We start from the raw sequence: 115343 nt of genomic DNA, 5'->3' as shown, positions 1-115343 counted from the left end.
ACGCCAGTCGTGGGAGGATTCTAGAATGTTTTGGTAAAATGAGAAAACCTTTTACCTTTGCAGCTCGTTAAAACAAACAACCTATAGCTCTCACGAGCTGACAAAATTTTACTTAGGCGAGTTCATACCTCGCCTTTTTTTGTGCCCCATCTTCATGCCAAAATCCCTTACTCTGACAAATTGGCTGAAAACAAAACTCGTTATTACAAACGAAACTTGATTATTAATAGTTTCGATCTACCGTAAAATTAATTAATATTTTATTTATTATTGGGTATATTTATATATAAATAATCGAATTACCGTAAAATCATGCTAATAAAGTTTTCTGTTGAAAATTACAAATCGATATACAATCGTTTAGATCTATCGTTTATTGCTGAGTCGTTAAAACAGCACGAGAATTCAAATCTCATTGTAACTGAATACCCGAAAACAAACCTTTTGAAATCCCTTGCATTATACGGTGCAAATGCCAGCGGTAAAACAAACCTAATAAAGGCATTAGATTTTATGAGAGAATATGTTTTGAATTCAGCACTCCAATATCAGCCCAACAGAGTTATTGATGTTGAACCATATAAACTACTTCTTAAATCTCAAAAGGAACCTAGTCATTTTGAAATAGATTTTATCGTCTTTGAAAATCGTTATCGCTATGGTTTTACAGTAAGTAGAAAAAAAATACATAGTGAATACCTGTTTACTGTTCTAAAAACCACTGAAAAACTTTTGTTTAACAGAATTGATAATGAGATAGAATTCGGCCAATCATTTTCAGAAGGGTATGGTAAAGAGTCGTTTGTAAAACCTGCTTCATTATTTCTTTCAACGCTAGCTCAATTAAATGGGACATTCTCTTCTCAGATAATTGAGTGGTTTAACAACCTAACAATCATTACTGATTATAACTACCCTTCATATACGGGTTATACTGCCCAACTAATTAAAGAGCAGCAGCACAGCGAGTTTATTCTAAAGGTATTCAAAGCTGTAGGCCTTGACTTTGAGGAGGTTGATGTTAAAACTGTTAATATTGATGATAATCTGATGCAATTCCTAAGTTTAGATTTGCGTGATTTAGTCAAAAAGAATCTTCCTCAACAATTACAAGTATTCACAAGACATAAAGTCTTTGATCTTAATGGCCAGGAAGTTGGATTCGTAGACTTTGATCTCAAGCAGGAATCGGCAGGAACGCAAAAATTCTTTGCAATTGCAGGACCAATAATAAATAGTCTTTTGAATGGATATCCAATTGTCATTGACGAAATGGATGCAAGGCTTCATTTTAAACTTGTTTTCTTTCTCGTTCAATTATTCAATAGTAAAAGATATAATCCATTTGGTGGTCAACTGGTTTTTAGTAACCACATGCTTGATCTCATGGATAGAGAATTATTAAGAAGAGATCAGATACTTATGGTCTCAAAAACCAAAACGGGTACTGAAATTACATCCATCCAAAAAGAAGGAGCTAGAAGTGATACCTCATTTAAACGTGACTATTTAAGTGGAGAATTCGGAGCACTACCAGATATTGAGCTAAATCAATTAGACCTTTTTGATAGATATTTCTAGATATCCCCTACTTCATAAAAAGACACTTATATGGCCACTAAATTCAAATGTAAATTAGAACCTTACACTAACGCACCTGAAAAATATATTTGGGAAGTCCGATCAATGCAATTCAAGGATTCTCGGAAATGGACAGGAAGAACATATTATTATTGCTATCCACCATATTATAAAATGAAAGCAGTCACCAACGTGACTAAGCAAATAATTCATTTTAGCTTCAATGATTGCTTGGTTCCAGATCACTTAAGAAGCGGTGGAAAAGGATTTTGTCATCAAATGGCACAAACATTCATTAGAGACAGTCTTTCACTAAATCTTAGATATAAGAGGAAGAATTTTAAAGTGGTATTCATTACACTTGAAGAAGAAGTTGAAATTAAAAAAGAGGATGAAAGATTTTATGCAGATTTAAAAGGAAAAATTTGCTCACCGAAATGGTTTATTGAAGAAGTTGGGTCTGATGATTTAATAATTGAAATCAACTTTTCTAGTAAAGCAAAGATTGGGAAGCAGGCTGCATATCGAAATACAAATAATGCCGCTATAGAAATCAACCTCAAAGACTGCTACAGTTTCAGAAATGAGAAATATTACTCAAATTATTCAGATGAGCAATTAGAAAAAGCCCAGCTGACACTTCAAAAGTTTATCCGCAATTCTAACTTTAATTGTAAGGTTCTTCATTTTCCAAGTCAGAAAAAAAAACGCTTTCAAGAAAGTGTAACAACCCGAAGAGCCAAAGAAGTTTATCTAAATCAATCAAAAAATTTAACCCCCTTAGTAGCAAATAATCGGAAGCCAAATGAAGAAGTAATAATAGAAAGGCCAACATTTCCTCCGACTCAAGAGATTTCAATTGAAAAGGTTAAAGAGAAACCTGATTCGCCCTTCAGAGCAATCATAAATAGACTCATAGGATTAATAAAGAGTAAAGTATGAACAAGGAATCGGAGTTATTTAAACTTTTAGAAATTCAATCACTGAACTCCTTAAATGAGGATGAAAGTTTAGACACTCTTTTAAATCTAATTGAATACTCGTTCGATCTACAAACAGATGTCGGGACGAAAAAGGCCATAGAATTATCCATAGACATTGAACCAAACAGTAAGTTTCCTACTAAAAGAACTTTATATCACTACTTTCTAAGCATAGCTTGGGGTGATATAAGATCGAAAAAAAGGCATACCTCTGATTGGGAATGGGATCATAAAGAATATGAGCAGGAGATAATACACCTTAGAAATGCACTCAAATATTTTAGTTCAGAAGGCCTTGATCAACCATTAACACGATTGTGTCAAATACATACCAACTTAGCGAATAGCATGGATTTCTGTGGTCGATTTGTCACGGCTTTTGAGAATTGGAACGCTGCGCTTGAGCTTGATAATAATTTTGGAATGGCTTTAGGGGCTAAAGGAAATAGTATGATTTATCATGGACTAAATAGTCTCTATGATAATGGTCATCAATCGATATACTTTGGGTTAGGATATCAGTACCTAAATCGATCGATAACATATCCTCTTGAAGTATATGTACTTCAGGATTATACAAAAAAGATTAAACACCTAGAGGTCAATTACCCTTGGGTTGTTGACTACCAGCCTAATCTAAGTGAAACATCAGAATCTAAATTAACAGATGAAGTTGAATACAGAGCGTGGTGCCTGGAAAATACTTTATTCCTAAATCCGCTCAACGATCTTGGTAAATATGCTATAGCAAATCATGATCCATTTGCATTACCTTCTATGATTGTCAATCAGGAAAAAGCTGGATCGTACCATAGTTTTTTTAATCAGATAAAGCAAGAGTATGTAAGCGCTAGACTCTTCCTGTATAAAGGAATAAATGACCCAAATATTCATTATGCTGATAATGGAGTCATGAAATATGATTTATTAGATTTATCAATACAATCAATTAAGTTAGAACAGGTTAAAATAGCTTATAGAATTGCATATTCAATATTTGATAAAATAAGCTATTTTCTCAATTACTACCTTGATCTTGCAATTGCAGATCAGAAAGTTAACTTTCGTACTATTTGGTTCGACAAGAAGGGAGAGCTGAGAGACTTATTTAAAAGAAAACCTAACCCGATGTTTCGAGCACTTTACTGGATCAGTAAGGATCTCTTTCACAACAATTCAAATTACAAAACGGCATTAGAACCTGAAGCTACTGAATTCTCTAAAGTGAGAAATCACATTGAGCATAAAGGCTTCAGGGTATATGATCAAGATGTTTTTAATGACTTAACACCTTCTATTTTTGAAGATAAATTATCGTATTCGATATCTTTTGAAGAATTCCTAAAAAAAACACTCAAGGTAGTCAAGACTGCTAGGGAGGCCATTATTTATCTTTCTCTAGGAATAAGATGGGAAGAAAGAGAACGAGGGGGTAATGATGGCTCGAGTCCTTCCATAAATATGAGGATCAAATAATAATCCGTTACCAAAACCCAACGCGCAGGTAAAGCGGTGCATCTGCGGTACTCGTCCGGTTCTGCGTTCCGTAAAACTGCAAATCATCTCACCGTAAATCGTTCCACAAGTAAAATGATAAAGTGATAGTTGGATATCAATAATTGCACTCTTAAAAAAGAGAGCAAAAGCGGTATCACACTATCATTTTACTTGCTCCACTATTTAGCCACCCTCAAGTCTATTTGCATTTTACTACACTTGCCCGGCCTGTGCTCCTCGCTGCGGCTGTTCCTATTTTTGTTTTAGTTGATAGAGCCTCCGGCAGGTAGGTCAAAACAAAAATCCACAGCCCGTGTTTTTGCTCGCCTGCGGGCTCAGTCAGACTGGATCAGCCCCACAACCTAACACACAACCAAAGCTGATCCACACTCCCAGTCACCCTGACCGCAAGCGTCACGGGTTCTTTCTGGCAGGCTTCCTTCGCACTCGCGAACGGCTCGCTGCGCAGTGGCTCCATACATTCTCAATTTGAAGGGGGATACGCTGTTTTAAGTGAGGTAGTAGGGGGATGCCTCTGCTCACGATACCGCCACTCTCCCAACGCTAGCTCAAGGCTGTTTTACCATTTCCCCTTGACATAATATTGAATAATCTTATTATTACAGTATGGAATCATGTGTTGGAAATGAGCGTAAACTTAAAATATGCTCCAAGTACTTTATCAAGCCAGTAATTCACTCAATGATCTTAAATGGTCAATCTAAGAATGGATGTTGTGGTGTATTGACTGATGAGTATTATGCATTTGCTTTCAAAGCAAAAAATTCCAAGGATCCAGACTTTGAATACTTCTATGTTGGTAAAAGTTGTGCTGATAGTTTCTTGAAATTAATCAAACATCCAGGACTATCTCTATTTAATCCACTTAAGTCTACTCAAGCTAAAGGAACCAGTTATGGAAACTGGAAAAATCCAAGTGTAAAGAAAGATGCACCGATTAATTTAGAGTTGATTCAAGCAGTTAATCTACTCTGTATTAGCTGGGGGACTATCCCCAAATCAGCCCTAGCAGACGTACTTGATTTTACAAGAAGTAGGATTGACATTCCGAATTACAGGGGAATTGAAATATTAAATCGAGTCATTTCCAAGGATACCCAAGTGAGAACATTGAAAGAAATGATTATTGAACTTGCTCAGAATAATGAGTTAAGGGAGTTCAGTTTTCCTCTTATTAATGCTTACATGAGCAATGTTAATGAACAGAATAATTTCGAATAAAAAATCCACCAAAAGTAAGTGGCTCCCCACCACCCTACACACCAATTAAAAAGCAATGCCAGCACAGGCCTACCCTGTGCCAAAGCCTTGCTTTTTACCCCCGCCACTTCTGATTGAAGCTTTCTTTTTTTTCTTTTTTTCTTTTAAAAGCAATTATATGGAAGGCTTTTTCAATCACATGAATCCATCGGTTATCACGAGTGTTCTCAGTAGAATGAATCAACATGAATTTGAGGAATGCTTGGAGTTTATCAAGAGCAAAGCACTAGAGTTATCTGAGGGAAATAAAAGGAGGATGTATGTTCGGTTGTTCGTATGGTGTCTGGCCCATCATGCGAAGACCTTTACAAAAAAAGAGCCCTCATTATTTTGAGGGCTCCTAACTAATTGTAAATAAATTGACCTACTTCTTTCGTGTCACCTGATCCAGATTCAGTTCATCATCATCCACAGTTGCTTGACTGATTGCAGACATCACTCCTCCTGCCACAGTCAAGTATCCTGCTACTTTCACCACAACAGCCGGAATGGCAATAGGTGAAGCCAGCAGAGTTCCCCCAGCTGCTGCCAGGATCAATCCAATATTCCGGGCAATCCGGAAAAATTTGGGTGTAGGCGCTTTCGCTCGCTCAATAATATTAAGATTGTTTTTTCTCATAATAATTAAAGGTTTCGTGTTCTAATCGATCAACTCTCCTATCCAGAAAGTCAATCCTTTGATGTATGAGATCATTCATCCCCTTGAATTCAGTTTTGATGATCTGAGTTGTATTCTTCACCTCAGTAACATCCTCTTTCACTTTCTTGAAGTCACTGATTAATTGCTTAAGAAAATAAGCAACCACCCCAACCAAAACGGAGAGAATGCCACTGGCGATTAATTCAAACTTTATGGTTTGCATGCTCGATACTTTTAATGGTTAAATAGACCTCCTCTCCTTTCTCCATCGCTGTTTGAAGCACAAACTTGAAGTTCTCATTGGCCTTCCTTGACTGTAGCCCCTTACCAGGACCTGTCAGGCTGCTTACTGGCGCAATACACCCTTTGAGCTCTTTCAAAGCATTGTTAGCAGGATGAAACAAGATAAAGGATCTGTTAGGCACATGGGCTAGCATATAGTGCAATCCCCTTTCCTCTGTGTGCCTGGTTTGAACAAGGTATCTTCCTTCAGGAATACATGAGACGTTCCGCTCATTGTCTTTCCACGGCAACTCAATGGTATGACATACCAGGTGATCACCATTCCATAAATTCCCATTGGTTCCATCGGGAAAATACCTTCTCACTAAGCTCAATTCCATAGATTAACTTTCATCTAGGGTTGCAGGAACTTCTCATTAGCCACAATAGCCAATGGGTTGTATGAGCCATTTTTCAATGGATACATATTGCCGTTGACATCCTGATAAAACTCAATCCCCAATACAAGGAAAAGATCAAGCGCAGAGTCAGCAGTAAATGCTGCATCCAAACTCAAACCTTGAACCGGATCCTGACCGAGCACGATCATCCCTGATTCCGCTCTCTCAAAAAGAAACGCTTCATTGATGAAATCAACTTCAGCCAAACCAGCCACCAGTTTCATATGAGTAGCTCCACCTGGAAATGCAATGGTATTAGCAGGAATGAAGTCATCAAAGCTGATACTTGAAGTACCGGCCGCTCGATCAAGATCAACTTCATATTGAGCATACAAAGTAGCCGCAAGTTTACCAGTCACATTGAAATCAAACCCTTTCAGCAAGGCTTGTTCACCTCCGGAAACAGTTCGTTCTCCCCTGTTACTGGTTGCATCAGTTTTGAGTACCCGCATCATTTCCTTAGTCAGGCGGCTGGCCACCTTACTGTCAGACGCATTTTGAATGAGCAGCCTCAAAGCTGTCCTCAATGTCTTACCGGCTTTGCCAGCTCGACCAAACTCAGACCCATTCTCACGGGTTCGTTGAAACGCAGGATCATTCTTGATCCTCTCGGCATCCACCCCGCCCTTTTCACGGGCCAGGTAGCCGTCTTTGCTTTTGTAGAAGGACACATCCCCGATGGTTCCTTCCAATTTGATAATTCCCTTTTGTCTTGCCATATCGCAATAAGTTTTGTTTCATACCAATTTGTGATGATGGCCTGACCTACCTTCCCGAAACTCAACAGGTTGGTAACACAGTGGGTCAATAAGTAGCAATAAATAGCACTAAGATGAAATGGTCAGTGCCTCAGAAATCTGGCCTGTGTACCGAAGCTGCATAGCATAGGCTGGGATAAAGTATAGATAGAGTATTAATACCAACTACTCAACTACATTGAATACAACAACTACAACCTAACTACATCAGGATTTTTCTAATCCATTGAACACTAATACTTTATTCTATTGTAGTTATGTAGTTAGAAGAATAAATCAATAAAGTGATCTAATCGGGGAAGGAACTAATCCGTTGATTATCAGCAAAAACAAAAAAGCCTCCCTGAGGAGGCTCAATATTCAAATGTCATAAAATGTAGTTACTACAAGTGAATACTAGCTCATGTTGTCAATATCTATTCTCGTGATAGAAGATGCTGGGATATTTAAACCAAATTGAATTCTAAGTACCTCAGTTACTAAGTGAATTCTAGTAGAGATTATATTGCGCTTAATCTGGTCTTGACCTATAATTATTCCTACTAATTTGAATTCAGGAACTGATTCAGTACTAATAAATTTAGGAATAAACCATACTCCGCAACCACTAATTCCTTCTGGATTGACTCCTTTTTTGACAATGCCAGATCCAAATTCCTTTATTTGTCTCTGTTTGTATTCGAGAATTAAGTTTGAATGAAATTCATGCTTTATTTTTTTGTAAACATCAGGCTGCGATTGTTTTGTAAGGAAAACGAATGGTCTAACCTTAATCTTCCTTTTAATTGGGTTAGCTTTCGACTTTTTCCATGGATACCCAACAATCAAATACTGTGGTTTTATCAAAGGGCTGTGATGCAAATCAATTTGATTCAATGACAAAAAATTATAGGTAGGAGTCAATGATTGCGCAACGTTTTCATCTAATTCCCAAATAGCAATATCCGTCTTGAAGGAAACAGAATCAAAGTAGGGATTAACATATTTAATATTTCCATTTAAAATATTGAAGGTATTGCCAACTAAAATTCCTAAATCTTCGGGATCACGACCTTCAATAACATGTCCGGCAGTTAATAAGAAATATCTTCTGTCAGCTGTAATTAAAACACCGCTTGCAATTGCTTGAACATCTATATTTTCATCTTGCCCTTTCTTTTTGAGGTATAGTTGTGGAGTATAATTAAATACTTCCCTCGAAATATTATTAACTATTGATTGTAAGTAATCTGTTGTATTAATGATCTTACCCATTGTATTTAATATAGAAAATTGATCTATCAATTACAATGAATTTCGGATCTCATCTTGAAGCCTTTGTTCATCCATCTCGGTTCGCTTAAACAAAGGATAAACATTCCTGGGCTGCCCATTGATTCGCTTGGAGATCTTCTTTCCAAACCCCATCCGGTCCATGGCCATAGCCAGTTTTTTGATTGACAACTTCATGCCTGAGAAGGCATTCATCTGAGTGAGAATCTCAGAAGGCATCAGGTATGAAGCGCGCTGATCAGTTGGCTCACAAGGCTCAAACAATCGCACCAACCACTCCTCTTCTGGAGTCGTTTGACGATAAAGGTTATTTACTTTATTAAGAACATCCATCTCCTCTCTATTAAACCAGTAAGGATACTTTTGGTTGAGGAGGTGCAGCGCCTGACTCCACACCATATCAATATTCACTTTAGCATCAAGTACAATATCTTGCACTTGAAAGACTAGATAACGCCTATTTTCTGTGTCTGTGAGGAATTGCGTGTTGTTTACGCTTCCCATGAAGCTACAAATCCTCGGACGCTTACGGGTGAATCTGTGCCAGGTCTTACGATTTGTAACATCAGAGGCCGTTATGATTGCCTTCATCGCATTGAAGTCCTTACCAAATATTGTTTCCAGTTGATCATCAATATTCATGAACCACTTTTCTGCAAGGTAGTTGGCTGTGGTTGTGTCAGTAAGTGAGGGGTTAATATGAGAACAGACCAGGAACTCCCCCATTCCTTTAGGACAGAGTTTATTGAGCCAGGTGGTCTTTCCTATTCCCTGACCACCGGCAAGTATCAGGCAGAGATGATTCGTTCCTCGGTTAATGGCGGTGGCCACACTGCCCACCAACCACTTTTCCAGATACGGCTTCCAAAGATCACTTACCTTGATGTCCTCCACACCATCTTCACTCACCACCACAGAATCTGCAAGCTGCTGGATGTGATCTTTGCCATCATATTTTGGGAGTGTCTTAAAATATTGCTTCAATGGATGGTGAGATCCCACCAGCTTAGAGTTAAGTATCTTGATCAGAAGTGTATCTGAAATCTTAAACCCATCAATCTGCAGATCAATCCAAATCGAATTGATCATTGCCTCGTCCAACACCTTAAAAAGCTCCTCCTCAAGGGATCGGTATTCTAGTTCTAGAGTGAGCTCGTTCCTCCGGAACTCGTACTGAAGATCGAGATAATCCTTAACCTCCAGTATCGTATGCTTTTTTGAAGGCTTATCACCCTTTTGGATTTCCTCATGCTCTAGCATACACACTCTTTGATTTTAAGATTTCCTCAATTTTCATTTGCCATCGATCCTTAGTGTACTTTCTAATGATTCTCCAGAAAGCATCTCTATCCTGTTCAGACATTCTCCAGACCAGCTTCATAATTGAATAAGGCAATTGCACCTCCCCATTTCTATGATGCTCCACAGCTTCATCAATCAGGTAGCTTTTTCCACGAACCATCCAGCTTTGAAAGTCCATGATTCCATGAATAATACACAGCGCCTCAAACTTTTCTTTGGTTTCTATAAGTTCCTGGTATTCCTCTGCTCCCTTTAAGGAGACTTCAATACCTAATTCCTCCATCTTTTGAAGCGTATCATTGACCTCATGATGGTAGTCAATCAGTGCTCGAATGATTGTGTTTTGCATCTTCAAGAATCGATCACTGACCTTGTCATGATCAGCCAGATATTGAAGGTTTTGCTGCAGCTTTTTAACGGCTGTCTCAAATCTCTGATTGGCTCTTTCCAGACTATCCATTTTAGTCCATATTCGGTGGAGGTCCCAACACTTCGAAAATAGTCTCTACTTGCTTCGGTGTGTAGAGCCTACCAATTCGTTCACCCACCTGGGCTTCAAATGGTTTAATCCAATTACTCATAACCTTCTTACTCACATTGTAGGAGCCGGCCAGCTGGTGTAAGGTCATTGGCCATATCTTTTGATTGTATTCGTTCATTTTGTTTAGCTATTCTTTTGGTTTCGAATTGTGATCTTAAAGAGAAAAAAGAGGCTTTTCAACCCACTCAAGGCAGGTAATCACCAAACTCAACTAAAGTTGATTGATCACTATTAAATTAAGATGAATGGTAACATTACCTTAACATTGAACCGTCAAATGGTATCAATTGATCCTATACTAATATATTCACCATTAAAAGCAATCAAACTTCACCTGACTCAGAGATTGAAAAGAGGTAAATAGCATCAGAATTTACCTAGCACTCTCCTGGATTTCATCAACAGTTTTGTTCCGGCCTTTCTCTACCCAAGCCAATAGCTCGGCCTTTTTGAAATAGAGTTTCTTTCCACGCTTGTAAAATGGGATTTGGTTCCTGCAAGTACGGCCATAGAGAGTGGCCACAGATTCATCAAGGAAGGCCGCAGCTTCCTTTACATTCAAGAGTTTGTCTTGCTCATCCTCTGAAGGCTCTACTCTCATTTCATGCCGATCAGTCAGAAGGTTTTCAATTCTTTCCAATCGTTCGCTTAATTCATTAAAAGGGTTTTCCATTTGCTAACTCATTTTGATTTCGTTAGCAATATTCGATTTAAGAACGAGTCAGATTCCAACTAGGATATGGTATGTTTCAATGAGCTGCAATAAACCTTATTAAGGGGCAATAATTGGCAATAAGGATATTTAAATTGGAGGTCAAAAATTACATATTGTCCAACTTCAAATATTGTCCCGATTTTTGACCTAAAATTAGCTCAAATCAAGCAAAAACAAAGAAAAATAGTTAAAAACAAGAACAAAATTGTACCCCAATTGTGCACCTTTACAGCTAACTTATTGATTAGAAATAAATTGCCATTGCTGTATCGGAAAGTGAGCTAATCATCAAATTGAATCTTCTTCAGGATATCATTCTTCCTCTTAATCATGTCCTGGTCTACTTTGTCCGTATCTTTTTCTTTATCAGAAAAGATGTACTTGTATTTTGCCTTGGTGATCTTGTAATCGTACTCTTCCGCCTTACCAAAAATGTCTATACCTGTTTTGAAAGGCAATGGAGACTCAAGGACTGAGATATGATAATTATAGGTCAGATCCAGATTCTGGATACCCCCCACTGCTACCTTATAGCGATCCATTGTAACCAATGATGGAAAAATCTCTAAGGTTCCGTTTTCCATAGCCATTTCTACAGCAAGTGTGTCCAGAATATTTCTTTCTCTGTTTTTGAATTTTAGCGTCTTTGCTAAATATTGGAAAGTCTCACCGTCAAGTAGTACTAAGTTTTGACCTTCCAATCGCGCCACAGCCTGCAGACTCGATTCATCCACACTCATGTGTTCCCCTATTTTTGCAGAACCCACCATTCCAATATTCAGAATTCCTTCAAAGTCTTTGGCCATTGGCAGAAGTGTATCCATAAATGGCATTACTTCCATCAGATTGACCACATTGATATCTGTGAGTTTGATGTCGAAGTTTGCTCTGGCCTTCTTTTCACTTCTCGCCACATATTTCGCATTGGTCCATAAGTCTGCTGCTTTTGTTTTCATTCGCAGGTTTTTCAATCGAATCATCTGATTTCTGATAATGACATTACCCCTCATGCCCCTTAGCACAAGATCGCCATATCGCACTTTTTTAAGATTCAATTTCAACTTAAAATCCAAATTATCCGGCACCACAAAAGTCTTCATGATCAAGGTATCGGAGGCAATGTCTAAGGTGTCAGATGCGAGTAATTGACCATTCTCCTCGATTTCAGCAGCTTTGTCGAGAATCCTCGTCAGCTGATTGATATTCACAAAGTCAGATGAAACATTTAGCTCTGCTTTGAGGGATTCCTGGTTAAAAATGGTCTTCTGAAGTTGGAAAATTTTACCTGATAGGTTGATGGAGGATTTCCCTATTTTGACCCGTGCACTATCAAGTGTAAGCTGCTTTGGTATAACACCTATGCTTGTATTTTCTATTGATATTTTTTGAGGAAATGCTGTCGTAAAAAGGTTCAATTTTTCAAATTGTAATTGGCCATTGATGGGCCATCGATCTTCGCGTTTCACGAACTTGAATTCGTAATTGAAGTTTCTCAATGCAGCATAGTTTGGTCCACTATCTACCCGAATCTTACTTCCTGAAAAAGCTGACTTAAAAACAGGGATCGCGGGATCATTTTTTGTTGATTTTAAAAACACATATCCTTTGAGCTTATTTCCAGTGAAGGTTAGCGTGTCACCAAGAGTAGCTGTCCCCTTTGCCAAGAATAGGTTGGCTCGTACAGGAGATATGGCAGTAGAATCTTCTAAAGGGGTGGTCTTTACATTTATCCGTATTTTTTTTGTTTCTATATCTGCCACATTTTGGATTTTCATATTCAAATCGGAAAAAACCATTTTGCAGCTCAATAATCTGGCATTCTCTTGTCCTAATTTGGTTGCGTTCTGCTCCTGACCAAACGTAAGCTTGGAGTCTGTGGAAACAAAAGTTATGCTATCATTCTTATAATTGAGATCAATATTGGCTAATGCAAAGCTTCCATATACACCGATTTTGCCATAATCATAGTTGACAATGTCTTCAAGAAAGAGATCAGTACCCAAATCAAACTCAGCTTTCCCTTTCGCTTTCAAATCTTCAATTGGAATCGTCGCTAGTAGATCTTCAAAAGACAACTTGCCTTTGCCTTGCAAAACCACATGTGGATTGGTCAATATCTGTGTAAATCTTCCGCTTAAATCAATAGAAAATCCATCACTAACCACTTTTAACTTGTCAAGATCTATAGATGATGACGCCTTATTCAAATAGTCTATGCGCGATCCGATCTTGGTTTCAAAAAGCTCTATTTTCTTGGGGAAATCTTTGTAGGATGCCTCCCCCCCGGTAATGGCCAGATCAAGGACTACCAGCGGAAAGTTATTCTCATCATACTTCCCATCGATACTTGCTGTTAAATCCACTTCCCCTTTCCCTTCAAACCCTTCCAGGTTCATGTATCTCAGCGGAATCAAATCAAGCGCCTCGATAATGTTGGATGTAAATAGTCGGTTCCTCAAATTCACAACAACAGATCCAGCTGAATCCAATTCAACCACTCCTTTGGACTCTACCTGCAGCTCGTGATCACTTACCAGCAAGTGTACCGTATCAATCACGATTCTGTTTTGCTCAAGATTTATCCTGTTTCTCGATGTAAGCGTGAGGGAGACTGGATTTACGATTGGTTGATCTTCAAGGGTTAGAGAAAGATTTTTTAGTCTCACTTCCAAATCACAATCCAGCTGATTTGCCGAGTAAAGCACGTCCCCAATGATATCAAAATCTTCGATATCAGCTTTGAAATAGGTAGTTAAATCTTCAAACCTTGCAGCCGCATTCCTTATTTGAATATTCTCAATAATGATGTCTTCCATGCTTGCCGATTGATCTTGAGGGTCTTCGGATTCACTTGCAACAGAGTCAGCAAAAATGGACCAGTTGAGATCCCCATTCTCATTGATTCCTGCAAAGACCATGGGTTCAGAAATGGTTAATTCATTGATGTGAATTTCCTCACCAGATAAAATGGACATTGGATATAGCAGGGCACTTATCGATTTAAATGATAATAGTGAATCACCCTGATGCGAAACTAGAAGTCCTTCCCCTATCTCTAATTTCAACTCCGGAAAGCTGGAAAAAAATGTTAATTCTACACGGCTTAAGTCCAACCGTCCCTCGATATATTCATTGGCTATCGAGACAGCCCTGGGAGTAAGTTTCTCTGGTGTGAAAATGAAGTTGATCAGAATTCCAATGGCAAGTGCCAAAACCAGGACAATAGAAATTAAAACGAGAAGTACTCTTTTAATGATTTTCTTAAACCTAACAGCCATTATCAATCTGGATTAAACAGAAGCTAAAATCTTCTATGAAGTTAACAACATGATTCAATAACCATGCAGATACCTTAAATATTTAATATAGACATCTAAATACAAATAGATTACCCATAGACCAATGTCGCAAATTCCCCTTCGAATCGTCGTTTATATACCCTATCACTTCTGGTCTTATTCATCATTTTTGGAATCGTATTCTAATGGGGAATTATAATCCTTGCAATAGGGTTACCAATTTCAATCATATTTCATCGAGCGAATTACAATACTTCGATAAACACAAATACCTAACATATGAAAAACAAGATTCAGTTTGTTTTGAGGTTACTTATGGGACTAATGTTCCTAAACGGAGGCCTAAACAAGTTCTTTAATTACATCCCTATCCCGGAGGATCTACCTCCCAGAGTGATGGAGATGTTTGGTGCAATGATGACCATAACTTGGCTGATGCCTTTGATCGCTACATTCGAGATCATTGGCGCAGTACTTTTCGTCTTTCCGAGAACAAAAGCTTTAGGAGCTGTAGTACTCACACCCTTGATGACAGGAATTGTACTACACCACATCACATTGGGAGATCCAAATCCTCTCCCCTACATACTTGCGCTCATCCTTGTCTGGGTGATTTTTGATAACAAGGAAAAGTATATGCCTATGATTAAATAATTTAGGATAGGAATAAATCATAAGGAAGAAGGACAGGCCTGTAGGTTTGTCCTTTTTTTGATTTTAACAAAAGAGAAGTAATCCTTCGTCAAAGGTCAAATAAGAATAATTTTGTGGCGAACCTGATCAAAATCATGAGACTAGGACAATTCGCCAGAAAATACAATATACCGGTACAGGAAATCATTGACTACCTTCATGAAGAAGTTGGAGAAAATTTCCACCCAAATGTCAAGCTCTATGATGCCATTGAGTCAAAGGTGCTAAATCATTTCGAAATCCTCCCTTCTGATCCCATCAAGGAAGAAGCTGCCAACGAAGAAATCAAGGAAAAACCAGAGGAGCTCCCTACTCCTGAGTTGAGGGCAGAGACGCCCGAAGATGACATTGCCTCTGTGGAAGGTGAACTCTCATCGCCAAAAGACAATTTAGAAGCTGAGGATTTAGTAGTGCCCCAACAAGAAGCTCTCAATCCCAGGCATTCTGATGAGGAAATCATTGAAACGGATAAACTTCTGGAGATGCTTGAATCTGATGAGGGTTCTTCAGAGCTCGAGAAAATCAAGTTGATCCGGGCATCAAAAAGAGAACTCTCGGGCCTTAAAGTTTTGGGCAAAGTAGAACTCCCGGAACCAAAGAAAAAAACAGAACCAGAGGATAAGCAAAAGCTTCAATCTCATAAAAACCTGCGCTCCCAGCTAAGTGAAGAGGAGAAGGAAAGGCGAAGATTGAAAGCAAAAAGAAAGAAAGAAGCATTTGAGGCTCGTCGGGAAAAGCTCAGAAAGGAGCAGGAAGCACAACGACTGAAGGAGCTTAAAGCCCAACATTACAAACAAAAACTTCAAAATACGGAAACAATCAATAAGAAGCGAGAAATCCATAATGCACCTGAGGAGCAGAACCAGCAAACTTCAAATGGGCATACACCTGAACCTAAGACCTGGCTTGGCAAATGGTGGAGATGGATGAATACCTAAAGAAGAATTAATTATCATTCGCTTAAAAAACATCCTCCGCTTTGCACACTTTGGTGTTTTTGATTAATTTATTCTTCCATCATCGTTTCCAACTTGCCAGTAGTTAAGATTTTCATATCGTGCGCTACCCTATTATTGTCTCTTACTCTTTATCCCCAAAGAGAAACGGATAGCCTCATAAGCATTATTAAAAACCATAGGGATCCGATCGTTAAAGTAGACGCACTAAACGCTTTATCATTTTCACTTAGAGTCTCCAGCCCAGATAGCAGTCTCCTATATGGAAGGCAGGCTGAGGGACTGGCCATGCAGCATGACTATCCCCTGGGACTGGCAGATGCTAAGATGCGGCAGGCAATAGCTCATACGAATATGGGCAACTTCTACCCTTCCCTGCAGCTCTATCTAGAGGCAAAAACCATCTACGAATCCCTGAATGATCGGGGCAAGATTGCCTCATGCCTCAATAATATAGGCAGGTTGTATGGAGCAATTGATGATATTGAAAGATCGCTGGAGCATTATGAAGAATCTGCGATCATGTATGCTGAACTCAAAGACTATGACCGTGAGGGTACTTCCCTTAACAATATTGGATACATATATAAGATGCAAGGCAAGCATGAAGCTGCGCTCGATTATCTCCGTAGAGCACAGGATCGGGCTCAGGAGCTCTATGATTATGAGAAAGAAGTCTACCCCATTTACAATATTGGGAGTGTCTTTGTGCAGCTGGGGATTTTGGATTCCGCTTTTATCTATCTGAATGAATCGCTTGCCAGGGCCAGAAAATACCGAAACCAGTACATTACAGCCCTGAGCCTGATAGACCTGGGCAAAGCATATCTCCAACAGCAAAATTTTGATCGGGCAGAATCCAGCTTTGAAGAAGCTTTTAGAATTGCCAATGAAGCTGGTATGAGATCAGAAAGAAGAGATGCGGCAGAGCAGCTCTCCATTGCCTATGAAAGACAGAGTAAGCTTGAAGGAGCTTTACGATATTATAAGATGTTCAAAACCGAAAATGATTCACTTTTCAATCGGGATTTGGCGCAGCAAATGGCCTTTCAGGAGGCTGAATATGAATTTAACCAACGACGAATTAAGGATGAGGTGGAAAGGCGCAAAGCCGAGCTTGAAAACGAAAGAGTCTTGGCAAATGCCATTTGGATTCGGAATACATTGATCGTTGGCCTGATCGTCATGATCCTGATTACCTACCTCATCTACCTGAATTTTATTCGCAAGCGAAAGGCCAACGAGGCACTCCGAAAGCTCAACGAACAAATAGAATCCCAGGCAGAAGAATTGCGAAGGGCCAATCATGAGATAATCGTTATGAACAACAACCTGGAGACTGTGGTGAGTCGCCGGACGGAAGAGCTAAAACGTAGGAATCAGCAACTAAAAGAGTACCTCTCCTCAAACTCACACATCATACGTGCTCCTTTGGCCCGTATTCTTGGCTTGGTCGATTTGTATGAGCCTGGTGACACAAAGAATCTTGACTTTATCAACGAAAACATCCACAAATCTGCCACTGAGCTGGATCAGGCCCTTAGGGATATCAATGAAAAGCTAAGCGATGTGAATTAGCGAATAGCGTCTAATCCCTTATCCCAAATGGCTTGGGTTGAAAATCAGGTTCTTCCTGCTTATTCTCATTTTGCATTGGTCGACTTACCGGATCAAAAGCGATATCCCGGTAGAAAGGAATCTCGGTATACACGTAATTGTACTTTCCACCCGGACCGGTCAATTTGACCCAGTGCGTCCCCTCCCCCAGTTCACCAATGTTGAGATAAACAAGATATCCCCTTTGTCTGGTATGGGTATTATAGTGCATAAGCCAGGAGTCTGCATCTATTGGCTTATCGTCGAGCTGAATCTTGAAATACGATTGAGCGATCATTAATTTCAGGGCCGCTGCAGTGGTATCAGGATGCGCCTCTTTTAGAGAATCCAATGGCATAAATTCCTGCATCACGTCCTCACTTGTAATATTGGCAACAACAAACAATCGCAAAACATCCCCGGTAATAATGTCTGATGGAATCGACGCTCGCGTTGATGGACGTCCTTCATTTTGATCATTATAGTTTCCCGAATATGACATAAATCCCCGCCGATTTTCCCATAGTTCCAATTGACTAAAGGAGTCGCCCGAATAGGTAGAATCAGTAATGGACCCTGCACCAAAAATGCTCACGAGAGCAAAAAAAAGGAGGAAAGCGAAAAGGAACCATTTGTTGAAGTTGGTAACGATACCATAGTAAATGGGGCGATAAAAACGCGACAATGTAAGCACGCTCACAACCCTGTGCAGTGGCCAATAGATTTTAGCAAAGGCTTTGAACCTTCTGAAATAACCCAGGCTGATAAAATCAAGAAGGGCAATCAAACCAAGCCCAACCATGATTAGAACATAGACTTGAAAGATGTCAAAATAGACCCCCTGAAACCCCATATCAAAAACCAGGTAGGCAATAGTAAAAGGCAGTATCACAAGGATCAAAAAGAACAAGTACCCCCCTATCAGGCTCATGAACAGCATAAATGAAATACTAAACAATGAGCTGCTTATCTTCTCCAGCCGGATCACGATCTCTTCATACGAAGGTGTCCGGCCCACCTTCTCCTGAAACCTTCCGTGGTAATTCAACCTGTCATGCCGGATACCTTTTGGGAATGCATAGCTAAGGCCAACCATGCCAATCCAAATCCCTCTGCAGATTAAATGAAGAATCAGACCGGTAATAAGCCAGTAGATTCCCATCTTGAAGAGAGCTACCATGTTATCTATATCCTGTGAATTGCCGAAAATATTCAGCTTGAAATACGCAAGGAAGCCATCGAGCAGATCGGGTACTTTAAACATTCCATAAAGCACGATCCCTGAAAGAAGGATTTCCGGCTCCCAGCTCCGCTGCTGAAGCTCCTCTAGCCACTTAGGAATGATGCGATGATTAGGTTCTACTGACATAGTCTGATAAAACTAAGTAGATTCCTATTTATATCCATTTTGTGGCTAGAAGAAGATTCTAAAAACCAGATTCGGGGTGATTCCTAATGAATACACTCGGGTATCTATAAGCTCATTATCCAAGGAAGGTGTTGTTCTGAATTCGCGATTGAGCAGGTTTCGCCGATCGTACAGATTGATCACTGATAACCCTATTCGGTAGCGAATGTGATCGATTTTTCTGGCAGTGAATTCGTAAAGTGCAGAGCAGTCCAGCCGGTGATAAACAGGAAGGTTATTTCCGTTTAAAGCTCCATATACTATAGATACTGGCCCTTCTGCCCCCTCATCGCTTACATCCGTGTAGGATTTTCCAGTGTGCCACATCCAGCCAAGTGAAAAACTCCACTTACCCGCCGTATAGTTATTAGTCCAGCGCACCGTGTGCTCAATATTCCAGCTTCCAGGAAATGGTTCATTGTTGTTAAGGCCAGTAAAAGCATTTTCTGTACGGACATACGAATAGCTTATCCAGCTTTCATAGCTCGTCCATCGCTTCTTTATGAAAAGATCAGCTCCCCAAATCCTGCTGTCTCCCGATCTAAATTCATTGTCCTGAGGATTTAGGTAACCAAATATCAAAGTGGTCACATCTATTACCTTCTTGCGGTATCCCTCCAGATCTATTTGCCAGCCCTTCTTTTTGAATGCTGCACCGAGCGTCAGTTGGTGGCTCCTGATCACCGGGAATCGGTCACTGGAAGCAAGTGCCCACACTTTATTCTCAAGTGATAGATCACTTACAACCGACTCCTTTATCTGACTTGCTACCTGCGTTCGATACTCTCCTGACGTAGAAACTGAAATATGTCTGGTGAGTGATTTCTGCATATACAATCGAGGCTCTACATAAGTTTCTCCTAATTCTGCATAATGATTTAACCTGACGCCTGGCTGAATATGAAACTCATCGTCGGTGAATATATATTCTGTGAACATTGAGTGAGTTTGAATAGTGGTATTATCTGCGTCCAAAACAAGGTTATAGGAACTACCTGATGTCTCATAAGCGTATTGTGTTTGATTGTGTGAAAAATGATATCCCAGACTTATTCGATGCTTATCATTCCATATATATGATCCATTCAGGCGAGCACCGGATTCCCTCACTCTGTTTTTTTTGCTTGACCTGGTGACAGTATCGTCATCCGAAACAATGAAATCATATTGAAGAATGTATTTGGCATAATTAACGTCCATGTCAAAACTCCATGGGGCTGAAGCGTTTTTCCAGTTGACAGCCAATCCTTCATTAGCGTTTAGCAACATGTCATTATACGACTGATTTATGTCCATATTGATGGACTGAAAGTCCAGATCATTCTTATTGTATAAAGCATTGATTGACAGCTTATTATTTTTGTTTAACTGCCATATGATATTGGAGGTAAAATCATTGAAAAAGAATCGGTTGTTAGACTGTTGATTCACAGAAGAGCCTTCGCTGATTTTTGTATTTTGAAATACTCGATCCGCCATTTGATTGTAGGTGAAAGTTTCAAATACATCGGAAAAAGACCTACGAGCCGAAAGCTGAAGCGACAACTTAGATGATATTAGTGGCAAGTTCACAAAGCCATCCGCATAGATCATATTGGTTCCTGCTCCTCCGGAAATACGATCAGACGGCTCATCTCCGGTGGCGATATCTATTACTGACGAAACCCGATCCCCATATCTCGCACTTGTTCCGCTCTTAATGAAAGTAACCTTATCGGTAATGTATGGATTAAAGGCTGAGATCATCCCAAAGAAGTGACCCTGGTTGTACGTTTTGATTCCATTCCATAGTACCAAGTTTTGATCCGGTAGCCCTCCTCTTACGTGCAAGCCAGCGGCTGTTTCATACGGACTATTTACTCCAGGGGCTTGTTGAATACTTTGCAATAAATCCGGCTCCACTAATCCTGAGAGGGCTTTTAATTCATCCGGATCAATTTTTACTGCATTTAGATTTTTATGTATACCTGCTGCGAGGTAATTGCTCACTACCACTTCGTCCAGCACATTGACTGACTCGCCCAGTTTGAATTTGGGGCAGTTTGAAAAAGATAGTTCTTTTACATTTAGATGCTTAGTTTGATATCCCACTGACCTGATGGTAAGTCGAGCACCGTACGGTATGGAATCAAATTTGAAATAGCCACTCTGGTCAGTAAACACACCATCTTTTAAGGAATAGCTCACGGTAGCTGCTATCATTGGCTCACCTGAATAATCATTGACGTAACCACATAATGAAACAAGGTCTGAATCAACAAAGGATCGAACCACAACGTGATCATCCGTCAATCTCTCAAATCTTAAGCGGGTATGCTGCTCCAGCAAGGGAAGCACATCTGTCAAAGTAAGATTTGCCGTTGTATCAATTGAAATCAACTTTCCCTCTACTGTCCTATCCAGATAAGAAAACTGAACGTTGTGCCTTTCAGAGAGATACGACAAATAAGATTTCAAACTATCAGGCACTAGAGAACCTTCCTGAGCTAATACAGCACTGGATAGCAACCAAATAATGATTAGCAAGCGGTATTTCATAAAAACTATGGGCGAGCTATGATCACCACTTCGTCATTTTTAAGCTCATAGTCGAGCCCCAACGATGCAAAAACGATTTTCAAGGCAAGATCCAAATCATCATGAGGAAACGTCCCTGAGTAGAGCAGATTCTCATCAATGTTGTCTCCCGAAAAACGGACATTGTACTGATTTTTCAATGAGGCCAGCACTTGACTAACTGGCACACTTTCAAACGTAGTTTTTCCATCCAGCCACTCAGGTGATAAGCCAAGAATATCACGAGACACAAGCTGTAGTTTACCGATTCTTCTTACTGCCTTCTTAGGTTTTAATATTTCTACATCTCCATCACTTTCTACCCTTACACTCCCTTCAAAGCATTTTACTTCAAAAAAATCAGAGACATCCCTAACTGTAAACTGGGTTCCTAGCACCGAGACCGTTCCCGCATTTGTTTTCACAGAAAAAGTATTTCCCTTCTGAACTTTGAAATAGGCTTCTCCTTCCAGTTGCACACTCCTTATATCATCCTCCCATTCATCCTCAGAATAGGCTAGTGAGGAGTTGGCATTTAGTACCACTTCCGAGCCATCGGGTAGATTGAATGTATGCCGCTGACCTACTTCGCTGCTTATGGTTTTGATATCTGGGGTGAGCCTGGTAGTGTAGAAAATAAGACCAGCAGCAAATAGTACAATTGCAGCTGCTGCATAGCGCATATAATTGACCTTTCGTTTCGTTATTGTCAAGCGCCCTTTCTGCTGAGATTTTATCCGAGCCAAAAGAGCCTCTTCGTCAAATGAAGGGGCCTGTAGAGCTTCAGCACCAGTTATCAGTTTCTTGTAAGTAGCATAGTCTTCACTATTCTGAAATTCAGAAAGTTCTTCAGGAGTCAGCTCGTTGTTAAGCCACCTTGCCAGGAACCGATCATCATTAAACTTGCTACTCATATTTCTATTTCTTATTTCACAAACGCATGCGCTATTGTTTTACCCTACCCCCTAGACATCACCAATTTTAGCTCTTAGTTTCAATAGTGCTTTATGCATTGATTTTTCAATTGCCTTAACTGACACTCCCGATAGTTCTGCCATCTCCTTATAGGTCTTCTTCTCCACCCTGTTCATGAGGAATACTTCTCGTTGCTTGTCTGGAAGAGACGCAATTGCATCTGTGAGCCTGTCCATAAATTCCTTTTCCAGCATCACATACTCTGGGGACTCTTGATCAAGTTCGACCTTTACAGCTTGCCCTCTGTAATTGAGGTGAATTTTTTCTGATCGTTTAAGACTCGTGCTTAGATTGATTGCAATCTTGTAAAGAAAACCTTTGGCAGTATTCAAAGTGACTTTTGTGCAATTCTTCCACAAGCGTATAAATGACTCCTGAACTACATCGTCTGACTGCTCTGCATCCCCAAACTTGTAATAGATGAAATTTCGAAGTGATTTCGCATGATCACGATAGAAGGCATCAAATCTGGCCTCTTCACACAAAGGATCTTTTCTCTCAGACATTACAGATTTTAAAACTATCCGATTTTTCCATGATCTCAAACCAGTCGTTTTTTCTCCGGGAGGGGGTAGGGTATTCCTGATGCTGCTGCGTTTCATCACCAATCGAGGGAAACTCCCTCACACAAAAGTTGAAACTAAAAACGAACACCCATGAGATTATTGAAATCGTATGGCATTGCCACAGTAATTTTTACTGCTTTGCTAATTAGCGCCTGTGAAACCGAAGAAAATCCATGTCCCGGCGTGGATGTAAACGTTGAGATAGATAGTGCAAACATGAAAGCACACATCTCTGCCTCCGGACTGGAGAAAGTCGCATTTGACCTGTATGTAAATGATCAGTTGGTAAAGTCATTTGATGCGGGAGAACTTGATTCCACTGTCACAGCACTTACGGTGGAATTTGAACCCGGAGAATACAAAGTATGCGTGGTGGCAGAATTTGAGAACTGTGATCAACGTATTGAAGGGTGCAGCGAGTTTGTGATCAACGACCCAAGTGAAGAAACCTGTCTTGGTCTTGAGTTTGAGGTAGACAAACTTAGTGCTAACGAATTCAAGTTTATTCCCACAGTAGATGAAATTGAAGCTATCGAATATGGATGGTATGTTGATGGTGATCTTGTTTTGCTTGATACCATTATCGACAATGAAATAAGCTTCCTGATCTGGGATTTTTCTGCTGGAGAGCATACAGTCTGCTTAAAGGCTGAAAATGATGAATGTGGTGAAGTAGAGTATTGCAAAACTATTGTGGCAGAAATGGTGTGCCCGGAAGAAGTACACTTTGAGGCTGTTCAGGATAACCCAATGACATACTACTTCTATGCAGACTTTGAAGGGAAAGAGCATGTGGCTTACGATTGGTACGTAAATGATGATTTGGTAGAGCATGAAAATAAAGATGGAATGACCGATCAGAAATTGATCTGGCAATTCAATTCAGGAACTTACAATGTTTGCTTGGTTGTCAGTCAGGATGGATGCGATGATGTAGAGTATTGTGAAGAAATCGTCATAGAGGAAGTAGCGTGCGTAGACCTCTCCTATTCGGCAGAGTTAGTGGAAACTGATACCACTGATATTTACAAATTCATTGCAGATTTTGAAGAGCGAGATGATGTAACTTATATCTGGAAAATCTTTATCAATGACGATTTTCAGGGGTCAGAGGTGCGTGAAGCTGGAAGTGAAGATGACCACATCTTTTACTGGGAATTTGAGGAAGGAGTGGAATATGAAATATGCTTGAAGCAATACAGTGGCTGTGTAGAAAGCCAGGTATGCAATGTGTATTCAATCCCATAACTATTTAGGTTGGTCGATAGAAACCTGCCCGAATAATCGGGCGGTTTCTTTTTTTCCTTTTTAACCCCTTAATTTTAAAATTCTTCCAGTGGATAAACCCATGAATAAACATGTAGTAGTATGGATCTTCTTGAAGACCCTTTTTCAAATAGGGCTCCTTAGCCTTATGCTACTGCTCAGTGGGTGTATCAATGATGATGCAATTGACTTTCCAGAAGAACCTGATTTCACCTCATTCTCCCAGAGTACTGCCATTATCTCCCTATTACGATCTGTTAAAAACAATACACTCTCAGAGGATCAGGATTGCTTTACTTTATTCTATCCAATTGAGTTGGGATTCAATAATGACATTACTATAACTGTAGGTAGCTACCAGGCATTGCAAGAAATTACTGAGGATGTAAACACTAATATTCATATCAATAAAGTGGAGTTTCCAATACTGGTTTCAAAGGCAGGAACAGTGAAATCCATTAAAAGTGAGTCTCAGCTAACACAATTGCTTGATGAATGTGGTCTCCTCACTTTAAGAGATGAATTCGACAAATACTTTACTCAGTGTTTTGATTTTGCCTATCCCATAAAAATGATTGCAACTGATAGTAGTCAGGTTAAAATAGATTCACTTGGAGATTATTTTGATTTCGAATTTGAACAGGGGTTTGACAAACAGCCTGTCTTTGTCTATCCGTTGGAAATCAACAGTTTTTCAAAAGATCAAAAACTACTTATCAATAATGACTTTGAGCTATTTGAAGTCTTTGATATGTGTGATAGTTGTCCACAACTCTTCTTTAGTATTGATTGGGCTGAAGATACAAGGTATGTTTTTGAAGCAGACTTCCCGGGGATAGATGAACTCGAGTCATTTGACTGGTACATTGATAGAATCAAAGTAGAAACAGATGGTGCCGGTGTAGACGGAGATTTCAAATTGGAAGAAACATTTAATGAGGGTACCTATGAAATCTGCATCAAAACTCAAGCGCCTGAATTTGATTGCTTTGCCGGAACATCATATTGTACCACACTGGAAGTGGTAGATCCATGTCCTATATTATCCATCGAGGTAAATCCAATAGAAGCAGATTCAATTCAATTCATAGCAACTTTCGATAGAAAGGACGAGATAGATTACACTTGGGCCATTTACCAGGATCAGGATTTGATCTTCTTTGAGGAAGAACTCGAGGGAGGCGACAACAAGTTTGGATACCAGTTTGATCCTGGAACGTACAATGTATGTCTTGAAGCAGAGGTGCATGGATGCTCCACTGTCTCTAAAGTATGTGAGGAGATCATAGTGAACTAGAATTGATCATTCTGCCAGATAAAATTCTACAGATTCATTTCTTGAATTATACTTGCCAGAATGGGTAATAATCAGCTATGGATAAGATTTTTAAAAGAAACTCTTATCGTTTTCCTTTGCCTTTACTCCATCACTTCATCAGGCCAAACCAAAACTATTAGCCTCAAGAAGAATCAGATTCTGGTGGTATCTGACTCACTAGTGATAGCCAAAAATGATACAACGGTACTTCTCCCAAAGGAAACCGAGTATCAGGTCTACGACAACAAATACATCCTGTCTGATGGTTTTTATGATTCCGTCTACTCAGTAGCCCAGCGAAGCAGGATCACCAAAGAACTCTACCACCTTTTGATCACCAACCGGCCACCGGACAATTCCCTAAGCGAGGACCCTGTGAGAAGTGAGTCATTCTTCGAAGGGTTTGAGGGAAAGACCATTGCTTCTATCAATTATGTTCCGGTAGAGCTTTTCGGCGGCTCTGTCAATGACACAACACTTAAATCTCAATCCACCATTGGAAAATTGAGCAACAAACTGCATAACAATACAACCAAAGAGGTGATTTTTAAGCACCTTCTATTCAAGGTTGGCGATCAGGTGAATGCCTACAAAATGGCTGACACGGAACGTATCATCCGATCACTTACATACATTGAAGATGCGAAAATTATTTTGAGGATAAATCCTAAAGACCTAAGCACTGTAGAAGCCACTGTGGTAGTTAAAGATCGATTTCCATGGGCTGTGGATGCCTCCGTTAATAGCAATGACGCATTGAGACTGGGTTTTACCAATCAAAACATCCTTGGCACTGGAAATGAATTTGGGGTCGCGTATCTGAGAAATGATGAAGAGCTGCCAATAAATGGATTCGATGCACACTTCACAATGAGGAACATAGAAAATACATTTATAGACGGTACGGTGTTTGGTTCCAACAATTACCTGGGCAAAAGCAAGGGAATCACCTTCAAAAGGGATTTCATCTCTCCAGAGATCAAATATTATGGGGAAGCTACCATTGAGCATGTGCAGCCTATTGCCGACCTAGAATTTGCCGACTCTATTTATGAAACTGACTTCAAGATCGATCGGAAAAGCTATGACCTATGGGCCGCCAGATCCTTCTTTTTGGGTCAGCGAAAAAACATCAGCCCGGCTTTAAGGATTCAGCACGACAACTTCTCCGAACGACCCCCGGTTGCAGCAGACAGCAATGATATTTACCATGATCACCACTTCCTCATTGGGGCGCTTTCCTACAGCAAAATCAATTACCTCAAAACCAAAAATGTCCTATCATTCAACATCACGGAGGACGTCCCGGTTGGGTTCATCTATTCGGTGTTGTTTGGAAAAGACTGGACAGAGTTTGGTGAGAGAGACTATCGGGGCTTCCGTACCATCTATGCGACTTACAATAAAACAGCCGGCTACTTCCTTCTTAATCTGGAGTCAGGATATTATGAAATGGATGGCCGTAAAAACAATCGTGTGACCCAGCTGGATGGACGCCACTTCACTCCTCTCATTGATCTGGGAGCTGCCTATTCCAGGTTTTTTACCAGATTCCATTACTTCGACGGAGACGACCTCTCCATCCCACTCTCCCAATCGCTAGACGGGGAAAACAGAATCAGAAACATTGAAGGGAGGCAAATCAGCGGAAACAAGCTTTTTACCTTGACAACCGAATATGTAGTATTTCAGCCGTGGTACTTTTATGGATTCCGATTCGCTACCTACGCTCACCTTGGAGTGGGTCATGTGAGCGAATCACGTAACTTCAACCCATACAGCAACACTTACTATACCATGGGAGGCGGTGTGAGGATTCGAAATGAAAGTTTGGTTTTTAACACATTCGAATTTAGGGTTTCGCTGGTTCCAAATACTCCCACCGAGGGGCAGTTATTTTACTTCAAAGTGTCCCTTTCAACTCCTCAGTTTTTCAAAAGCCCCAATATTGCTAAACCTACGGTAGTAGGGTTTGATTAAACCCTGAGGAAATAGACTAGAAGCAAACGGACAATATTAACTTTGTTGCCTCAACAACTTTAGTATGTCAGAGCACCCCGCCACATTTCACTACGGAGAAGATCATTTGACTGCAGGCATTGCTTTATCCATCGCAAAAGGCATGACCAAAGGCATTCTTTCTGATACCGCAAGACAAGCTGTTCGAAGAAGTGCCGAAGATGTAAAAACCATCGCCAATGGGGATCGGGCTGTGTATGGAATAAACACCGGATTTGGCCCACTTTGTACTACCCAAATATCAAAACAGGAAACAGGCAAGCTCCAGAAAAACCTACTTATGAGCCACGCAGTGGGCTTGGGCGACCCCATAACAAATGAAATTGCCAAGCTGATGATGATCCTTAAAGTGCATGCACTGGCAAAAGGATACTCAGGCGTACAAGAATCTACCATTGATAGAATCATTTTCCACATAGACCGAGACATTATTCCGCTTGTGCCAGAGCAGGGCTCAGTGGGTGCCTCCGGCGATCTGGCACCTTTGGCTCACCTCTTTCTGCCATTGATTGGCCTGGGAAAAGTACACGTGGATGGAAACTACACAGATACAGCCTCCTTGCTTCAAAAGGAAGGATTGGAACCTATTGAACTGGGTGCAAAAGAAGGTTTGGGGTTAATCAACGGAACCCAGTTCATTGCCGCTCATGCAGTGAAGGTTGTAGAAAAATTACAAAATATTCTATCTCATGCGGACATCTCCGGCGCAATGATGATTGAGGGATTGCTTGCTTCCGTCAAGCCCTTTTCTCGAGAACTACACGAAATACGAGCTTACAAAGGAAGCAGGCATGTGGCTCAGCATATTAGTAAACTGCTTGCGGATTCTGAGGTGGTTCACTCCCATGCTAATTGTGCCCGAGTGCAGGATCCCTACTCACTGAGATGCATGCCCCAGGTTCACGGTGCTTCACGCAATGCCTGGCTTCATGTAAAAGAAATGCTGGAGATCGAGATCAACTCGGTCACAGATAATCCGATTGTGTTCAGTGCGGACCATACCATCAGCGGTGGGAATTTTCATGGCCAGCCTATGGCTCTTCCTTTGGACTATGCATGCCTTGCAGCTGCTGAATTGGGCAATATTTCAGATCGAAGGATTTACCTGTCGCTTGAGGGTGATACGCCGGGAGTGCCAAAACTTTTGCTGAAAGAGACCGGCACCAACTCCGGTTTTATGATTCCCCAGTATACCACCGCTGCACTTGTGAGCGAAAACAAAGGGCTTTGTTTCCCGGCTAGTGCAGACAGCATACCCACTTCACTCGGACAGGAAGATCATGTAAGCATGGGCTCCATTGGAGGTAGAAAAGCCCTTCGTGTAATTGAAAACGTAGAAAAGATTATCGGAGTGGAGATTTTCTGTGCTGCTCAGGCCCTGGACTTTCACCGACCATTGAAATCCAGTAAAATAATGACGGCCATTCATGATTACGTCCGATCCAAGATAGCGCATCTTGAAGCAGACACGGTAATGAATGAAATGATGCAAACCGCTGTGGAAATGGTGAAGAATAAAGAATTGGTAGCTGTGGCCAAAGAAGCAGCAAGCTACCATGGCATTGATTTACAAACCGAGTTCAGCGCTGAATTTGATCAGTATTAATCTCAAAAAATGACTTTTCAAGAACAAATACTTCAGGGAATACCTGTTAAACTCCCAGCTAGCAAACCACTCCAATCAGGAGTGAATAGAGCTCCTAAACGAAAAGACATTCTCTCACTGGATGAAAAGAAACTTGCAATTCGAAATGCGCTCCGCTACTTTCCTTCTGAATGGCATAGGGAATTAGCCAAAGAGTTTGCCGCTGAACTAAATGATTTCGGTCGCATCTACATGTATCGGTTTATGCCTGATTATGACATGTATGCAAGACCCATTGACGAATACCCGGCTATATCCAGGCAGGCTGCAGCTATCATGCTCATGATACAAAACAACCTGGATCCTGCGGTAGCGCAACACCCGGAGGAGCTGATCACTTATGGAGGCAATGGAGCAGTATTCCAAAACTGGGCCCAGTACCTGCTCACCATGCAGTACCTGGCCACAATGACCGATGAACAAACCTTGCACATGTATTCCGGTCATCCGATGGGGCTTTTTCCCTCCCACAAGGAAGCACCGAGGGTGGTGGTAACCAATGGCATGATGATCCCGAACTATTCACAGCCAGATGATTGGGAGAAGTTCAATGCCCTGGGTGTCACGCAGTACGGGCAAATGACGGCTGGCTCATACATGTACATAGGCCCACAGGGAATTGTGCATGGCACCACCATCACCGTGATGAATGCATTCCGAAAAAAGCTTGGACCAGGGGTCTCTCCTGCCGGCAAAATCTTCTTAACGGCCGGTCTTGGCGGCATGAGTGGTGCTCAGCCCAAAGCAGGGAATATTGCAGGATGCATCACTGTGTGTGCCGAGGTAAATCCGAATGCTGCCCATAAGCGATATGATCAGGGCTGGGTGGATGAGATCATTGAAGACATGGATGAGCTGGTATCCAGGGTAGTGAAAGCCAAGGAAGGCCATGAAGTGGTTTCCATCGCCTTTGTGGGCAATGTGGTGGATGTGTGGGAGCGGTTCTACGAAGAGAACATCCTGGTCGAACTTGGCTCAGATCAGACCTCACTCCACAATCCCTGGTCAGGTGGCTACTATCCTGTGGGGTTAAGTTTTGAAGAATCCAATGACATGATCCGAAACAATCCGCAGGGCTTCAAAGCCAAAGTTCAGGAATCGCTGAGACGCCACGCCGCTGCAGTAAATAAGCATGCCGATCGGGGAACCTACTTTTTTGACTATGGAAACGCCTTCCTTTTGGAATCATCCAGAGCTGGCGGGGATGTTATGGCTGAGAATGGCATTGACTTCAAATACCCTTCATACGTGCAGGACATCCTGGGCCCCATGTGCTTCGATTATGGATTTGGCCCCTTTCGGTGGGTGTGTACTTCTGGCAACCCGGAAGACCTTAGGAAGTCTGATCAGATTGCTTTGAAAGTCATGAAAGAGATCAAAGCGCAATCGCCCCCCGAAATCCAGCAGCAGATGCAGGACAACATTCGGTGGATTGAGGAAGCAGATAGCAACAAGCTGGTAGTAGGATCGCAGGCCAGAATCCTCTATGCCGATGCGGAAGGCCGATCAAAAATTGCAGAGGCCTTCAATCAGGCAATCAAATCCGGAGAGATTTCCGCTCCCATTGTGCTGGGTAGGGATCATCACGATGTAAGTGGCACAGATTCGCCTTACCGGGAGACAAGCAATATCTATGATGGAAGCCAATTCACGGCAGATATGGCCATTCAGAACGTGATCGGAGACAGCTTCAGAGGAGCTACCTGGGTTTCCATCCACAATGGTGGTGGTGTTGGCTGGGGTGAAGTGATCAATGGCGGGTTTGGGATGCTGCTGGACGGATCTGAAGAGGCCGACAGAAGGCTGAAAAGCATGCTTTTCTATGATGTAAATAATGGGATTGCCCGAAGAAGCTGGGCGAGAAACGATGAAGCCCTGTTTGCCATCAGGCGGGAGATGGAACGAACACCCGAGCTGAAAGTCACCCTTCCAAACCTGGTGGATGACAACATTCTAAATGATCTGGATTAGAGTTCTGCTACGTGCGGTTCTGATTCCCAGTTTCCAAAAATCCAGTTTCCACCAAGCGTGGTATCGCTCGAGGCAAAAAACTCCTCCACAGCTGTCATCAAATCATACCTGGAAAGCTTGTAGTTCTGTGTTTTGTCAAGCAGGCTAAACGCCTTGTCGCAATACGCCCTGTCAATACCGAAGATGTCGTAGAAATCCTCGTATTCCTTCTTGGAGATGAATCCATCCCGGTTTTGATCAAAGAAATCAAACATAAAGTTGAAGATCAGCTCTTTATAATCATCCAGCGTGTCTTCATCCCCTGAGAGAATCACCTTTTTCAGGAAGAAATCAACCCACTCATCTTCGGTTACCTGATTGAAACTAAAGGGCTTGATGTCCTTAACGAGCGAATTAAACAGCTTGACGGCCTTATCAGTGATGCGCTTATGTTCCTTGCTTCCAGGCTCATAATTAAGCCGTACGCGCACTTTTTCTACCATTTCAGAGAAGTCATCCATCTGGAGACATCCGTTGCTATTCAAATCAAGGATTCTGAAAAAGTATCCTAACTTCTTGCGTTGAAATTCTGCCGACATTTTTGACTGAGCTGTTTTCTGGCAAAAGTAGAAAGTTATTCCAATTTCTTAAACCACCCGCTTCTCAATGTAGTCCGAATTGAAGATGCTGAGCGCTCCCATGTATTTCAGCTTGAAGGATACCAGATCCCCCACTTTGTATTTGCTGCTGGATTCACCAAGATCCACAATCAGCATGTCTGAGCTTGCACCCGTAATCTCAATGGAATCATCATCCGGAATCAGAAAATCCGCCGAAACATCAAGCAAACCGATATCCAGAATGGCCCGGTGGGAAGTTTTTCCATAATCCTCCTCATTGATTTTGTAGACTTCTCCTGATGGATTGGCTTCCATGTATCCGATCGGAACCTTAGGCTTCTCAGTGATCTCAATGATCTCTGAATGTAATTTGAAAACGTCTCCTTCCATGCCGGGAACTACTTCCTGCGTAAAGAGATCGAGCCCAAAAAACAGTGTCTCACCAACCCGAAAATGATTGATGCCGTTTGGTATTTGCTTCTTGAAGATCAAAGGAATGACCACCGAGGTGCCACCGGTTACCCAGGGGATCTTTCGGTTGAACTTAGCTTCAATAAGTTGCTCATAAAGTGAGAGTTGTATCAGTTTATCTTCTGATGGCATTACCCCATACAGACAGTTCAGGTTGGCCCCAATTCCTGTCACTTCGATGTTTGGCAGGTTAAATACTGACTCATAAAAGTCCATTAGGTGCTCCCCCATCACTCCTTCCCGCAGATCACCTAACTCGATCATGATGATCACCTTGTGCTTCTTGTTTTGCTTCACTGCTTCATCTGATATCCATTTGATGGTTTTGTATTCTGTATTGAAGCTGGCATCTGCATATTTCACCAGCCGGGGGATGCTTCGTTTGGCTGGTGGCTTGATGTAAACGGTTTGAACCTCCGGGCTGAGTTTCTTGATAGCTTCCAGGTTACTAATGCGGGAATCGCATATTTCCTTCGCTCCAAGGTTAATCACCTCCTGAAGGTACTTTTCATTTCCGCAGAGGAGCTTGGATACCACTGCCCATTCAATCTCATTCTCCCTGAATAGCTTGTCCAGGAATTGATAATTCTTCTTCAGTTTATTCTTATATAGTTCGATGTAGGCCATTTGTTATCTGATTATTCGTGGTATTCTACTGGGCAGACGAGTCAATAGTTCATAATTCAGTTGATCACTGAGCTCACCAAAGGAAGCCACACTGATCTCGACATCTCCGTTTCTTCCTATTAAAGTTACTTCATCCCCTTTTTTTACGTTTTCAATGCCTGATACATCAATCGCCATGTTGTTCATATTTACCATCCCCACCACCGGTACGCGATATCCACCGATTAAAACCCTGCCAGTATTGCTGAGCGAGCGACTGAAACCGTGTGAATAGCCAATCGGGATGATTGCTATTTTCATATCCCTTTGAGCCAGGAATGTGGTTCCGTAACCAATAAATTCGCCCATTTCCACCTTTTTCACGCTCATCACAGAGCTTTTCCAGGCGATGAGCCGGCGCAGTGGTTCGGACTTATCTTTCCTGCCTTTCAGGTATTCAATGAAGATTTCCCTGCTTGGCCAAAAGCCATACTGCAGAATACCTATGCGAACCATGTCCCCATGCATATCGGGCAGCCGAATGGATGCGGCAGAGCAGCACGTATGTCTCATCTTTGCCTCGATACCATTATCAACCAGCATCCGGGTCAGTTGATTGAATTTCTTCTTTTGCTCTTCCACCCTCAGGTAGTTGGCAATACTCTCCGCACCAGCATAATGTGTGCAAAAGCCTTCAATCGTTAAGTGATCCTGGTATTCTTTGAGCAGAGGGATAAGACGTCCCACCTCTTCCATATCAAAGCCGGTCCGGTTCATGCCAGTCTCCAGTTCGATATGAATACGTGCTTTCTTGTTAGTGGATTTTGCGATTTCCGCAGCTGTTTTCACCCGGTCAAACTCGAATACGAAAAAGGAAATATCATTGGCAATAGCCCAAAGAATGTCATTATTGGCTACAAAACCCATGATCATGATCTCCGTATCAGGCTTATTTTTGGCATCCAAAACCTCCTTGGCTTCATCTGCACTGTGTACGGAAAAGTGATCAATCCCCAGCGATTCGGCCATAGGTACAAAATCCATGACACCATGACCATACGCATTGCCCTTCACCACCGAAGAGATGCGTGTCTCCGCACTGATAAATGACCGGAGAAAACGGAGGTTGCTTTCGTATGCCTCCCTGCTCAGTTCAATGTAGGACGTGCTATTCATTAAGGGCTTTTTCTACGATGGTGGTGAACATTTTTATGCCGGTCTCAATGATCGCATCGGGAAAATCATAATCCGGATTATGCAACGCCGGACAGTCTTCGCCTGAGCCAATGCCAAACATGGCACCAGGGAATTTTTGGGTAAACAGACCGAAATCCTCTCCCCACTTAAATGGCCACTCTCTTTGATGGGTATCGAAATCATTCGATTTAGCTGCATCTAAAATGTATTTAACTGCTCTTGGATCATTTTTATTGGACTCAAAAGCTTCGGCCCAATCAATTGTGTAGGTCAATTTGTGACTTCCGGTAATTACCTCAATCCCATTAAGGAGACGGTTAGCTAAATCGTCCATCACTTCACTGCTCCAGGTCCTGAGGGTGTAGTGTACTTCCCCATATCCGGCTGAAACGCCGTAAGAGCGCTCCCCCATGTGTAGGTAAATTGGAGCTGTAAGTGCAAAATCATCTCTTTTCAAATCAGGCTGAGCCTCCTGCTCAAACAAGCTGATCAACTCAGAAATGGCTTTGGCCGGATTAATACCCAACTCTGGCTCTGCAGCATGTGAGGTTTTACCATGTAGCTTGATGATAATGCTCTTCGCTGCAGCAGTAAAATTGTGCTCCTTGTATACAATCTGGTGGAGCGGATAGCCGGGCAGATTGTGTAAGGCAAACACATGATCAGGCTGGAAATTAAAGGCAGGATCTCCCAGAATTGCCTTGGCGCCCTCCCCATTCTCCTCCGCAGGTTGGAAGATCAATGCCAACTTTCCATGGCTGATCGGATTTTTATGAAAGTGTGAAGCCACTCCGCACATGATTGCTGTGTGCCCGTCATGTCCGCACTTATGAGAGATGCCTTCATTTTTTGACTTGTAATCAAAATCGTTGATCTCCTGTATTGGGAGTGCGTCATGATCCGACCGAAGCATGATCGTCTTGCCGGGCTTTCCGGAATCAAACACGACCATCACACCTGTGCCACCCGCTTGCTGTCCCTTTATCCCATTCCTTCTTAGGAAATCAAGGATTCGCTTTTGTGTCTCCTTTTCCTTCTGAGATACTTCCGGAAACTGATGCAGCTCCCTCCTGAAGGCTGTTAAGTCCGCTATTCTCCTCTTTTCCATCGCATTTCAAGGTATTTATTGGTGAAGCCGAGCTTCTCATATAGACGCTTAGCGGGGTTGTTTGGCTCCACGTGCAAGGCAATGTCCCCCTCGGTTTCTTTGAATGCCCGCTCCATAAGCTGCCCACCAATACCTTTACCTCTGTATTCATTGTGTGTGGCGATATAAACCAGAATGTTTTCAGGGATATATCCTTCCATGCCCGTCTTATTGATGATGGTGGCTCCAATGAGGGTGTTCCCATCCCAGGCCGTGAGGATCAGTCCTCCGGGGTGTTTGCCTGCATTTAGTGCATATTCGATGCATTTCCTGATATCTTCCTTAGAGTCACCAAATTCATCCAAATGGCGATGCAGGAAGCTCACCACTTCCTCTTTTTCATAGAGGCCTACCGTCTGGGCAGGGAAGTATTTCTTAAAGGTTATTTCCATTTTTTCTTTGATTTTTAATAAGTCCAATTCCAAAAAATAATAGCGCTGCAACTATGATTCCGTAGAGGTTGGGATCCAACCCAAGCCATTTAATCTTTAGTAAGGTAAGGCTTGTAGTGACCACACCCCCGGCAATCATGGCTACAAATGCTCCTGTTCTGGTTGATTTCTTCCAGTAGAATGCTCCAACAATAGGGATAAAAAGCCCCGACACCATAAAGGCATAGGAGAATAGCATGGCTTCCAGTACATTTTCCAGAGAAAGTGCAATGACCAGGGAAATCACACCAAGCACCAGTGTGGCCAACTGAGAGGCTCTAAGCGATTTCTTGTCCATCTCCTCATCTCCTCCATCCTTAAACCTTAGTATATCGGTCAAAAATGAACCAGAGGATGCCATCAGGCAGCTATCAGCGGTTGACATCACGGCAGAAAAATAGGCAGCTAAAACGAGCCCCATCAACCCATGAGGCAGGACGGTTCTCAATAGCACCGGCAATCCCAGTTCCGGATCCATCTCTGCTGAAGCTGCAAAACCAACAACCTCGAACAATCCTTGCTCATAAGCTACCCTGCCAAAAAGCCCAAGAATGACACCAAGAAACGCCATCATCGGCCATTCAAAAAGCCCAGCAATAAACCACGCTTTTTTCGCTTGCTTCTCGCCTCTACTCGCAAATATTCGCTGGTAAAGGGTCATTCCTACAAACCAGATCGGGATGATCGTGACCGACCAGTTGACCAAATCCCGCCATGTAAGGTTGGTGAGTGTGAGATAGTCTTTATCAAGAATGGCATTTATGGCCTCCCATCCTCCAATAGCCTCAAAGGCAAACGGTATCCCTGCGAATAAAAGACCAGCCATCAGAATGATCCATTGGAAAGTATCGGTGTAAATCACCGCTTTCAATCCACCCAGGATGGTATATCCCACCGCCACCACACCCATGACAAGCACAGCATGGGTAAATGAAAAGCCAACGAACGTGCCGGAAGCCAGCTTTGCACCCGCAATGATTTGAGAGCTGGTGAAGCCCAGATACCCAATAGTAGTGATGATACCCGCCAGGATAGCTACTCTTTTTCCGTAGAAATGCTCAAATATCTGAGGTAAAGTAGTCAGCTTCTTGATGCCAGGCAGTTGATAGACTTTGGGGATCAATACTACTGCGGCCAGCCATGCACCGATAAGACCGGTAAACAATAACCAGGAACCTGAAAGGCCCATTGTGAAGCCTAATCCGCCCAGGCCTATGGAAAAGCCACCTCCTACATCCGTAGCGACTACCGAAAGCCCGATATGCCAACTGGAAACGTTCCTTCCGGCTACATAATAATCATCACTGGTTTTATTCTTTCGGTAGAAATAGAGCCCTACGAGGAAAACCAAAACAACGTAAATAGCAAAAATTGCTATATCAAAGATCACAGACCACTCCTTTCTTTTAGGAGACGTGGCAGGTAATTATGAGAGGTCTTTTGGTTTTTGAAAAAGAAGATAACTTCTTGCTGCTTTGGTTAAAAGTGTTTTGCAAAGGTAAAACATCGGGAAGCATGATAAAAGTTTCATGGTGATTTCGTGTATTCCCACAAATACTTGTGAGATTTAAACCGATGAATGTGAAAACAAAATATAGCCTGCTACTTATCCTTTTCCTGGCCTCTTGTGCACCACTGAGTAAGAGTCAGCTCAAAATGTCTAATAATTATTACGAATCTATAGCTAACTATCCGAGATACTACCGGGAGCTGAATGTGGCAGTCGCAGACCTTGACCTTGAAGCCAAAAACCTTAAAAGTTCGCTCCAAACCACAGATACCGAGCGGATTGAAACGATTATAAACTCAATCAATGAATATGAAGATGCCATGAGACTTCCTGATAGCATTCAGGTTCATACAAGGTACATTGACCAATACGTCCAAGACTATTATTCCTTGATTCCAAATGGTTTTAGTATCTATCGTACACTGAAAGGCACAACTGAAACTATCGGGGGAATCTTTGGCCTGGGGGGTGTGGTCAGCGGAATCCTACCAAGCAACCCCAGCAGCATCAACCCAACCAAAAGAAGGAAGATTCAGGAACAGGTGCTGACGTCAGGGACTGAATTAAGAAAGTCTTTAACCATACTTAGGAATTATATTGACAAGTCTTTCATCCCCAGGCTTGAGTATATCGACCGCCAATCCATTGAAGATTTTGAGCGGCTTCTGGAAAGCATCAATAACTCCACTCCTCCGCTGGAATACTACACGAGACACAATCGGATGCTTACCGATTTCTATCAGCGGCTCTATCGCACAAAGAGCCTGGTAAAACAGCTATCGAAGGCGATCGATAGTTTTATGGTTGTGGAAAAGGAACTCACAGATCGCTTCGCTGAAAAAGCAAATATTGATATTGAAGAAACTCACCTAAACGAACTAATAAATGATATGCAGAGGATCAACTACCTCATGCATGATCTGGATGATTACAAACAAAAAAGTACTCTTTGAGCACAAAAAAGCCATCCTGTATCACAAGATGGCTCCTTTAGCGAAAGAAAATATTTCTTAAATCTCTGTAAAACGAAACACCGGCTCAAGCTGATTGATATTTGAGTATGCCACATCCAAATCAATGATTTTACCATCCTCAAGTGAATATACCCAGCCGTGAATTTCAAGTTCCCGATTTTTCCAGGCTTTCTGAACAATGGAGGTTTTAGCAAGATTGTGAACCTGCTCTATTACATTAAGCTCCACCATTTTCTTTTCCTTCTCCACCGGATCTGAGATAGCATCCAGGGTTTTAATGTTATTCTGATATATATCCTTGATATAAGCGAGCCATCGTCCTACGAGACCCACATAGGTAGTGTCCATCGCTGCTTTTACCCCACCACATCCATAATGTCCGCAAACGATGATATGCTTCACATGGAGATACTCAACGGCATATTGTAAAACACTAAGCATATTGGTGTCAGAATGTACCACCTGATTGGCTATATTTCTGTGCACAAATATCTCCCCAGACTCTGTACCGGTGATCTCATTAGCAGGAACCCGACTATCAGAACAGCCAATCCATAAGAACTCGGGAGCCTGACCTTTGGCCAGCCTTTTGAAAAAATCCGGGTCCAGATTAAGTTTTTCCTGTATCCACTTTTCGTTTCCTTTTATTAGTCGTTCGTAAGATGCTCTCATTCCTATTGTTTCATTTAGGTTGTTAAATATTCAATTATAAGTACAAAGATGTCCGATTCGGTCGTTTACAGGCTCGGAAGTTTAATTACCGTTAATGTAAAATAATATAACTATTTCAATAAAATTCGTTCTATTTGCATCTGGATTCATCACTAATTATTAATCTTCTCATAATAAAAACGTTGGATCCGAACCGCTTCGGCCCAACGGAGCGGTTATTTTTTTTATTTTAACCTCTGCTCCCATTCGTACGCTCTTCGCTCAGAATCAATGCGCTCCCGTACTTCCGGATCATTAAGAAGATGATGCTTACTTCCCTTCGAAGTAAAATGCCACTCGCCACAATCCTCACACAAATAGATATTTACAGGTCCCTGACCATCCCTATAGCTGTTTCTAATATGATTTTGAATCAGAGCTTCTATGGCCAAAGACTCAACCGCAAAAGAAAGCTTACCGGAAATGCACCTACTTTTCAATCTCCAATCCTTTTGCTTTCCAATCAGAGAACCCACCAGAGTAGTCATAAATCGTCTTAAACCCTACCTCTTCCATCATTTTGGAGGCTCTGCCACTCCTTCCCCCGCTAGCACAGTGTATTACGATAGGTTTGAAAACATCCTGCTTTTTGATCTCATCAATAAAGCCCTCTGCCAAAAAATCAACATGCAAAACCCCTGGGATATGACCTTCATCATATTCATTCCTAGTGCGAATATCAATAACCGTCACCCCTTCAGACTGTAACTGCTTCAACTTTTCAGCATTTACCAGTTCGGTTGGTTTCTGATCCGTGGCTGCTGAGCATCCAACTAAAACAAATAAAAAATATATCGCTCGTATCATCGTACTAATCTATGAGTTGTATTAAACTATAAGTCAAAAATCAGGTTTTTTACGTAGGTTAGGGATAGTTGCTATTACTTACCTTAGCCCGGTCACCCGTTTTGGATCGAAATTTGATAAATCCGGTAGTCAATTGCTTAAAGATATGAAAACCATTTTTTTCAGCACCTTAATTCTCTTGGCCAGTATAGCCTGGGCACAGGACGAAAGCGAACGTTTAGATGAGAAAATTGATCAGATCACATACGATTGGGACCTGGAAGCAGACAAGCTTTCTACCTATGCAGGGCTGCAGCAGTTGTGTACCGATGAAGGATATAGAACCAAAATATTAAAACTGCTAGATGATATCCATCACTATGATACGGTTCTTTATGGTGTGCTGGTAAAGCTTTCCAAGACAAGTGACGATAAGGAGGTTCATAAAACCCTGAAAGACATCAAGAAGTTTGAAGAAGAATACGACTCCAACAGTTTTATACACTTCATGAATGAAGAATGTAAAGCCATGCGAGATATAGAACGACACTCGGAGGATACCGCCAATGATGTTGGGATCAACTCCTATTCGGGACAGGTATATCTACTGGAAACAGAGCTATATAAATACGTAAAACATATCACCTCACGTGTTGATAAGATTCGGCTACATGTGCACCACCTAAGTAAGCACTACGGAGGCTAGCCTAATTTTTCAGCAAAAATTTTCTTGAATTTTTCAACCTTAGGTGCTACCACCATAGCACAGTACGGTTGGTTTCCATTTTGATTAAAGTAATCATCATGGTAGGCTTCTGCCTCATAAAAAACATCCAAGGGTGATATTTCTGTTACAATTGGATCCGCCCATATGTCTGACTCGCTCAATTTCTTCTTATAAGATTCTGCGAGGCTCTTTTGGTGATCATTGTGATAGAAAACGACAGATCGGTACTGAGTTCCGATATCATTTCCCTGCCTGTTAAGTGTGGTTGGGTCGTGAGTTTTCCAAAATACTTCCAGTAGCTCATCATATGAAATCATCTCAGGATCAAAATCAAATTGAATGACCTCTGCATGACCAGTTTCCCCGGTACACACCTCTTTATAGGTCGGGTTTTTTGTGTGCCCTCCGGCATATCCGGACTTCACATTGGAGACTCCCTTTAGGCGCTGAAACATCGCTTCAGAACACCAAAAACATCCTGATCCAAACGTTGCTTTTTCCATATAATAAATTATAAGTTGGCAAATCTAACTTCTTATGGAATGATTTAGTTCCTATTTCAATTCAGTAGATCTGAATTGTTAATTTAGAGCCCTAATCAATCGGTATGGAGTATTACATCATCATTGCGGCCTCACTTATTATCATCTTCTCCTATCTCTTTAATAGGATTTCGGAGAAGTCTAATATTCCATCCGTTTTGCTATTGATATTCCTGGGGGTCTTAGGCAGGGAATTCATCGGACTATTTGGAGTAGAGAAAGCCACCATCCTGGAAATATTCTCCAGAATCCGAATTTTGGAAGTGTTGGGGACATTGGGGTTGATCTTAATTGTTCTGGAAGCAGCATTGGAATTGAAAATTGCCAAGGATAAGTACCGGCTCATTTCAAAAAGTTTCTTTATTGCGCTGATCGGGCTATTGCTTTGCATGTTTGCTATAGCCGCAATACTGACTTTTTCATTTCCATCCATGGATTGGTCTACCGCACTAATCTATGCCACGCCGCTCTCCATTTTGAGTAGTGCGATTGTGATCCCCTCGGTGGCCAACCTGAATGAAGAGGATGAAGAGTTCCATATCTACGAAAGCACCTTTTCTGACATTCTGGGTATTATGATCTTTTATTTCCTCGTAGAGCTTGGTAAGCCCACCAGCAACATGATGGTGTTAGGGGATTTCACATTTGGCCTTGTGGTGACGATTGTCACTTCGGTTATCCTCTCCTACGTTCTCATATATGTCTTTCAAAATCTGGAGACCAAAGTCAAACTCTTTCTGATGATTGGCGTGCTATTCTTGCTGTTTAGTATTGGAAAACTCATGCACCTCTCATCTTTATTGATCATTCTGGTCTTTGGATTGATATTGAATAACTATAAAATCTTCTTCGTGGGCAGGTTGAAAAAATACCTCCGTCCCATGGCCATCGAAAACATACGGGAGACCTTTTTGATGATCACGATAGAATCTGCTTTCGTGGTACGAACCTTCTTTTTTGTAATCTTTGGATTTTCCATAGCCCTTTCCACTCTGCTGGACATTAAGGTGGCAATAGTGAGTGCGACGATTCTGGCGATCATCTACATCACACGGTTTGTCTCCTTTCTTCCGTACAAGCATGAGAACCTAAAAAGGGCAATAGCGATCGCCCCAAGAGGATTAATTACGCTTCTGCTTTTCTATTCCATTCCTGAAGAATTCCTTTTCGAGGACTTCAAATCAGGGATTCTCCTGTTCATCATCATTGTGACCAGCCTGGTGATGACATCAGGTTTGATGAAGAAGGACAAGAAAAAAGGGGAGGAAATTTCCGAAGTTGAATAACTTAGCTATCACAGCCTATCGAATTGACATGAAGAAAATCAATGCACTTGCCCAAAAGGGACAAATAAACGAAAACGCGAGTATTCGGGACTCCCACTCCACAGTCATCAATGCGGATATTGAAAAAGTGTGGAGTATTTTAATAGACATGGAAGCCTGGCCGACCTGGAACTCTGGCGTGAAAAAAGTGACCGTAGAAAGTGAAGTAGCCGAAGGAACGGTATTTCGATGGATACAAGGCAGGACCAAGGGCGTCTCGCAGATTCAATCCCTGAAAAAGCCCAATACACTAGCCTGGACAAGTAAAGCTAAAATGGTAAAGCGCATTTACGTGTGGTCTTTGGAGGCGGACGATAACCAAACCATCGCCACAATCAGTGCCTCATTTGAGGGTGCATTTGTTGTCTTGGCAGAGAATCACCAAAAAGTATATGACGAGCTTCTCACCTGGCTGGAGAGCCTAAAGGAAAAGGCCGAGGGGTAATTACTCCCCAGACTCTTTTGGTTTTGTGAGCTCTCTTAGCTGCTGCTGAACTATCTGAAAGCCCGGCTTCATTTCCAACACTTCTAAATACTTGGCTTTTGCTCCATCAATGTCTCCCTTTTTCTCAAGAATCATCGCCTTCACCCGATGGGCTGCAATCTTTAGTTTCACATCCTGCCCCGCACCGTCAGCGGTTGGGAACGTGATGGTTGCCTCATCTGATTGGGGGTCGCCAATGATAATATCCAACGAGGTATTTGCCTCGGCATATCTTGCTAATTCGAATTGAAGGAAGGAAATTTTATAGAGCGTGTTAATGTCACCATTGGCCAGGTATAGCTTCTCGTAGTTATCAAGGGCTCTCCCCTTCACGCCGGCATTGTCAAACGCTGCAGCCGCCACCTCCATGGCAAACTGATTTTGAGGATTGATTCTAAGGGATTGCTGGGCTACCAGGGCAGCCGAAATATTCTGATTGTACTCGTAATAAAGTATAGCCAACGAATCATAAAGGGCTGTATTCCCGGGGTTTTCCGCCAAAAGACTGTAAAGTGCAGTTCTGGCTACCACAGGATCGTTGAACATCTTGGCAGAGTTATAAATAAAGGACTGTTTCCTAAGCTCCCACGGGATAGAATCACCCGGAACTATCTCCTGGCTCTGTCCACTGGCAAACCCCACACATAAAACACTAAGTACAAACAATATCTTTTTCATAGTCTTGATTATCTAACAGCGTGCAAACATAGCTATTTGTGATTGGAGGCTGAAATGTATTTTCCTGAGGGGGTCAGGCCATATTTCTTGCCTATTTCCATCATCAAATGGAACGCCTCCCTTTCGTCATTCTTGATGCGCCCATCCAGAATCGCTTCCTTTATCTCATTCTTGATATCACCAATCACTTTCGAAGGTTTAATGTCAAACACTTCGATGATCAGCTCCCCTGATACCGGTGGATTAAAATTCATCACCCGATCCCGCTCCTCTACCTCCTGTATTTTCTTCTCTACCTTCTTAAAGTTGCCCTGATACTTCTTTACCCGCTCCGGATTCTTGGAGGTCACGTCCGCTTTGCAAAGTGTCATCAGATCCGCCACATCTTCCCCTGCCTCAAAGACCATCCTCCGCACCGCCGAATCGGTGACCCGGTCATTTACAAGCGCAATAGGCCTCAGGTGCAAGCGCACCAACTTCTGGACATACTTCATTCGTTCATCTAATGGAAGCTTCATTCGCTTAAAAATCTTCGGCACCCATTTGGCACCCATATCTTCATGCCCGTGAAAGGTCCACCCCACCTTTTCATTGAAACGCTGGGTGGCCGGCTTGGCGATATCATGCAAAATGGCCGCCCACCTCAGCCAGAGATCGTCGGTCATCTGGCAAATATTGTCCAGCACCTGAAGCGTGTGATAGAAGTTGTCTTTATGTCCCTTCCCATCAATTTTCTCCACTCCCTGAAGATCCGCCATTTCCGGAAAGATCAACTTCAGCAGTCCACTATGAAACAAAAGCTGAAACCCGTAAGAAGGCTTGTCCGTCAGAATGATTTTGTTCAGCTCATCCGTGATACGCTCCTGGGAAATGATGGAGATGCGCTCCACATGATCAATAATGCCCTGAAAGGTGTCCGGCTCAATATCAAAATGAAGCTGGGACGCAAAACGAATGGCACGTAGCATCCGCAGCGGATCATCCGAAAAGGTAACTCCCGGCTCCAATGGTGTCCGCATCAGCATGTTTCTCATATCCTCCATTCCATTGAATGGATCGATGAGTGCCCCAAAGTCCGCTTCATTGAGGCTGATCGCCATCGCATTGACGGTGAAGTCCCTGCGGTTCTGGTCATCCTCCAGTGTTCCGTCTTCCACGATCGGATTGCGGGATTCCTTTCGGTAGGATTCCTTTCGGGCACCTACAAATTCATACTCAAAGCCTTCATAATGAATGGCAGCCGTGCCAAAGTTTTTAAACACCGAGAGAGTAGCCCCATCACCTAGCTTGTCAGCCACAGCCTTTGCTAATTCAATTCCACTTCCAACACACACAAAGTCAATGTCTTTCGAAGGTCGCTTTAGGATCAAATCGCGCACATAGCCACCAACCACATAGACGGGGACACCCAGGTTCTTTCCAGCCTCGGATACCTGGGAAAATATCGGTTGGGTCTGTAGGTGTTTAGAAAACGTGGTTGACATTTAGCAAAGATAGTTTTCTATCAACCATACGCCCGTGTGAGGTGAGATCGTTCATCAAAAAGTTCATCAAACTGAATGGTTCCCTCCTTGGAGAGGATTCCCCGAAAAAAGCTCCTCAGCTGCTTGCTCAGGAAAATATGGAATTCTTTCTCAAACTCAATCGCCGGATAATCCAGTGGTTTGCCAAAAAGGAAAGTAGTCAGTGTCTCTTTATACATCATCAGGGAGACCATCGGATCCACACGCTGATCAATCATTCCTTCGTCCCTGCCCTGATTGATCAAAGCAGCAAAACGATCAAATACCGCAGTATCTACATGATCCGACACGATTTTGGAAAGCTTGTTGGTATCATGAAAAACCGTTCGCAAAACCGGCAGGCTGATATGCCGGACACTCTTATACATCAATTCGATGTAATCGATCAGTTTGGATACAAATGGCTTGTCAGAATTTATAATCCCCTGCGACTCCTGCACAATATCGCTGAGCTTCCATCTTCCCATTTCCACAAACAGCTCTTCCTTGTTTCTAAACAGAAAATAGATAGTCTTCTTGCTCATCTTGAGTGAGCTGGCAATACCATCCAGCGTGGTGGCTTGATAGCCTTTGGTTGAAAAATGTGCGTAGGCCGCCGCTAATATACGTTCTCGCTTATCCAATGCTCGCCTGATTTGTCGCCAAAAATAGAAGGCTCAGGCTTCATGGGCAATGAAAAAACGCAGATAATCTGATTGAATGAAATAGATTTGTTGCTGATGAAAAAGGAGGAAGCAAAATCCCAAATAGAGGCACTCACCGATGAGCTGAATCACCACAATTACCTCTATTATCAGCAAAGTAAACCGGAGATTTCAGACTTTGAGTTTGACCAGAAACTGAAAGAACTGGAAAAGCTGGAGCAGGACTATCCGGAGTTCAAGTTGCCTCATTCACCTACCACACGTGTTGGCGGGGACATCACTAAAGATTTTGAAACTGTCCCTCACAAATACCCCATGCTCTCGCTGGGCAACACCTACTCCAAGGAGGAGCTGGCTGATTTCGACGGAAGGGTGCAAAGAGGACTGGGCACGGATGATTACGAATATATCTGCGAGCTGAAATTTGATGGAGTGGCCATCAGCCTGCGATACGAGAGTGGCATACTAGACAAAGGGATCACTCGAGGAGACGGCACGAAAGGTGACGACATCACCACCAATGTAAAGACCATCCGATCCATTCCTTTGAAGATCCAGGGCGATGACTATCCTGCCTCATTTGAGGTACGGGGCGAAGTATTTATGCCCAAGGAGTTTTTCATCGAACTCAATGAGCAGGTGAAAAAAGAAAACGAAGAGCGGGAGCTGGAAGGAAAATCCCCGCTGACACTCTATGCCAATGCCAGAAATACCACGTCAGGCTCACTGAAAATGCAGGACTCAAAAACAGTGGCCAGCCGTAAGCTCGATTGCTACCTCTACTCCTACCTTGATGATTCCAACACATTCGAAACACATGAGGAATCTTTGCGCTTCCTTGAAAAATCAGGCTTCAATGTCTCACAGACGTATAAAAAATGCAAGACAATTGATGAGGTCTTTGAGTACATCAATCATTGGGATCAGGAGCGACATAAGCTCCATGTAGAGACGGATGGGATTGTAATTAAGGTCAATAACATTGCCCAGCAATCCGAGCTAGGGTTCACAGCAAAGAACCCCCGATGGGCCATCTCCTACAAATTCAAAGCAGAGTCAGCCGTAACAACCCTCAACAACATTACCTATCAGGTAGGACGCACAGGAGCCATCACCCCGGTGGCAGAGCTGGAGCCCGTACTGCTTGCCGGCACCACCGTGAAGCGGGCCTCCCTGCACAATGCCAATGAAATTGAGCGGCTGGATGTACGGATTGGCGATAGCGTGAACGTGGAAAAAGGCGGTGAAATCATCCCGAAGATCACCGGAGTGAACCTGGAGCAAAGACCAGCAGCTTCCACCAAAGTGGAATACATCACTCACTGCCCGGAGTGCAACACGGTACTAATCAGAAAAGAAGGGGAAGCACAGCACTACTGCCCAAACAGGGACACCTGTCCCCCACAGGTGCAGGGAAGGATCGAGCATTTCATTAGTCGCAATGCCATGAACATCGAGTCGCTGGGGCCCAGGACCATCGCGGGATTTCTGAATAAAGGACTGATCAAGAACCTGGCAGACCTCTACACACTTACGTTCGAAGACATCAACAACCTGCAGTTTGAAGAGGTGGATGAAGCCACCGGCGATGTATCCAGGCGATCGATCAAAGAAAAGTCTGCACTCAACATCATTGAGTCCATTGAAAAATCGAAAGAGATTCCTTTTGAACGTGTACTCTTCGGGCTGGGCATACGGTACGTTGGGAAAACGGTAGCCGAAAAACTCGCTCAACATTTTGTGACCATTGACCGTCTAATGAATGCGTCCTTTGAGGAAATCGTGGATGTGCACGAAATTGGCGAACGCATTGCAGAAAGTGTGGCTGCCTATTTTCAGGATGAGGAAAGCATCCGCATGATTGAAGCGTTGAAGGAAGCAGGCCTTTCATTTGAAGTGGTGCGGCAGGAAGGCACGGATGATAAACTGAAAGGACTTACGTTTGTAGTTTCGGGAGTTTTCGAAGGATTCGGTAGAGATGAGCTGAAAAATATCATCAAGCAGCGGGGCGGCAAGGTGGCCAGCAGCATCTCATCCAAGACCAACTACCTGGTGGCCGGAGAAAACATGGGGCCGGCAAAAAAAGAAAAAGCCGATTCGCTTGGAATCACTATTTTGAACGAGACGTCATTTAGAGAACTTTTAGAAAATGATTAAAAACATTTTCCTTAACCACAAAGGCAAGCCAACACTTGCCGGCAAGGAACACTGCTCCTACGCTGAGTCTTCCAGCATCGGGATACTTTACAATTCGAATGAATTCAGCTCTGAGACCATCAATAAACTGGAAGAGCTGATCAAAAACGATGGAAAAAGCGTGGCTAAAATCGGCTATGCAGACAAGCCATCTGAAGATGTGCTCATCTTCCACAAGAAGGATATCTCCGGCACGGGCACCATTAGGAAGGACAACCTTTCGTTCTTCATCAACCAAACGTTCGACTTCCTCATTTCCCTGGATACCTCCGAAAATATCAACTATAAATACGTGCTGGCACTCAGCAAAGCCACCTGCAAAGTAGGTTTCGAGACAGAACAGTACTACGATTTGCTGCAACTCGCCCTAAAGATGGACGAAAGCAAACCTAAGGCAGTAGCAAATATGGTGAGGTATTTGAAAATGATTTAGAACTCACCCCCAACCGAAACGTCGGACCGCCCTCTCCGCACAGAGAGGGGGGCGATTGCGGTAAGCATAGCACCTGTTCTCCTGAGTGAGGCGAAGAATCTGGGATTGTTCGGCTGGTACTTCCTTTATTAAAGAGATTGCGGTTGGTGTAACATTAAGCCTGTCGAAATATTTGTGCGGGTGGTACATCCTGACTCGAGGTTATAATGAAGTAAGACATCCCCCTCCCTCCCACATCCAATCACACCCCCCTTCTAAGGGGGAATATTTTCTGGCTACACCCACACAATCGCCGGTACGGCAAAACCCGCTAAAACCACGGGGTTGGCCTTGGGAGATGGCCGGGATTTGGTTTTAGCTTGATTTTTTTGCCTCGTTTTTGCATCAAGGCAAAAATGAGGAGCCTAGCGACTTGAGCGAAAAAATAGAAAAGAAATGAAGAGATAAAACTATCTCCTACCATCCTTACCTTTGCTCCCAATGAAAGCAGAACTGAAAGGAACCGGTGTGGCACTGGCCACTCCCATGCATGCAAACTATACCGTAGACTACCCCTCCCTGGAAAAGCTACTCAACCACATCATCGCCGGAAATGTCGACTATATTGTGGTGCAGGGTACCACGGGTGAGTCTCCTGTGTTTTCGTGGAGTGAGAAGTTGGATATTCTCTCATTTGTGCTGGATCATTTGAATGGCAAGAAGCCGGTTGTCTTTGGTCTTGGTGGCAACAATACGTTTGACCTCATTGAAAAATCAAAAGATCTTAAGGACTTTGATCTTGCAGCTATCCTTTCGGCAAGTCCTTATTACAATAAGCCCTCGCAAGAAGGGATTATCCGGCATTATCAGATGCTTGGGGATGCCTTCCCCCACCCGATCATTTTGTACAATGTGCCGTCCCGTACTGCCTCTAACATGGAAGCAACCACCACGCTGGAGCTGGCAAAGCACCCAAACATCCTTGGCATCAAAGAAGCCTCTGGTGACTTGGACCAGTGTAGAGAAATAGCCGACCACCGACCGAACGACTTCATGCTCATCTCCGGTGACGATGCGCTGGCGTATGACATCATAAAGATGGGTGGCGAAGGAGTGATCTCGGTAATAGGCAACCTGATGCCTGCCGAATACACCACGATGGTGAACACCGCCATCAAAGACGACCATGCCACTGCAAGCAAATTCAATGACGACCTCTCCATCGTTTACGACATGCTTTCGGAAGAAGGCAACCCCAGCTCCCTCAAGGCCGGGCTGGAAGTGCGAGGCATCTGCGCCCGCACAGTAAAGCCACCCCTCTACGACGCATCGGATGCGATGGTAGAGAAGTGGAAGCGATATTTTGATGCTTTAGACCAATAAGTCCTTACATCAATTTTCCTCCGGCAGCTGTTCCATTGTATTGACTTTGAAATGCGAATAAAGCGAGGGATGGACGTAGAACTTGTTGTTGTTTGAAATATCCTCCTTGCGAATGGTTATTTCATCATAGTAAAAGGAAGTTGGAAATGTTGGGCCTTTCTTAATCCCGACAATACCAATATGGTATAATATGAACAGTATTCTTTTGAGAAAAACAACAAACTTTATTTCATCATTCTTCCATTCTTCAACTACCTTCTTCAAAGAACCTCTGAAATTATAATCAGCGTCAATTTCAAGGTAAATATTTTCAAAGTGATTCTCATTCAAAGACTTCAGTCTAAACCCATCACTAATACCATTCAAGAATGGTGTTAATAACCCTATTTCTCCATAGTTTTCTCTCCATTCATCTTCCAATGCTTCAAATCGATCTGTTGAGTATGGAACCTCAGCTTTATGAATTATATCTTTTGTGAATAATGTCTTACTATTAGCTTTCTGAATTGCGCAATTCACAAATGAGATCAAATCTCTAGGACGCATATAAGTTCTATCTAGAACATACTTAAACCCAGTTTCTCCAGTTCTCCGTGTTTCATAAAAGGCCCTTGAAACATCAAGGTTATTCTCTGTAATATTTCTCAATCTTGCGTCAACAAAATCGGTTAATTCCTCCTCGTCCCACGTAAGGTTTGCATAAAGTGGTTTTAACTTCTCTCTTTGTCCGCCCTCATGAAGACTTCCTAGCTTCAATAAATCACTTAGGTTTTCACGTAATGAAATAACGATTTTTGCTCCTTGGAATTGGCGGAACTCCTTAACTACTTCAACCATTGCGTCAATCAGAGCATATTTAAACTCAGTTTCTATCCACTCCTTGTCTAAATCATCAATAAGAATGAAGAACTTCTTTTGATGATCTGTGAACAAATCTGATTTCATAATCCCAATTATTTCAATCAACTCTTTTGATTGTACTTCATGAATTACAGATTCAGCTTTGTGCTTTATTTCTGTCCTAGAAATCGTTTTAGCCTCAGAAGATTGATCTAAGGCAAGACCAATATCCTTTATAGTTAAACCGGTTTTAGCACATAAACCCTCTACTAATGACTTCTCCAATTCCTTAATCTGATACTCTGTATCAAGCCAAAATTTATCAGCCCAATTATCGAGATATTTTAATGCCTTTTCTTTTTTGGGATCAATTCTTCCTAATCTCTTGAAGAGTGCCTCCTTGATATTTTGAATCCATATATTTTTCTGTTCCTTTTCATAGTCATTGGGGAAATACAACTTGAGAAGCTCTACAACAAAGACATGCTTCCAAAGAACTTTGAAAAACAAATTGAGATTTATCCCTAAGCTTTTGAAGTAGGATAGTACAGTTGAGTTACTTAAGTATCGAAGTGACAGAGATTCTGGTTCAATTCTAGTAACATTCAGGCACTTCTTCTCGATGTATTTTATTATTGCGCTTTTACCAGAGCCTGTTCTACCTAGCAATATTGATTTCTGAGACCTTGTGTTGATTACCTCCTCAAGTATTTGGCTCTTCACGTATACATCAAACAATAGCTCATCAGTCTCCGCATCAGGCGATCCAATATTGAGAGTTTTTTTGATTCTGAACTTTTTAGACATACGATTATTTTGTATAAATGTAACTAAACCATTATTTATTAAACTTTATAAAATAGGCTAAATAGATATTTGATAAGTTCAAAATGTATGGAAATAGGTCATTCAAGATAAATCAAAAAAAAAGGGAGCCAAATGGCTCCCTAATTTCTTTATCGGTCGATCTATATAGAATCGATTATCCTTTGTTCTTGATGTCTTGAACTTCTAGTCTGATCTCTTGAGCAAGATTTTTCATATCCTGCATACCTTTTCTAACTCTAGTACCGGCGGCATTGTTTTTCTTATCGTAGAATTTTTCGAAATCAGCTTCAAGTGATTCAACCATTGACTTAAGTTGTTCAAATCTTTTCATGTTATAAGGTAATTAAGGTTATCGATAAATTTTAAAGTTGAGGCAATATAGCCCAAAATCGTTAATATCTAGTTTAAATAGGGTTAATAATTAAGATTTTGCCAATAAGGCTCCTTCCACACCGGCCTCTTTATAGACGCCATTGTCCAGTTTTTCTTTGATCACATCAAAGGCATTGAGTGTTTCTTCTACGTCCTCCAGCGTGTGCATGGCAGTCGGGATGATCCGTAAAATCACCATGCCCTTCGGCACCACCGGATAAACCACCATGGAGCAAAATATCTTATGGTTTTCCCTTAAATCAACGACCATATTACACCCTTCCATCACATCTCCTTTTAGTACCACAGGTGTCACCGGTGAGTTGGTCGTACCAATATTGAAGCCACGCTCTTTAAAGCCGTTTTGGATCGCATTTACGATTGTCCACAGCTTTTCCCTCAGCTCAGGCATGGTGCGTAGCATATCCAATCGCTTCAGCCCTCCTATTACCAATGGCATAGGGAGTGACTTGGCAAAAATCTGCGATCGCACTTTGTATCTCAAATGATTAACCACATCAGTAGGCCCTGCAATGAAGGCTCCAATGCTGGCCATCGATTTCGCAAACGTGGAGAAATAGATGTCGATACCGTCCTGGCATCCCATAAATTCACCTGTTCCCGCACCTGTATCACCCATCGTTCCGAAACCGTGCGCATCATCCACCAACAGTTTGAAATCATACTGCTCCTTCAGCTTCACTATTTCATCCAGCTTTCCGGTGTTTCCGGTCATTCCGAATACACCTTCGGTAATCACCAATACCCCACCGCCCTGCTCATTAGCAAGCTTGGTAGCTCTTTTTAGCTGCTTCGCACAGTTTTCTATGTCATTGTGTGGGAATACAAACCGCTTCCCGATGTGCATTCTCAATGCATCAATGATACATGCATGGCATTCTGCATCATACACCACCACATCCTTTCGGTCCACCAATGCATCAATCACAGACATGATGCCCTGGTATCCATAATTCAAAAGCATTCCCGTGGGTTTGCTCACAAAATCGGCAAGTTCCTGCTCCAGTTGATCGTGATAGTCAGAGTTTCCGGTCATCATTCGGGCACCCATCGGGTAGCCCAGCCCCCATTTCTCAGTAGCTTCCGTGTCAACTTTTCGAATCTCAGGATGGTTTGCCAGCCCCAGGTAGTTATTTAAACTCCATGCCAGCACTTCTTTTCCCTGAAACTTCATACGAGGCTGAATCTCCCCTTCCAGCTTCGGAAAGAAATAATAATTCACATCCTTATCGAGGTAAGAATATTGTCCTAACGCTCCTTTGTCACTGAGTAATTTCTCAAATAAATCCATTTACTTGTGTTCTGTTTTCAAACAAGTCGCAAATTTAGCAGGAATGCGCATATAATGAATGTCGCCTTTTCAATAAACTTGCGGTAACGATTTTTTGAATTATGTCCATAAAGAAAATATTAGTAGCCAACCGTGGAGAGATTGCCATTCGCGTGATGCGATCGGCCAGGGAGCTGGGAATAAAAACGGTAGCTGTGTACAGTGATGCGGACAAAATGCTGCCTCATGCTTCCTATGCTGATGAGGCCGTGAACATAGGACCTGCAGTTGCATCCGAATCCTACCTCGTACAGGATAAAATCATTGCAGCCTGCAAGCAAACCGGGGCAGATGCCATCCATCCGGGATATGGTTTCCTTTCTGAGAATGCCTCTTTCGCTGAGCGGGTGGAAAAGGAAGGCTTGATTTTCATTGGCCCTTCTCCGGAGGCCATCCGCATCATGGGAGACAAGCTGACGTCCAAACAAACCGTACAGAAATTTAATGTGCCGCTTGTGCCAGGCATGGATGAGCCAATCAATGATGTGGAAAAAGCGAAGAAAGTAGCCAATGAAATAGGCTACCCGGTGATGATCAAAGCCAGCGCCGGTGGTGGTGGCAAGGGCATGCGGATTGTGCATGATCCGAAAGATTTTGTGGAGCAGATGGATCGCGCCATGAGTGAGGCCAGAAACTCATTTGGCAATGATGAGGTGTTTATCGAGAAGTTTATTTCTTCTCCCAAGCACATTGAAGTGCAGATTCTGGGAGATCAGCATGGCAATATTGTTTATCTGTTTGAGCGTGAATGCAGCATCCAGCGAAGGCATCAGAAAGTGGTTGAGGAGGCTCCTTCTGCGGTATTAACTGCGGAACGACGAAAGCAGATTGGGGAAGCAGCGGTAAATGTGGCTAAATCCTGCAATTACTATGGAGCAGGTACGGTGGAGTTTATTGCCGATGAAAACCTTGATTTTTACTTCCTGGAGATGAATACCCGGTTGCAGGTGGAGCATCCCGTCACTGAGTTGATCACGGGTGTAGATTTGGTGAAAGAACAAATCCATATTGCGAATGGAAAGAAGCTCAGCTTCACCCAGGATGATCTCACGATCCATGGCCATAGCCTGGAAGTTCGGGTATATGCGGAAGACCCTGAAAACAACTTCCTGCCTGATACCGGAAAACTGAAAACCTACATTCGCCCTCAGGGCGCTGGAGTACGCGTTGATGATGGCTATGAGCAGGGCCAGGAGGTTTCCATCTACTACGACCCCATGATTGCCAAGCTAATCACTTACGGAAAGGACAGGTCAGAAGCTATTGACAGAATGCGAAGGGCAATCGCTGAGTATCAGATCACCGGTGTGAAGACCACTCTCCCCTTTTGCGATTTTGTGCTTACTCATACGGAATTTATCGACGGGTCTTTCACCACCAAGTTTGTGGAATCCCACTACAACCCTGAGGTACTAAAGACCAAACCTTCCAAAGAGGCCAACGAGATAGCCGCACTGATCGCCAATGAGCTGGTGAATAAGTCTGTGAAGAAGGTGGCTAAAGCTGAGCAGCGAGAGACGCGAAGTAAGTGGAAAGAACGATTGCACAACTAAATGGCGGAAATCAAACCACTACGTGCCTGGAGGTACAATTCAAATTTAATTGGTAAAATCGATCAGCTGGTTTCCCCCCTGTTCGATGTAGTGTCTGCCAGTCAGAGGGAGGCACTTTACGAGGAAGAGTTCAACAGCATCCACCTTTCAGTTCCCCGTGGAGAAGAATCCTCCATGGATGCAGCCAGAAAATTGATTGAGTGGAAGAAGAGTGGGATCATCCGTCAGGATGAACTTCCGGCAATTTATGTGTACTACCAGTATTTTACTCTTCCCGGCTCTGACAAAGAGCGAATCAGAAAGGGTTTTATCGCCAACCTCAGGGTTTACGATTGGGAGGAAAATGTGCTGCTTCGGCATGAGAACACCATGCCCTTTTCAGTGAATGACCGCATGGAAATCCTGGATAAGACCCAGCTAAACGTAAGCCCTACGCATGGCTTATACACCGATCCTACCCACGAGATAGAACGGTACCTGGATGATGCCATGATGAGTCCCCTTTATGAAACAGAAGATTATCAGGGGGCACGAGACGTCTTTAGTGTCATCCATGATGTGAAGATCATCAACCGGATCATTGAGATCATCAAAGACAAACAGATTATTCTGGCAGATGGGCATCACCGGTATGAGGGCTCCCTCCTGTATCAAAAAGAGCGTGCGAAAAGCAATCCAAACCATACAGGAAAAGAGGGCTACAACTATCACCTGATGTACTTCACCAATACAGAGTCCGATGATTTGCGCATCCTCCCCACTCACCGGGTGGTGCATGGTTTGGAAAATTTTTTTCGGGAAGAATTATTGAAAAAGCTTGACAAGTACTTCTTCATCAAACCCATTGAAGAAGCTGCTGATGTGAACGAAGTGATCTTGGGCAAGCAGTGGGCCTTCGGCCTGCTGATTGGCGATGAGGCTTACAAAATTCGGCTGAAGCCTGAAATGATAGACACCATGACCTGGGACTTTCCTCGCGCCATTCAGGAACTGGACCTCACAGTCATGCACTATTTCGTTTTTGAGAAATGCATGGGAATACCGGGGAAAGAACAGCGAGGCAGCAAAAACCTGATCTTCGAACGAAACTTTACCAAGTGCCTGAAATCAGTAGTGACCAACGAAGCACAATGCGCTGTGATCACCAAAGAAATCTCCATCGATACGGTGAAAGAAGTCTGCTACAGTGGCTATACCCTTCCACAAAAAAGCACGTACTTTTATCCTAAAGTAATTTGCGGCTTTCTTTTCGGTTCTATAAAAGAGGACGAATTCAACTCGTTTTTTGATGAAGCATTTCAGTAACCTAATCCTCGCCTCTAAATCGCCAAGAAGAAAGCAGCTCCTGCAGGAAGCCGGATTTGAATTCGAGGTAAAAACCATTGATTTTGACGAGACTTTTCCAGAAAACCTGGCCTCAGGGAAAGTAGCAGAATACCTGGCAGTGGAGAAAAACAAAGCCCATCGGGCCGCATTTGGCGAGGGAGTTATAATCACGGCCGACACGGTAGTGATCTTCTCTGACAAGATTTTGGGCAAACCACAGGATGAAGAAGAAGCAAGACGTGTATTGAAAATCCTCTCCGGAAAGATTCATCAGGTTGTTACCGGGGTGTGCATCAGCTCCGCTGAAAAACAGGTCTCCTTTTCCAATCTTACGGAGGTAAAATTCCACGAACTCAGTGATGAGGAGATCGCCCATTACATTCAGATCGCCCCTCCTTTGGACAAGGCGGGCAGCTATGGCATTCAGGACTGGATTGGGTTGATTGGCGTGGAGTGGATTCGGGGCTCCTACTTCAATGTGGTAGGTCTCCCGGTCGATCAGGTATATAAGGTGCTAAAAGATGAATTCAGTGAAATTCATCATCGATGAAAACCTCACTCCTGAATTAGCTGGGATGTTTCGTAAAGAAGGCTTGGACGCTCATCATGTCAACGAATTGAAATCTGGCAAAAAGCAGCGAGTCATAGACGATCAGCTTCGCAGATTAGCCATCCAAAAAAGGTATGTGATCGTTACCAAAGACGATGATTTCGTGAAGTCCTATGTAGATCGCAAAGTGCCCGACCAAATGGTCTTCATCCATGGCCTGGAAACAAAAGAATCACTCCTCTCCAGAATGAAAGAAGTAATTCCTCAATTAATTGCTTTGCTAGAATCACACGATTTCGTTGAAGTCAATGGCCGTGAAATTCGATTTCCCTTTTCGGACTAGAACTCTACAATAACAAACTCAGTCCTTCTGTTTTTTGCCCGCCCTTCGGCTGTATTATTATCGGCAATTGGGACAGTCTCACCGTATCCTTTTGCGACCAGGCGCTCTCTTTCAATGCCCGCCAATACCATAAACTCAACCACTGATTGTGCTCTCTTCTGGGAGAGGCTAAGATTGGTCGCATCCGCTCCCTGACTATCTGTGTGCCCCCCCACCTCGATCTTCATGGTTCTATTGTTCTTCATCAGGGTCACGGCTTTATTTAGCTCGACGTAACTGATCGGCTTCAACTCTGCCTTGCCTACTTCGAAGAAGATGTTGTTCAACACCACCTTGGTTCCTTTCCTGATGGGCTCCAACGCAATATTATTTGTGATCTCCGCATAAGTTGTGTCTTTGGGCAGTTCAAAACTCTGAGAGTAAAAGAAGAACCCTTCTGCATTGGCAGACACACTATAATCCCGACCAGCAGGAAGTACAACGAGGTATTCACCGGTAGCTTCGTTACTCTTGTTCGTTGCAATCAGCTCTCCGGAATTAAGATCTTCAATGAGCACCAAAGCACTTAATGGCTTATTATCCTCAGAATTGGAAACAACCCCTTGCACCACAATCGTCGGTTTGGGTTTCAGTTCATCAGGGAGCTCTGCTTTGAAAATGTCGAAGTTGTTTTCATCAAGACGGGAAGAAGCCAGATAAGCATTTCCCGACGCAGAGATGCTGAAGTTGGTATCATTGCCTCTGGAATTTATGGGCTTGCCCAGATTCTTTGGAGTAGACCATTTTCCATTTTCAAAAACGGTATAAAAAATATCGGCACCCCCCATGCCTGGATGCCCGGTCGATGAGAAATACAGTGTTTTTCCATCGGCTGCAAGGAACGGGCTATTTTCACTGAGTGGCGTATTGACGATGCTTCCCAGGTTTTGCGGGACTCCCCACAGTCCCAGGTGATTCTTTTCAATCATGTAAAGGTCTGATGCACCGTATCCTCCCGCACGAAGTGAGGTGAATATAATTTTGTTACCATCAGAATTGATAGTCGGCTGGCTCTCCCAATCTTCAGAGTTCACCACATTGCCCATATTCTCAGGCTCACTCCATGTATTCCCGATCAACTGAGTGATATAAAGATCGCAACTCCCGATAGCTCCATTTTCATCGCACCGCACATACACCATGGTTTGACCATCGCCGGTAAATGACGACCCGAAATCATTGGCCATGGAGTTGATCGGTTTTGGCAAAAGCTCCGGTGTACTCCACTGATCTCCAACCAGCTTTGAGACGTAGATATCCTCCCCGAAATCCAGTTCGGCACTGTTTTGATCCTTAAAATCAAATCCACCTTTTCTCACACTGGTAAAATACAGCCGGTTACCAGTTGGGTTTACCTGAGGCATGTAATCACCTGACACACTATTCAAAGCAGCTATCGGAGTTGGTTCGGAGGTATTTGGCTCCATCTCCCTCAACTCAGCGCTGATGTCCACATAGTTTAGCCTGTTCAGTGCCAAATGGATCAGCTTTGCAGACTTGGGTGATTTTGGGGCTTTCTCCAGGTAGCGCTTGATGTAAATGCGGGCACTTCTTAGATTGTCCTGCTCTATGTAGGCCTTGGCAATGTCATAGTAAATACCAATGTTGTAGTCCGAATCCACCTGTTCCAGGTTTCGGTAGGCCATGATCGTTTCCTCCACCATATTCAGGTGATCATAGGTTTTGCCCAGATAATACCAGGCATCTGCATACTGAGGATTGATCTTTAAAGCTTCCTGAAATTTCTCAATGGCCATTTCATACTTGCCAAATTTTATGGCTTGCATTCCTTGATTGTAAACTTCTTTGTGAGCCTGAGAAAAGGCCAGAAATGTGCATAGTGTCAGGATAAATGAATAGCTGATTCGTCGCATGTGCATGGTTGTTGTAGGTTGTTACAAAGTTGAAATTAGAAAAAATAATGATATCATTCAGATTCTTTCGTTATTGATAAGTAGTTAGTTTGCACTAAAAAGTAACCCCATGAAAAGAATTACCTGCGCTCTCATCATAGCAATATGTTCCTATGGTGTAGCCAAAAGTCAGGTTGGAGATCAATTTCCGGCCATGGAAGCCGAGACCCTGACCAATGAGTTTGTGAACCTTCCGGAGGAAATCGGAGGGAAATATAGCCTGATTGGGCTGGCATATTCTCAAAAAGCAGAGGATGATCTCAAAGGCTGGTTTGAGCCGGTATACAATCAGTTCATCTATAAAAACCCGAATCCGGGACCGTTCGATTTTTCATTCGACGTGTACACGTATTTCGTGCCAATGTTTACTGGTGCAAAAAGACCCGCCTATCAAAAGGTGATGAACAAGCTTCAAAAAACCATTGACAAACGACTTCAGCCAAATGTGCTGTTTTATAAAGGCACGCTGAAAGAATATAAGGAGGCACTCAATTTTGATGGTAAAGATCTTCCCTATTTCTATGTGCTGGATCCCAACGGAAAAATTGTGTATGCCACTTCCGGACGCTACACCAAGCAGAAGATGCAGGAAATCACCGATGCGGTAGAAAGCGCCATGGAGATGGGCGATGAGTAGTTTCTGTCCAATGAAGAAATAAAGAGCCTGTCCCAAAAACCCTAATTAGTTTGTCTGAGCCTGCCTGCCGGCAAAGGCAGGGAACGAAGAATCTCTTTTCCACTATTTAAAGTTTAAAGATTCTTCACTATCGTTCAGAATGACACTTTTGAGACAGGCTCTTTTATATTACCTATTCATTCAATGGATTGCCATTTATGTCAAGTAATATTGGATCACCCATTCCCAGCTTCTTCACTTCTTCCAGCTGTGTGGCGCCATCTCCCACAACCAGGTAAATCATCTCACTTTCATTTAGGTACTCACTGATCAGTGCTTTATAGTCTTCCAGTTTCATTGCGGTGAGTTCAGCCTGCTCACGTTCCATAAAATCTGCCGGCTTACCAAATTTGCTAATCTCGTGCAGCATATTCAGCTTGGCTCCTAAACTTTCGAAAGCCCTGGTATTGGCTTTGAGCACCTTGTTCTGAGTGACCTCCACATCCTCCTGCGTGAAGTTTTCGGCATAATTAGCGATCATATCTTTCATAATCTCCAGCGACGGTAAGGTTGCATTTGCCCTTACACTGCTGGTAGCAGTGAATGGTGAAACCACCATGGTTTGAGGTATGAAGGAATAAGCACCATAGGTATATCCTTTTTCGATTCTCAACGTCTGGAAAAGTTGTCCGCTAGAGCCGCCACCAAGCTTTTCATTGGCATAAGTCAGCTCATTGAAATTAGGGTTCATCCCTGAGATAGCCGCCTTGCCTATATAAATGACAGATTGTTTTGCGCCAGGAAAATCAATGAAGTAAAGGTTGCCTCCCTTTTCCATAGATGGACGATCATAAGTAGCCATTTGAACATCTTTGCTTGTCCATGATAGTCCGTTTAGCTGATCCATCACATCACTTTGACTGATGCTGCCTGCTACATGGAAGCTAGCAATGGCTGGTGAGAAATTAGTCTCATAGTATTGCTTCAGATCATCCATTGTGATGCTTTCCACCGATTCCAATGTCCCCCAGGTGGAATACCCGTTGATGTGGTCATCGCCATAAATCAATTTATCATAAACAGTAGAGGCAATGGCTGTCGGGCTGGCTTCCCTACCCTTCAACCGGGTGAGGTGTGATTGCTTCAGTCGGTCAAATTCTTTTTCATCCCACCGGGGTTCCAGCAATATTTCCTGCACCAGTTTGAAGGTCTCCTCAAAATTTCTGCTTAGACATGATGCCGTGATCGTAATCTCCTCCCTTCCTGAGTTTACGTCGATGGAAGCACCGAGCAAGCCTATGGCTTCTTCCAACTCTGCCGGGGTTTTAGTTTTGGTTCCTTCCGTCAGCAGGTTGGCCAGTAGGTAAGCTGTTCCTGTCTTATCTATTGGGTCATGATAGTGCCCGCCTTTGATGGTGATATCAAAGTACACCAGTGGCAACTCATTGTTTTCAATGCCAAATACCATCATCCCATTGTCCAAATTCCCACTCCAAACTTCCGGCGATTTCAGCAATGGCAACTCACCAAACTCCGGCTCTGAACGGTCATATTTTGAAGGGGTCTTTTCATAATCACCTACCTCTCCTCTGGTCACTTCCTCGGAGGCCACATCCGCCACTATTTCTTCAATGTATACTTCGGCCTTCTCCCCACCGCTAACCGCGAGATCAAGCTCGCCAGCCGGCACCACACTTGTCATCACATAGTTCTGACCTTTGATGTACCTGTTGTAGACACGCATTACATCCGCAGCTGTGACTGCCTGAGTATACTTGGCCGTCTTAGTGATGTAGCTGGGATCACCACCGAATTCATTGTCTGTAACCAACTGAAATGCTTTATTCAAAACTGTGCTAACCCCCTGATAGAGGTTTGTTTCCAGCTCCGCTTTTATACGCTGCAGGTCTTTCTCATCAATTCCATTCGCCTCAAATCGAGCCAAGCCAGTTTCGATGGCAGCCTTGACACTATCCAGATCTGCCCCGGCATTGGCACGCACCCTAAATACAAACTCCCCGGCTACTTCGCTTGAGCTTTGATACGTGGAAACATTTGGTGCCAGCTTTTCCTCTTCCACAATCACCTGATACAAGGGAGCTTTCTTGCTTCCGCTCAGCAGCTGCCCCAGTACATTCAATGCGTACATGTCTTTATTGTAATCTTCCACCGTTGGGTAAACCATGCGTAGCTCGGGAAGCTTCGCAAAGCTATCCTCGAAATAAAGCGACTTGGTACGCTCCAGTGTTACAGGCTGAGGCTCAGGCTTGGATACCTCCGGTCCTTTTCGGATCTCTCCAAACCATTGCTTTACCTTCTCCTTTGTCTCTTCAGGATTGATATCACCCGCAATAACCAGGGTGGCGTTTCCTGCACCATAGTATTGCTCGTAGAATTCTTTCACATCGTCCAGGGTAGCTGCCTGTAAGTCGGGCAATGAGCCTATGACCGTCCAGCTATAAGGATGGCCTTCCGGGTACAAGTTTTTGCGAATAATCTCATCAGTAAATCCATAAGGGGCATTGTCCACCCGCTCACGCTTTTCGTTTTTCACTACCTGCTTCTCAGCTTCCAGTGCATCTTCTGTCACGGTATTGATCATGTATCCGAATCGATCCGAGTCAATCCACAGGATTTTGTCAAAGGCATCTTTAGGGACTACTTCATAGTAAATCGTTCCGTCGGACCAGGTTCCACCATTGCGACTTCCACCCCACTCAGGGATGAGTTTTCGATTGGCTCCACGGGGTACATTTTCAGAATCATTGAATGACATGTGCTCAAAGAAGTGAGCAAAGCCTGTTCGTCCGGGTTTTTCCCGATTGGAGCCGACATGCATCAATGTGGCTACTGCGACGATGGGATCGGAGTGATCTTCATGTAAGACTACCTCCAGGCCATTGTCGAGCGTAAATTTTTCATACTCAATTTTGAATTCTTTCTCCTCCATATTGTCTGGCTGGGTGCAGCCAAAAAGGGTAACACCAAGAATAAATGATAAGGTTTTAGTGAGTTTCATATTTCTACTTTTTGCTATATGTAATTTGAAAATTTCAAATCAGAAATAGAAACAACTTTTGATGATCGGTTTCAAGGATACAAAAAAACCCGCCGAAGCGGGTTCTTCATTTATTGAATAAACTAAAAAACTAGTCTTCTGCTCCCTCTTCTTTAGCGGGTTTCTTATCCTCTTTTGCCTCCACGTCATCATCGTCTTTAAGTCGCTTGGAAACAGCCAGGAATGGTCCCGAGATTACTTGATCTCCTTCTTCCACTCCGGAGAGAATCTCGATACGGTCAAAGTCACTGATGCCTGTTTTCACTTCGGTTTTCACGGCTTTGCCCTCTTTCATGATGAAAACAACTTCTTTCACATCTTCGTCTGCCAATTGATCTGCGACAGATGAATCATCCTCGTCTTTTCCCTCACCCTTGTTGTCCTTTTCGGATCTGGTGGTAACAGATGCCAATGGCACTGTGAGTATGTCCTTCTTAACCTCAGTAATGATGTCTACACTTGCTGTCATTCCCGGTCGGAAAGGGTATCTAATGCCCTCCTTCTCGATCAGATCTTGATATGAACTGTTTAGAATCCGAATGCGAACTTCAAATTCTGTAACTGCATCGGCAGAAATTTTATCATTGGCCGTATTGGCAATATTTGTGACTATTCCTTTGAATGTTTTGTCCATGTACGAGTAAGAATCCACATCAATGATGGCGGTATCCCCCACGCTGATTCGGATGATATCATTTTCATTCACGTCCACTTTTACCTCCATTTTAGAGAGGTCAGCGATTCGCATCACCTCCGTACCCTGAAACTGCGAAGTACCCAACACCGTCTCGCCCAACTCTACCGGCAGCTTGGATACAATTCCGCTCATGGGTGCCGTCAGGCTTGTCAAACGAAGGTTCTCCCTGGCATCATCTACTCTGGCCTCTGCACTGCTCAGTATGTATTCAGCAGCGTTTACACTTTCTTTTGCCGATTCGTAATCCTGCTCTGCAATTTGGTAGTTGGCGTCTGCCAACTGAAAATCAGCTTCAGAAATTACTTTTTCTTCAAAGAGCTTTTTTTGACGATCAAAGTCCTGTTCAGCCCGTTTGAAGTTTGCGGCTGCTCTGGCCCTGGCGGCTTTGGCCTGCGCCAGAGAAGCCTTCTGCTGATTGAGCCCGGCTACAGCCTGATCATATGCCGACTGGAAGTTGTCTGGACGGATTCTTAACAGAAAATCCCCTTTGCTCACCGAGTCACCTTCCTCCACTCTCAGGTCTATGATCTCCCCGGACACTTCAGGACTCAACTGCACTTCCACAACCGGCTGCACCATCCCTGAAGCACTTACCTTTTCGATGATGGTATTCTTTTCAGCTTTAGAGACCTCTACCTGGATTTTCTTCTTTTGTCCTACCCAACCCTGAGACTTGCCGATGATAGCAAAGAGGATGAGGAAAAGAACGACACCACCAAGGATGTATAAAATTTTATTGCTTGATTTTTTCTTCTTAGCCATGATTTTAGATATAAATGATTGGGATCGGTTTAGAATGTTAATGGAATACCCTGATAAAACTCGAGTACCTTCTTCCTGAAAATGAAGTCAAACTTTGCACGAGAAAGGTCAGTTCTAGCCTGGTAAAGATTGTTTAATGCTACCTGATAGTCAGTAAAATTGGCAGCACCATTGTTATACTGATTTTGTACCGCACGATATGTCTCCTCCAGGGCAGCCACCTGCTTCTGGGAAGCAGAGTATGTCTTGGAAGCTGCAAGCGCATTTCTATACGCTGATTCAATGGTTTGATACAACTGGTTTCGCTGCTCTGTTTTATTTATCTCCGCCTGCTGAAGGGCGATTTTAGATCGCTGAATGTCAGAACGGGTGCTGAAGCCATTGAAAATTGGCACATTTAGATTTAGGGATAGTCGCTTGCTTAGGTTGTTGTCATATTGTGTTGACAATGGAACGGTTTCGCTCTCCAACTGCACATCAAATTCTTGCTCAAAGACAGGCTGACCATTATTATCTACAAATTGAGTAGGGTTAAGATTACCTGTAGGTGTAGCAGAGACAACTGAAACATCCTGAAATGCATCGGAGTAGTTGGTACTGAAGCCCCCAGTTAAAGAAAGTGACGGGTACATTGCGCCTTTAGACACATCCAGCCCAACTTCAGCACTTTCTACACGAAGGTCTGCACTCTTCATCTCCGGCTGATTCTCAAGTGCTACATTGTAAACGTCCATTATAGAGCTAGTCTCCAGTCCCGATTGGTCTACCTCTATTTCTGGGATTACAATCTCAATATCCTCTCCAGGAGGAAGCAACATCGCCTGCTTCAGGCTCAAAACGGATAGGTCAAGCGTGTTTTGTGCGTTGATTAAGGCTACCTCATTGGAAGCTACCTGACTGATAAGCTGCAGCTCATTAGCCAGCGGAAGCGCTCCGGACTTTACTAATAGTTTTGTTCTCTCCAGTTGCTGCTGACTTGATTCCATCTGAAATCTGGCATTATCCACCAGCTCCTTGTTTAGGATCACATTCAGGTAAAAAATGGAAATGTTAAGTGAAATATCGTTGATGGAGCGCTGCAAATCATATTTTGATGCCTCCCGATCAAGCTTACTTTGCTTGATGGAATTAGTCACCTGTAGCCCACTCAAAACAGGTAGGCTTGTATTTCCGCTTACGCCATTAAAGTTTATCCGCTGGTCTATGAATTGGTTGGTAGTCGGGTCAATACCTCTACCCCAGTTGTAGCCAAAGTTTCCGTTGGCATTCAATGTCGGGTATCGCTGAGCCTGAGCCTGAAGTAAATTCACCTCAGCCCCTTGCAAATTCAGCTCACTTCTTTGCACAGAAAGGTTATTTTCCAAAGCAATCTCGATGCATTCCTGCAGCGAAACCACGCGCTTTTCCTGACTGACCCCTGCAAAGCATAGTAAAATCAGTGTGGTGATTAGTCCTAGTTTTCTCATATCTATTTGTCTATATCCGGTATGTAGATGACCTTGTGCACCCACTTCCTCTTCTTTAAGTATTGTAGTGTTATATCGTCTATGCCTGAGTCCATTTCCAAAATCAGGCATGCTAAATCGTTTCTTCCCTTTCGGGAGACAGTCATGGTAGCAATGTTGCATTCATCCTGAGACAATACCTCGGTGAAAAATGCGATACTTCCCTTCACATCATCGGCTTCAATGATCAGCGTGTGCAGACTGGCGGTAAAATTGGAATCAAATCCGTTTACTTCTTTGATCCGAATCACTCCTCCTCCTCTGCTTTCGCCCAGGATTTCCACGCTTAAGTCCCCTCGTGTGGCATTCACACGCACAGAGTTTGGATGGTAGGTAGACGCGCTCCCAATCGACCTGAATTTGTACGTCAGACCAGCCTCCGCTGTAAGTTCCAAAGCAGTCTTAATCCGCTTATCATCTGTGTGAAAATCCATCAGTCCTGCCAAAATTGCCCTGTTACTTCCATGCCCCTCGTATGTCCTAGCAAAGGAATTGTAGAAGATAATATCCGCATGATCAGGCAACCCTCCCAATATCTTGTTGGTCACCCGTCCGATCCTCACCACGCCTGCGGTGTGTGAGCTGGATGGACCGATCATCACCGGGCCGATCATATCAAATATTCCACTACTTTCTGCCATGAATAACTTCTGCTTAGTTGACCACTTTATCTTTCAAAATGTTACACAGCCACCGCACCTTTTATGTGAGGGTGCGGATCGTAGTTTACCAATTCAAAATCTTCGAACTTGAACCCGAAAATGTCTTTCACTTCCGGATTTATTTTCATTGTAGGCAATGCCCGTGGCTCTCTGGAAATCTGCAAGTGCGCCTGCTCCATGTGGTTTGAATACAAGTGCGCATCGCCAAACGTGTGCACAAAATCACCCGGCTCAAGGTTACAAACCTGGGCCACCATCATCGTGAACAAAGCATAAGACGCGATATTGAAAGGCACACCAAGAAAAACATCCGCACTGCGCTGATATAGTTGACAGCTCAATTTCCCATCAGCCACATAAAACTGAAACAGGCTATGGCATGGAGGTAAAGCCATATCATCTACATCTGCCACATTCCAAGCACTTACGATATGCCTTCTGCTATCCGGATTGTTTTTAATCCCCTCAATTAATTTCTTAATCTGGTCAATCTTGCGACCGTCTGGTGTCTCCCAACTTCTCCACTGCACACCATAGACCGGCCCCAGATTTCCATCCTCATCTGCCCATTCGTTCCAGATAGAAACCCCATTTTCCTTTAAATACCTAATATTTTGATCGCCCTGCAGAAACCACAACAATTCGTGAATGATGGAGCGCAGGTGAAGCTTCTTGGTAGTCACACATGGGAAGCCTTCGCTAAGATCAAAACGCATCTGATATCCGAATACACTCTTTGTCCCGGTTCCAGTCCGATCAGCTTTCTCGGTACCATTGTCCAGGATATGTTGCATTAGGTTCAGGTATTGTTGCATTCTGTTCGTAGTTTGGTAACAAAATTAACTTTTAAACGAAGAAACACTGAACCCACGATTGGATAAATATGTCGAGCGGTTGATAACCCCAAAGGGAAAGGTGATAATGACCTGTTTACTGGTCGTGATTTCGGCATTTTTTGGCTGGAACATCCAAAATGTCACTTTTGATTTCGAATTTGAGAAGTTTTTCCCCAATAATCACCCGGATAGCAAAGCGTATGCAAACCATGTGAAGCAGTTTGGGTATGATAACGACTATCTGCATGTCATTATCGAGCGGAAGAATGGAATTTTTGATAAAGAGTTTCTGCCTCTGGCAGGCGCATTTGAAAAGTCACTGAATGGCATTGAGGATGTGGAAAACGTATATTCTCCCCTCTCGCTACAGCATGTAGTGAAGAGTCCCACCGGGCTGGTCATTTTCCCGTTGATCCACACCGAAAACCCCACAGACTACCAACTGAACCAGGATAGTGCGAGGGTGTTCGGAAATCCTCTGTATCGATCGGCTTTCAGCAAGACCGGAGCTGCAATGAGCATCTACATCCATCATGCCCATTTTGCAGATCAGGAACGGGGTGAACGATTGCTGAAAGCAATCCGGGACCATGCAAGAAAGTTTGGAATTACCAACCTAAGACTTGTGGGGAAGCTGAGTGCAGTCGGTGTATTCATCTCGTACATTCAAAATGATTTCGGTAAGTTTTTGGTCGGTTCGCTTATTCTAAGCTTCGGGCTGCTACTGCTAATCTTCAGAAACCTCAAATCCGCACTTATCCCTTTTCTGATCAGCCTTTTATCCCTTGTATGGCTGTTTGGTTTGATGGGGTTCCTAGGTATTAGAATTAACCTGCTCAGCTCCTTATTGCCCCCTATCCTGTTTTTTGTTTCCATGTCGGATGCGGTGCACTTAATGAATGCCCTGAAAAAGTCCGGTGGTGCTTCCAACAGTGAAAAAATCAAAGAAGCCTTGAGGGTAGTTTGGATACCTACTCTTTTGACCTCCGTGACCACTGCCATTGGGTTTCTCAGCCTAATCTGGATCAATACCGAGCCGGTACAAATGTTGGGACTATTTGCTGCCATTGGGGTGCTATTTGCTTTCATCATCACCTTCACCTTTGGGCTTTTGGTAGCTTCAGTCACCAGCTATTCTTCAAAGAATCGAATCATAGAAATCCCGACCTTTTGGGTGAGCCTGTTGATAAAAAGGAAATGGAAAATCGTCCTGCTATCCCTTGGGATTTTGATCGCTCTGATACCGGGAATTAGCCAGCTAAAAATCAATTCCTTTTTGCTGGATGACCTGCCGGAAGATTCACAGGTGAGACTGGATTTTGAATATGCCGATGAAGAACTTGGAGGCTCCAAGCCGTACGAGATTCGAGTAGAAGTAGCAGACAGCTCCCTCACCATCTGGGATAAGGAGGTGATGGACGAGATAGTAAAAATTGAGGAATACCTGCTCCATAAGTACCCTATTTCCAAAGTGCAATCCCCGGTCACCATTATCAAATACCTGAATATGGCCGGAAATGGTGGTTTGAATGAAAACTATACATATCCGGATAAGGAAAAAATCTACCAAAGGACGCTTCGTCTGAAGGATCGCATTGACCCTAAGAGATTGGATAAGCTTGTAACTGAGGACGGAAAAGCTGGTCGATTGATTGGTTTCTTTCCAGAACTGGGCTCGTATGAGACCGATCAGCGAAATCAGAAACTCATCAACTATTTGGATGAAAATATCGATAAGGAAAAAATCAATTATCGGATCACAGGAACCACCTACCTGATAGATAAGAGCCATGAACTGCTATCAGTGAATTTGCTAAAAGGACTGCTCACAGCAATTGGGATCATCGGGGTTATTCTAGGCTTATATTTCAAATCCTGGAAGCTGCTCATTATCAGTTTGATTCCAAACATCATTCCCCTGGTGATGGTGGCAGGAATCCTCGGCTGGCTGGGGATATCCCTTAAAATGACCACCTCAATCATCTTCACCATAGCTTTTGGTATTGCAGTAGATGATACGATTCATATGATGAGTTTTTATCTCAAAAATCCCGAACCAGACCCTATCAGACGGATGGAAATTACATTCAGACATGCCGGGAGTGCAATGCTGATTACCTCCATCATCATGACTGCCGGATTCTCCTTGTACCTGTTATCAACTTTCGGGGCAACCTTCTATATGGGGCTTTTCGTAAGTCTCTCTTTGCTCATTGCAATGGTGGTTGATTTGAGTGTTTTGCCATTGCTGCTTATCACATTTAGAAAAAATGCTACAAAAAGGGAATCCAATACCTGACATCACACTCGAAGACCAAAATGGAAATCCGGTTTCACTATCCAGCTTCAGGGGGAAAAAGCCGTTGGTGATCTATTTCTACCCTAAGGATAACACACGGGTATGTACAGCCCAGGCGTGTGGTTTCAGAGATAATTATGAAGCCTTTCAGAAAGTTGGGGCAGAGGTAATCGGAATCAGCGGCGACAGCAGCAAATCCCATAGAAAGGTGTCAGAAAGTCGCAATTTGCCATTCCTTTTACTTAGTGACCCTAAGAAAAAAGCATTGAATAGCTTCAAAGTTCCTTCGCTCTTCTTTGGTTTGTTACCGGGCAGGGTGACATTTGTGGTCAATAAAGAAGGCATCATAGTGCATACTTTCAGAGCTGACTTCAATGCCGATAACCACATCAAAGAGGCCCTGAAAGTGCTAAAAAATATCTAATTATTCATCCTTCAATACATCGGCAGGATTCATCAAGGAAGCCTTGGTGGTATGAAAGATGGATATTGCCAGCGAAATGAAAAGCAGCGTTATCAACGCCAGCACGAAGATATCCACCGTCATATTGATGTGATACTCAAAATCTGACAGCCAGATATTCATAAAGTAATATCCCAATGGTGCGGCGATTAAAAAACCAACCAAAAGAAGTTTTATATAGTTTTTTGAGAAAAGGACTATGATGCTGGAGATGGACGCACCCAGCACCTTCCTTACACCAATTTCTTTGAGCTTTTGCTCTACTGCAAACACCACAATTCCAAACAATCCCAATGAAGCAATGATGATCGTCAAGGCTGCAAAGAAAGTGAGTACGCTTCCAAACCGCTGCTCTGTCTGGTATGAGCTTTCAAAGTGCTCACTGATCAAAACTTGCTCATAGGGTCGGCCTGGGGCAAACTCTTCCCATTTTGTGGCTATTTCCTGCTTTATCCGATCCATATCACCATCGGTAGTTCTTGTTTTTACCATGACCCTGGTCAAAGGGCGGCCACCCTGTGCATTGGATGCCGAATGAAAGATTGCAAAAGGCTCGATTTGTGCATGCAGCGACCAGAAATTGAAATCACTCGTGACACCTATCACATGATACGTTCCGCTCCAATTGGTAATCTTCTTGTTCAGAATGCTTTCATCCACCTTCCATCCAATCGTTCTGGCGGCAGTTTCATTGAGGATGATTCCGTTCACATCTTCGGAATAGGACTTGTCAAACCCTCTGCCCACCAGCATTTCAATTTTCAGCAAGTCAATATATTTCTCATCTCCAAGAGCATAGTTTAACGGGACTGAACCAGCATTCGGCTCGTCAGGGATAAACTGATCGCCGTTTGAAATCAGTAAGGGAACCGCGTCACATACAGAAGCCCCGACTACTCCTTCAATCTTTTCAAGCTCATTGGCAAACTCTGCCTGAGCCCCTGTCCACTGCACATTCTCCACAGAAATCAGATTCTCCTTCTCAAAACCCAAATCCGCATGAATAAAATAATCGAGCTGCTTGTAAATAGTAATTGTGCCGATGATCAGTAGGAATGAAAGTACATATTGAGTGACCAACATCGCATTCCTCAACTTAAGCCCCCTTTTCCCGGTCTTCATCTCTCCTTTCATGGCCGCTACCGGCTTGAATGAGTTGAAGAAAATAAATGGATAGAAACCGGATACAACACTCACCAACACCACAAGCAGTGCCATAAAACCCACCACGGCCAACCCATTGACCGAATCAAAAGAGAGCGTGGTACCAACTGATTGATTGATGAATGGCATGGTGTAGAAAAGGACTGTAGCAGCTACAGTGGCAGCTATCAGACTGTAAGCCAGCGACTCCCCGAAAAACCTTCGGATAAATGCTGCCTTACTTCCACCAAGTACTTTTCTCAGAGCCACATCATGAGCTTTGGTGGTAAACTGTGCAGTACTGAGATTAATGAAATTGATACATGAAAGGATGACCAGAAAAATGGCTGATCCGATTAAGGCTGTCACAATTTTGAAATCACCTACCTGGCTTAACCGATTATAGATTCCATCAGAATGCAGATAGATATCAGTAAATGGCTGCAGGTACAAGTTCCATTCCTTTCCAGCCTCGATATACTCTTCATAGGTGTATCCCATGGCCTCCAGGGTTTTATCAGCATGTTTTTTGGGCAGTTCGTTGATCTTCGCCTGAAGCACTTCCTGTTTCACGCCTTCTTCAGTGAGAATAAATGTTTCAAACATTGTCCACATCCAGTTCCAGTTGCTTCGCTTGATCCGATCTATACTATTGAGCGATACCAGCAGGTCAAAATCATCGAGATAAGATTTTCCTTGTATTGGCTCCAACACTCCGGTAACGGTAAAGAACTCACCATTGTCCATGGAAATGATCTCCCCAACCGGATTTACATTTCCAAAAAATCGCTTAGCCGTTTCTGCAGTGAGTACCACAGATTTGGGCTTTTCCAATGCCGTTCGCTGATCCCCATGCTGTAAGGGGAAAGTGAAAACTTCAAAGAAATTGGAATCCACAGCGAAAATATATTCATCCTTAAAAAAGCGCTCTTGCCCCTCCCACTTGAAAGTGATGGGGGTCATGCTTGGCGTGTGAATTCTTACCACTTGCTTTGCCTCCGGTATTTCCTCAGCGATGGCATACCCCACTCCCGGACCCGTACTGGAAAACAAATTTGAATTGTCCTCACCCCAGATAAACGTCTGGTTCACCCGGTAAATCCTATCGCCATGCTCATGAAACTGGTCATAGCTCAATTCATTTTGGACGTAGATGTAAATGAGAATGGAAGCAAAAAAGCCCACCGTCAGTCCCAGGATATTGATGGAGGAAAAAAGTTTATTTCGTCGGAGGGATCTGTAAAATAGCTTAAAGGAAGTTAGCATGTGTTTCAAAAAATTAGGTTTCATTCAATATATTTCACAAAGAGTGCCAAAGTCCACAACACACTTATTTCCAATGTCTTAGAAAAAGACAATGGCGATGATTTTGTTCGCCAACGAACGATAAAGTGTCCAGTATTTAAAAAATCAATCTATAAGAATAATTATATTTTTTAGTAATAATTTAATATTATCTAAATTGCAGTAACTAAAAAATCACTTTAATCAAATGCTTACTACAATCACCCTACAATCAGCTAAGTCAAGTCTGCTTGTTCTATTCCTTTTGTTTTTATTCAGTTGCGCAGAAGATCCTACCGAACCCACAAATGGTGTAGATGGAGTAAATGGATTTAATGCGCTTGTAAAAATAGATGATGAACCCGCTGGAGAAAATTGCTCCAATGGAGGCGTTAGAATCTCTGTTGGCCAGGATGCTAACGATAACGGAACTTTAGATGACTCTGAAGTTGAATCTGTCAGCTTTGTTTGCAATGGTGGTACTGGTAATGATGGTGCCAGCGGCAGCCAACTTGTGGCCAGGACATCCCCTGAATCTCCAGGTGAAAATTGCGAGGCAGGAGGCACACTTGTTGAGATTGGTGCGGATATCAATGATAATAATACACTTGACAATGATGAGGTTCAAACCTCCTTCTTTGTGTGTAATGGTGTAAATGGTGCTGGTGCCGGGGAAAATGGGCTTTCAAGCCTCATACGAGCCACACCGGATGATACCTGTCCCAATGGTGGCATTTTCATTGAGGTTGGCCTTGATCTAAACGACAATGGTGAATTAGATGGTGGAGAAATTCAGTCTAGCTATTCTATCTGCAACGGATCAGACGGAGCTAATGGAACGAACGGCTCAAACGGATATTCCACACTTTCCAATGTGATCAGCGAAGCTCCGGGACCCAATTGTGCAAACGGCGGCCTGAAAGTCGAGCTTGGCCTTGACACCAACAGAAATGGAGCCCTTGACAATGAGGAAGTTGTCTCTGAAAACTATGTTTGTAATGGAAGTAATGGCTCTAATGGAACCAACGGAAATGACGGTATTTCCAGTATAACTCGAGTGACGACAGAGGATCCGGGGGACAATTGTCCAAATGGCGGTTTGAAAATTGAAATTGGAATGGACGACACCACAACAGACGGAATTCTCCAAAATGAAGAAGTCGACTACACTTATTATGTATGCAATGGGGCAAATGGAAGCAATGGAACAAACGGATCAAATGGTTTGAACTCCATTATTCGGACTACTTCCGAGCCATCAGGTGCTAACTGCACCAATGGTGGAATCAGAATAGATATTGGCCTGGATAGCAACTCCAACAATGCCCTTGATCCGGGGGAGGAAATCGGAGGGCCATTATATGTGTGCAATGGGACAGATGGAGCCAATGGAACAAATGGAAGCAACGGCACAGATGGACGAAACGTGATTGTGGTTTCCAATACCGACGTTTCATGCCCTGCGGGAGGCGTGGAGCTAACCTTTGGCTATGATGATGACAGCAACGGAACCATAGATGAAGTACTGGAAACAGCCCTGATCTGCAATGGTGAAAATGGAGCTGACGGACAGGATGGATTGAATTCAATCGTAAAATCAACAACTGAATCGCCGGGGACCAATTGCCCCAACGGAGGAACATTCATCGAAGTTGGAATTGACGACAATAGAAATAATATGCTCGACCCTGCAGAGGTAGATGCCTCATTCTACGTATGCAATGGCACAGATGGCAGCAACGGATCCAACGGCAGAAACAGCCTGATTACTGTGACTAGTTTTTCCGGCAGCCAGGGAGACTGCACCAATGGCGGTCTGATCATCCGCACAGGTGTAGATGACAATGGTGATGGCACCTTGCAGGCCGGAGAAGTGGATGCAACCTCGTATGTATGTGATGGCTCAGACGGCTCCAATGGTAGCTCTGATGGGATCTTTGAGTTTTATTATCAGGAAGGTTTAGACGGATACACAGGAGTTGCTGATGTCTCTATCTCCGATAAAAACCCACCTGAACTTGGAGAATCCTTTAGCGTGGACAGAGGCACTACCGATAGTCATGGATTGATCCATTTTCCTGAATTGGAAAAATTACCGGATTTAGTTGGAGAAGAATTTCAAATTGTAGAAGCCATACTCTACCTCAGGGGAAAATCCACAAGAATTGACGGACAATCCACCGGCAACTGGATTGGGGTTAAGACCATCCTGCCGGAAGCTCCACTATTCGAGGAAGACGCTGTTTCATGGACAAGAGCAAATTCATCTGATGAAAATTGGTCATTGCCGGGTGTCACATCCAGAAATCAAGATGGTGATGCCGACTCTTACTCTGACATGTATCAACTTCCCCCCACAGGTAACTTTGCTTTCGATGGCTATATCCCATTGCAGCTCAGCAAATCAGTGGTGACTTCATGGACTGATAAGGAAACTGGCAAAGACAGCAACAAGGGGATAGTATTGATAATGGCTGATGGAGGAGTCCAATATGAATTGGATATCTTCACCTCCAACTATTCGAAAGACTCCAATTACAGACCGCTCTTATACCTTAAAGTAAAAACAGGAAATAAAGCCAGATCTGTAGCTGAAACTGAATATAAACAGCAATGGAAGTCCATGACTTACGAAGAAAAGCTAGCCCCTCTAAAAAAATTGCGCGAGAAGTAACCTAACCTGATCGCTAATGAAGAAGCCCCTCCTTTCGGCAGGGGCTTTCTTCTTTTTAGGGATTATGCAATTAAAAACCTCCGATTTTCAGGGTAATGAAATAATTCAACTTCTCAAAAGCCGAAGACTCAGTATTGATCAATTCCAGGTCCTGGGTAAAGCGCTTACTCACCCCCATCGCCAACCTGAAGTTTCTACTAATGTTAAACTCCAGGTCTGCCCCAGGCTCCACATACCAGAATACATCCGAATCAACTTCATTGTCTATTGGGGTTGGCATGGTATTATCCTCGTTGGTTCGATGGTAGCCCAGCCATCCCGCTCCTCCCGAAACCGGGAAGGTAACATGCACCACTTCATTGGAGAAAAAGATTAACTCCAAAAACATACCTCCATATCCCCCGAGTATATTCACCTCCTGCCCTGCCTCGATATCATCAAATTTGGCCGTAGGAATTATGCCATGACCTTCCAGACCTATCCCCAGTGTACGATTGATAATCCATCCACCTCTTAGTCCACCAAGCACCATCGATTCATCCCTGAATTTTGTGCTTCGAAACGACAAGGCACCAAACCCACCACTGTGGCTCATGGTACCACTCAGGGTTTTGATATCCTGTCTTCTCGCCCGCTTTCTTTCAGGCTCATTGCTCTGATAGTATATAATTTTCGGGGCATCTTCCTGATCTATCTCATTTGCAGGTTTGGGGATTGTGTCCACAGGTACTGGCTTAGGCTGAACAATGGTGCTGTCATTCTGTGCCAAAACCAGGTTAGCTGAAATTGCGGCAATCGTTAAAATCAAAAGTTTCTTCATCCTTCTTATTAATTGAGTCTAATTGGTCTAAAGACATCCAAAACATTCAAAGGTTTCCTCATTTTGTAAACCTATTTCATGTGATGAATTTAATTTTTAAAGGTACACATCGGTCCGCCGAAGCGGGAATTCACATAAATATTGTCCCACGCACTACGTGGTAACACTCGTCCTGGAATATTGATGCTCATTTCTTATTTGCATCTTTTACCTTTGCCAGCTTTAAAAATCATTCGATCAATGGCGGAATATAACTTTCAGGAAATAGAAAAAAAGTGGCAGCAATACTGGAAAGACGAAAAAGTATATGAGGTTTCAAATGATTCTGAAAAACCCAAATATTACATCCTGGATATGTTTCCCTACCCGTCCGGGGCGGGATTGCATGTGGGCCACCCACTGGGCTACATCGCTTCTGATATTGTCGCCAGGTTCAAGCGACTCAATGGATTCAACGTGCTACACCCCATGGGTTTTGATAGCTTTGGGCTGCCTGCTGAGCAATACGCCATCCAGACAGGACAGCATCCTGCAATAACAACAGAGAAGAATATCACCCGTTACAAGGAACAACTCAAAGCGTTAGGTTTTTCTTACGATTGGTCCAGAGAAGTACGTACCAGCGACCCAAAATTCTACAAATGGACCCAATGGATTTTCAAGCTGATCTACAACAGTTGGTACAACCAAAAGACGGACAAAGCTGAGCACATAGATACTTTGATTGCTCTATTTGAAAAGGAAGGCAATCAAAATGTGGAAGCAGTGTGCGATGAAGACACTCCTGCCATTACTGCGGATCAATGGAATGGCTTCTCTGAGAAAGAAAAGCAGGAATTCCTATCCAAATACCGACTCACCTATTTGGCAGAAACAACCGTGAACTGGTGCCCGGCATTAGGCACGGTATTGTCCAATGACGAGGTAAAAGACGGTTTTTCAGAGCGTGGTGGCCACCCAGTAGTGAAGAAGAAAATGCCGCAGTGGAGCATGCGAATTACGGCCTACGCTGATCGTTTGCTTTCCGGTTTAGATAAAATTGATTGGCCTGAACCGATCAAGGAGATGCAACGAAACTGGATCGGTAAGTCCATTGGTGCGGTTATTGATTTTGAAGTCCTCACCCCTAACCCCTCTCCAATGGAGAGGGGCACTGAAAAGTGGAAAACTGCAAATCCGGTTTTAGCAAAGAAACTCATTGAATTCGCCAGGGGTAATAGAAAAAACTCAACACCAGAAGAGGATATACTCTGGCAAAAACTTAGAAATAAAAAACTCGGATATAAGGTAAGAAGACAGCACCCAGTAGGAGATTTTATCGCTGATTTTATCTTCCTAAAGGAAAAATTAATCGTAGAAGTTGATGGGCCATATCATGATCAAGAAGAACAAAGAGAACTTGATTTGGCACGAAAGGAATATTTGGAGTCATTAGGCTATCAGATTCTAGTTGTGAAAAATGAGGCTGTAAATGAAAACCTCTCCAAAGTCCTATCTAGGATCAAAAGCACACTTGATAAAGTTAGCAGTGAAGCCCCTTCTCCCTCGGGGAAGGGGTCTGGGGATGGGGCAACCATCCAGGTATTCACTACCCGAATCGACACCATATACGGCGCTACCTTTTGTGTGCTGGCACCAGAGCATGAATTGATCAATCAAATCACCACTCCTGAACAAAAAGCAGAGGTAGATAAATATGTCAGCGAGGCGATTAATCGATCCGAACGTGAGCGGATGAGTGATGTGAAAAAGGTGACTGGTGTTTTCACGGGAGCATATGCAATCAACCCGTTCAGTAAGGAGAGAATCCCGATTTGGACTGCCGACTATGTGCTGGCCGGATACGGTACCGGAGCAGTGATGGCCGTGCCTGCACACGATGAGCGAGACCATCGTTTTGCCAAGCAATTTGGACTGAAGATCACTCAGGTGATCGCCGGTGAAACGGATGTGCAGGAGGAAGCCTTCACCTCCAAGGATGCTGCAGTCATCAACTCTGATTTCCTAAACGGACTGCCTGTAAGTGAGGCAATTCAGAAAGCGATTGCATTTGCTGAAGAAAAAGGCTTTGGAAAAGCCAAGGTGAACTTCCGATTGCGTGATGCCATTTTTGGTCGCCAGCGTTACTGGGGAGAGCCTATACCTGTTTACTATGAAAATGGTGTTCCAAAGCTGGTTTCTGATGAAGAGCTCCCACTGGACCTGCCAAAGATTGATGAGTACCTCCCAACACAAGATGGTGATCCGCCACTAGGCAGGGCAAAAGACTGGAATTACAATGGTCATCCATTTGAACTATCCACTATGCCCGGCTGGGCAGGCAGTAGCTGGTACTTCTTCCGCTACATGGATCCGCACAATGAGGAGGAATTTTGCAGCAAGGAAGCGATGCAATACTGGCAGGATGTGGACTTCTATATGGGAGGTAGCGAGCACGCCACCGGCCACCTGCTCTACTCCCGCTTTTGGACCAAGTTCCTTTATGACATGGGCATCATCGAAGTGGATGAATATGCGAAAAAGCTGGTGAATCAGGGGATGATTCAGGGGAGGTCGAGTTTGGCATTGAGGGTTAAATTGACAATCAATCCTAAGGTTAAGATGCCAATAAATGTAATGCTCCCTGTTGATCCAAATAATTTATTTGTCTATTTCAGCAAAAATCTTGTTGATAAATACTTTAATGGTGAATTAGAAGAACGAATGCAAAAGGAAATTGATAGATTCAATTCTACTATCCACAATCCTGGCAATGATGAACTGATTTCTAATTTCTTTGTAATTCCTGAAACTCGCACACCTCAAGTCATTCATATTCCAATCGAATTTGTATCGAATGATGTCTTAGATATTGAGGGAATTAAAAAATCATATAATTCAATATATCTAACAGAAGACGATGGGCAGTTCTATTGCAAATGGGAAGTAGAAAAAATGTCCAAGTCCAAGTTCAACGTGGTGAACCCCGATGAGCTGGTAGAGCGGTACGGTGCGGACACGCTTCGGATGTATGAGATGTTTCTTGGCCCCATCGAGCAGAGCAAACCCTGGAATACGAATGGAATCGAGGGGGTCTACAAGTTTCTGCGCAAGTTCTGGTCACTCTTCCACGATGGAGAACACTTCTCCATTACCGAGGAAGCACCAACCAAAGAAGAACTGAAAGTACTGCATAGCACCATCAAGAAAATAGCTGATGATGCGGAGAAGCTTTCATTGAATACCTCAGTAAGTACCTTCATGATCGCCACCAACGAGCTTTCATCGTTGAAGTGCAACAAGCGGGCAATCCTGGAACCTCTTACCATCATCCTCTCTCCTTTTGCGCCTCACATTGCGGAGGAGTTGTGGCATTTATTAGGACATGATTCTTCCGTTGTAGATGCGAGCTATCCTGAATTTGAAGCGAAGCATTTAGTGGAGGATTCCTTCGAGTATCCGGTCATGGTCAATGGGAAGATGCGTGCGAAGCTTACCTTCCCCACAGACGCAGGAAACCAACAGATTGAGGAAGGTGCCCTTTCCAACGAGACAATCCAGAAGTGGCTGGATGGAAAAGCGCCGAAGAAGGTCATCGTGGTTCCTAAGAAGATCGTGAATATTGTGATTTAATTTTTAGGGTCACCCTGAGTACTAGCGAAGGGTCCATTGCTGATAGACTGAGATCCTTCACTGCCCCTGCCTGCCGCAGGCTGGGTTCAGGATGACGTCTTAAATTGTAAATCATAAAAAAGCCCCTGATGTATTTTCATCAGGGGCTTTTTATTTAAACAATAGGTTCTTTAGTGTATCACCATAATTCGTTTAGCCTGACGCTTGCGATCTTCCGCATACAAGTGAATGAAGTACATCCCTGATGGAATCTCGGAAGTCTGAACCGTCATCGTTCGGGTACCTTTGGATATTTGCCCTTTCAGTACTTCCCTTCCTGCCTGATCATACACCACCCATTCCGCATATTCGGAAATACCGTCTTCAAACTCAACCGTCACCTGCTTATCAGCCGGGTTTGGATATAGGTTGAAGTCTGATAGTTCATCAAGGCCTAGAACATTGTTTGATAATCCTGTTGGAACGTCAACAAATGCCGCTTGATAGACATCTTTACTAACCAAATCTTGAGCAAACGCGATGACACGCAAATTCGATGGGTCATAAAGTCCGGTAATAGCCCATTCAACAGGTTCAATGGTTAACACTTCACCTGGTAAGACTGGTCCTTGCTCAAATTGCCCTGCTGCCGATGGCAAGAGTTTCCTCAGAATATTTTCCACTGTAGAGCCAGCAGAATATAATCCCATATCTTCAGTTAGGGTAATATTTGGTTCAACGATTGCAATAAATAGTCCTATTTTATCCGAATTGGTAAAAGCACTAGATGCAGTAAAGTTAGCTCCTACAACTAAGTTACTTTCGCTATCAACTGATGCGCTTATACCTATATCAAAAGCTGGATTAGCAAGTCTGGCATTGGCAAGTTTAGCTCTTAATGCATTTGAATTATCAAATTCGAATGGGTTAAAGGAAATTTGAGCAAAGTTAATATCACCTGAAATCCCAAGATAAGGTAAATCACCAATCCCATAAAAGGCAACCCGAGCTCCTGGATCGCTTTCATTACGTTGATTAATTTGATCACTATCGTTATTTGTATTTGAAATCCCTGTGAAATAGTTAATCTTCAAGATGTCTGATCCCGCATAAGCTGGCTGATTGTTGACTGTATCACTTAAAACGATGCTTTGTGCATTTAGGGAGGAGGAAAAAGTCTCCAATAAAACCACTTGATTCCTCTCATAAATTTGAAAATCATCGATAGCAAAACCATCTGTCGATTTAGTTCCCGCCTGAGCTGCTAAGGCAAAACGGAATCTTACTGAGTCAGCATCAATAGGATCAATTTCAATAGGAGAAACGGCTAATTCCCAATCACTAACTAAAGCCCATCCAATTCCCTGACCGTTACCCCCTGAAGCATTTGGCCCTGGAGCTAAAAATCCTGGGGAACTAGTAATGGCTTCTCTATTATACCATCCAGGAGTCGAGGCTAGACCCTGAGACTCAAGTGAAGCATCATATGAACCTACGTTAACCCAGTTGCGCCCATCATCGATCGAATATTGAAATACTACTCCATCTCTAAAAGTCTCAAATTCCTCGTATCTTAAAAAGCTTACAGTTGGTGCAGAAAAAGCACTAAGATCCAAAGATGGGGAGTATACAAACGATTGTTCTTCTGGTTGATATCCGTTTGTATACAATGCATTTGACTCTTGGTATGATTGTCCTCCTGATATGTCTGGAACGGCTGCTCCTATTTCCCATGAAGTTACTAAATCATTCCGTTTTCCATCAAGTGAGATTGTTTCAATTGTCCATCCGGTAGCACCAGATTCAAAATCCTGTGTGTATGAATTTGTTGGCCCAATCCCCGTAACATGAGAAGTGATTTCCAAGGTTCTGGAAACTGTTACACGACAACCAGCTAATGTTCTCATTCCTAAATCCACAGAATAGAATCCTGGCGCAAGTCCAGCTGTGGTTAAATCTAATTTGATATCAAACGGGAAAGTGAATGTACCCGGCACTCCAGAAGCATCTGATGTAAAAATTTGAGATCCATTTACTCGTAATCCCACACTGTCTACATTGTCATTCGCCAAATCCGGATTATCCTCAAAAATCGTAAACAAAGTATTTCGACCCTCCGTGGTTCCCACCCATGCAATGGAAGGATCTGGAGCAGCACCAAGTGCTATCTCTTGATCTTCAATAGTAATTACACAGCCTGTGACAATATTTGTAACTATAACTGAATAATCTTCAATTGCCGGAGGATTTGCAAAAGTTAATCTTTCATCGTTTGGCATCCCATCTTCATCCGCAATCTGAATACCTACTGTATCATTCCCGACCTTCCATAGGTAGGTAAAATCTCCCTCTGTCGTTCCCGGCATATCTACAAACAGCTCAATATCATCAGTTATACATGTATTTGCTGTCTGAATGGCTCCAGTTAGCACTTCTGGTCGAGGATGAACAATAACAATCAAAGAAGTATCTCTCTGGCAAGTAAACTGGTCTGTATAGGTATAACTAATTCTATGCATAGAAGAGGTAGCAAAAGGTGATGGGCCTCCATGAAATGCATTATGAGCCAACCTAGGATTAAATTCTGCTCTATTATTAGCTGTATTTGCGAGTCCCCCACCTGTATTTATCGAGAAACTACCCGTTCCGTTAGCCGAAGAAATAAGAACTCCGAACCCAACATCCCAACCTTGTATCGCAACAATATCATCATCATAGCAAAACTCCAATGCATCCTGATTTACTTCATTAAAGGCAATAGAAACATTTGGTGCAGGATAAACAGTGATCGTTGTGCTTATGCTACTTGTACAAAAGGTGGCTGGATCGGAGTAATTAAAAGTAATGAAATGAACTGTAGGATTACCTCCTACATCCTGCGAGCCAGCAACAGCATCATGCAATGATATAAGGTTAAGGGTAGCAAAACCACTTCCAGATGTCATCTCAGGCGAACCATTACCAACAAATGACAAGTAAGAATCCACTGTATAGTCAACATTTGCAGGATTGGCAGTAACTCCATCCACTTCAAGTTCAACTATTAGATCTCCAGACATATCTCCCAAAGGATCATCCTCTCGGCAATACGATGTGCCTAATGCTGTTCCCAAATCATCTACTATTTCAAGTGGTTCCGGCTCTGATACCTCAATAGTAATTGATGCAGGGTCACTGGGACATCCTTCAAAGAAATTTCCAAACGAATCGGTGAGGGTATCAGTGACCTGTTGGACAGTATAATTATATGTACCTGGGGTTAACCCCACTAGACCAAGATTGCCAAATGTTGGGGACTCACCAACAAAAAGTCGAATCCCATCCAAATCACGAATCCATTCCACCTGTTCATCTCCGGAATATAGATCCTGAGCGTCAAAACGCATATTTGGTAGCAACTGATCGGAACAGATTGCAAATGTGTAATTATCATCTGTCAAATTTCCATCCTGATCAGTGAAATTATTTATACCAGGATAGGCAATATTGTTTGAAGCAATTGTTGGAGCGGGTTGGATAGCGTGAACCTCAATGCTTACCAAAGATGCTTCACTCTCACATCCATCAAACGATCTTGTTGTAATAACATCATCATTCTTAGAAACGTAATAGTTATATACCGCTGGAGTATTGATATTAAAGGCATTTGCCGCTCCTCCAAGGGTAGTTGCATCCATGAAATTAGTTCCACTAAATGTGATCACTCCACCCAATTGAGTAACACCATTACCAAACCCGTCCACAGCCTCATACCATATGTATTCATCAGTTCCATTTACGAACGTATGAACAATATTGCTAAGTGCTTGCCCCTCGCAAATATGAAACTCAAGGGTACCTCCATTAAAATCACCCGCCGTTGGAATAGGGGCTTCTTCCTGGGCTGCTATCCAGACGGTTATGGCAGATCCGGTGCAACCAGGAAAATTATTGTAAGCTTCCAGACTAATATCTTCAGTTTTAGTAATGGTGTAAATAATTGTATCACCAGCAAAAATATCAGGCACGGGATCAGACTCCTGATTGGTATCTACACCTGGTTCTGTAATTGTAGCATTTGCAACTGTTATAGAACCAGCTGAAAAATCTCTAAACTCACGCGTGATATTATATGATTCATCCGGGTCCAAATCAACCAACAGCAGTGGATCCGGTGTGGTAGAACTACCATCATCTTCAACACAATAATCAAATGTATATATATCACCAACCTTTACAGCTGTAGGCCAGCCAGTAATATCTAAACTTGGAACCGCAGGATTGGAAAATACATTAACGACTACCTTCCTCAGATCAGATTCACAACCATAAATGGACGATTGTGAAAAGTAAAACGTCTGAGATTCTGCTGCGGTCAACACATTACTGGCATTCACATTAAGGCCAAGAGAAATTGAATTAATCGTGTGCCCATTTTCAAATGCACTTATTCTATTGAAGGACTCATCATACCATGAAACTTCTCCAGCTCCTATCAGACTAACTCGATCCATGCTACTTTGACCCACTATGATTTCATTGTTTGTAAATGGGCCGGACTGACCTGTAACAACAAAGCCTGTTGTTCCTATACTTGTTATGGTTGCAGTTTCACCGCTGGATAGGCCCTGAATAATTTCCTCACCAAGTTCGGATTCAACAAATGATGTGACAGTCCCAACTGCTGCTGAAATATCTCCAATAATCGTTTCACCATCTCTATAATTTCCAGTTACACTTGTCACAAAAACCGTGGTTGCTGTAACCGAAATAACAGCACCCTTTGCCCCACTAGTTTGGCCGATAACTGCATCACCGACTTGGAATGTAGGTCCTGCTGGGAACGTAATTGTCCCGGAAAGAATAGGATTAAAACCAAATGTATTAATGTTTGTTGCTGTAAAGTTTGCAAGGACATCACCTACACAGTATTCAAGAACATATTCATCTGCATCCACACCATCATCAGGCGAAGCATTATTATTGAATCCTGTTGAAAAACCTCCTGCAAGGGTTGTTGCATCTAGTGTCGGTGCTGCATCTGGTGCATCAACTGTTACATCAAAGAAAGCCTGACCTTCACAACCGGCACCAGTAAGCGGCTCTGTCGTATATATGATCCGATAGTTCTGAGCTTCACTTGCATTAAACATTCCGTCTTGATCAGGATCGGAAGGATCAAAAATATTCACTTCATTACCCATACCTTGACCCGCCTCGGTAAAGTCCTCAACCATTACATCATAAACTCCTGAACCGGGAACGGACTCTGTCCATAAAACATATCCTGTTGTTATCTCGGCTATTTCATCCTCAACACGATTTGGTATCCAATAAGTGTATTCATTCCCTGGACTTTGCGCTGTGAATCCACTAACATAGGTGGCTGTTCTTTCAATTGTGAATGGCTCATCAGTATTACAGTAGGCATCACTTACATTAGAAACTTCAACAATTGGAGTTCCGTAGACGAAAATATTATCTACCGGTTGAACAAATGGATTGCTCAATGTTCGATAAACAAGATATGCATATGCATCTCCATCAGCAAGCTCATGCGAATACCCAAACTTATCCCAGTCAAGAGCAGGAAATGGAGCTACATACGACGATCTAAAGTCAAACTCAAATTCATAGACTGAAGTGGCTGGAACTCCAGTATATCCTGGGAACTCACTATTAAATGCATACCAATTGAAATTCTGGAAAGGACTACCGGTAGTATAATTAAGGATATATACATAATCCAAATCTTGACCAGGTTGAAAAGCTGTTTTATCGACAGTTAATGCCAATGGTAAGTCTGATGCACACAAATTTGTGGGCAGGCTTACTTCTTCAAAGAAATCGATCGGCAATGTAACTGTAAAGTCCGCTTGGAGGGAAACCGACTCTCCTGTTAGGTTATTGGTAGTTGTAAATGTGATAGTATGCACACCTTCTCCGGCAAGCCCAGGGTCAAAGAAATATTGCCTAAACTGAGGAGAGGGGTTATTTGCAGATTGTTGTTGACCGCTTATCCCGGTTCCTGTTACTGTAACAGTATGATTGGTTGGCTGAGTCACAAAAATGGTATCTCTTACTTGAGTTGTAATGAAGTTTCGGTCTGCAAACGTGTTGGATCCAATTGCAGCCCCATCGATATCTTGATAAATCAATACGTTAAAACGTAACGTCTCACTTACACAAGTACCACCATCATCAACTGAAATATCAAACGTATAAACACCCGGACTAGTAGCAGATAACTCTGCATTTGTTCCAGTTGTTTGTTGTAAGTCTGTTCCCCCTGCTGTTAAATCAATCGGAGATCCGGATCCATTAAGCCATACCGCATCATCACCACCAGGATTGACGGTTAGAGTAAATGGACTTAGAGTAGATGTGCCTTGCGAAATAGCTCCGTTAACCGTAGCAGTAGCAGTGCTTGTTCCGCCTGTTATCGTTCCTCCATTATTAATTGTTGCTCCGGCATTGGGATAAATTTCAAATGTGGATCCGGTTATTGTCCCTGAAACAATGACTCCAGTCCCACTACTATTACCTCCGAACGTTACTGTCTCGCCATTTGTGAAGGCTAGGGAAATAATTGAATAAGGAACCAATGTGGTTGATAAATAACTGGTTGAATAACTCTCTGTAAAAGGTGAGCCTCCAACATCGACACTACCTATCGCCACAGGTGACGAATTGCTTGTCAATACGGCATAATCAGTATCTGTGGTAAGTAAACTTGCCGTGCCACCAGCTCGCTCAAGGGCAACACCAGTCTGACCACCAAGAGTGGCCTGAACTTCTAAATTGTCGATCTGAAGATCGTCAAGCCCGGTAGCTCCGAAATAGGTGATGTTCAACCTTAAGGATGCGGTTCCGATAAAAGTGCCGGTTGCATCTATATCCGTGGTAGTACCACCAAAGCTTGGAGCCTGAGCGGTGTTAAATTCAAAACCTTCAGGTAAGGTCAATAAGATCGTTCCTCCTGAGGCAAAATCATTGTTCTGTGTTTCCTGGATTCGGATTTGTCCCAAAGCCACAAATCCATCAGAGGTACATATTGCAGCTGGAGTTGCAGCTGTAATGTTAGCCCCACCCTCCAGGGTTAATTCATCATTAGTAACATCAGTAGACGTATTTCCAAAAGGGTCTACCGCGATTGCCGTTACTTCATAATCACCTAAAGCTGAAAGGGTAAATCCCGCGGGAGCTGAGCCGGTATTATTGAATGACCAAGTACCATTTCCATTATTTGTGGCAGTTCTCGTAAATGTGCTCACATTAACAAGAACTGTTGCATTTGGATCATCTACTGTACCTGTCAGGTTAGGGCTTGCATCGGTTGTTGGGTTTCCATTGCCTGTATTTTGCAAATCTACTGTGCTATAAGGAGCCGCACCATCGGAGGTATTTGTGAAGGTTTGAGCTGGAGTAAGTGCTCCTTCTGCATCATCTCCAAAGCCAGCAGTGATGGTAATATCAGGAGTAATATGTGTATCTAAAGGCCCGGCTGGTCCTCCAGTATATGAGCCTTCCGTAATTGCTAGTATAATTTCATCGCTGGCACCCGGAGTAGCTGAGATCACCGGAAAGTTGTCGCCTCCTTCATCTACTGAGAAGAATGTTTGATCCCCATAAATATTCGCCAGATTTTCTGAAAACGTAATGGTTATTTGGTCAAGGAGACCATCTGGAGTAGCCTCAGTATCTTCGGTCAATGCGCTTAATATTACCGGCCCTGCTCCATCTGTAATATTGGCAGCTAAGATTGTCCCACCATTGCTCACATTGGAAGCTGTATCCGCCAATGTCCCAACAGTATAAATAAAATCACCTTCTACTCCGGTACCATTTCCATTCACCACTAGGAAGAACGATTTATCTGTATTGTCCACATTTGCTACCCCCACTGCAGCAACACCATTGTAGGTGAATTCCGCAGGGTTAATTGCTGAGTCATCTATATGATCTTCGGTATCAACTTGGATTTGATCCACATTTCCATCAGCATTTGTATCTAGAATTGTTGCAGAGAATCCACTAAAACGAGGGGCAGCACCATCCAAGTGGTTGGTTGGAGTATCACCATTCACCACATCATCTTCTGTAGCCTGTGATTCAATTCTGTCATCGGTACCATCTACGTAGGTTATCTGCAGGTTGTCTATGCTGGTTCCTGGCTGTTCATCACCAGTAAATAGAATTACCAATTCTTCAGCGGCTGTGTAGAATCCATTGTTTGTATTGTCATAATCAATGTTGTCCTGAGTTACAGGCGTTGCACCATTTGTAATTGCAAAACAATCCAATCCATCATTGTTATCCGGGCTTCCTGTTTCATCGATATCCCAATCGATACTAAAACGAAGGGCAACCCTGTCTATCATACCATCACCATCACCATCTCGCCATTCTGCGGAGACCATCTTTGGAATGGATGGGGCAACAAGCACATCCTGATTGTCCGGAGGAAATTGCGTGGCTGCAGCGGTATTCAATGCATTATCGTAGATATTTCCATCTGTGTTCATGGTAAGGGTTTCACCCCCAGCATTTGGTTGAGTGAATGAGAAAAATACCTTCAGGTTTGTTTCTCCTCCTACCAATACATTAACAAGATCATCCGACTCTGTTGCTGCTGTTGTCTTGACAGAAACTACCGATTCCCCTACAACTCCTCCACCAATATCAAAAACAAAGTTTGAGGTGGTAACCGGGAGCGTGGCTCCAGCATTTCCCCAAACCCCTTCACTAAATGTCAGTTCTGCCACGGAATTGGTAGAAACAACGGTATTCAACAATACCGGAGAAGCCGCATCAATTCGGTTTTCAGAACCATCTCCAATGGAAAGTTGATCCTGATCGTCATCCCAAAATCCATTTACTCCGGCTACATTAAATGAGCCCAATGCCGTATTATCAACCAATTGGCCTGTGATGTTGTTGATTGCTACAGTGGTATAGATACCGCTTATGTTCCCCACCACAATATCACCATCTACATAGCCAGTAGCTGTTTCTCCATCTGGCAAAGTGATAGTTCCAACATCGGCCACCACATAGGTATCATTGTCATCAGCATCCGAAACAATCTCGGAAAAAACCAACACGACCCTATCAACCAGTGCATCATCATCGGTATCTTCCATTTGAATATCTGTAAGTACCGGGGGGGCCAGATCAAAAGTGGTGAATGAGTTTGAAGCGGCTAGGTTTCCGGATTCATCAGCAAGTGTTCCCTGATTGTAATCTACTGACTGGTCATCCGTAGTGCCCAGATCTACACCCAAAGTGATATAGTTGTCCGAGTCAGTCAAGTCTACTCCATTAGCGGCCGGAGTTGCAACTACTCCAAAGGGAACTACGCCCAGTCCCGCACCACCAATATTAAAATGGGCATCACTAACTGAAGCTTCATCAATATCCTCCGAGAATTCAAGCAATATCTGATCGACTGAACCATCCTGATCTGTGTCGTAGAAGGTGGCGTTTGTGAAGGTGGGTAATGTGCCATCATACGTCACCGAATTATCTGAACTAGAACTCGCATTACTTGTATTGCCTGCAGCGTCTGTTCCTGCTCCAGCATTCAAAGATGCAATCACATCTCCATCGCCTGTCATGCCAGTTACAGTCAGTGTGTAAGTCGTGCCATCCATCGGTCCTACCTCTGCCACTACCCCGGATAATGTCCCAGTGACGGTACTCGCACTGAAATCAACATCCGTGTCATCAGTAAAACCTGTTACTGGCTCAGTAAATACTACATCGAACACAACAGAAGCTACATTCGTAGGGTCTGACTGACCTGATCCCTGATCTATTGTAACATCAGGGGAGGTAGTGTCATATGTCACCGAATTATCTGTACTTGAACTCCCATTACTTGTGTTCCCCACAGCATCTGTTCCTGCTCCAGCATTCAACGATACAATCACATCTCCATCGCCTGTCATGCCAGTTACAGTCAGTGTGTAAGTCGTGCCATCCATCGGTCCTACCTCTGCCACTACCCCGGATAATGTCCCAGTGACGGTACTCGCACTGAAATCAACATCCGTATCATCGGTAAAACCTGTTACAGGCTCATCGAATACTACATCAAATACAACAGATGCTACTGCTGTTGGATCTAGCTGACCAGATGCCTGGTTGATTGTAACTTCCGGAGATGTCCCATCATAGCTCACTGAATTATCTGAACTGGAACTGGCATTGCTTGTATTGCCTGCAGCATCTGTTCCTGCTCCAGCATTTAATGATGCAATCACATCCCCATCGCCTGTCATTCCCGTTACAGTCAGCGTGTAGGTCGTGCCATCCATTGGGGCTACTTCTGCTACCACCCCAGACAGTGCCCCTGGTGCAGTACTTGCGCTGAAATCAACATCCGTATCATCGGTAAAGCCTGTGACCGGCTCATTAAATACTATGTCAAATACAATCGATGCTGAATTCGTCGGATCCAATTGTCCAGAACCTTGATCTATTGTTACATCGGGTGATGTCTGATCAATATTGTAAATATCCCCTGCGTTGAATGCAGCCGTAATTGGTGACTCTGAACCTGAAACAAAATCAATACTTAAGGTACCATCTCCTGAGACTGTCGTTACAGGAACATTCCAGGTAATATCGTCTGATGTCGTTGGTGTTCCTATCGTACCTGAAGGTCCTGATGCATCTAAAGTAAAATTCCCAGCAACAACTCCAGTGGTTGCAGATTGAAAAACAACCGTGAAATTAACAGTAGTTGAATTTGTTGGATTGCCGTCTGCTCTGGTGATGGATGTGACCGTTTGGGAAACGGAATTAAAACCAAAGAGCATTAAGAAGGAGGTAATGAGGGACAACAGGCCAAGCTTTCTCATAATCAGTTATTTAGACGCAAAATAGGATGACAATAGCTAGAGTAAAATTTACTCCAAAACTAACTATTGGTGAAGTTTATTAATGGATATATTAATTCAAAGTGCAATATCATTTTTTCGATATAGACTTTTATTTTACAGATAAGATTAATTCAGGTAAAAATTGAACTATTCAAGGATTTAATCCAGCGAACCATCCGGATTAAGTTTGATGATTGAGATGAGTTTTACCCCTGCTCCAAAGTCTACATTCGATACCATCACGATCTTTCCGTCGGGTAGCGTTACAGCATCTACGATGTTGTCATTTCCATCAGATAATCCAAAGGACGACTCCTCACCTTCTACCGGGGTTCCTCCCTGATCAAATTTCACAAACATTCCCTCGCCACCTCGGGATAAACCACCAGAACTAAATGCCGGATATTGCCCCACTACTACCAATTCATTATCCAGACCTTGCGTAATGCCTTCCCCGATGGTTTGAAGGACACTGTTTTCGGTATTGTATGCCGAGCTATCGTGACTGTTTCCACTTAGGAAGATGCCATTATTGCTCAGGTTCATGACAAAGGCAAACTTTTGATTAGTGGTAGTAGTAGAAGAAGTACCTACAATAGAAAAACCAGAGGTTGTATAAATAGCATTATTTACTAGTTCATTGTAAACAATGTTGTTGGAAGTCCCATCATCAAATCCGTAGGCCGCAGAATTCAATGGGGTTCCATTAGGATCGGTTTCCAAATAAAATACGTTTGCTCCGTTATTACCCCCATTTTCTCCGCGCTGACTTGGAGTGCTAGAGGTTCCAACAAAAACAAGGTTTCCGTTTGGCTTTTCAAAGACACGCGAAATTTCATCGTCTTCATTATTCCCGGCTACACCTTGCGTTTGTTCAAAGACAATACCGCTATTTTGATCATATTTAACAAAATAATTATCCTTATCTATAATTCCGCCTCCGCGATTATATTGCCTGCATCCTCCCAATATGAATGACTGATCTTGAAGAAGAGTGATGTCGTTTAGCGCAAAATCAAGATTGTAGTCTCCGTCAACAACAAAGAATGTATCATAGCTTAGCTCTAAATCGGCATTGATAAATGCCAGTCTCCCAACCTGATAGTCTGATATTCCTGGATCTTGAGAAAAAGAAGATGTGCCAACAAATACAAATCCACCAATAGGGTTTGCAATGATCTGTCCGGCAATATCATTGGATCTTATGTCAGGAAAATCTGTATTCCCGTCTTCGTCGTTATCCGGAAGGTCATTTCTAAGTTCATAAGAATTTGAACTAACTATATTACCAACCAAGTCTGTGATCAATACATAAAAATCATCATCGCCATTTTCAGAGGCCACCGAACCAAATACCACTAGTCCCTCAGGAACCTCACCAGTGGCATCATAAACTATTTCTATATCGTTTGCTTCGTAGCTGGTAAGCTCTCCATAGTATTTAATGAATGCATCCTCTGGCTTAGGGGCATTTTCATCCTCAATCTGACAGGAAACTACCATGATGGCAGTGAACATTATAATCGACAGGTATCTCATATACTAGCGGTACTGCTTTCGTTTTCTTGGAATATAAAGTGAACGGGTATAACCCACGGAAAAAGATAAGGTGTTCAATGTAAGGTCATCTTCTACATGGCCAATACCGAAATTAACATCTTCATTTACCCAGCGATTGTCCGGGTTTATGTAATTGAATAGTGAATTATCATATCTCACTTCCATCGAGAAGAAGTCTACCTCTGAACGTCCAACCCTGAACCTGGCCCCCAATCCACCAATTATTGAAATATTTGATTTTGCAACCTGATCAGAGGCGGTTAAATCCTCACTTTCATCAGGCAATGTATAGGCAGTTCCTCCGGTCCTTCGGGTATCTACATACTTAGCCTTTAGCATCAAATCATAAGATCCCCCAATAAAGACATAAGGCAATATCTTTTTCCTATTGCCGTCTTTATCTTTTTTGTCATAGTTCAAACTGTAGCGAACCAATAAAGGGAACCGCAACATGTTGCTGGTGTTTTTTGCTACATAATTCAGATCATTCTCAATCAAATCACCTTCCACCTCATACGAGGCAATGCGGTACTGAATACCGGTGGCAACTTCAATTCCTTTCGTGAGGTGCCTTTCTGCTAAGGCTTCAAACCAAAAGCCGATCCCAAGACCTGTTTCAGCCCCACTCTCATTGTATCGCTTATCTCCAACTTGAAACGTGTTGAAGTTCTGAATAACAGATGGTAGCGATTTATTTGCCCCTACCCTTACAGCAACCCTCAAAATAGGCTCAGTCTTGAATTTATCCTTTAAGAGATAAAGCTCTGCAGGATCCTCCGGCGAAAGCTGGTGTTCCTTATCGGCTTTCAAGAGCTTCACAAACATCTCCTCTGCCATCGCTTCATCATCCTGAAACAAATAGGCCTTAGTGAGAAGTTTATATGCCCTGATCTCTTCTTCAACAGAGAATACCCCGCCATTCAAGCACCTGGTAAAGCCACTAGCCTCATCAGTATAGGTATTAATGATATCAGAAAGCCTTCCTTGCTCAAATGCCAATTCTGCCTGAGCTAAGCTTCTGGCGCACTGCGATGAAGTTTGGGAGAAGCCCCAAAGTGAAATGAAAAATAAACAGCAGGTGATTAAATGTTTCTTCATAAATATTATTAGAATTCTGAAGACCTTTTAGGCAAACCTTCACACGTTTCTACATAAGGAATGTCTCCTCCTACATATTGTCTCCACTCATTGTCAGACATGTTCCCCAATGTTATATGTGTGCAGATTTCTTCAGCCATGGCATCAGCTGTCGTTGGGTATCTTCGGATATTTCCATCTCCGGCAGCAGTCACAAAGTAGTTGCCGTCAGGACTGAAATCCGCATCGTTTACCCAGCCTTGCTGCCCTTGACCATTGTAATCTTCAAGTACAATTGGGAGATCAAATAGGTTATTCATATCCCAAACCCGTACCTGGCTATTTCGGGATGTTCCCAAAAGAAGTCGATCATTCGGACTAAACTCTATATCCGTAATCGGTGCTCTGAAGCCTGTTAAAGTCGGTGGTACTTGCTTATCATCTTGCATGTCCCAAATTTTCAAATTACCGTCCGAACTACCATAAGCAAGGTATCTACCCGTGTTGCTGAACCTAACCGAAGCAATGGCACTAGCTTTTCTATTGACCACCGCTACAGTATCGTTTTGATTTTTATTCACGAGTGTGGTGGCTCCTGCACCAATATCCGTCAAATCCCAGATATATACATTTCCATCATCACCTCCACCCACAAGTGTTTTGGCATCTGGTGAAAGGGCGATTCTCTTAATTCTGGTATTTGATCTGGCCAGCTCTGTTGACGTTCTGAAGTCGCTTCTTAAGATTCTGTTGTCTGCACCTACAGAGATAAATCCTGAATTGTCCGGCAGGAACAATAAATCAAAAACGGTACCGCCCAAATGGCCTTCTATTTTGGCCGGCTGCTGATCAATGTTCCTTACGTCGAAGAGTAAAATATTGTCCTGTTCGGTACCAAGAGCCAGGTATTGCTCGTTGGGGCTCACATTTACCACCCTGGCCACATTGTCATTTTGGAAGATCTGACTCCAACCCCTTGTTTCTACATTCCATTTAATTACTTCACCGTTCGCATTGGCTGAGTACATGAATTTACCGTCCTTGGAATAAACAACCGAACGAACAGATACAATCGTATTTTCTGAGTTTGGATCTACCGGTTTATGGTATTGGTTGAAAATGGAATCTCCTTTTTCTGCTACCAACCCATTATTCGCTGCTTCCCTCTCATATAGTCCCTGAAGGGCGTTGTAAATACCGGCGTAAATATCACCGTTGTAATCCTTGCCTTCATCTTTATATTCTTCATAGAACAGATAGGCCTGTCGGGCCACAATCGCCTTCAGCTCAGCCTGATCCTGATCCTCCGAGAGAATGTTCTTAGCCTTGATCGCCATGGATTGGGCGATGGCCTGGTAACGAAGGCGTTCTGCATTCTGTCGTGCTAATTCGGCAGCTTGAGCCTGTCTATCTGCCTCAGCAGCATTTTCCTTTGCTATACCAGCTTGCCTTTGGGCTTCTTGGTTGGCTTCTTGGGCAGCTTGAGTCGCTGCTTCGGCAGCTCTTTGCTGTCTTCTAGCCTCTTCCGCACTTTCTTGTGCTGCAAGCCGCTGTTTATCTGCTTCTTCTTTTTGAGAAAGTGCCTCAGCTTCTGCCGCCCTTGCTTCTGCTGCTGATTGCTGGGCTTTATTTTGAAGCTCAACAGCTTGGTCTCTTAATCTTACCGCCTCTTGTCTCTGCTCCTCCGCCAAAACCCTTGCCTTATCTGCTTCATCAGCTTTAATAAATGAATAGATCAAGAAACTTAAGGAAACCAACACGGCTATGGCCAAGACCACCGCAGTGGTACGCATACGCTTAACTTGCCGCTTCTGTAGAATTTCTTTGTTTCGCTGCTCTGTCAGGTAGGCTTTCTCAGAGGTTTCCAGGAATACCATCGTTCGCTCGAAGGCAGGATTGTATCGCTGACCCCAAACAAGTGTTGGCCTGTTTTCTTCTCTCCAGTTAAGCGCCAACTGCAAGTCAGGCATTTGCCAAAGTCCTGCCCTTCCCTCCTGATACCTTTCAGCCGCTTCGGAAAGTTTCAGGTACATTTCTGCAGCTTTGGACTCTTCATCCAACCACCTTTTCAAACGTACCCAAATACGCATCAAACTCTCATGCGAAATATCTATTACCGTTTCAGATTCTAGCCTTACACCAAATGGAGGCATCAATAATGATCTGCCCGGCTCTCTGAATCGCTCCACTACTCGTGCTACTTCTTCTTCGTTTACACCAGCAATCGCCGCTATAGTGGCCAGCTTGGTAGGACGCCTGATGCCCTGGTTTTCCGATCCTCGCTCGGTTAGGGCCTTAAACATCACCTCACATATTTCCTTCTCTCGTTTGCTCAATGAATCATACGCTTCATTGGCGTGCATAGAAAGTGCCTCGCGAAGTGTTCCAATGGAGTTGTAATGCCTTAAATCTATCGGCTCACCAATCTTTCTGTTTTCCGTCCAGTATGACCAGGTACGCATTAATGCGTGCTGAAGGATCGGAAGCTGATCAGGATTATCTCCCACATCATTCAAAAGCTGCTGTGTCAAACGAGGGGCAATTTTTCCTCCACCGACAGCCACAGGCCCTTCAATCGCCGTTCTCTTTTGATCTCTGGTCATCTGAGGAATCAGATAGTGAGAGTCATTGATCATCTGGGTAAGATCCGGAAACTGGGCACACTCGCCAATGAAGTCAGATCGCATGGTTAGGGCGATATAGACTGGCTCATCGTACTGATGGATGGCCTCTAATAATAAGTTTACAAATGCAGATGACTCGTCCAGATCGGAGGTGGCTGATTCTAGCTTACGATATCTGAAAAGCTCCTCAAACTGGTCAACAAGGATCAAAACATTTTGAAAATCGTCTGTCTTCAATTGTCTGACTACCTCTACAAGACCTAGCGAACTACTTCTAAGAACCGTGCTGATGATGGTTTTGCGAATAAGCTTATCTTCATCCCCCAGATTGGCATATTCTTTATCTTTTATAAGGAGTGCTTCTGCCAGGTTATCAATTGGCCCACCGCCGGGACGGGTTACCACAATCCGCCAATTAGACCCTGCATCGGTCATAAAACCTCCATAGAGTGTTGGAATCAGGCCACAGTACATCAATGAAGATTTACCACTACCCGAAGCACCAAGGATGGCAACAAACTTGTTTTCTGACAGCTTGACCAGCACCTCGTCACTCTGTCCCTCTCGCCCGAAGAACAGGTGGCTTTCCTCTATTCCAAACGGCCTGAGGCCCGGAAAGGGGTTAATTAACTGGGTAATGTCAACAATATCCTGGGTCTCTTGGCCCTGAACATCAATTTCTTTTTCGCTCATCAGCTTTCCATTTTAGTTAGAAAAGGCTTGAGGTGATCGGGATTAAATGTTCCCCCGTTATTCCCCAAAACCATGGCGTTGTTCTTTTTATAGTGCTCCATGTCCACATCCTTCTGCCCCTTAAAGTAAACCGCTTTAGCTGTTAAAGGCTTTTCACGGCCGAATCCAGGAGCCTTTAGCAGGTCCTGTAGTTTTGTCTTTATCCATTCTTCGGTCGCCTGACCGAAGTAAATAATTGATGCATCGCACCTTCTTAAATTCTCTTGATGGATGTACCTCAGATCAACCAAATCACCTTCATAACTAGGTGATACCACATTGAAACCCTGTTTTTTGAGATACGTCTGTATGTCATCTATTTCGTTCACATCCCTCTTGTCGGCGATAAGATAGATCATCTTAGTTTTCTCATCCTTCTTCTCATCATCCAGTCCTTTAATATCACGTCTGGTATTGAATCTCCCACCAGTCACTAGCTCCTCACGAATAATCGTTTTCAACTCTTGAAGTGGTATTTGCAAAACCTCAGCTTCTTCTAAAGCTGCCGCATCACTTTTCAGGTCCTCAATAAATATTTTCTGACGCTCAGTGACGTTTTTAAGGTCAGGTGAAACCCAGATCAACCGGCTGAAGAGCTCCTTTTCGTCTTTCTTGGCCTTCTTATTCTTTTCCACCATCTGATATGTGTGATCAGATGCCACCCGATTCTGAATGTCTACAACTGAGAGTTCAGAACCTCTAGGCTTATAGCCATAATCTTCACCGACCAGATGGATAGACAACCTACACCGATCCAGATCATCCCTCACCATTCTATCCAAGGCTTTGGCTTCTTTGGGCAGGCTATGATCCGGCAGGACTTTATATCCATGACGAATCAACTCTCGCTTGATGATGTCTCGCTGAATCACCATATCCACACCGGTACTTGCTAAGTAGACTGTTTTCTCACGAGGGATTGTTTCATACCCTCCTTCTCCGTCTTCCAGTTCTTTAGCCTGTAATACATGGTTGATGTCATAGGCCATATCTACCAGTTTCATCCAGTAGCTACGCTCCGCATCGTTTCCAAAAAATCTGGTAAACTCCTGAGGATCACCTGTTAGCGGATCTACAAGATAGAAATCATAAGTCAGTAAATCCTCTAGTTCTTCCAAGTATTCGTCAGGATCAAACGGACGCTTCAGCACTTTAAAAACCCTGGCAACACCGTCTGCTACTAGTTTATTCTGGCCTTTCAATTTTTTAGAATGTGAATTGAGGGAACTCACAATCACTTTATCCTTTACAAGGTTGGATGTAAGCACAGCAATTATCACATTGTAGCTATCCATCTCAGTAGCTGAAAAGCTGGACTCATTGATTAGCTTGATCTCCGGATTTTCCCGGGTAATCTGGTACATCAAAGTAGACAGGAACTTATGGAAGTTGGTGACCCATCCTTTGATGCCCCCTTCAATCATCGCATCGTCTTTCTCCGAATAAATTAGTGCTATGGTGCGATTATTAGTCATCTTTCGCGATTAGGCGGTTTTATTAAAAGTGAATTAAGCTATTTTTTTATACTATCCAAAGTGCGTTCATCGAAATATCATCCAAAGAGAACATCAACTATTTCAGGTTCTTCCTGATCAATTACTCCGTTCATAATGTCTACCCAGCAATCCAAAATCTCAATATGTTTAGACATTAAATTCAACAATTCTTCTTTTCTCATGAGAAGAAGTGTGCATTCAGTTCGAGCCAAGGCTGTGAAGCCAAATACATCCGAGTCTGTCAGATTCTTCTCCCCAAAAACCCCTCCCTTTTCACGCTCTGCCACTTTTTGATCATTCTCATAAATATCCACTGAGCCCTCCAATACGATGTACATCGACTCCATTCCACTATCCCCTTCTCGTATGATCGTAGAGCCCAACTTGACCCTCACTTCCTCCAGGCACTCGGCTATATATGTGATCAATTCACCTGGAATATGCTTAAATATTTCGTTTTTCTTGAGCTCAATAACCCGCTCAATCAGCAAAAGCTTTTGATGATAATCTTCATCTTCATGTCTATACACCGGAGGTAAGATAGCCTTATCGAGCTCCTTCTTAGTTGTAGGTTTCAGGCGTTTCGTATGCTCGTGGTACGACTCCTTATTGATGTTATACATTACAAAGGCTGCTGTTTGCAGCAAGAGTGGGTCGGGATTGAATAGGTTAGCTATCAGGTCAGCGGTAACATGATTACTCAATTGGCTGAAACGATACATAGCCAAAGCTTTGGTGTACCTGTTTATTCTATTGTAATCTCTATTAATGATCTGAAGCAACAAATCCTCATATGAATCAAAGTCTTCTGGTGGGTAGTGATTTTGCAGACGTGCTAGTCGCTCCTGGATTTTCAATTCATCCACTACAGGAATAAGTTTTGGCTTCAATTCTTCCTCCACAAAAATATCCATCATCTCCACCGCAAATGTGATACTTTCAGTAGTGCCATTCTGGATATTTTCCTTGGCAAGAAGCACACTTTGAGGATCATAGATCATACCCAGAAGCATGAAGATGTTATCATAGTTTTTGATGTCCTCTTCAACCATTGCCTGCTTGATGAGGTGATCAATTTCCTGCTCATCGGGGATTTCCAGAGAAGACTTTATGTTCCAGGCAATATCACCAATCTCACCCTCAACTGCTATTTTAATCCTTGCGGCCTGGAAATCCCTCGCAACAAATCCAATGTAGCTCAAAGAAAGGAGGAGTTGAGAGACAATTTTTCTATCTGGGAAATCGATTTTTTTCCAAAGTAACTCTGTAGCACCCCTACCCCCGATCCTACCCAATACCTGGATAATTCGAATCATGGTAGCGTGATACTGACCCGTCTTATAGAAGGCAGTGTCAATGGTGTGGAAGGCTGCTTCGCCAGAAGCCTTTAATGCTGACATTGCCACATTGCCGTAGGTTGCCAAATGCAGGTTTTCAATCAGAATAGGCCACAACTCCGGCCTCTTCACTTTGCCTGCCGTCATCATTGCTGCCGAGCGAACGTTTGGATTTATATCCCTCAAAAGCTCTACAATGAATGCAACATGTCTGTCCTCTGAGGCTTTTGCCAGCAGCCTAGCTCCTCTCTCCCGATCAATGGCCTCCGTTGACCTTACTAGTTCTTTAATAGAAACGTCTGTCAATACAAAGTCAGCGGCCTCTTTGAGTTTCTTGTATGTTGCCTTGGCTACCTCCAGCACATCCTCGTCCCCTTCAGTTTTGATATCCTTTTCTACAATCTCTACAGCTTCCCAGCATAGCCTATCTCCCAATTTTTGATAGGCAAATTTCCTCAAGATTGGAGAGCGGTGGTTGAGCAAATCCAGAAGCACAAACTCAAATTCGATCGGTTCTAATTTTTCGAAAATTTTCAGAGCGTTTAGCACTCGCTCAACATCCTTTGAGGCTACCTCGCCTTTTAGCATGTTTAAGGTATTTTTCTCATTCCTCTTTCCTTCTCCTTTGAGACTAGCTTTTTGCTTTTCAAGTGTTTTCTTCAAAGTGGTTTTGTATTCTTCAAACAACTTGCCAGCCATATAGATAATGCCTGCGGCAAGTGCCAGAATAAAGTATGAATAGTGGATAAGTTTGAAGAATACCAATAAACCCAAAGCCATCTGTGCTGCTCCGGCAAGGAAAGTGGCAACTTCATTAACTACTCCTTCTATTCGTGTTTGAATGTCAAATCGAATCTTGATATCTATCGGCAGGAAGAATAATTTGAAGGCCGGATTTTCCAGGGCATCTTTAAGGGCAGCCGTAAATAATTTACCCACAGATATCAACACGAAGAACATGATATACTCCGCACTCTTGGTTTCATAGCCAAAAATGTGACCTACAATGATTGCACCAACCGTGAAAAGGATCAAAATGAGTGGCATGGTCATCAAAGCCACCTTTAGTCCAAACTTTCCGATGATGATATCATTAATAAAACTTTGGATCAGGAATGACACCACGATAACTGTTCCTGAGAAGAAAGAAAGAAAGTTTGCAAGATCCTGCTCTTCCGGATACATGGTCTCCGTGGCACTTAGAAAAGTGTAGTCCATAAAAACAGATGCCCCCATAGAAAAGATCAGGAAGATGGACAACAACCTTAGATATTTATCCTTAATGAGGCTGGAAAAACTTACCTTCTCAACCTCTTCGCCATGCAGCACTTTGGTTGCTTTATTCAGGTTGTAATTGATTGCCAGGAGAAGTGTGAAAATAAATACCCCTAATGATGCGATACCTGATACAAAAAGCAAGTCATACGTTGCATTCATGTCAGTAGCAGCAATTAATACTGGTATACTGAAAAAGGCGATCATGGTAGCCATCAACTGCCCGGTATCAATCCCCCCGATTATTCGCTTACTCGCCCGAAGATCAAACACCCTACCAAAAACTCCCCAGAATCCCAAAAGGGTAATTGAGGTCACAGGACCAATCATTACGAAAAGAACAAATGGAAGCATTTGAAACTGACCGGTAACCTCCGTATCGTATCCAATGAACTCAAAAGCAGCCCGAATTCCACCTATAAAGAGTAAGATGACAAATGTGGTGGATATTACAAGTGTGGAAAAATTGATTTTCCGCTGTAGAAACACAAATAAAGCGGTAGAAATAATACCTGCACCTCCCGCAGCAAAAAAAGCCACGTCCAGCCATTCATCGCCGAGTACAGTTAGAAAAAGTGTCTCAGCACCAATCTGATAGGTGGCAAGCAAGATTCCCATGAAGAATCCCTTACCCAGAAGAAGAAGCATTTGCTTTTCTTCTCCTTGCTCTCCCCCTAAGAATTTTAAGAATGCTTGAACCACAGCTAGTGAATTTTTACAGGCTACAAATGTTAAATTAGGTATTTACCTGTAATTGTAGGAATAAATCAATAAAAGACAGCACTTAAGGGGTATTTACCTTGAAATAATTATATTATTTCTTTCTTTTCTTACTTTCCTTACTAGTGCTGCTGCCTTTACGCTTCAGGTTGGCGTCATAGTTAAAGAGATAGGCAATGCCGATTGTAGCTATGTTGTGGTAGTATTCAAAATTCTCCCTGTAATTCTCCCCTGCAAAATTTATATCCTGAACGCCATTGTTGGTTCCCATATTACTATGTACCCAGGTATATCGCAAATCCACCTGAAGCCTCGTGCCATTGGCCAGATCGAAGTACATCCCTCCGCCTGCTGTGAGCCCGAACTGTAAGCGATTGGGTTTGCTTACAAGAGCAGTCCCCCTATCTCCATCCAGGGCTTTGTCTGAATTGAAGGTTGTTTTATATTCTACGGGAAGTGGGTTGCCATCATCATCCATTATTGGAGGGTTCTCATTAAACTCATCCAGAAAGAGCGAGCCTTTACCTCCCAGCCAGTATGAAAGTCTGGGTCCGGCATTGACGTAATAATGAAATGGAACTTTTCCCAAAGTAACCCTTAGCATTACCGGCGCAGAGAGGAAGTGATTTGTCATGCTGGCGTTTACCAATTCCCCGCCAGAGCTCTTATCCTTTACCGTTTTGTCCACTTTTTCATATAGAAGCTCTGCATATACAGAGTACATATCTGAGGCCGTGTAGTTAAAAGCAATCCCGGCTTGAAAATTCAAATCCTGTTTTACATCGAAAGAATCCTTTTCGTAGGTACGATCCTGATACACATGATCGATATAACTAATCCCAACCTTGGGACCAAACCAATACTGCCCATGGCTGGAGAATGCAAAAAGGAGTGTAAGAATCGTACTGAAAATAAACTTCATATAGTTAGCGCTCTTTCACCTGTAATAATACGAAATACATCTCATTCATATTATGAATGCATCATTTATTCGACTATTTATTTTGATTGGCTCACTAATAGAAACACTCGGTTTCCTTAGGATATGCAGGGATATTTGTTACGGGTGATGCAAAATGCAATAAATTCTCTAATTTAGGGTTTAGATCAAAGAAATCATCACTACTTGAAACGATTAAATCTCTCCGGGATGGTTTATGTGAAGTGGGGTAAAAAAGTATCCCTCATTGGTGCCTTTATTTTTCTATTCTCTCAGGCCCATGCACAGCAGCCTCAAGTCTACAATCAGTTCTTTATGAACCCATACATGTATAATCCCGCCTATGCGGGTGTAGAAGGACACGCTGCTTTTTTTGTGATGTATCGGGATCAGTGGACCAATGTAGAAGGTGCTCCTCAGATATCCCATGCCAGCTTTCACGTGCCACTTCAGGGCGGGCTTGCACTTGGTGGAGCCGCCTTCAATATCACGCAGGGACTTCTGGCAACCTCAGCCGTAAAAGCATCTGCATCGTACCTCCTAAATATAGACCGGACCCACTTTCTTCGTTTCGGTATGTCTCTTGGTGCAGGTATAAATTCTGTGAACATTACCGAGTTTGATTCCCCGGGCGATCCGGCTTTTGAAAATTTTCTTGATCAGTCCACCTTCTTTATTGGGGATTTTGGGGTAGCCTATCACTTTGGCCACTTTAATGTTGGTGTTTCTCTACCAAATCTTTTTAGCTACAACCCAATTACACAAAAGGAAGTATCGGACATCAAATTCTCCCCTACAGACAATATTCTCTTCAAAATGAATTACCGGGGACACGTCAATGATGATTTTGCTTTCGAGCCTCACATTATATATAGGTATAGTAGCGTAATCCCCCACCAGATTGAGGGAGTGATGATTGCTCACCTGTACCATATTGTCTGGGTTGGTGCCGGATATAGGCAAGACGCTGGGATTACCGGACTTGTAGGTGCAAAAATTAAAGAAAAGTTTGCGGTGGGCTTTGCCTATGAACTTGGGAATTCTAACATTTCCTCAGAGTTAGGGCCTACGTTGGAAATCAATATTGGATACCACCTGGGGACAAAAAAGGATCATGCAGAGCATGTATCATCTTTTATAAAAAGTCACAGGCTATCTGCGGAAGAGAGAGCCAGGAAAGCAGAACTGGAGAGACAAAAACAGCTTGCCGCACTACAGCAAAGCCGGGAAACACCAAGCGATGAAGATGCATTAGAAATTGCAAAACCAACCGTTTTGGATGATCCTGAGCCGGTGGCAGAGGTGCCAACCGAAAAAGTGGATGATTGGGACCACCAGGAAGATCATGGAGAAATCACCAGAACAAATCAATTTGGTGAGGAAGAAACAGGAATCAGGCTGGAAAAACCGGCTGCAGGTGGAGACAAAAATGTAGTGATAAGCTGGGTGCCAAAGGCTGATGCGACAAACATGACTGTGGCGGCAGACGGCCACCTTGAGCGTACCCTTCCGGATGGCTCTAAAGAAATTGGTGTACGCTATGAAAAAACAAATCCTGATGGCAGTACCGAAAACATTATTAAATGGGATAAAGCAATCAATGAGTCTCAGGCAGCAACCATTGCATCAAATCCTGAATTGACCGAAGAGCACCATGAGGAAGTGGCCAAAGGTGACCCTGAGCTTACCACAGATTTCAGAACTCATGAGGAGCTCGCCACCTCCAATGATCACGTGGTAGTAAAAAGAGGTGATCACTTACTTGAACTTCCTGCCGGAAATTTTGTAATCGCAGGGGCATTCTCCGAGTTCCAGCATGCAGAAGATTACAGTGATGAATTATTTCAAAGCGGATATCATGACACCATTGTTGGCTATGTATCCGCCAGAGGCTACTACTATGTGGTGGTTTACGAATCTGGAAATATCTCGCAAGCCAGATCAAAACGTGACGAATTTAGAAAAACCTCCAAGCTTGCCAAAGCCTGGGTACTTCAAGTGAAAGACTGATGAGAAGAATATTCCAACTTGCATGTTTGTTCCCGGCAATCCTGCTGGCACAAAAGCCATTCATAAACAACATCTCCCCCACGCATATAGAGGTGGGGCAGACGGTTACCATCTCAGGATCTAACCTCAACAATGTAGACCTGGTTTACTTCGGGGGAGTTTCGGTGGTGCCTGCATCTTCCACGGCCAACACAGTAACAGCAGTGGTTCCTGCCGGTGTTACTCATGGATCTCTAACTGTTCAAACTTCAGACAACCATACCGTTTCTTCCGGACAGCAGTTTTTCATCAGTTTCAGTGGTTCAGACATTACCAGCTATGACAGTGAATTTTTGGTCTCCACAGGCCTCACAGATGTTTACGATATTTGCATGTGTGACCTTGATAACAACGGCCTCAATGACCTGGCCATCGCGCACAATGCAGGCTCGGGAGTAGAGGTGACCATCTATCAAAACAATACCGCTGGAACGGGCGCATTAAGTGGAGGGGATTTTACGTTGGCTCAAAGCCTAAATGCACCCAACAATAATACCGGGGCAATCGCCCTCACCTGTGGAGATCTTGATCATGATGGAGATCAGGATTTGGTCTATACCTCAAATGGGGTAACCAGTCCACGAGATATTTTTCTTTATAGAAATAACGGAAGTGGCTTTCCCTCCCCTTTCCCTGCGAATCCCTCCGCAGAATTCAAATTGCCAGCTGCAACCAGCGGTAACCGACTTCCCGGAAATGTTCGAATTGCAGACCTTGATAACGATGGAAATCCTGACATTATCGTTGGAAACGGCTCAGACAGGACATTCCATATATACTTAGGTAACGGTGATTTTACCTTTGGTTCGGCAAACCCGATTTCAATTACCGGACCAATAAATACCAGCTCACTCAATGTAGCTGATTTTAACAATGACGGCAGGTTGGACGTAGTATCCCTTCCATTCCGGGAATCTAATCAGGGAATTACCGTGATGAAAAATACCAGTCAGCCTGGTAGTGTGTCTTTTGTTCAGCAAACCGGAATCACATCGAATGCTCAACGGATCAACGTGGAAACAGCTGATTTTGATGAGGATGGATTGATAGATATTGTGGCCACAAACCAGCAGCTCGCAAGGGTGGAGGTTTATCGAAACACCAGTACGGTGAATGGAGACATTACCTTTGCCGCAGGGATCAATGTGACTATAACAGGGGCAGGCCCAAGCGGGGTGGATGTGGGCGATATGAATGGTGATGGACAGCCCGATCTAATCATTGGCTCCACCACAACAATAGATGATTTGTTTGTGATAGAAAACACATCAACAGGCTCTATCAGCTTTGCAACACCAACAGCCATCCCAACGACCAATACCAACCAAAATGTGGTAGCAGGTGACCTGAATGGTGATGCCCGTCCGGATATTGCTTTCGTTCATAATATTGCATCCGGACAACCAGGAAGTCTGGGGATATTTTTGAACAGAAACTGTGTAGAACCAGAGATCTCACCGAATAATCTGGAGTTTTGCTTAAATGACCAGTTTACCCTTTTTGCGACTAAGACTGCCGGTGCTACCTATGACTGGCAGATAACCGGAGGAACCGGAACCGTAGACAACAACAATGGTGATAATGCTGACATCACGATAACGGCAGGCACTACAGCTACCGTTGAAGTAACCATAACTCATGATACCGGCCAACCATACGAATGTGCTTTAGCTGGAAATGCGACCTTTACATTAGTTGGCGGTACACAGCCTGCTTCTCCTACTTTTGATGCCGGGGCTTCTGACAATATATGTGTAGGAGACAACTACAGCATAAGTATTTCCGGGGCAGACAGCTTTGATGAGTTTGAGTGGACCAAACCAGATGGAAGTACAGAGGTGATCGTTCCAGGTTCCCCTACCACAACCTCTTCACTAGACATTACAAATGCATCACTAAGTGATGCCGGACTATACACTGTAAGGGCACGAAAAAATGGCGAATGCTATTCTGAAGAATCTGCCACATTCAATCTGGAAGTAAACCAGCCACCGCTGCTGGAAATAGTGAATGATAATCTGGATAATTTCTGTGCAGGTACATCCATTACCCTGAGAGTTCCGGATTTCACTGGTGACTTCACGTATCAATGGCAAAGAAACGGCTCTGATCTGGGAGGACAAAATGGTGCTACACTTTCCGCCAACCAAACGGGTAACTACACCGTGGAAGTAACCGATGCAAATACCTGCCTCTCTGAAACCGCTGTTTACTCTGTAAATGAAGTAGCCTTGCCAACCTCGGCAGCAGATGGCCCATCGGAAACATGCGTGGGATTTCTCACCACATTCACCTCTTCCTCCACAGGAGCCGGAGGATTTACCTTACAATATGAATGGATCGTGAATGATGGATCTACCGATATTCACACAGCCACAACGCAAGATTTGGATTTCAGCTTCCCTTCTTCAGGAGCATATACAGTAACCCTCAATACCTCCTACCCAGACACAGAAGTGTATGCCGGTGGCGGGGGCGCTTTGTGCGAGGATACCGATGTAGTTAATGTGACTGTCTCTGATGCCCCTACCATTACCTTTGATGTGACAGATGGAACAGAAAAGTGTCCTAGTGATGTCATCACTGTCTCGTTGACCAGTCCCTCCAGAGGAACCATTGACACCTATGAATGGGCGGTGGTGGATATGGCAACCTCAGATACTGTCTCCGAATCCAGTACGTCCAGCATTGACGCAAGCACCCCGCAAGGAATTGATGGTGTTTGGGTTATCTCACGAGTAACCACTACGATCGGTTGCCAAGTTCAGGATACCGTCGATATTTTAAATTTCAGCAACTCAAATTTGGCGATCGATGAGGGTCTTGAAGCACTTACAGATGGAAATGACACAACGGTTAACGGAGTAGTCTATCCACTCATTGAAATAGCGAATGCCAACTTCATTGAATTGAATGCATCCGGAGGATCAGATTTTAGTTGGGAAACCGGAAATGGAGCCTCTGATAATTTCAACAATCCAAACGGAACTACCACCACGTTCTTTCCCTCTCAACCCCTAACCTTGGTTACCCTATCGGGAACAGATAATAATGACTGCGACGAAACATACACCATAGCGGTATTCCTTGACAATTTCAGACCCAGAAAGACCTTCTCTCCGAATGGGGATGGCATGAATGACTGCTGGGAAATTCTGAATATCGGTGACTTGGGTACTGCCGCGGGATGCAAAGTGTATGTATTCGATTCAAGAGGAAGGAACATCAGTACAAAAGAAAATTTTGAGTCGGGTGATAACTGCGTTTGGGATGGAAATTTCAATGGATCTCCTGTACCAGAGGGAGTCTATTATTTTGTGATGAAATGTCAAGATTCCAATATGACCAAATCCGGTAGTATTTTACTTGCCCGATAATCCCCTAATCGTATAATTTCGACCTGCCAAATAGGCGGTTGGTCTAAAAGTTAACTTTAAATAGTTATATTATTTATTGATATAGTTCATAATTTCATTATATCCATAACTTTACCTTGACTCAATATACCTTTTGATTTTCAAGGGGTTTATCTAGATTACTAGAGGGTTACATTATACAATTAAAGTGTATCTATGTCCGTATCCATTTCAACTAATACCATGAAATGTCCACATGCTAAACACAACCAATCTGATATCAACAGCGATGAAAATCCCGAAGCGAGCATTGGTGATTGGCTACCTGGACATTCCATGTGCTCATTAAGAACAAACATTATGCACATGAAAAGCTACCTGAAGTCAATTTTCATTTTCTTCCTTTCATTTACCTCCATCCTTGCATCCGCTCAGGAAATCTGCGACAATGGCATAGACGATGACGGGGATGGCCTCATTGACTGTTATGACGGACAATGCTCTGACACGGGAGCTTGCGAAGACTTCTTCTTTGGCAATAGTGTGAATTGTGCTGATGAAATCGATGTAACCACTTTTGCCATCAGGCGGCAATGGGGATCAGAAGATGGCAGTGCAAACAGCCACGCCACCCCGATGGTAGGTGATCTGGATGGAAATGGAATACCCGAAGTAGTAGTTACCAACAAGCAAGCGAGATCAGTATTCATTTTGAATGGAGCTACCGGCGCAACTATCGCCAGTACCACGTTCGGGTTTGATCCGGAAAATGCCCCGGTACTTGGGAATATTGACGGTGATGAATTTGGAGAGATTCTGGTTTCCCAGGATCAAGGAGATGACATGATCATGTTCAATCATGACCTTACCATTCTATGGTCCGGAAAGTCTTCCCGAAATGATGCCATCGGTCTGCCAGGGTTTGCTGACTTTGATGAAGATGGGGACGTGGAGATTTATTACAGAAATGAAATTGTGGATGCGGCAACTGGTACGATTATCGTAACCGGCACCAATTCAGATTGGGAAAGAAACTTCACCCACGGATCCCTTGCCGTAGATTTATTGCCAGCATCAGCTTGTGCAGATTGTGCCGGGCTTGAGCTGATTTCGGGAAATGAAGTGTGGGCCATCAATGAATCAGCGGGAACACGAACTCTCGTGCGAGACATGGATGATGATATTCATGATGATATTGCCAGTAATCTTAACTACTATCCAAAATACTATTCCAGCTGGGATGATCAATGGTCTACAGTATCCGCAGCTGATTATAACCTGGATGGAAACCTCGATCTGATTATTACCGGGGCACTGGGTACCAGTAGTGAGCAGTATAATGGTGAAACGACCATTTTTTTCTGGGATGTGACCAATGGTAATGTCATTACCTATCACGATCCCAGCAACAACTTCGTCAGAGGGCCGGGTCGGGTAAATATTGGGGATGTGGACGGAGATGGCCAGCTCAATGCCAACTTCGTGATGAACCAAAAGCTTTATTCCCTGGATGAAAATTTTAACGTCCATTGGATTCACCCAATTAAGGAAGGGTCATCAGGATTTACCGGATGTTCCCTTTTTGATTTTGACGGGGATGGTGCTGTTGAGGTCGTTTACCGAAGTGAGGAGTCCTTGCTCATCGTAGATGGAGTAGGCAATGGAGATAATACCACCACAGAAAGAAGGGAAATTGCGTGCGTATCCAGAACACAGGAAGAATACCCCGTCATTGCAGACGTAGATGGTGATGGAGCAAGTGAAATATGTGTCACCTGTTATTTCAATAATTCAACGCCGTTTAATCCATATGAAAATTCTGAGTTTTCACACGTTCGTGTATTTGAGTCTGACGGTGAGGCATGGATGCCCGCTCGTGGTGTTTGGAATCAGCACGGATATTACAATGTAAACATCAATGATGATTTGACCATACCCCAGGAGGTACAGGATCACTCCCTGGTCTTTTCGGATGGACTATGTGCCTATGCAGATGGAAGTTTAGTTCCTTTCCCAAGTCGTCCGCTTAATACCTTCCTGAACCAAGCCCCCATACTCAATGAAGATGGCTGTGTGGAGTTCGCATCACCAGACATTGATTTTATTGGAATTGTTTCAGCAACTGATGCGCAATGTCCAGATGCTGAAATTACAGTTGAATTCGAAATAACAAACACTGGCGATATAGGAATATCTGGAAACCTTCCTGTCTCCTATTATGCCGGGGATCCCAGGATTGCTGGAGCTACATTGCTGGATACAGAAGTGACATTCTTAACAAACTTTGAGGTCGGCGAAACAGTTACAATCACTCAAACAATTTCTGGTATCGGAGGAAATTTTGAGCTCTTTGTAGTTATCAACGATGCTGGTGGTACTCCTCCTATTTCTGTGCCCTTACCTACGGCCTCCATTCCTGAATGCGAAACTGGAAACAATATCCAAAATACACTGGTAGGATTTCAATCATTTGATCTTACCGTAGAAAAAATCAATGACAACAGAAAGTGTGTTCCCACAGTGCCCGACAATGCCAGTGCCCGGGCATACTATTTTGGTCCTGCTCCAGGGGCTACTGAAAATTTCTGGGTAGAAAACTTTCAGGATCGGACTGATGGTGCTCAATCCGATACAGACGGTACCTCCTGGACATCTGATGGTGGCACGCAAAGCCCAAGTTTCTTTGGAGTAGCCACTTACAGCGGTTCCAAAATGTTCCGTGCATCCGGCACGGGCACATCCAATGATGTGGGGGTCGTCACCTGGACTTCTCAGGATATCGACATTTCAAATTATACAGACCTAAGCGTTACGGTAGATATTTTTGAAAACGGGGATCAGGAAGGTTCCGGTGAGTGGAGAGACTGGGTACGGGTCAGTTATGAATTGAAAGATGGTGGTGGTGTAGTGACAGAATCCGGAGAGCTGGGCAATGGTTTCCAGATAGGAGATTTCACTTTTGCCCAGGCTTTAATTGGAAATCTCAATGCTGATGGCTCGAACGCCTCGCTCGTTATCATAGCTGAAATCCATAATACAAGCTCAACTGAACATCATTACATAGATAACATCGTGGTAGATGGAACCGGGCCAGACATCACAGCAGAGTACACCGAAGCAGATGGTTTCGTTTTCAACTGGTACAATGACGATGACTACAGCTCCCCCGTTTATACAGGCAGCCAGTACCCTCAGATGGCTGATGGCATCTATGATGTGATAGGATACTATGAAACTACCGAATGTTATTCAGATACAGTAGAGATTGAAATTCAATTGGTTGCTCCATTGGTTCACGCTTGGGCATATGAAGTAACGAGTGAGACCAATTGCGACCTACCTAATGGATCTGTTGCAGGCTTTGTCTATACCCAAACCACGGATGGTACCTTCCCGGCAGACCCGGATGCTGGCAACTTCCCGCTCGATTCATTGTATACAGATGATGGGTACGAATTTGAATGGTTTTTGACTTCTGACCTTTCCAGTACAATCATTGCCACCGGCGATACCTTAACTGATGTTTCTGCTTCAAACTATACCGTCAGAGTGGTTCAAACGCTAACAGGTTGTACTGTTGATGCAGTTGGTGAAGTAACGAGTACGTTAGTGAAACCGGATGCTGACAATATAGACGTTGTTATCACCAACATCCAAACATGTGGTGGCACGGGTACCTTGTCCGCAAGTATTGGAGGCAATACAGCCGACTATACCTTCTACTGGTATGATGGCGTAGGCGTCAGGCCTACCCCGGACTTCACCGGGCCGGTTTACACGGTTTCCGATATTGGAAACTATACAGTTACTGCGGAAGAAAATTCTTCAGGATGTGTTTCTGAAAACTTCCAGGTTGTAGTGATGGGTGATGACTCCAATGCACCGGTCATGACGGCTGCTGAGATTCAGCCAAACTCCACCTGCGGATTGAACCCGACAGGTATTGCTGAGGCAACCGTAAATGGAAACGTAGGTGATCCGGGATTTGAATATACCTGGTATTTGGGGGTAAATACCATACCTGAAAATGAAATTCCATCCGGTTCATTCCCTAGTGCATCTTTCGGTGCTGGAGAATGGGAAATGACAGGACTTAGAGAAGGAACTTATACCATCGTAGTAGAAGAAACAGCTACAAGCTGTATGGACACTACTACCGTTTATATCTCCGATAATTTCGTTGAGCCGGAGTTTGCTTTAAACAACGAAATTGATACAGAAGATGCAATCAATCTTGTGGGTCAGGGATATGTAGAACTGCCACAGCTTTTTGGTCCTGGGCTTGATGTTGAAACTGCGTTGACGATCTCCTACTGGGCAGATTTCACCTCCGCAAACTATGCCAACGATCACCGCACATTCTCTTCTGGAGCAACAGGTGAAAACCAAACCTTGCTTTGGTCAGACAATCATGACGGGTTGGCCTTTGTGGTGAAAACAACCGGAGGAGGACGAGGAAGGATCAATAGTGCCTACTCAGCAACGGGCTGGACCAACGTAACCGGAACATGGGATGGTACAACGGGTGAGATGAAACTCTATGCCAATGGTGTGGTCATAGGAGAAAGTAATTTCGTTGGATCAGGCATACTCAGAAATGCAGGTCCGAATATGTTCCTTGGGCGAGACGCAAACCAAAATTATGGAAAGTTTCAGGGAGTCATAGATGAGCTTCGAATCTTCAATACTGTCCTGGATGCATCAACCATCAACCAGTACATGTGCCAGGAGTTAACTGGAGCGGAACCCGGACTTGTGGCGTATTACAATTTCAACAATATCCCTGGAGCCCCGGCTGTAGGAGATGGTGCGAACGTGCCTGACGAATCAGGAAATGGTAATAATGGCACAGCCACCTACAATGGCGGCTCTGTAAATACCCTCACCGCAGATATCGAATGCCCGGTGGCAGATGCTATAGCAAATACTTCTTGTGATGCCAGCTCACCAAACGGTAGCATTGATTTAAGTAGTTTCATCACTCCCCCGGGAGCAAACTATACCTACCGGCTGTATGAAGGATTTTCTACAGATGTGGAATTAGACAATAATTCTTCAGGCCTTTTTACAGGACTGGCAGGAGGATTCTACACATTAACAGCAGAAGATGATGTGACCGACTGTATCACTCCTCCCGTTACAGTATCACTTGCGGATATCCCGGATCATCCAAACATTTTTGTGGATATCACAGATGATCCGAATTGTGGTACCCCTGGCGGAGGAGAAATTCTGGTAACAAGTTCTTCCAATGTGGTGGAGCCGGTTTCCTATACCTACGAGTTGTACCAGGGGCACAGCTTTGCCACCCCTATCGGCGGCAGCCCTACCGTGAATGATGGTAGCACAGGATTTACTTTCACCGGACTTGAAGATGGAAATTATCGAATCAGCGTAACCAATAACGATCTTACCTGTGATGATTTTGTAGATGTGGTTGTAGGAGAGGTTTCTACTGTTCCCGTGTTCTCAGCTACACGAACAGTCAATGATAATACTTCATGTGATGCATTAGCTCCTAATGGATTCATCTCTGTCAGTATAGTTGAAGTAGGGTTTGATCCAAACGATTACATATTCACATGGTATCGGGGTGATGATTCCGGTGATCCGGTTGAGGCCGGACCAACCGCAGGATTAAATTCTTTGAGTGGACTGGATGCCAGCGACTACACAGTGGTAGCCCAAAGCGTAGCAACAGGTTGCGAAACAGTAGAGCTGACGCTTACTGTAAATGATGACCCATACGTTCCGTCCCCTTCCATTGAGGAAGTAAGTCCACAGACAGATTGCGGAACCGGAAATGGCTCGCTCAGAGCATTTATAAACGGTCCAGACGCAATTGTGCCATGCATTGAGTGTGTGGAAAGCGATGGCTTCTCCTTCCAGTGGCAATTGGACGGAGTAGATCTGGTCAATGGTGGCACGGCCGCCAATGGATCAGTACCATCCGGAGTTAATACCAGCACTGTATCCGGCCTTATTGCAGATGAATACACGGTTATCATCACCCATGATGATACTCAATGCTCCGTTACTGAATCATTTGTCTTGTCAGAAAATCAGCAATTTCCTATTGCCACGTTGGTAGGCACTAATCCGAATACAGGATGTATTCCTGCCGCATATGATGGAGAAATCGAAGTAAGTGCCTCCCCTGCCGGAACCTACGATTTTCAGCTTCTGGATGAAAATGGAGATGTAATCCCAGGAGTTGGAGTTATTTCCGGTGCATCGGCTACATTCCAGAACTTAGGTGAAGGAACCTACAAGGCGGTGGCTACAGGAGCCAACTTATGTACATCTGATACGCTCAATGTGAACCTCACACTCGTACCTGCAACCCCTTCTCCAAACGCGGTAGAAGATGAGCCAAGCACCAGCTGTAATATTGGCAATGGCCGAGCAATTACTGATGGGGATGGTGCGGGCAATGTCCTTGGATTTACCTACGAATGGTTCTTGGGAAACAATACACTTCCTGCTAATGCGCTTCCGGGTGCGGCTAACCCAAATGCTTTCCTTGTAAATAGCGAACCTTATCACCTTGGTGGGTTAGAGCCAGAAATCTATACCGTTAGGGTGACTGACGATGCAAATGGTTGCTCCACTATCACAACAGTTGAGGTTACAGATGCCAAGGAAGATCCACTCCTAGTAGATGAGAGTGATATTGTGATTACCAATCAGACAACCTGTGACCCATCCAATTACGGAGGATCAATTGATATCACACAGGTACTTCAAAACCCTCAAACAGTTTCCATCAACAACATCAATGGAAGCTTCGAGAATCCTGACATTTTAACAGCGTCCAACCATGAACAGTCATTTGATGGTGGAAGAATCAAAACCTTCGATCAAAGTGATATTAGCGGCTGGTCTACTACTGCCCCAGATCAACGAATAGAAATCTGGAATGCAACAAATACTGTCAGACCACATGCTGCATACGAGGGCAATCAATGGGCTGAAATTAATGCCAATAGTGATGCGGCTCTGTATTTTGATCTGAATACCCAGCCAGGAGTTGAAATGATTTGGAGATTCGCCCACCGTGGAAGATCGGGTGTGGATGAAATTGGACTTTATATAGGCCCATCAGGTGGTGCACTTGTAGAAATAACAACGGAAACCTCCAATAACGACCAATGGTATGTATATGAAGGAACATATACAGTTCCTGACGGGCAATATTTCACAAGATTTGAGTATCGAGCTATTGCAACATCAGGTGGTAACAACTCTGTAGGAAACTTCATAGATGGTGTGGAATTCTTCATGGACCCATACACCTATGAGGGAGAATTAGCAGACGGATCCGGTACCCTGATCTTGGATCCTGAGAATGATGGGATATTTGATAACCTGCCTGCAGGAGAATACCAATTTACCGTAACAGATAATTACACCGGTTGCTCATCTGAGATCATTTATGTAACTGTCGAGGATGATTCTGAAGTACCTCTATTTCAGCCAGCAGCTCTGAACGCAGGAACGTTTAATAACACAGTCTGCGATGAAACACTTGCCATAGGCACTTACAATGGGGCAGTTACCATGGAGCGCCAGGATGCCAACCCAGATGTGAGCAACTTCCAGTTCACGTGGTACGATGGTGCTGGAACGAGTACACCAACTTCATTTGCGGTTAACAACAATGAGCTATCGGAACTACCAGGCGGTATCTACACAGTTGAAATTCAGGATTTAACGACCCTTTGCGATACTACCATTCAGGTAACCATCGATGACCTGCCAGATGCCGATGTGGTCAATTTTGACTTATCTGCTGATGCCGATAAAACAGATGACACACTTTGTAACGCTGATAATGGTACCATCACTTTTGATGAAACCAACCTCAACGCTGTTGGAGGATCAGGTAATTATGAACTAAGAGTTCATATTGGAACGTCT

At 43.3% G+C, this 115343-nt stretch carries 76 protein-coding genes; 31 read left to right on the top strand and 45 right to left on the bottom strand.

What is annotated here, in order from left to right; all coding sequences use genetic code 11:
• Positions 1-312: 312 nt before the first annotated feature.
• The 4 genes from RLN88_RS10970 to RLN88_RS10955 all read left to right on the top strand — a co-directional run bounded on the left by RLN88_RS10970 (position 313) and on the right by RLN88_RS10955 (position 5303).
• Positions 313-1581 (top strand): AAA family ATPase, encoded by a 1269-nt coding sequence (locus RLN88_RS10970; protein WP_350221446.1) that lies wholly within the window; start codon positions 313-315, stop codon positions 1579-1581.
• Positions 1582-1755: 174 nt separating this feature from the next.
• A complete protein-coding gene (locus RLN88_RS10965; RefSeq protein ID WP_350221445.1) occupies positions 1756-2523 on the top strand; it encodes a hypothetical protein in 768 nt (255 codons plus the stop codon).
• Positions 2520-4040 (top strand): LA2681 family HEPN domain-containing protein, encoded by a 1521-nt coding sequence (locus tag RLN88_RS10960; RefSeq protein ID WP_350221444.1) that lies wholly within the window; start codon positions 2520-2522, stop codon positions 4038-4040. The genes RLN88_RS10965 and RLN88_RS10960 overlap by 4 nt, the downstream gene beginning before the upstream one ends.
• A gap of 648 nt (positions 4041-4688) precedes the next feature.
• Positions 4689-5303, top strand: a complete 615-nt coding sequence (locus RLN88_RS10955; RefSeq protein ID WP_350221443.1) for a UCP028583 family protein — start codon at positions 4689-4691, stop codon at positions 5301-5303.
• 403 nt (positions 5304-5706) lie between these two features.
• Here RLN88_RS10955 and RLN88_RS10950 read toward each other — a convergent pair whose 3' ends face one another.
• The 10 genes from RLN88_RS10950 to RLN88_RS10905 all read right to left on the bottom strand — a co-directional run bounded on the left by RLN88_RS10950 (position 5707) and on the right by RLN88_RS10905 (position 14531).
• The gene (locus RLN88_RS10950; RefSeq protein WP_350221442.1) at positions 5707-5961 is read right to left on the bottom strand and encodes a hypothetical protein; all 255 of its coding nucleotides are present in this window, start codon (positions 5959-5961) and stop codon (positions 5707-5709) included.
• Positions 5942-6205 (bottom strand): hypothetical protein, encoded by a 264-nt coding sequence (locus RLN88_RS10945; RefSeq protein ID WP_350221441.1) that lies wholly within the window; start codon positions 6203-6205, stop codon positions 5942-5944. Before RLN88_RS10945 ends, RLN88_RS10950 begins: the two co-directional genes overlap by 20 nt.
• Positions 6186-6605 (bottom strand): DUF5675 family protein, encoded by a 420-nt coding sequence (locus RLN88_RS10940; protein ID WP_350221440.1) that lies wholly within the window; start codon positions 6603-6605, stop codon positions 6186-6188. Before RLN88_RS10940 ends, RLN88_RS10945 begins: the two co-directional genes overlap by 20 nt.
• Before the next feature lie 14 nt (positions 6606-6619).
• Positions 6620-7384, bottom strand: coding sequence for a hypothetical protein (locus RLN88_RS10935; protein ID WP_350221439.1), 765 nt, complete (start codon positions 7382-7384; stop codon positions 6620-6622).
• A gap of 435 nt (positions 7385-7819) precedes the next feature.
• Positions 7820-8677: a trypsin-like serine peptidase gene (locus tag RLN88_RS10930; protein ID WP_350221438.1), complete on the bottom strand. Its 858-nt coding sequence runs from the start codon at positions 8675-8677 to the stop codon at positions 7820-7822.
• A 30-nt stretch (positions 8678-8707) separates the two neighbouring features.
• Complete coding sequence (locus tag RLN88_RS10925; RefSeq protein WP_350221437.1) at positions 8708-9955, bottom strand: VapE domain-containing protein; 1248 nt, start codon at positions 9953-9955, stop codon at positions 8708-8710.
• Positions 9942-10457, bottom strand: coding sequence for a hypothetical protein (locus RLN88_RS10920; protein ID WP_350221436.1), 516 nt, complete (start codon positions 10455-10457; stop codon positions 9942-9944). Before RLN88_RS10920 ends, RLN88_RS10925 begins: the two co-directional genes overlap by 14 nt.
• Before the next feature lies 1 nt (position 10458).
• Complete coding sequence (locus RLN88_RS10915; protein ID WP_350221435.1) at positions 10459-10656, bottom strand: hypothetical protein; 198 nt, start codon at positions 10654-10656, stop codon at positions 10459-10461.
• A 255-nt stretch (positions 10657-10911) separates the two neighbouring features.
• Positions 10912-11211, bottom strand: a complete 300-nt coding sequence (locus tag RLN88_RS10910; protein WP_350221434.1) for a helix-turn-helix domain-containing protein — start codon at positions 11209-11211, stop codon at positions 10912-10914.
• Positions 11212-11534: 323 nt separating this feature from the next.
• Entirely contained in the window at positions 11535-14531 is a 2997-nt protein-coding gene (locus RLN88_RS10905; protein ID WP_350221433.1) for an AsmA family protein, read from the bottom strand.
• 300 nt (positions 14532-14831) lie between these two features.
• On the opposite strand from RLN88_RS10905, the gene RLN88_RS10900 reads away from it, so the two are divergent.
• The 3 genes from RLN88_RS10900 to RLN88_RS10890 all read left to right on the top strand — a co-directional run bounded on the left by RLN88_RS10900 (position 14832) and on the right by RLN88_RS10890 (position 17779).
• Positions 14832-15206: a DoxX family protein gene (locus RLN88_RS10900; RefSeq protein ID WP_350221432.1), complete on the top strand. Its 375-nt coding sequence runs from the start codon at positions 14832-14834 to the stop codon at positions 15204-15206.
• Positions 15207-15340: 134 nt separating this feature from the next.
• Positions 15341-16183: a hypothetical protein gene (locus RLN88_RS10895; protein ID WP_350221431.1), complete on the top strand. Its 843-nt coding sequence runs from the start codon at positions 15341-15343 to the stop codon at positions 16181-16183.
• A gap of 93 nt (positions 16184-16276) precedes the next feature.
• A complete protein-coding gene (locus RLN88_RS10890) occupies positions 16277-17779 on the top strand; it encodes a tetratricopeptide repeat protein (RefSeq protein WP_350221430.1) in 1503 nt (500 codons plus the stop codon).
• 10 nt (positions 17780-17789) lie between these two features.
• Here the strand turns inward: RLN88_RS10890 and RLN88_RS10885 are convergent, their stop codons facing one another.
• Genes RLN88_RS10885 through RLN88_RS10870 form a run of 4 tightly spaced genes read right to left on the bottom strand, consistent with a single transcriptional unit; the run spans position 17790 to position 23242 of the window.
• On the bottom strand, positions 17790-19166 hold the full coding sequence (locus tag RLN88_RS10885) for a hypothetical protein (RefSeq protein ID WP_350221429.1): 1377 nt from the start codon (positions 19164-19166) through the stop codon (positions 17790-17792).
• 45 nt (positions 19167-19211) lie between these two features.
• Positions 19212-21743, bottom strand: a complete 2532-nt coding sequence (locus tag RLN88_RS10880; protein WP_350221428.1) for a TonB-dependent receptor — start codon at positions 21741-21743, stop codon at positions 19212-19214.
• A 5-nt stretch (positions 21744-21748) separates the two neighbouring features.
• Positions 21749-22675 (bottom strand): FecR family protein, encoded by a 927-nt coding sequence (locus tag RLN88_RS10875; RefSeq protein ID WP_350221427.1) that lies wholly within the window; start codon positions 22673-22675, stop codon positions 21749-21751.
• 51 nt (positions 22676-22726) lie between these two features.
• Entirely contained in the window at positions 22727-23242 is a 516-nt protein-coding gene (locus tag RLN88_RS10870; RefSeq protein ID WP_350221426.1) for an RNA polymerase sigma factor, read from the bottom strand.
• A gap of 150 nt (positions 23243-23392) precedes the next feature.
• Between RLN88_RS10870 and RLN88_RS10865 the strand changes: the two genes are divergently transcribed.
• The 5 genes from RLN88_RS10865 (at position 23393) to hutU (ending at position 31521) form a co-directional block, all read left to right on the top strand.
• Complete coding sequence (locus RLN88_RS10865) at positions 23393-24550, top strand: hypothetical protein (protein ID WP_350221425.1); 1158 nt, start codon at positions 23393-23395, stop codon at positions 24548-24550.
• A 100-nt stretch (positions 24551-24650) separates the two neighbouring features.
• Positions 24651-25865: a hypothetical protein gene (locus RLN88_RS10860; protein ID WP_350221424.1), complete on the top strand. Its 1215-nt coding sequence runs from the start codon at positions 24651-24653 to the stop codon at positions 25863-25865.
• Between the two features lie 60 nt (positions 25866-25925).
• Positions 25926-27866, top strand: a complete 1941-nt coding sequence (locus RLN88_RS10855) for a BamA/TamA family outer membrane protein (RefSeq protein ID WP_350221423.1) — start codon at positions 25926-25928, stop codon at positions 27864-27866.
• 64 nt (positions 27867-27930) lie between these two features.
• Complete coding sequence (gene hutH, locus RLN88_RS10850; protein ID WP_350221422.1) at positions 27931-29511, top strand: histidine ammonia-lyase; 1581 nt, start codon at positions 27931-27933, stop codon at positions 29509-29511.
• A 9-nt stretch (positions 29512-29520) separates the two neighbouring features.
• Positions 29521-31521 (top strand): urocanate hydratase, encoded by a 2001-nt coding sequence (gene hutU, locus RLN88_RS10845; protein WP_350221421.1) that lies wholly within the window; start codon positions 29521-29523, stop codon positions 31519-31521.
• Here the strand turns inward: hutU and RLN88_RS10840 are convergent.
• From RLN88_RS10840 to RLN88_RS10815, 6 genes are read right to left on the bottom strand one after another with little or no spacing between them, the layout of a single operon-like run.
• Positions 31518-32099: an EF-hand domain-containing protein gene (locus RLN88_RS10840; RefSeq protein WP_350221420.1), complete on the bottom strand. Its 582-nt coding sequence runs from the start codon at positions 32097-32099 to the stop codon at positions 31518-31520. The genes hutU and RLN88_RS10840 overlap by 4 nt on opposite strands.
• Before the next feature lie 48 nt (positions 32100-32147).
• On the bottom strand, positions 32148-33218 hold the full coding sequence (locus tag RLN88_RS10835) for an alanine racemase (RefSeq protein ID WP_350221419.1): 1071 nt from the start codon (positions 33216-33218) through the stop codon (positions 32148-32150).
• Between the two features lie 3 nt (positions 33219-33221).
• Positions 33222-34373, bottom strand: a complete 1152-nt coding sequence (gene alr, locus RLN88_RS10830) for an alanine racemase (RefSeq protein WP_350221418.1) — start codon at positions 34371-34373, stop codon at positions 33222-33224.
• Positions 34366-35502 (bottom strand): amidohydrolase, encoded by a 1137-nt coding sequence (locus RLN88_RS10825; RefSeq protein WP_350221417.1) that lies wholly within the window; start codon positions 35500-35502, stop codon positions 34366-34368. The genes alr and RLN88_RS10825 overlap by 8 nt, the downstream gene beginning before the upstream one ends.
• The gene (locus RLN88_RS10820; RefSeq protein ID WP_350221416.1) at positions 35484-35933 is read right to left on the bottom strand and encodes a GNAT family N-acetyltransferase; all 450 of its coding nucleotides are present in this window, start codon (positions 35931-35933) and stop codon (positions 35484-35486) included. The genes RLN88_RS10825 and RLN88_RS10820 overlap by 19 nt, the downstream gene beginning before the upstream one ends.
• Entirely contained in the window at positions 35917-37362 is a 1446-nt protein-coding gene (locus RLN88_RS10815) for a sodium:solute symporter family protein (RefSeq protein WP_350221415.1), read from the bottom strand. The genes RLN88_RS10820 and RLN88_RS10815 overlap by 17 nt, the downstream gene beginning before the upstream one ends.
• 191 nt (positions 37363-37553) lie before the next feature.
• On the opposite strand from RLN88_RS10815, the gene RLN88_RS10810 reads away from it, so the two are divergent.
• Positions 37554-38435 carry a hypothetical protein gene (locus tag RLN88_RS10810; protein WP_350221414.1) on the top strand — a complete coding sequence of 294 codons (882 nt, stop codon included), beginning with the start codon at positions 37554-37556 and terminating at the stop codon, positions 38433-38435.
• A gap of 57 nt (positions 38436-38492) precedes the next feature.
• Here the strand turns inward: RLN88_RS10810 and RLN88_RS10805 are convergent, their stop codons facing one another.
• The 3 genes from RLN88_RS10805 to RLN88_RS10795 form a co-directional block, all read right to left on the bottom strand.
• Complete coding sequence (locus RLN88_RS10805) at positions 38493-39128, bottom strand: carbonic anhydrase (RefSeq protein WP_350221413.1); 636 nt, start codon at positions 39126-39128, stop codon at positions 38493-38495.
• 224 nt (positions 39129-39352) lie between these two features.
• Positions 39353-39607, bottom strand: coding sequence for a hypothetical protein (locus RLN88_RS10800; RefSeq protein ID WP_350221412.1), 255 nt, complete (start codon positions 39605-39607; stop codon positions 39353-39355).
• Complete coding sequence (locus tag RLN88_RS10795) at positions 39597-39974, bottom strand: rhodanese-like domain-containing protein (protein ID WP_350221411.1); 378 nt, start codon at positions 39972-39974, stop codon at positions 39597-39599. The genes RLN88_RS10800 and RLN88_RS10795 overlap by 11 nt, the downstream gene beginning before the upstream one ends.
• Positions 39975-40119: 145 nt before the next feature.
• On the opposite strand from RLN88_RS10795, the gene RLN88_RS10790 reads away from it, so the two are divergent.
• A complete protein-coding gene (locus RLN88_RS10790) occupies positions 40120-40659 on the top strand; it encodes a hypothetical protein (RefSeq protein WP_350221410.1) in 540 nt (179 codons plus the stop codon).
• Here RLN88_RS10790 and msrA read toward each other — a convergent pair.
• Positions 40656-41183: a peptide-methionine (S)-S-oxide reductase MsrA gene (msrA, locus tag RLN88_RS10785; RefSeq protein ID WP_350221409.1), complete on the bottom strand. Its 528-nt coding sequence runs from the start codon at positions 41181-41183 to the stop codon at positions 40656-40658. The genes RLN88_RS10790 and msrA overlap by 4 nt on opposite strands.
• A gap of 104 nt (positions 41184-41287) precedes the next feature.
• Between msrA and RLN88_RS10780 the strand changes: the two genes are divergently transcribed.
• Positions 41288-42508 carry a cation:proton antiporter domain-containing protein gene (locus tag RLN88_RS10780; protein ID WP_350221408.1) on the top strand — a complete coding sequence of 407 codons (1221 nt, stop codon included), beginning with the start codon at positions 41288-41290 and terminating at the stop codon, positions 42506-42508.
• Positions 42501-42992: an SRPBCC family protein gene (locus RLN88_RS10775; RefSeq protein WP_350221407.1), complete on the top strand. Its 492-nt coding sequence runs from the start codon at positions 42501-42503 to the stop codon at positions 42990-42992. Before RLN88_RS10780 ends, RLN88_RS10775 begins: the two co-directional genes overlap by 8 nt.
• On the opposite strand, the gene RLN88_RS10770 is transcribed toward RLN88_RS10775, so the two are convergent.
• The 3 genes from RLN88_RS10770 to RLN88_RS10760 are packed head-to-tail and all read right to left on the bottom strand — an operon-like array spanning position 42993 to position 45855.
• The gene (locus RLN88_RS10770; protein ID WP_350221406.1) at positions 42993-43709 is read right to left on the bottom strand and encodes a tetratricopeptide repeat protein; all 717 of its coding nucleotides are present in this window, start codon (positions 43707-43709) and stop codon (positions 42993-42995) included.
• 32 nt (positions 43710-43741) lie between these two features.
• A complete protein-coding gene (locus RLN88_RS10765) occupies positions 43742-45193 on the bottom strand; it encodes a CCA tRNA nucleotidyltransferase (RefSeq protein WP_350221405.1) in 1452 nt (483 codons plus the stop codon).
• Between the two features lie 20 nt (positions 45194-45213).
• Positions 45214-45855 (bottom strand): TetR/AcrR family transcriptional regulator, encoded by a 642-nt coding sequence (locus tag RLN88_RS10760; protein ID WP_350221404.1) that lies wholly within the window; start codon positions 45853-45855, stop codon positions 45214-45216.
• A gap of 96 nt (positions 45856-45951) precedes the next feature.
• On the opposite strand from RLN88_RS10760, the gene ligA reads away from it, so the two are divergent.
• From ligA to dapA, 3 genes are all read left to right on the top strand, one after another.
• Positions 45952-48033: an NAD-dependent DNA ligase LigA gene (gene ligA / locus RLN88_RS10755; protein ID WP_350221403.1), complete on the top strand. Its 2082-nt coding sequence runs from the start codon at positions 45952-45954 to the stop codon at positions 48031-48033.
• The gene (locus RLN88_RS10750) at positions 48026-48505 is read left to right on the top strand and encodes a DUF6913 domain-containing protein (RefSeq protein ID WP_350221402.1); all 480 of its coding nucleotides are present in this window, start codon (positions 48026-48028) and stop codon (positions 48503-48505) included. Before ligA ends, RLN88_RS10750 begins: the two co-directional genes overlap by 8 nt.
• 480 nt (positions 48506-48985) lie before the next feature.
• Positions 48986-49867, top strand: a complete 882-nt coding sequence (gene dapA / locus RLN88_RS10745; protein WP_350221401.1) for a 4-hydroxy-tetrahydrodipicolinate synthase — start codon at positions 48986-48988, stop codon at positions 49865-49867.
• A gap of 9 nt (positions 49868-49876) precedes the next feature.
• Here the strand turns inward: dapA and RLN88_RS10740 are convergent, their stop codons facing one another.
• From RLN88_RS10740 to RLN88_RS10730, 3 genes are all read right to left on the bottom strand, one after another.
• Positions 49877-51514, bottom strand: a complete 1638-nt coding sequence (locus RLN88_RS10740) for a P-loop ATPase, Sll1717 family (RefSeq protein ID WP_350221400.1) — start codon at positions 51512-51514, stop codon at positions 49877-49879.
• A 175-nt stretch (positions 51515-51689) separates the two neighbouring features.
• The gene (locus RLN88_RS10735) at positions 51690-51866 is read right to left on the bottom strand and encodes a BF3379 family histone-like protein (protein ID WP_350218310.1); all 177 of its coding nucleotides are present in this window, start codon (positions 51864-51866) and stop codon (positions 51690-51692) included.
• Positions 51867-51956: 90 nt separating this feature from the next.
• Positions 51957-53219 carry an aminotransferase class I/II-fold pyridoxal phosphate-dependent enzyme gene (locus RLN88_RS10730; RefSeq protein WP_350221399.1) on the bottom strand — a complete coding sequence of 421 codons (1263 nt, stop codon included), beginning with the start codon at positions 53217-53219 and terminating at the stop codon, positions 51957-51959.
• A gap of 98 nt (positions 53220-53317) precedes the next feature.
• On the opposite strand from RLN88_RS10730, the gene accC reads away from it, so the two are divergent.
• The 4 genes from accC to RLN88_RS10710 are packed head-to-tail and all read left to right on the top strand — an operon-like array spanning position 53318 to position 57030.
• On the top strand, positions 53318-54811 hold the full coding sequence (gene accC / locus RLN88_RS10725; protein WP_350221716.1) for an acetyl-CoA carboxylase biotin carboxylase subunit: 1494 nt from the start codon (positions 53318-53320) through the stop codon (positions 54809-54811).
• Complete coding sequence (locus tag RLN88_RS10720) at positions 54812-56116, top strand: DUF1015 domain-containing protein (RefSeq protein WP_350221398.1); 1305 nt, start codon at positions 54812-54814, stop codon at positions 56114-56116. It abuts the gene before it with no gap.
• A complete protein-coding gene (locus RLN88_RS10715) occupies positions 56100-56687 on the top strand; it encodes a Maf family nucleotide pyrophosphatase (RefSeq protein WP_350221397.1) in 588 nt (195 codons plus the stop codon). Before RLN88_RS10720 ends, RLN88_RS10715 begins: the two co-directional genes overlap by 17 nt.
• Positions 56668-57030: a DUF5615 family PIN-like protein gene (locus RLN88_RS10710; protein WP_350221396.1), complete on the top strand. Its 363-nt coding sequence runs from the start codon at positions 56668-56670 to the stop codon at positions 57028-57030. The genes RLN88_RS10715 and RLN88_RS10710 overlap by 20 nt, the downstream gene beginning before the upstream one ends.
• Here RLN88_RS10710 and RLN88_RS10705 read toward each other — a convergent pair.
• Complete coding sequence (locus tag RLN88_RS10705) at positions 57027-58943, bottom strand: OmpA family protein (RefSeq protein WP_350221395.1); 1917 nt, start codon at positions 58941-58943, stop codon at positions 57027-57029. The two genes, RLN88_RS10710 and RLN88_RS10705, sit on opposite strands and share 4 nt — an antisense overlap.
• 109 nt (positions 58944-59052) lie before the next feature.
• Here RLN88_RS10705 and RLN88_RS10700 point away from each other — a divergent pair, with 109 nt between their 5' ends.
• Positions 59053-59619, top strand: coding sequence for a hypothetical protein (locus RLN88_RS10700; protein ID WP_350221394.1), 567 nt, complete (start codon positions 59053-59055; stop codon positions 59617-59619).
• A 172-nt stretch (positions 59620-59791) separates the two neighbouring features.
• Here the strand turns inward: RLN88_RS10700 and RLN88_RS10695 are convergent, their stop codons facing one another.
• The 5 genes from RLN88_RS10695 to RLN88_RS10675 form a co-directional block, all read right to left on the bottom strand.
• Positions 59792-62617 (bottom strand): M16 family metallopeptidase, encoded by a 2826-nt coding sequence (locus RLN88_RS10695; RefSeq protein ID WP_350221393.1) that lies wholly within the window; start codon positions 62615-62617, stop codon positions 59792-59794.
• A 130-nt stretch (positions 62618-62747) separates the two neighbouring features.
• The gene (locus RLN88_RS10690; protein ID WP_350221392.1) at positions 62748-64115 is read right to left on the bottom strand and encodes an efflux RND transporter periplasmic adaptor subunit; all 1368 of its coding nucleotides are present in this window, start codon (positions 64113-64115) and stop codon (positions 62748-62750) included.
• Between the two features lie 29 nt (positions 64116-64144).
• A complete protein-coding gene (locus RLN88_RS10685; RefSeq protein WP_350221391.1) occupies positions 64145-65581 on the bottom strand; it encodes a TolC family protein in 1437 nt (478 codons plus the stop codon).
• A 2-nt stretch (positions 65582-65583) separates the two neighbouring features.
• Positions 65584-66261, bottom strand: coding sequence for an L-serine ammonia-lyase, iron-sulfur-dependent subunit beta (gene sdaAB, locus RLN88_RS10680; RefSeq protein ID WP_350221390.1), 678 nt, complete (start codon positions 66259-66261; stop codon positions 65584-65586).
• 41 nt (positions 66262-66302) lie between these two features.
• On the bottom strand, positions 66303-67097 hold the full coding sequence (locus tag RLN88_RS10675) for a thymidylate synthase (RefSeq protein WP_350221389.1): 795 nt from the start codon (positions 67095-67097) through the stop codon (positions 66303-66305).
• 106 nt (positions 67098-67203) lie between these two features.
• On the opposite strand from RLN88_RS10675, the gene RLN88_RS10670 reads away from it, so the two are divergent.
• Positions 67204-69417: an efflux RND transporter permease subunit gene (locus RLN88_RS10670; RefSeq protein ID WP_350221388.1), complete on the top strand. Its 2214-nt coding sequence runs from the start codon at positions 67204-67206 to the stop codon at positions 69415-69417.
• Positions 69389-69841, top strand: a complete 453-nt coding sequence (locus RLN88_RS10665; RefSeq protein WP_350221387.1) for a peroxiredoxin — start codon at positions 69389-69391, stop codon at positions 69839-69841. The genes RLN88_RS10670 and RLN88_RS10665 overlap by 29 nt, the downstream gene beginning before the upstream one ends.
• On the opposite strand, the gene RLN88_RS10660 is transcribed toward RLN88_RS10665, so the two are convergent.
• Positions 69842-72289, bottom strand: a complete 2448-nt coding sequence (locus RLN88_RS10660) for an ABC transporter permease (RefSeq protein ID WP_350221386.1) — start codon at positions 72287-72289, stop codon at positions 69842-69844.
• Between the two features lie 226 nt (positions 72290-72515).
• Here RLN88_RS10660 and RLN88_RS10655 point away from each other — a divergent pair, with 226 nt between their 5' ends.
• Positions 72516-74981: a DUF7151 family protein gene (locus RLN88_RS10655; protein WP_350221385.1), complete on the top strand. Its 2466-nt coding sequence runs from the start codon at positions 72516-72518 to the stop codon at positions 74979-74981.
• A 70-nt stretch (positions 74982-75051) separates the two neighbouring features.
• Here RLN88_RS10655 and RLN88_RS10650 read toward each other — a convergent pair whose 3' ends face one another.
• Positions 75052-75801 (bottom strand): hypothetical protein, encoded by a 750-nt coding sequence (locus RLN88_RS10650; protein ID WP_350221384.1) that lies wholly within the window; start codon positions 75799-75801, stop codon positions 75052-75054.
• A 240-nt stretch (positions 75802-76041) separates the two neighbouring features.
• On the opposite strand from RLN88_RS10650, the gene RLN88_RS10645 reads away from it, so the two are divergent.
• Positions 76042-79413, top strand: coding sequence for a leucine--tRNA ligase (locus tag RLN88_RS10645; RefSeq protein ID WP_350221383.1), 3372 nt, complete (start codon positions 76042-76044; stop codon positions 79411-79413).
• A 170-nt stretch (positions 79414-79583) separates the two neighbouring features.
• Here RLN88_RS10645 and RLN88_RS10640 read toward each other — a convergent pair whose 3' ends face one another.
• The 7 genes from RLN88_RS10640 to RLN88_RS10610 form a co-directional block, all read right to left on the bottom strand.
• On the bottom strand, positions 79584-90236 hold the full coding sequence (locus RLN88_RS10640) for a T9SS type A sorting domain-containing protein (RefSeq protein WP_350221382.1): 10653 nt from the start codon (positions 90234-90236) through the stop codon (positions 79584-79586).
• Positions 90237-90416: 180 nt separating this feature from the next.
• Positions 90417-91796, bottom strand: coding sequence for an NHL repeat-containing protein (locus RLN88_RS10635; RefSeq protein ID WP_350221381.1), 1380 nt, complete (start codon positions 91794-91796; stop codon positions 90417-90419).
• Positions 91797-91799: 3 nt separating this feature from the next.
• A complete protein-coding gene (locus RLN88_RS10630) occupies positions 91800-92915 on the bottom strand; it encodes an outer membrane beta-barrel protein (protein WP_350221380.1) in 1116 nt (371 codons plus the stop codon).
• 8 nt (positions 92916-92923) lie between these two features.
• Positions 92924-96211 carry an nSTAND1 domain-containing NTPase gene (locus RLN88_RS10625; RefSeq protein ID WP_350221379.1) on the bottom strand — a complete coding sequence of 1096 codons (3288 nt, stop codon included), beginning with the start codon at positions 96209-96211 and terminating at the stop codon, positions 92924-92926.
• On the bottom strand, positions 96211-97725 hold the full coding sequence (locus RLN88_RS10620; RefSeq protein WP_350221378.1) for a DUF4062 domain-containing protein: 1515 nt from the start codon (positions 97723-97725) through the stop codon (positions 96211-96213). The genes RLN88_RS10625 and RLN88_RS10620 overlap by 1 nt, the downstream gene beginning before the upstream one ends.
• 77 nt (positions 97726-97802) lie before the next feature.
• Positions 97803-101060 (bottom strand): cyclic nucleotide-binding domain-containing protein, encoded by a 3258-nt coding sequence (locus tag RLN88_RS10615; protein WP_350221377.1) that lies wholly within the window; start codon positions 101058-101060, stop codon positions 97803-97805.
• Between the two features lie 112 nt (positions 101061-101172).
• On the bottom strand, positions 101173-102000 hold the full coding sequence (locus RLN88_RS10610) for a porin family protein (protein WP_350221376.1): 828 nt from the start codon (positions 101998-102000) through the stop codon (positions 101173-101175).
• A gap of 204 nt (positions 102001-102204) precedes the next feature.
• Here RLN88_RS10610 and RLN88_RS10605 point away from each other — a divergent pair, with 204 nt between their 5' ends.
• From RLN88_RS10605 to RLN88_RS10595, 3 genes are all read left to right on the top strand, one after another.
• Positions 102205-104028 carry a PorP/SprF family type IX secretion system membrane protein gene (locus RLN88_RS10605; protein WP_350221375.1) on the top strand — a complete coding sequence of 608 codons (1824 nt, stop codon included), beginning with the start codon at positions 102205-102207 and terminating at the stop codon, positions 104026-104028.
• Positions 104028-107444, top strand: coding sequence for an FG-GAP-like repeat-containing protein (locus tag RLN88_RS10600; protein WP_350221374.1), 3417 nt, complete (start codon positions 104028-104030; stop codon positions 107442-107444). The genes RLN88_RS10605 and RLN88_RS10600 overlap by 1 nt, the downstream gene beginning before the upstream one ends.
• A gap of 345 nt (positions 107445-107789) precedes the next feature.
• Positions 107790-115343, top strand: a 7554-nt coding sequence (locus RLN88_RS10595) for a LamG-like jellyroll fold domain-containing protein (RefSeq protein WP_350221373.1), incomplete at its 3' end; no start/stop codon positions are given.

Origin of the sequence: Ekhidna sp., assembly GCF_040223195.1 — a bacterium.
GTDB lineage: Bacteria > Bacteroidota > Bacteroidia > Cytophagales > Cyclobacteriaceae > Ekhidna.
Note: the sequence above shows the minus strand (reverse complement) of the source record. Positions and strands in the feature narration are given on the sequence as shown.

What these genes read in the sequence shown, in the direction of transcription:
- RLN88_RS10970 (WP_350221446.1), top strand. Translation starts at nt 313, where the DNA reads ATGCTAATAAAGTTTTCTGTTGAAAATTACAAATCGATATACAATCGT.
- RLN88_RS10965 (WP_350221445.1), top strand. Translation starts at nt 1,756, where the DNA reads ATGAAAGCAGTCACCAACGTGACTAAGCAAATAATTCATTTTAGCTTC.
- RLN88_RS10960 (WP_350221444.1), top strand. Translation starts at nt 2,520, where the DNA reads ATGAACAAGGAATCGGAGTTATTTAAACTTTTAGAAATTCAATCACTG.
- RLN88_RS10955 (WP_350221443.1), top strand. Translation starts at nt 4,689, where the DNA reads ATGGAATCATGTGTTGGAAATGAGCGTAAACTTAAAATATGCTCCAAG.
- RLN88_RS10950 (WP_350221442.1), bottom strand. Translation starts at nt 5,961, where the DNA reads ATGAGAAAAAACAATCTTAATATTATTGAGCGAGCGAAAGCGCCTACA.
- RLN88_RS10945 (WP_350221441.1), bottom strand. Translation starts at nt 6,205, where the DNA reads ATGCAAACCATAAAGTTTGAATTAATCGCCAGTGGCATTCTCTCCGTT.
- RLN88_RS10940 (WP_350221440.1), bottom strand. Translation starts at nt 6,605, where the DNA reads ATGGAATTGAGCTTAGTGAGAAGGTATTTTCCCGATGGAACCAATGGG.
- RLN88_RS10935 (WP_350221439.1), bottom strand. Translation starts at nt 7,384, where the DNA reads ATGGCAAGACAAAAGGGAATTATCAAATTGGAAGGAACCATCGGGGAT.
- RLN88_RS10930 (WP_350221438.1), bottom strand. Translation starts at nt 8,677, where the DNA reads ATGGGTAAGATCATTAATACAACAGATTACTTACAATCAATAGTTAAT.
- RLN88_RS10925 (WP_350221437.1), bottom strand. Translation starts at nt 9,955, where the DNA reads ATGCTAGAGCATGAGGAAATCCAAAAGGGTGATAAGCCTTCAAAAAAG.
- RLN88_RS10920 (WP_350221436.1), bottom strand. Translation starts at nt 10,457, where the DNA reads ATGGATAGTCTGGAAAGAGCCAATCAGAGATTTGAGACAGCCGTTAAA.
- RLN88_RS10915 (WP_350221435.1), bottom strand. Translation starts at nt 10,656, where the DNA reads ATGAACGAATACAATCAAAAGATATGGCCAATGACCTTACACCAGCTG.
- RLN88_RS10910 (WP_350221434.1), bottom strand. Translation starts at nt 11,211, where the DNA reads ATGGAAAACCCTTTTAATGAATTAAGCGAACGATTGGAAAGAATTGAA.
- RLN88_RS10905 (WP_350221433.1), bottom strand. Translation starts at nt 14,531, where the DNA reads ATGGCTGTTAGGTTTAAGAAAATCATTAAAAGAGTACTTCTCGTTTTA.
- RLN88_RS10900 (WP_350221432.1), top strand. Translation starts at nt 14,832, where the DNA reads ATGAAAAACAAGATTCAGTTTGTTTTGAGGTTACTTATGGGACTAATG.
- RLN88_RS10895 (WP_350221431.1), top strand. Translation starts at nt 15,341, where the DNA reads ATGAGACTAGGACAATTCGCCAGAAAATACAATATACCGGTACAGGAA.
- RLN88_RS10885 (WP_350221429.1), bottom strand. Translation starts at nt 19,166, where the DNA reads ATGTCAGTAGAACCTAATCATCGCATCATTCCTAAGTGGCTAGAGGAG.
- RLN88_RS10880 (WP_350221428.1), bottom strand. Translation starts at nt 21,743, where the DNA reads ATGAAATACCGCTTGCTAATCATTATTTGGTTGCTATCCAGTGCTGTA.
- RLN88_RS10875 (WP_350221427.1), bottom strand. Translation starts at nt 22,675, where the DNA reads ATGAGTAGCAAGTTTAATGATGATCGGTTCCTGGCAAGGTGGCTTAAC.
- RLN88_RS10870 (WP_350221426.1), bottom strand. Translation starts at nt 23,242, where the DNA reads ATGTCTGAGAGAAAAGATCCTTTGTGTGAAGAGGCCAGATTTGATGCC.
- RLN88_RS10865 (WP_350221425.1), top strand. Translation starts at nt 23,393, where the DNA reads ATGAGATTATTGAAATCGTATGGCATTGCCACAGTAATTTTTACTGCT.
- RLN88_RS10860 (WP_350221424.1), top strand. Translation starts at nt 24,651, where the DNA reads ATGAATAAACATGTAGTAGTATGGATCTTCTTGAAGACCCTTTTTCAA.
- RLN88_RS10855 (WP_350221423.1), top strand. Translation starts at nt 25,926, where the DNA reads ATGGGTAATAATCAGCTATGGATAAGATTTTTAAAAGAAACTCTTATC.
- hutH (WP_350221422.1), top strand. Translation starts at nt 27,931, where the DNA reads ATGTCAGAGCACCCCGCCACATTTCACTACGGAGAAGATCATTTGACT.
- hutU (WP_350221421.1), top strand. Translation starts at nt 29,521, where the DNA reads ATGACTTTTCAAGAACAAATACTTCAGGGAATACCTGTTAAACTCCCA.
- RLN88_RS10840 (WP_350221420.1), bottom strand. Translation starts at nt 32,099, where the DNA reads ATGTCGGCAGAATTTCAACGCAAGAAGTTAGGATACTTTTTCAGAATC.
- RLN88_RS10835 (WP_350221419.1), bottom strand. Translation starts at nt 33,218, where the DNA reads ATGGCCTACATCGAACTATATAAGAATAAACTGAAGAAGAATTATCAA.
- alr (WP_350221418.1), bottom strand. Translation starts at nt 34,373, where the DNA reads ATGAATAGCACGTCCTACATTGAACTGAGCAGGGAGGCATACGAAAGC.
- RLN88_RS10825 (WP_350221417.1), bottom strand. Translation starts at nt 35,502, where the DNA reads ATGGAAAAGAGGAGAATAGCGGACTTAACAGCCTTCAGGAGGGAGCTG.
- RLN88_RS10820 (WP_350221416.1), bottom strand. Translation starts at nt 35,933, where the DNA reads ATGGAAATAACCTTTAAGAAATACTTCCCTGCCCAGACGGTAGGCCTC.
- RLN88_RS10805 (WP_350221413.1), bottom strand. Translation starts at nt 39,128, where the DNA reads ATGAGAGCATCTTACGAACGACTAATAAAAGGAAACGAAAAGTGGATA.
- RLN88_RS10795 (WP_350221411.1), bottom strand. Translation starts at nt 39,974, where the DNA reads ATGATACGAGCGATATATTTTTTATTTGTTTTAGTTGGATGCTCAGCA.
- RLN88_RS10790 (WP_350221410.1), top strand. Translation starts at nt 40,120, where the DNA reads ATGAAAACCATTTTTTTCAGCACCTTAATTCTCTTGGCCAGTATAGCC.
- msrA (WP_350221409.1), bottom strand. Translation starts at nt 41,183, where the DNA reads ATGGAAAAAGCAACGTTTGGATCAGGATGTTTTTGGTGTTCTGAAGCG.
- RLN88_RS10780 (WP_350221408.1), top strand. Translation starts at nt 41,288, where the DNA reads ATGGAGTATTACATCATCATTGCGGCCTCACTTATTATCATCTTCTCC.
- RLN88_RS10770 (WP_350221406.1), bottom strand. Translation starts at nt 43,709, where the DNA reads ATGAAAAAGATATTGTTTGTACTTAGTGTTTTATGTGTGGGGTTTGCC.
- RLN88_RS10765 (WP_350221405.1), bottom strand. Translation starts at nt 45,193, where the DNA reads ATGTCAACCACGTTTTCTAAACACCTACAGACCCAACCGATATTTTCC.
- ligA (WP_350221403.1), top strand. Translation starts at nt 45,952, where the DNA reads ATGAAAAAGGAGGAAGCAAAATCCCAAATAGAGGCACTCACCGATGAG.
- RLN88_RS10750 (WP_350221402.1), top strand. Translation starts at nt 48,026, where the DNA reads ATGATTAAAAACATTTTCCTTAACCACAAAGGCAAGCCAACACTTGCC.
- dapA (WP_350221401.1), top strand. Translation starts at nt 48,986, where the DNA reads ATGAAAGCAGAACTGAAAGGAACCGGTGTGGCACTGGCCACTCCCATG.
- RLN88_RS10740 (WP_350221400.1), bottom strand. Translation starts at nt 51,514, where the DNA reads ATGTCTAAAAAGTTCAGAATCAAAAAAACTCTCAATATTGGATCGCCT.
- RLN88_RS10735 (WP_350218310.1), bottom strand. Translation starts at nt 51,866, where the DNA reads ATGAAAAGATTTGAACAACTTAAGTCAATGGTTGAATCACTTGAAGCT.
- RLN88_RS10730 (WP_350221399.1), bottom strand. Translation starts at nt 53,219, where the DNA reads ATGGATTTATTTGAGAAATTACTCAGTGACAAAGGAGCGTTAGGACAA.
- RLN88_RS10720 (WP_350221398.1), top strand. Translation starts at nt 54,812, where the DNA reads ATGGCGGAAATCAAACCACTACGTGCCTGGAGGTACAATTCAAATTTA.
- RLN88_RS10715 (WP_350221397.1), top strand. Translation starts at nt 56,100, where the DNA reads ATGAAGCATTTCAGTAACCTAATCCTCGCCTCTAAATCGCCAAGAAGA.
- RLN88_RS10705 (WP_350221395.1), bottom strand. Translation starts at nt 58,943, where the DNA reads ATGCGACGAATCAGCTATTCATTTATCCTGACACTATGCACATTTCTG.
- RLN88_RS10700 (WP_350221394.1), top strand. Translation starts at nt 59,053, where the DNA reads ATGAAAAGAATTACCTGCGCTCTCATCATAGCAATATGTTCCTATGGT.
- RLN88_RS10695 (WP_350221393.1), bottom strand. Translation starts at nt 62,617, where the DNA reads ATGAAACTCACTAAAACCTTATCATTTATTCTTGGTGTTACCCTTTTT.
- RLN88_RS10690 (WP_350221392.1), bottom strand. Translation starts at nt 64,115, where the DNA reads ATGGCTAAGAAGAAAAAATCAAGCAATAAAATTTTATACATCCTTGGT.
- RLN88_RS10685 (WP_350221391.1), bottom strand. Translation starts at nt 65,581, where the DNA reads ATGAGAAAACTAGGACTAATCACCACACTGATTTTACTATGCTTTGCA.
- sdaAB (WP_350221390.1), bottom strand. Translation starts at nt 66,261, where the DNA reads ATGGCAGAAAGTAGTGGAATATTTGATATGATCGGCCCGGTGATGATC.
- RLN88_RS10675 (WP_350221389.1), bottom strand. Translation starts at nt 67,097, where the DNA reads ATGCAACAATACCTGAACCTAATGCAACATATCCTGGACAATGGTACC.
- RLN88_RS10670 (WP_350221388.1), top strand. Translation starts at nt 67,204, where the DNA reads ATGACCTGTTTACTGGTCGTGATTTCGGCATTTTTTGGCTGGAACATC.
- RLN88_RS10665 (WP_350221387.1), top strand. Translation starts at nt 69,389, where the DNA reads ATGCTACAAAAAGGGAATCCAATACCTGACATCACACTCGAAGACCAA.
- RLN88_RS10660 (WP_350221386.1), bottom strand. Translation starts at nt 72,289, where the DNA reads ATGCTAACTTCCTTTAAGCTATTTTACAGATCCCTCCGACGAAATAAA.
- RLN88_RS10655 (WP_350221385.1), top strand. Translation starts at nt 72,516, where the DNA reads ATGCTTACTACAATCACCCTACAATCAGCTAAGTCAAGTCTGCTTGTT.
- RLN88_RS10650 (WP_350221384.1), bottom strand. Translation starts at nt 75,801, where the DNA reads ATGAAGAAACTTTTGATTTTAACGATTGCCGCAATTTCAGCTAACCTG.
- RLN88_RS10645 (WP_350221383.1), top strand. Translation starts at nt 76,042, where the DNA reads ATGGCGGAATATAACTTTCAGGAAATAGAAAAAAAGTGGCAGCAATAC.
- RLN88_RS10640 (WP_350221382.1), bottom strand. Translation starts at nt 90,236, where the DNA reads ATGAGAAAGCTTGGCCTGTTGTCCCTCATTACCTCCTTCTTAATGCTC.
- RLN88_RS10635 (WP_350221381.1), bottom strand. Translation starts at nt 91,796, where the DNA reads ATGAGATACCTGTCGATTATAATGTTCACTGCCATCATGGTAGTTTCC.
- RLN88_RS10630 (WP_350221380.1), bottom strand. Translation starts at nt 92,915, where the DNA reads ATGAAGAAACATTTAATCACCTGCTGTTTATTTTTCATTTCACTTTGG.
- RLN88_RS10625 (WP_350221379.1), bottom strand. Translation starts at nt 96,211, where the DNA reads ATGAGCGAAAAAGAAATTGATGTTCAGGGCCAAGAGACCCAGGATATT.
- RLN88_RS10620 (WP_350221378.1), bottom strand. Translation starts at nt 97,725, where the DNA reads ATGACTAATAATCGCACCATAGCACTAATTTATTCGGAGAAAGACGAT.
- RLN88_RS10610 (WP_350221376.1), bottom strand. Translation starts at nt 102,000, where the DNA reads ATGAAGTTTATTTTCAGTACGATTCTTACACTCCTTTTTGCATTCTCC.
- RLN88_RS10600 (WP_350221374.1), top strand. Translation starts at nt 104,028, where the DNA reads ATGAGAAGAATATTCCAACTTGCATGTTTGTTCCCGGCAATCCTGCTG.